Source organism: Nostoc sp., assembly GCF_036917195.1.
Taxonomy (GTDB): Bacteria; Cyanobacteriota; Cyanobacteriia; order Cyanobacteriales; family Nostocaceae; genus Nostoc.
In genome coordinates this window covers 1-115,343 of the sequence record NZ_JBALDG010000028.1, presented here as the reverse complement: position 1 = coordinate 115,343, position 115,343 = coordinate 1, and the positions used below count along the sequence as shown (strand labels likewise).

At 42.1% G+C, this 115,343-nt stretch carries 96 protein-coding genes and 1 tRNA gene (1 of these 97 running past the window's edge); 47 read left to right on the top strand and 50 right to left on the bottom strand.

The annotated features are described in order from the left end of the window. Together aroH and V7K40_RS09890 are read left to right on the top strand one after the other, a co-directional pair. Positions 1–171, top strand: partial view of a chorismate mutase gene (gene aroH, locus V7K40_RS09895; protein ID WP_334958994.1) — the end only. The gene continues 243 nt to the left of window position 1, outside the view; the window shows 171 of its 414 coding nt (coding positions 244–414); the start codon falls outside the window, past its left edge; its stop codon occupies positions 169–171. A 71-nt stretch (positions 172–242) separates the two neighbouring features. Beyond that, complete coding sequence (locus V7K40_RS09890; protein ID WP_334958992.1) at positions 243–794, top strand: opioid growth factor receptor-related protein; 552 nt, start codon at positions 243–245, stop codon at positions 792–794. A 99-nt stretch (positions 795–893) separates the two neighbouring features. Here the strand turns inward: V7K40_RS09890 and crtR are convergent, their stop codons facing one another. Next, on the bottom strand, positions 894–1,793 hold the full coding sequence (gene crtR, locus V7K40_RS09885) for a beta-carotene hydroxylase (RefSeq protein WP_334958990.1): 900 nt from the start codon (positions 1,791–1,793) through the stop codon (positions 894–896). A 370-nt stretch (positions 1,794–2,163) separates the two neighbouring features. Between crtR and pyk the strand changes: the two genes are divergently transcribed. Beyond that, a complete protein-coding gene (gene pyk, locus V7K40_RS09880; RefSeq protein ID WP_334958988.1) occupies positions 2,164–3,933 on the top strand; it encodes a pyruvate kinase in 1,770 nt (589 codons plus the stop codon). A 50-nt stretch (positions 3,934–3,983) separates the two neighbouring features. On the opposite strand, the gene V7K40_RS09875 is transcribed toward pyk, so the two are convergent. Then, positions 3,984–5,765: a M61 family metallopeptidase gene (locus tag V7K40_RS09875; protein WP_334958986.1), complete on the bottom strand. Its 1,782-nt coding sequence runs from the start codon at positions 5,763–5,765 to the stop codon at positions 3,984–3,986. A gap of 83 nt (positions 5,766–5,848) precedes the next feature. Continuing rightward, positions 5,849–7,447: a cellulase family glycosylhydrolase gene (locus V7K40_RS09870; RefSeq protein ID WP_334958984.1), complete on the bottom strand. Its 1,599-nt coding sequence runs from the start codon at positions 7,445–7,447 to the stop codon at positions 5,849–5,851. A 572-nt stretch (positions 7,448–8,019) separates the two neighbouring features. Here V7K40_RS09870 and V7K40_RS09865 point away from each other — a divergent pair. Then, positions 8,020–8,814 (top strand): hypothetical protein, encoded by a 795-nt coding sequence (locus V7K40_RS09865; protein WP_334958982.1) that lies wholly within the window; start codon positions 8,020–8,022, stop codon positions 8,812–8,814. A gap of 453 nt (positions 8,815–9,267) precedes the next feature. Here V7K40_RS09865 and V7K40_RS09860 read toward each other — a convergent pair whose 3' ends face one another. Then, positions 9,268–10,074, bottom strand: coding sequence for a hypothetical protein (locus V7K40_RS09860; protein WP_334958980.1), 807 nt, complete (start codon positions 10,072–10,074; stop codon positions 9,268–9,270). A gap of 309 nt (positions 10,075–10,383) precedes the next feature. Here V7K40_RS09860 and V7K40_RS09855 point away from each other — a divergent pair, with 309 nt between their 5' ends. The 5 genes from V7K40_RS09855 (at position 10,384) to bcsA (ending at position 20,981) form a co-directional block, all read left to right on the top strand. Then, on the top strand, positions 10,384–12,054 hold the full coding sequence (locus V7K40_RS09855) for a porin (RefSeq protein WP_334958978.1): 1,671 nt from the start codon (positions 10,384–10,386) through the stop codon (positions 12,052–12,054). Beyond that, entirely contained in the window at positions 12,051–14,408 is a 2,358-nt protein-coding gene (locus V7K40_RS09850) for a tetratricopeptide repeat protein (RefSeq protein WP_334958976.1), read from the top strand. The genes V7K40_RS09855 and V7K40_RS09850 overlap by 4 nt, the downstream gene beginning before the upstream one ends. Positions 14,409–14,533: 125 nt before the next feature. Beyond that, a complete protein-coding gene (locus V7K40_RS09845) occupies positions 14,534–15,793 on the top strand; it encodes a glycosyl hydrolase family 8 (RefSeq protein ID WP_334958973.1) in 1,260 nt (419 codons plus the stop codon). A gap of 182 nt (positions 15,794–15,975) precedes the next feature. Then, complete coding sequence (locus V7K40_RS09840) at positions 15,976–18,315, top strand: cellulose biosynthesis cyclic di-GMP-binding regulatory protein BcsB (protein ID WP_334958971.1); 2,340 nt, start codon at positions 15,976–15,978, stop codon at positions 18,313–18,315. Between the two features lie 53 nt (positions 18,316–18,368). Then, complete coding sequence (gene bcsA, locus V7K40_RS09835; protein ID WP_334958969.1) at positions 18,369–20,981, top strand: UDP-forming cellulose synthase catalytic subunit; 2,613 nt, start codon at positions 18,369–18,371, stop codon at positions 20,979–20,981. Positions 20,982–21,323: 342 nt separating this feature from the next. Here the strand turns inward: bcsA and V7K40_RS09830 are convergent, their stop codons facing one another. From V7K40_RS09830 to V7K40_RS09815, 4 genes are all read right to left on the bottom strand, one after another. Beyond that, positions 21,324–22,007, bottom strand: a complete 684-nt coding sequence (locus V7K40_RS09830) for a Crp/Fnr family transcriptional regulator (protein ID WP_334958967.1) — start codon at positions 22,005–22,007, stop codon at positions 21,324–21,326. A gap of 717 nt (positions 22,008–22,724) precedes the next feature. Continuing rightward, on the bottom strand, positions 22,725–23,912 hold the full coding sequence (locus V7K40_RS09825; protein ID WP_334958965.1) for a HetZ-related protein 2: 1,188 nt from the start codon (positions 23,910–23,912) through the stop codon (positions 22,725–22,727). 949 nt (positions 23,913–24,861) lie between these two features. Continuing rightward, the gene (locus tag V7K40_RS09820; RefSeq protein ID WP_334958963.1) at positions 24,862–25,212 is read right to left on the bottom strand and encodes a BMC domain-containing protein; all 351 of its coding nucleotides are present in this window, start codon (positions 25,210–25,212) and stop codon (positions 24,862–24,864) included. Between the two features lie 85 nt (positions 25,213–25,297). After that, on the bottom strand, positions 25,298–25,609 hold the full coding sequence (locus tag V7K40_RS09815; RefSeq protein ID WP_334958961.1) for a carbon dioxide-concentrating mechanism protein CcmK: 312 nt from the start codon (positions 25,607–25,609) through the stop codon (positions 25,298–25,300). A gap of 303 nt (positions 25,610–25,912) precedes the next feature. Here V7K40_RS09815 and V7K40_RS09810 point away from each other — a divergent pair, with 303 nt between their 5' ends. After that, positions 25,913–26,764 (top strand): alpha/beta hydrolase, encoded by an 852-nt coding sequence (locus tag V7K40_RS09810; protein ID WP_334958959.1) that lies wholly within the window; start codon positions 25,913–25,915, stop codon positions 26,762–26,764. A 1,423-nt stretch (positions 26,765–28,187) separates the two neighbouring features. Here V7K40_RS09810 and V7K40_RS09805 read toward each other — a convergent pair. Together V7K40_RS09805 and V7K40_RS09800 are read right to left on the bottom strand one after the other, a co-directional pair. Further along, the gene (locus tag V7K40_RS09805; protein ID WP_334958957.1) at positions 28,188–28,925 is read right to left on the bottom strand and encodes a hypothetical protein; all 738 of its coding nucleotides are present in this window, start codon (positions 28,923–28,925) and stop codon (positions 28,188–28,190) included. After that, entirely contained in the window at positions 28,925–29,557 is a 633-nt protein-coding gene (locus V7K40_RS09800) for a ParA family protein (protein ID WP_334958955.1), read from the bottom strand. The genes V7K40_RS09805 and V7K40_RS09800 overlap by 1 nt, the downstream gene beginning before the upstream one ends. A gap of 282 nt (positions 29,558–29,839) precedes the next feature. Here V7K40_RS09800 and V7K40_RS09795 point away from each other — a divergent pair, with 282 nt between their 5' ends. The 5 genes from V7K40_RS09795 (at position 29,840) to V7K40_RS09775 (ending at position 34,785) form a co-directional block, all read left to right on the top strand. Continuing rightward, a complete protein-coding gene (locus V7K40_RS09795; protein ID WP_334959200.1) occupies positions 29,840–31,222 on the top strand; it encodes a cytochrome P450 in 1,383 nt (460 codons plus the stop codon). Between the two features lie 457 nt (positions 31,223–31,679). Beyond that, the gene (locus tag V7K40_RS09790; protein ID WP_334958953.1) at positions 31,680–32,312 is read left to right on the top strand and encodes a bifunctional 4-hydroxy-2-oxoglutarate aldolase/2-dehydro-3-deoxy-phosphogluconate aldolase; all 633 of its coding nucleotides are present in this window, start codon (positions 31,680–31,682) and stop codon (positions 32,310–32,312) included. 113 nt (positions 32,313–32,425) lie between these two features. Next, positions 32,426–32,941 carry a L,D-transpeptidase gene (locus V7K40_RS09785; RefSeq protein ID WP_334958951.1) on the top strand — a complete coding sequence of 172 codons (516 nt, stop codon included), beginning with the start codon at positions 32,426–32,428 and terminating at the stop codon, positions 32,939–32,941. Between the two features lie 631 nt (positions 32,942–33,572). Then, the gene (locus tag V7K40_RS09780; protein ID WP_334958949.1) at positions 33,573–34,115 is read left to right on the top strand and encodes a L,D-transpeptidase; all 543 of its coding nucleotides are present in this window, start codon (positions 33,573–33,575) and stop codon (positions 34,113–34,115) included. A gap of 106 nt (positions 34,116–34,221) precedes the next feature. Beyond that, complete coding sequence (locus V7K40_RS09775; protein WP_334958947.1) at positions 34,222–34,785, top strand: Uma2 family endonuclease; 564 nt, start codon at positions 34,222–34,224, stop codon at positions 34,783–34,785. 17 nt (positions 34,786–34,802) lie between these two features. On the opposite strand, the gene V7K40_RS09770 is transcribed toward V7K40_RS09775, so the two are convergent. After that, positions 34,803–34,964: a hypothetical protein gene (locus V7K40_RS09770; protein ID WP_334958945.1), complete on the bottom strand. Its 162-nt coding sequence runs from the start codon at positions 34,962–34,964 to the stop codon at positions 34,803–34,805. A 5-nt stretch (positions 34,965–34,969) separates the two neighbouring features. After that, positions 34,970–36,568, bottom strand: a complete 1,599-nt coding sequence (locus V7K40_RS09765) for an Hsp70 family protein (protein WP_334958943.1) — start codon at positions 36,566–36,568, stop codon at positions 34,970–34,972. An 847-nt stretch (positions 36,569–37,415) separates the two neighbouring features. Between V7K40_RS09765 and V7K40_RS09760 the strand changes: the two genes are divergently transcribed. Beyond that, a complete protein-coding gene (locus tag V7K40_RS09760) occupies positions 37,416–38,846 on the top strand; it encodes a DUF6602 domain-containing protein (protein WP_334958941.1) in 1,431 nt (476 codons plus the stop codon). Positions 38,847–39,399: 553 nt separating this feature from the next. Here the strand turns inward: V7K40_RS09760 and V7K40_RS09755 are convergent. From V7K40_RS09755 to V7K40_RS09740, 4 genes are all read right to left on the bottom strand, one after another. Then, the gene (locus V7K40_RS09755) at positions 39,400–39,639 is read right to left on the bottom strand and encodes a hypothetical protein (RefSeq protein WP_273766307.1); all 240 of its coding nucleotides are present in this window, start codon (positions 39,637–39,639) and stop codon (positions 39,400–39,402) included. 206 nt (positions 39,640–39,845) lie between these two features. Further along, entirely contained in the window at positions 39,846–40,829 is a 984-nt protein-coding gene (locus V7K40_RS09750) for a polysaccharide deacetylase family protein (RefSeq protein WP_334958939.1), read from the bottom strand. A gap of 342 nt (positions 40,830–41,171) precedes the next feature. After that, positions 41,172–42,053: an aspartoacylase gene (locus V7K40_RS09745; RefSeq protein WP_334958937.1), complete on the bottom strand. Its 882-nt coding sequence runs from the start codon at positions 42,051–42,053 to the stop codon at positions 41,172–41,174. 108 nt (positions 42,054–42,161) lie between these two features. Then, complete coding sequence (locus V7K40_RS09740; RefSeq protein WP_334958935.1) at positions 42,162–43,205, bottom strand: glutathione S-transferase family protein; 1,044 nt, start codon at positions 43,203–43,205, stop codon at positions 42,162–42,164. A gap of 17 nt (positions 43,206–43,222) precedes the next feature. On the opposite strand from V7K40_RS09740, the gene V7K40_RS09735 reads away from it, so the two are divergent. The 3 genes from V7K40_RS09735 (at position 43,223) to V7K40_RS09725 (ending at position 46,768) form a co-directional block, all read left to right on the top strand. Next, the gene (locus V7K40_RS09735; protein ID WP_334958933.1) at positions 43,223–43,423 is read left to right on the top strand and encodes a hypothetical protein; all 201 of its coding nucleotides are present in this window, start codon (positions 43,223–43,225) and stop codon (positions 43,421–43,423) included. A 524-nt stretch (positions 43,424–43,947) separates the two neighbouring features. Then, entirely contained in the window at positions 43,948–45,435 is a 1,488-nt protein-coding gene (locus V7K40_RS09730; protein WP_334958931.1) for a galactose oxidase-like domain-containing protein, read from the top strand. 214 nt (positions 45,436–45,649) lie between these two features. Next, positions 45,650–46,768 carry a hypothetical protein gene (locus V7K40_RS09725; protein WP_334958929.1) on the top strand — a complete coding sequence of 373 codons (1,119 nt, stop codon included), beginning with the start codon at positions 45,650–45,652 and terminating at the stop codon, positions 46,766–46,768. A gap of 138 nt (positions 46,769–46,906) precedes the next feature. On the opposite strand, the gene rbsK is transcribed toward V7K40_RS09725, so the two are convergent. Together rbsK and V7K40_RS09715 are read right to left on the bottom strand one after the other, a co-directional pair. After that, entirely contained in the window at positions 46,907–47,839 is a 933-nt protein-coding gene (rbsK, locus tag V7K40_RS09720) for a ribokinase (RefSeq protein ID WP_334958927.1), read from the bottom strand. A 260-nt stretch (positions 47,840–48,099) separates the two neighbouring features. Next, positions 48,100–48,774 (bottom strand): tetratricopeptide repeat protein, encoded by a 675-nt coding sequence (locus tag V7K40_RS09715; protein WP_334958925.1) that lies wholly within the window; start codon positions 48,772–48,774, stop codon positions 48,100–48,102. A gap of 222 nt (positions 48,775–48,996) precedes the next feature. Between V7K40_RS09715 and V7K40_RS09710 the strand changes: the two genes are divergently transcribed. From V7K40_RS09710 to V7K40_RS09700, 3 genes are read left to right on the top strand one after another with little or no spacing between them, the layout of a single operon-like run. Continuing rightward, entirely contained in the window at positions 48,997–49,752 is a 756-nt protein-coding gene (locus tag V7K40_RS09710; RefSeq protein WP_334958923.1) for a TIGR04255 family protein, read from the top strand. Then, positions 49,742–50,362, top strand: a complete 621-nt coding sequence (locus V7K40_RS09705) for a hypothetical protein (protein WP_334958921.1) — start codon at positions 49,742–49,744, stop codon at positions 50,360–50,362. The genes V7K40_RS09710 and V7K40_RS09705 overlap by 11 nt, the downstream gene beginning before the upstream one ends. Positions 50,363–50,371: 9 nt before the next feature. Continuing rightward, complete coding sequence (locus V7K40_RS09700; protein ID WP_334958919.1) at positions 50,372–50,830, top strand: hypothetical protein; 459 nt, start codon at positions 50,372–50,374, stop codon at positions 50,828–50,830. 208 nt (positions 50,831–51,038) lie between these two features. Here V7K40_RS09700 and V7K40_RS09695 read toward each other — a convergent pair whose 3' ends face one another. Next, entirely contained in the window at positions 51,039–52,346 is a 1,308-nt protein-coding gene (locus tag V7K40_RS09695) for an Nramp family divalent metal transporter (protein WP_334958917.1), read from the bottom strand. A 256-nt stretch (positions 52,347–52,602) separates the two neighbouring features. Further along, positions 52,603–54,285: a SulP family inorganic anion transporter gene (locus tag V7K40_RS09690; protein ID WP_334958915.1), complete on the bottom strand. Its 1,683-nt coding sequence runs from the start codon at positions 54,283–54,285 to the stop codon at positions 52,603–52,605. A gap of 774 nt (positions 54,286–55,059) precedes the next feature. Here V7K40_RS09690 and V7K40_RS09685 point away from each other — a divergent pair. Both V7K40_RS09685 and V7K40_RS09680 read left to right on the top strand, forming a co-directional pair. Next, positions 55,060–56,868 (top strand): ABC transporter ATP-binding protein, encoded by a 1,809-nt coding sequence (locus V7K40_RS09685; RefSeq protein WP_334958913.1) that lies wholly within the window; start codon positions 55,060–55,062, stop codon positions 56,866–56,868. 39 nt (positions 56,869–56,907) lie between these two features. Then, positions 56,908–57,336: a hypothetical protein gene (locus V7K40_RS09680; protein WP_334958911.1), complete on the top strand. Its 429-nt coding sequence runs from the start codon at positions 56,908–56,910 to the stop codon at positions 57,334–57,336. 67 nt (positions 57,337–57,403) lie between these two features. Here the strand turns inward: V7K40_RS09680 and V7K40_RS09675 are convergent, their stop codons facing one another. Next, the gene (locus V7K40_RS09675; RefSeq protein ID WP_334958910.1) at positions 57,404–59,041 is read right to left on the bottom strand and encodes a HEAT repeat domain-containing protein; all 1,638 of its coding nucleotides are present in this window, start codon (positions 59,039–59,041) and stop codon (positions 57,404–57,406) included. 431 nt (positions 59,042–59,472) lie between these two features. On the opposite strand from V7K40_RS09675, the gene V7K40_RS09670 reads away from it, so the two are divergent. Together V7K40_RS09670 and V7K40_RS09665 are read left to right on the top strand one after the other, a co-directional pair. Then, positions 59,473–60,303 carry a metallophosphoesterase gene (locus V7K40_RS09670; protein ID WP_334958908.1) on the top strand — a complete coding sequence of 277 codons (831 nt, stop codon included), beginning with the start codon at positions 59,473–59,475 and terminating at the stop codon, positions 60,301–60,303. Between the two features lie 300 nt (positions 60,304–60,603). Further along, a complete protein-coding gene (locus tag V7K40_RS09665; protein WP_334958906.1) occupies positions 60,604–61,437 on the top strand; it encodes a metallophosphoesterase in 834 nt (277 codons plus the stop codon). 519 nt (positions 61,438–61,956) lie between these two features. Here the strand turns inward: V7K40_RS09665 and V7K40_RS09660 are convergent. From V7K40_RS09660 to V7K40_RS09650, 3 genes are all read right to left on the bottom strand, one after another. Further along, positions 61,957–62,724, bottom strand: a complete 768-nt coding sequence (locus tag V7K40_RS09660) for a hypothetical protein (RefSeq protein ID WP_334958904.1) — start codon at positions 62,722–62,724, stop codon at positions 61,957–61,959. A gap of 296 nt (positions 62,725–63,020) precedes the next feature. Beyond that, positions 63,021–64,478 (bottom strand): DnaJ domain-containing protein, encoded by a 1,458-nt coding sequence (locus tag V7K40_RS09655; protein WP_334958902.1) that lies wholly within the window; start codon positions 64,476–64,478, stop codon positions 63,021–63,023. 110 nt (positions 64,479–64,588) lie between these two features. After that, positions 64,589–65,200: a DnaJ domain-containing protein gene (locus V7K40_RS09650; protein ID WP_334958900.1), complete on the bottom strand. Its 612-nt coding sequence runs from the start codon at positions 65,198–65,200 to the stop codon at positions 64,589–64,591. Between the two features lie 29 nt (positions 65,201–65,229). Between V7K40_RS09650 and V7K40_RS09645 the strand changes: the two genes are divergently transcribed. Together V7K40_RS09645 and V7K40_RS09640 are read left to right on the top strand one after the other, a co-directional pair. After that, complete coding sequence (locus tag V7K40_RS09645; protein WP_334958898.1) at positions 65,230–66,327, top strand: tocopherol cyclase family protein; 1,098 nt, start codon at positions 65,230–65,232, stop codon at positions 66,325–66,327. Between the two features lie 33 nt (positions 66,328–66,360). After that, positions 66,361–66,434, top strand: a tRNA-Arg gene (locus V7K40_RS09640). 252 nt (positions 66,435–66,686) lie between these two features. Here V7K40_RS09640 and V7K40_RS09635 read toward each other — a convergent pair. The 6 genes from V7K40_RS09635 to V7K40_RS09610 all read right to left on the bottom strand — a co-directional run bounded on the left by V7K40_RS09635 (position 66,687) and on the right by V7K40_RS09610 (position 76,262). After that, complete coding sequence (locus V7K40_RS09635; RefSeq protein ID WP_334958896.1) at positions 66,687–67,355, bottom strand: Uma2 family endonuclease; 669 nt, start codon at positions 67,353–67,355, stop codon at positions 66,687–66,689. Continuing rightward, entirely contained in the window at positions 67,339–67,491 is a 153-nt protein-coding gene (locus V7K40_RS09630) for a hypothetical protein (protein ID WP_334958894.1), read from the bottom strand. The genes V7K40_RS09635 and V7K40_RS09630 overlap by 17 nt, the downstream gene beginning before the upstream one ends. Before the next feature lie 7 nt (positions 67,492–67,498). Further along, a complete protein-coding gene (locus V7K40_RS09625) occupies positions 67,499–72,751 on the bottom strand; it encodes a hypothetical protein (RefSeq protein WP_334958892.1) in 5,253 nt (1,750 codons plus the stop codon). After that, the gene (locus V7K40_RS09620; protein WP_334958890.1) at positions 72,721–74,058 is read right to left on the bottom strand and encodes a P-loop NTPase fold protein; all 1,338 of its coding nucleotides are present in this window, start codon (positions 74,056–74,058) and stop codon (positions 72,721–72,723) included. The genes V7K40_RS09625 and V7K40_RS09620 overlap by 31 nt, the downstream gene beginning before the upstream one ends. A 1,016-nt stretch (positions 74,059–75,074) precedes the next feature. Then, the gene (locus V7K40_RS09615; RefSeq protein WP_334958888.1) at positions 75,075–75,932 is read right to left on the bottom strand and encodes an SDR family oxidoreductase; all 858 of its coding nucleotides are present in this window, start codon (positions 75,930–75,932) and stop codon (positions 75,075–75,077) included. Positions 75,933–76,031: 99 nt separating this feature from the next. Beyond that, positions 76,032–76,262 carry a hypothetical protein gene (locus V7K40_RS09610; RefSeq protein WP_334958886.1) on the bottom strand — a complete coding sequence of 77 codons (231 nt, stop codon included), beginning with the start codon at positions 76,260–76,262 and terminating at the stop codon, positions 76,032–76,034. A 502-nt stretch (positions 76,263–76,764) separates the two neighbouring features. Here V7K40_RS09610 and tatC point away from each other — a divergent pair. After that, on the top strand, positions 76,765–77,559 hold the full coding sequence (tatC, locus tag V7K40_RS09605; protein WP_334958884.1) for a twin-arginine translocase subunit TatC: 795 nt from the start codon (positions 76,765–76,767) through the stop codon (positions 77,557–77,559). A 43-nt stretch (positions 77,560–77,602) separates the two neighbouring features. On the opposite strand, the gene V7K40_RS09600 is transcribed toward tatC, so the two are convergent. Beyond that, positions 77,603–78,094, bottom strand: a complete 492-nt coding sequence (locus V7K40_RS09600) for a hypothetical protein (RefSeq protein ID WP_334958882.1) — start codon at positions 78,092–78,094, stop codon at positions 77,603–77,605. A 184-nt stretch (positions 78,095–78,278) separates the two neighbouring features. Continuing rightward, entirely contained in the window at positions 78,279–78,587 is a 309-nt protein-coding gene (locus V7K40_RS09595; protein ID WP_334958880.1) for a DUF3067 family protein, read from the bottom strand. Between the two features lie 229 nt (positions 78,588–78,816). On the opposite strand from V7K40_RS09595, the gene V7K40_RS09590 reads away from it, so the two are divergent. The 6 genes from V7K40_RS09590 (at position 78,817) to V7K40_RS09565 (ending at position 83,117) form a co-directional block, all read left to right on the top strand. Further along, positions 78,817–79,356: a cytochrome b6-f complex iron-sulfur subunit gene (locus tag V7K40_RS09590; RefSeq protein ID WP_334958878.1), complete on the top strand. Its 540-nt coding sequence runs from the start codon at positions 78,817–78,819 to the stop codon at positions 79,354–79,356. A 213-nt stretch (positions 79,357–79,569) separates the two neighbouring features. Next, a complete protein-coding gene (gene petA / locus V7K40_RS09585; protein ID WP_334958876.1) occupies positions 79,570–80,571 on the top strand; it encodes an apocytochrome f in 1,002 nt (333 codons plus the stop codon). 112 nt (positions 80,572–80,683) lie between these two features. Then, positions 80,684–80,854: a hypothetical protein gene (locus tag V7K40_RS09580; protein WP_334958874.1), complete on the top strand. Its 171-nt coding sequence runs from the start codon at positions 80,684–80,686 to the stop codon at positions 80,852–80,854. Positions 80,855–80,971: 117 nt separating this feature from the next. Beyond that, positions 80,972–81,106 (top strand): type II toxin-antitoxin system YhaV family toxin, encoded by a 135-nt coding sequence (locus V7K40_RS09575; protein WP_334959198.1) that lies wholly within the window; start codon positions 80,972–80,974, stop codon positions 81,104–81,106. A 922-nt stretch (positions 81,107–82,028) separates the two neighbouring features. Next, positions 82,029–82,313, top strand: coding sequence for a hypothetical protein (locus tag V7K40_RS09570; protein ID WP_334958872.1), 285 nt, complete (start codon positions 82,029–82,031; stop codon positions 82,311–82,313). Between the two features lie 117 nt (positions 82,314–82,430). After that, complete coding sequence (locus V7K40_RS09565) at positions 82,431–83,117, top strand: Uma2 family endonuclease (protein WP_334958870.1); 687 nt, start codon at positions 82,431–82,433, stop codon at positions 83,115–83,117. Positions 83,118–83,170: 53 nt separating this feature from the next. Here V7K40_RS09565 and V7K40_RS09560 read toward each other — a convergent pair whose 3' ends face one another. The 3 genes from V7K40_RS09560 to V7K40_RS09550 form a co-directional block, all read right to left on the bottom strand. Beyond that, positions 83,171–83,368, bottom strand: a complete 198-nt coding sequence (locus tag V7K40_RS09560) for a hypothetical protein (protein ID WP_109011583.1) — start codon at positions 83,366–83,368, stop codon at positions 83,171–83,173. Next, positions 83,352–83,486, bottom strand: coding sequence for a hypothetical protein (locus tag V7K40_RS09555; RefSeq protein ID WP_334958868.1), 135 nt, complete (start codon positions 83,484–83,486; stop codon positions 83,352–83,354). Before V7K40_RS09555 ends, V7K40_RS09560 begins: the two co-directional genes overlap by 17 nt. Before the next feature lie 127 nt (positions 83,487–83,613). Next, positions 83,614–85,203 carry a glycoside hydrolase family 57 protein gene (locus V7K40_RS09550; RefSeq protein WP_334958866.1) on the bottom strand — a complete coding sequence of 530 codons (1,590 nt, stop codon included), beginning with the start codon at positions 85,201–85,203 and terminating at the stop codon, positions 83,614–83,616. A 476-nt stretch (positions 85,204–85,679) separates the two neighbouring features. On the opposite strand from V7K40_RS09550, the gene V7K40_RS09545 reads away from it, so the two are divergent. Next, positions 85,680–86,195, top strand: coding sequence for a hypothetical protein (locus tag V7K40_RS09545; protein WP_334958864.1), 516 nt, complete (start codon positions 85,680–85,682; stop codon positions 86,193–86,195). A gap of 136 nt (positions 86,196–86,331) precedes the next feature. Here the strand turns inward: V7K40_RS09545 and rsgA are convergent, their stop codons facing one another. The 3 genes from rsgA to dnaJ are packed head-to-tail and all read right to left on the bottom strand — an operon-like array spanning position 86,332 to position 88,816. Next, a complete protein-coding gene (rsgA, locus tag V7K40_RS09540; protein ID WP_334958862.1) occupies positions 86,332–87,432 on the bottom strand; it encodes a small ribosomal subunit biogenesis GTPase RsgA in 1,101 nt (366 codons plus the stop codon). Next, entirely contained in the window at positions 87,429–87,686 is a 258-nt protein-coding gene (locus V7K40_RS09535) for a sulfurtransferase TusA family protein (RefSeq protein ID WP_334958860.1), read from the bottom strand. The genes rsgA and V7K40_RS09535 overlap by 4 nt, the downstream gene beginning before the upstream one ends. Then, a complete protein-coding gene (dnaJ, locus tag V7K40_RS09530; RefSeq protein WP_334958857.1) occupies positions 87,686–88,816 on the bottom strand; it encodes a molecular chaperone DnaJ in 1,131 nt (376 codons plus the stop codon). Before dnaJ ends, V7K40_RS09535 begins: the two co-directional genes overlap by 1 nt. A 228-nt stretch (positions 88,817–89,044) precedes the next feature. Between dnaJ and V7K40_RS09525 the strand changes: the two genes are divergently transcribed. Next, complete coding sequence (locus V7K40_RS09525) at positions 89,045–89,242, top strand: hypothetical protein (RefSeq protein ID WP_334958855.1); 198 nt, start codon at positions 89,045–89,047, stop codon at positions 89,240–89,242. 217 nt (positions 89,243–89,459) lie between these two features. Beyond that, a complete protein-coding gene (locus V7K40_RS09520; protein ID WP_334958853.1) occupies positions 89,460–89,810 on the top strand; it encodes a hypothetical protein in 351 nt (116 codons plus the stop codon). 25 nt (positions 89,811–89,835) lie between these two features. Here V7K40_RS09520 and dnaK read toward each other — a convergent pair whose 3' ends face one another. After that, positions 89,836–91,794: a molecular chaperone DnaK gene (gene dnaK, locus V7K40_RS09515; RefSeq protein ID WP_334958851.1), complete on the bottom strand. Its 1,959-nt coding sequence runs from the start codon at positions 91,792–91,794 to the stop codon at positions 89,836–89,838. Positions 91,795–92,040: 246 nt separating this feature from the next. Further along, on the bottom strand, positions 92,041–92,790 hold the full coding sequence (gene grpE / locus V7K40_RS09510) for a nucleotide exchange factor GrpE (RefSeq protein ID WP_334958849.1): 750 nt from the start codon (positions 92,788–92,790) through the stop codon (positions 92,041–92,043). A 934-nt stretch (positions 92,791–93,724) separates the two neighbouring features. Between grpE and V7K40_RS09505 the strand changes: the two genes are divergently transcribed. From V7K40_RS09505 to V7K40_RS09490, 4 genes are all read left to right on the top strand, one after another. Beyond that, positions 93,725–95,737 (top strand): ATPase, T2SS/T4P/T4SS family, encoded by a 2,013-nt coding sequence (locus V7K40_RS09505; RefSeq protein ID WP_334958847.1) that lies wholly within the window; start codon positions 93,725–93,727, stop codon positions 95,735–95,737. A 105-nt stretch (positions 95,738–95,842) separates the two neighbouring features. Further along, on the top strand, positions 95,843–96,967 hold the full coding sequence (locus V7K40_RS09500; RefSeq protein WP_334958845.1) for a type IV pilus twitching motility protein PilT: 1,125 nt from the start codon (positions 95,843–95,845) through the stop codon (positions 96,965–96,967). Positions 96,968–97,042: 75 nt separating this feature from the next. Then, entirely contained in the window at positions 97,043–98,266 is a 1,224-nt protein-coding gene (locus V7K40_RS09495) for a type II secretion system F family protein (RefSeq protein ID WP_334958843.1), read from the top strand. Between the two features lie 119 nt (positions 98,267–98,385). After that, the gene (locus V7K40_RS09490; protein ID WP_298912896.1) at positions 98,386–98,946 is read left to right on the top strand and encodes a hypothetical protein; all 561 of its coding nucleotides are present in this window, start codon (positions 98,386–98,388) and stop codon (positions 98,944–98,946) included. Between the two features lie 116 nt (positions 98,947–99,062). Here the strand turns inward: V7K40_RS09490 and V7K40_RS09485 are convergent, their stop codons facing one another. The 4 genes from V7K40_RS09485 to V7K40_RS09470 all read right to left on the bottom strand — a co-directional run bounded on the left by V7K40_RS09485 (position 99,063) and on the right by V7K40_RS09470 (position 102,907). Then, the gene (locus V7K40_RS09485) at positions 99,063–100,085 is read right to left on the bottom strand and encodes a saccharopine dehydrogenase-like oxidoreductase (protein ID WP_334958841.1); all 1,023 of its coding nucleotides are present in this window, start codon (positions 100,083–100,085) and stop codon (positions 99,063–99,065) included. A gap of 266 nt (positions 100,086–100,351) precedes the next feature. Continuing rightward, on the bottom strand, positions 100,352–102,010 hold the full coding sequence (locus tag V7K40_RS09480) for an AAA family ATPase (protein WP_334958839.1): 1,659 nt from the start codon (positions 102,008–102,010) through the stop codon (positions 100,352–100,354). Then, positions 102,007–102,531, bottom strand: coding sequence for a helix-turn-helix domain-containing protein (locus V7K40_RS09475; RefSeq protein ID WP_334958837.1), 525 nt, complete (start codon positions 102,529–102,531; stop codon positions 102,007–102,009). The genes V7K40_RS09480 and V7K40_RS09475 overlap by 4 nt, the downstream gene beginning before the upstream one ends. Further along, a complete protein-coding gene (locus V7K40_RS09470; RefSeq protein WP_334958835.1) occupies positions 102,521–102,907 on the bottom strand; it encodes a type II toxin-antitoxin system RelE/ParE family toxin in 387 nt (128 codons plus the stop codon). The genes V7K40_RS09475 and V7K40_RS09470 overlap by 11 nt, the downstream gene beginning before the upstream one ends. A gap of 656 nt (positions 102,908–103,563) precedes the next feature. Between V7K40_RS09470 and V7K40_RS09465 the strand changes: the two genes are divergently transcribed. Genes V7K40_RS09465 through V7K40_RS09455 form a run of 3 tightly spaced genes read left to right on the top strand, consistent with a single transcriptional unit; the run spans position 103,564 to position 104,660 of the window. Then, positions 103,564–103,773 (top strand): DUF2997 domain-containing protein, encoded by a 210-nt coding sequence (locus V7K40_RS09465; RefSeq protein WP_334958832.1) that lies wholly within the window; start codon positions 103,564–103,566, stop codon positions 103,771–103,773. Positions 103,774–103,812: 39 nt separating this feature from the next. Further along, positions 103,813–104,199, top strand: coding sequence for a DUF1257 domain-containing protein (locus V7K40_RS09460; protein WP_334947527.1), 387 nt, complete (start codon positions 103,813–103,815; stop codon positions 104,197–104,199). Then, on the top strand, positions 104,199–104,660 hold the full coding sequence (locus tag V7K40_RS09455; protein WP_334794065.1) for a ferredoxin: 462 nt from the start codon (positions 104,199–104,201) through the stop codon (positions 104,658–104,660). Before V7K40_RS09460 ends, V7K40_RS09455 begins: the two co-directional genes overlap by 1 nt. A gap of 176 nt (positions 104,661–104,836) precedes the next feature. On the opposite strand, the gene V7K40_RS09450 is transcribed toward V7K40_RS09455, so the two are convergent. The 3 genes from V7K40_RS09450 to V7K40_RS09440 form a co-directional block, all read right to left on the bottom strand. Further along, entirely contained in the window at positions 104,837–105,121 is a 285-nt protein-coding gene (locus V7K40_RS09450; RefSeq protein WP_334724665.1) for a YiaA/YiaB family inner membrane protein, read from the bottom strand. Between the two features lie 710 nt (positions 105,122–105,831). Then, positions 105,832–107,505, bottom strand: coding sequence for a DUF4335 domain-containing protein (locus V7K40_RS09445; protein WP_334958829.1), 1,674 nt, complete (start codon positions 107,503–107,505; stop codon positions 105,832–105,834). A gap of 249 nt (positions 107,506–107,754) precedes the next feature. Then, on the bottom strand, positions 107,755–108,360 hold the full coding sequence (locus V7K40_RS09440) for a DUF3038 domain-containing protein (RefSeq protein WP_273766392.1): 606 nt from the start codon (positions 108,358–108,360) through the stop codon (positions 107,755–107,757). Positions 108,361–109,287: 927 nt separating this feature from the next. On the opposite strand from V7K40_RS09440, the gene V7K40_RS09435 reads away from it, so the two are divergent. Then, complete coding sequence (locus V7K40_RS09435; RefSeq protein WP_334958826.1) at positions 109,288–110,235, top strand: molybdate ABC transporter substrate-binding protein; 948 nt, start codon at positions 109,288–109,290, stop codon at positions 110,233–110,235. Positions 110,236–110,685: 450 nt separating this feature from the next. Here the strand turns inward: V7K40_RS09435 and V7K40_RS09430 are convergent, their stop codons facing one another. The 3 genes from V7K40_RS09430 to V7K40_RS09420 all read right to left on the bottom strand — a co-directional run bounded on the left by V7K40_RS09430 (position 110,686) and on the right by V7K40_RS09420 (position 114,716). Then, positions 110,686–113,088, bottom strand: coding sequence for an endonuclease MutS2 (locus tag V7K40_RS09430; RefSeq protein ID WP_334958824.1), 2,403 nt, complete (start codon positions 113,086–113,088; stop codon positions 110,686–110,688). A gap of 197 nt (positions 113,089–113,285) precedes the next feature. Further along, on the bottom strand, positions 113,286–113,582 hold the full coding sequence (locus tag V7K40_RS09425; protein ID WP_334959196.1) for a DUF2288 domain-containing protein: 297 nt from the start codon (positions 113,580–113,582) through the stop codon (positions 113,286–113,288). 96 nt (positions 113,583–113,678) lie between these two features. Next, positions 113,679–114,716, bottom strand: a complete 1,038-nt coding sequence (locus V7K40_RS09420; protein ID WP_334958822.1) for an AI-2E family transporter — start codon at positions 114,714–114,716, stop codon at positions 113,679–113,681. A gap of 369 nt (positions 114,717–115,085) precedes the next feature. On the opposite strand from V7K40_RS09420, the gene V7K40_RS09415 reads away from it, so the two are divergent. Next, positions 115,086–115,343: hypothetical protein (locus V7K40_RS09415; RefSeq protein WP_334958820.1), on the top strand; the 258-nt coding region annotated here is incomplete at its 3' end.

Genomic DNA, 115,343 nt, shown 5'->3' with positions numbered 1-115,343 from the left:
CACGTCGAAGGCAGCTTACAGCGCTGCATTCGGTTCCTAATCCACGCGTATCTGCCAGCCTCCGCCTCAATTCATCATATCTATTTACGCAACGCCGCTAGCTTGCGTCCCGACTGGAGTTTGCCCCAATCATTACAAGCATCACAGCAAGCTGTTAAGTCAAAAGTGTAAATTACTTAAGAAAATTCATGTAAAAAAAGCACGAAATAAACTATTGATGTTGATTTGTGAGGTAGTTTGAAATGAATCATCAAAAACAACTCACTGCAATACTTGTTCCATTCTACTTAGGGGAGCAACGAAATTCCGAAGGTCGGACAATTCAAGAAATGTGGACTTGGGATTTTAAAAAATTGGAGTGCGCCCATGATTACATTCAGTGGTTGTTCCCTTTGCCTGAGCGAAGTGCATTCAACCGTGATGCACCCATCGTTGATGAGGAAGTAATTCAAGCATTTCAAAGCAACCCACACCTACGTCAAAATTTGCTGCGCTCCTTCAGAGTCATGCTTCAGTTTTATGGGTTGCAACGCCATGAGAGTAATGATGGAAAAATAGTTGTCAGCCAGTCAGAAGACTATGCGAATCGGAAACTCAAGTGGGTCTGTATATTTGACCACAATTATCTTCGCATCACCCGGATCTTAAAGTGCTTAATGACATTTGGATTGGAGAATGAAGCCCAAGCGTTTTATGAATGCTTGCGGCAAATCTACCGTGAGGATAGTGATCAGATTGGAGGTAAAACATTTCAGTATTGGACAATTGCAGTTAAACCCAATGCGACAATGTAATAATCTCGTTGGCTGCCGATGGGATTGAGATGGTTAGTTGAAACTGACAGCCTGATCTGCTTTGAGGCTATCTGTAGGCGATCGCTTTATGCAACAACTCTATTCTTTGTGGTGATCAAACCGAATTCCTAAAAAAATGTCATAAACAAACTCAAAAAAGTCCTTTTTTTGTAACAATCCTGAAGTTTGATAACATCCTTTTTTATCTAAAAGTGGCCTCATCACATAGTATGCAGGCTGGTAATTATACCAAGGAATAGAAGGCCACAAATGATGAATTAAGTGGTAATTCTGTCCCATAATCAGAATATTCAGAATTGGGTTAGGATAAACACGAGCATTTTTCCAGCGATCGCGCTCCGCAAAAGGACGATGGGGCAAATAGTCAAAAAATAATCCCAGTGCTATCCCCACAACAAAAGCCGGTATAAACCAAAAATTGAGAATGTAACCCAAAAAGTGGTATTGCACTGATATATAAACAATTGTACCGACAATCAAGCGGCTGATAAACCATTCTAGTAGCTCATATTTACGCCACAGTCGCCGTTGAAAGAAAAACACCTCGTGGTACAAAAACCGCACCGCAATCAGCCACAGCGGCCCACCCGTAGAAACATAATGATCTGGGTCGTCCTTGGGATGGTTGACATGGCCATGATGCTGCAAATGTACCCGCGTAAACACTGGAAAAGCAAAAGCTAGCATCAACGCACTGCCATGCCCTAACATTGCATTCATTACCCGGTTGCGATGGGCAGATTGGTGACAAGCGTCGTGAATTACTGTCCCAGCACAATGCAAGGCAATAGTGTTAACACAAAAGCACAACCAGTGCGGCCATTCCCAAAGCCAGTAACCAAAGCTAGATAACACCAGCATTGCCACAGCTACGAAAAACAGCAGTAGCGTGCGATTGAAATCACCAGGAGGCGCTAAAAATTCCTTGGGTGGGATTGTCAGTGGCTTTTGTGCCTCCGATGCGATCTTCTCTAACATTGACTCCTTCTTAACCAAACATTACAAATATACGATAAAGATGAGGGAAGAATAAATTTTTGTAAAGTTTTGTATAGCAAGATTTATTTACAGCTTTGCATATCAGCAGATGAATAACGCTATGATTCCAGACAAAGTCTAGTCTTTTCTGACAAGTAGGGGATGAAAATTCGCAAGAAGTTAATCGGATAAACTCCTTTGTCGGGAGGATGGATACAAGATTGATGTACTATATCTAGTCTATCCCACAGCCCCCACTCTCCCATAAACCCTCTCGAACTGCTTATATTTATTGATATAGCAGTGACTGAAAAGGAGATGCCACTCAAGTTACGATGACTTCCCAGATAGCTCCCTAACTTCAGCCCCTATGCAATTAAGAGATTCTCTGCGCCGGACAAAAATTGTCGCTACTATTGGCCCCGCCACTAGCAGTTCTGAAATGCTCAAGGCAATTATTGAAGCGGGAGCCACGACGCTGCGGCTAAACTTCTCCCACGGAACTCATGCCGACCATCAGCGTAGTATTCGCTTAATTCGGCAAACCGCCTTTGAACTAAATCAGCCAGTGGCTATTCTCCAAGACTTGCAGGGTCCAAAAATTCGCTTGGGGAAGTTTGACAACGGATCTATAGTTGTGGCAAAAGGCGATCGCTTCACCTTGACAAATCGTCCGGTGGTCGGTACGCACGAAATTAGCTGCGTCACCTACGATTATTTAGCCGAAGAAGTCCCAGTTGGTGCAAAAATCCTCCTTGATGATGGACGAGTAGAAATGGTTGTGGAGGAGATTAACCGGGATAAAGGTGATTTACATTGTCGCATTACCGTGCCTGGTAAACTTTCTAACAATAAAGGCGTAAACTTTCCCGGCGTTTACCTGTCAATTAAAGCAATGACCGACAAAGACCGAGAGGATCTGATGTTTGGTCTAGATCAGGGTGTAGATTGGGTGGCACTTTCCTTTGTCCGCAATCCCCAGGACATGATCGAAATTAAAGAGCTAATTTCCAGTACAGGCAAGCAAGTGCCAGTGGTTGCCAAAATTGAAAAGCATGAAGCCATTGAACAAATGGAGGCGGTTCTGGCTTTGTGTGATGGCGTCATGGTTGCCAGAGGCGATTTGGGCGTGGAATTGCCAGCGGAAGATGTCCCTGTACTCCAAAAGCGGCTAATTGCTACAGCAAATCGCTTGGGGATTCCCATCATCACCGCCACCCAGATGTTAGACAGCATGGTGAGCAATCCCCGTCCCACTCGCGCGGAAGTGTCGGATGTGGCAAATGCGATTCTAGATGGCACAGATGCTGTAATGCTCTCCAACGAAACTGCTGTCGGCGACTATCCAGTAGAAGCCGTGGCGACGATGGCGCGGATTGCCGAGCGCATGGAGCAGGAACAAGCCCAACACTTAAACTTACGTTCTTTGAGAGATGCCCGACGCTCTATTCCCAACGCTATTAGTCAAGCTGTGGGTCAAATTGCCGAACAACTAGGTGCAGCGGCAATCATGACGCTAACGCAAACTGGGGCAACAGCTCGCAATGTCTCTAAGTTCCGCCCCCAGACACCGATTTTGGCGGTGACACCCCATGTGAATGTGGCGCGGCAGCTACAGATGGTGTGGGGAGTAAAACCGCTGTTGGTGCTAGGATTACCTTCCACTGGTCAGACATTTCAAGCTGCGATCAACGTGGCTCAGGAGCTTAAGTTACTGTCTGAGGGAGATTTAGTAGTAATGACCGCTGGCACACTTCAGGGAATTTCCGGCTCCACAGATTTGATTAAGGTTGAGGTGGTGACAGCAATACTAGGTCACGGAATTGGACTGGGACAAGGTTCAGTGAGTGGTCGTGCCCGGGTGGCTAATACTGGCATGGATGTTAGTAACTTTAATCCGGGAGACATATTAGTTGCACCCCGTACTAGTGCCGATTTTGTCGAGGCAATTCGGAAAGCTGCCGGGATTATTACCGAAGATGAAAGTCTCACAAGTCACGCAGCAGTCATTGGCTTGCGTCTCGGTGTGCCAGTGATTGTCGGCGTGAAGCAAGCAGCGCAGGTGATTCGGGATGGAGCGATTATAACGTTGGATCTGCAACGGGGTTTGATTTACTCTGGGGCAGTGAGAACGCCTTAGCACTGGGGACTGGGGACTGGGAAAAAACTTTCCTAATCCCTAATCCTTGATCAAACAGTTGCGATCGCTACCCCAAGCCATCCAGCAAAGTTTTGCTGCTGCATGGAGTCAGGATGCTCAACAGGTTTTACCTGATATCGAGTCGGACGTGGTGACGCGAGAGTGATGGAATAGGTACGCAGTTCGTCTTGGTGGAAAACTGTGACTTCAATTGTATCGCTTGGTTGGTAATCTTTGAGGCGATCGCTTAAACTATTTCCCGTTATCTTAATCCGATCAATTGCTAATAACTCATCACCTGGATCAATTCCCCCTGCTTGTGCAGGTGAACCGGCCTCCACAAACTTAATGATCTCCCGCCCATTCTCTGTATTTATTCTCACACCCAAGTAAGGTTCTTCCTGCTGTTCAGCTACCAACTCCAAGCCAAAGGGTTCTAAGTACTGATTTAAGGGCAAATCGTCAGTGCCATCAATGTAGCGTTTAAAGAAATCAGTCAAATCGATTCCTGCAACAGATTCTATAACTTCCTGCAACTGTTCTGGAGTATAGCCAATTTCAGCTTGCCCAAATTGCTGCCACATTTTCAGCATCACGTCATCGAAGGAGCGCTGATTATCGTGAGTAGAGCGAATCAGTAAATCCAGCAACAGAGATACCATTTCTCCTTTTAAATAGTAGGAAATTTGGGAATTACCGCTATTGGCATCCGGGCGATAGAGTTTTATCCAGGCATCAAAACTCGACTCGGAAACCGGTTGTACCTTGCGCCCCGGTGTCGTTTCATATCTGGTAATTTCCTTGCCTAAATTATTCAAATACGACTGAACATTAAAAATTCCTGCCCGCAAAGGAATTAACAAGTCGTAGTAACTAGTAGTACCCTCACAAAACCACAATGATGGTGTATAGTTTTCCTGGTCGTAATCAAAAACCTCTAATGCTTTGGGGCGAATTCGCTTGACATTCCACAAGTGAAAGAACTCATGTGCAACTAATTGGATAAAGCGATCGTACTTATCCTGAGCGCGAAACCCAAAACGCTGGTAAATTAAGGAGCAAGAGTTTTTATGCTCCAAACCGCCAAAAGCTTGGCTAAATAAATGTAGCAGAAACACGTATCGTTCATAGGGCAAACCCCCGAACATCTGCGCTTCTACCTGGACAATTTTTTGGATATCAGTAATCATCTGTTGGGCTTGGAAATTACCTTGTCCCCAGATTGCCAGTTCATGGGGTTTTCCCAAAACATCAAATTTATATAATTGGTGGCGACCAATCTCAAACGGAGTATCAACAAGAGTATCAAAATCGCCAGCCAAGAAAGTATTCGTTTCTTCAGCAACGGGTGGCAAAGCAGTAGTTACCTGCCATTCCAGGCGTGGCGGTACGATAGTGACGCGAATGGGTTGCTTCTCACAGCCCAGTATTCTAAAAAATAGTGCCGCACCGTTGAAATAACCGTGGGTGGCATCTAAGTGATTTGTCCGTACCGATAGCTCATTCGCAAAAATGCGGTAACGTACAGTTAATTCTGAAACACCTGTTTTGTCTACCTGCCAGTGATTTTTACTGATCTTGTGCCAAGGTAAAGGCTTATCCTCTGCAAAAGCCACAAAATCCTGTAAATTCTTAGCATATTCTCGAACTAAGTAGGAACCGGGCGTCCACACCGATAGTTTTAAATCGAGAATCGGTGAGGGGTAATTGACAAGGTGTAAAGTCACCTCAAACAGATGGGTTTCTGGTTGAGACATTTCCACCTGGTAATGAATCGTCGGCCTGGTTTCCTGAACGTTAGTATTGAGATGAGGTGCTGTTGCTTGAGTCATCTTGTGTGCTGAGTTAATAGTCAATGATTAATGGGATTGGTGATTTCTCCTATCATGACAAATTCGGCTTTTAATTTTTGAGTTCAAATCAAGACGACGGTTATTTGCTGTGGCTGGTAGTCAAAACCAAGTTTATTGGCACAAAAGCCAGTATCCCGTACTTGATTTGGTTCAATTGTTTTTCCCCACTCCAAAGGAGCCACTAGGTACTGTATCGCTCCTTGCTGCTTAAAATCTGCGTTCCAAGAGTTATTAATCTTAGCTTGATTCATCTGAAACGCCAGTTGCCAGTTGTTAACCTTGATATTGCCCTGATTTGTAATTTTGAACCTGACACAAAATCCGGTTTCCCAGTTGGAATAGATGTCAGTAGTAACTTTTAGTTGGGCAGCACCAGTAGGAGATGGAGAGACAGAAGGAGTAAGAGTTGGGGAAACAAGAGGATTACTCGGTCGGTCTGGCTGTTGAAGTTGTACAGATGGAAGCAGTTGGGACAGTAATTGCTGCTTGGGTAGATCAATACTTTGCCAATCATCTAGTAAAATTCCGCCTGTATCACTACTATTAGGATTCCAACTCCAGTAAGTAAAGCTCAAATTATTTTTTTGAATGTATTTCACTAACTCATTTTGCCAAATTCCTTCCTTGGAATTTAAGTCTACTTTCCGTCCCCCAAACTCCCCAATCAAGATGGGAGCAATATTCTCACTTGCAATATAGTTAAATCCTATTTGCCAGCGATCAATTAGATTTTGAGGGAAGTTAGAGGCAGAAAAGTAGGGCTGATTGTACACCCCAGCGCCGTACTCATGAGGAGAATAGACTAGCTTATGAGAACGAGATAAACGTACTGGGTAGCGTTTCACACCTTCTAAATTTCCACCATGCCAATGCTGTGGCAGTTTTTGACCAGGGACATTCTTTTCCACTCCTTCAACGACAATCAGCCAATTAGGATTAACACTGAGAATCGCATTGCCTGCGCGTTCTGCTGCTAATCGCCAGTCAGTATTGATGTTGTTATCACCCCAGCTAGCTTGGCCGTGAGGTTCATTTTTTAAGTCTGCGCCAATAACGTTAGCTTGATTTTTGTATCTGATGGCTAACATTTTCCAAGTATCGATCCAGTCTGCTTCCGTAAAGCCGTCTCCATACCACAACTCTGGAATTTGCTGGTCGTTAAGGCGGTGGTTGTCAAGCAAAATTAGCAATCCTTGACGTTCTGCTTCCTGAATAAGTAAGTCCATTATCTCCAAGGGGGTTTTACCTTGAAGTTCTTTGTTGCTGCCAATTTCAAAGTCAATGCCACTTACATTAAGCGATCGCAATCCTGCCACAGAATAAGGTAACCGGATGAGGTTATATCCCAAGCTTTTAATCTGCGCCAGCATTTCTTTATAATCTCGTTTCCATAAACCGTCAGGGGCGTGCGTATCAGTCTCCATACCAAACCAGTTAACACCTCTGAGCAATACAACCTTGCCTTTCGCATCCACAATTGTTCTACCAATTGTTGAAAGTGGTAGCTCTATTGGCGTCGTAGCCCTAGAAGCATCTAACTGAATATTAGCAGGTGTCTTAGTCAAAATAATTACTAAAAATACTATTAAACTTAGGGAAAATATCAGTAATTGCTTATGTAACCTCAATCTTCTTGGTTTATTTTTATGGATAACTTGCATACTATTACTTTTATTGGAGGACAATATCTAAGTCAAATTAACAGAAAAATATCTAATGGTTTCTACAACAGAATACTTTTTACAGTATCTTTACGTAAAAAGTATTTTTGTAAATCTGATTTTTAGCTGACGATAAATGTTCGTAGTCTGATTACAATGCATTTATTTTCCAGCTTTTTGTATTACTTAATTAACCTTCCATATGTTTAACCATCCTAATAGGATTAGAGCAATATTTAGCTACTATTGTTTCTGTATCCGCAAAAATTGGATAGTGGAAGTCAAGAACGCTAAAATCTTTGACTGGTAATACGTATAATTTTCTATCTATATTTTGCATTTCTCTTTATATAATATGTGGAAGCTACTTAATTTACAAAAAGTTTACGTAATTTACTGACTTCTTCATGAGTTGTCTATTGAAAACATCTCGTATCGAGAATAACTTAGACATTAAGGCAGTACAGATATTGACTGACCGTAAAAACTCTATACAAGTTAGATGTTACAAGCGGTAATTATATCTGCTGCAATCTATCCACAGCCTTTTATTTAACAAAAGTTTCCTGAATATGACACTTTCTGCACTGCAAAAATTCTTAGTACTACCTGCGATCGCTTCTCTAAGTGTATTTTCTTTAATGTCATTTCCCCTTGCTACATTAGGTGATAAGCAAATAGCCATCAAATTTCAGGAAGAACCTATTTTTGACGGGAAACTTAGAGATATTGCTATTCCTTACGTAGTTTTTGCAACTGCACTTAGTATCGGGTCTGGAATTTCAGCACTTGCTTTCTGTGGTTGGCGAAATTCTTCTTCCAAATCAGCGAAAATTCAGCAGGAATTATCTAATCTAGATATGCACTTACAGCAAAAGGAAGCATTACTAAAAGAATGGCAAGTTTCTGAGCCTCGGTTGCAAGTTTCTGGATTGAGCGCTTTTTTAGATGACGAGATGCCTTTTGATCAAGCTTTCAGTTCAAAAAGTGCAATAATTGCATCTCAACCTGTTGAAGCGCAAATGCCGATGCATACACAGCTAATAAATCCTGTACCAGAGGTTGCAACTAAACAAAATACTACCACTATGACAAATGTTGCTGCTACTTCTGCGTTTACATCTGCCCAAACTTTCCTTGGCTATGCTCAAGAAAATCCGAACAGTACCATAGAAGTTGCTGCTGCTCGTGAAGTAAATCAAACAGTAATCATGCCATCAGAATTTGAAGAGTTGCAAAAACAAATTAAAGAGATGATGTTACAAATGCAGGTAATGCAGGACAATTTGCAACTAACCTCTCAAACAACAAATGCTGAAGTAGAATCCACAGCTAAATTTCAGATATACTATAATACCGTTCTTTAAAATCTACTCAAATCTGTTTATCAAAGTGCAAAAGCTGAAGATAAACAGGTTTAATGTTCATTACTACATCTTCGCGTCATAGACAAATAAAAAAGCAGGGGATTAGAGAAGCAAAGGAAAAGATTTAAATCACTTAATAGCATAGGAGTATAGCAAGTATCTTTAGGTATGAATTTCCTCTCTGTCTCTTTTGTGAAGCTTCTGAAATTGCTACAACTTTCTTAATGAGGACAAGCACTTTTCTTTACAGACAATGCCCACTCCATTGGTGGTTATTGGGTAATTAATATCTGGATGCCAGCGCTCATATTGAGGCTGGTATTCTAGTTTTTATCTATCAAAAAGAGAGTGATGGAGGGCTACAGTACCCCGTCCTCAATCAAGTAGGAAGTAGGGTAGGGGTACATAAACATAGACAGGATTATTTTATAGGTTTGATGCCCATCTTAATTCTCACCTGAGAAACTCTGAAGGAGTCACATAGGCATTCGTTTGCCTATTTTTAACTGATGGAAGTAGGGTAGTTTTAGAAGCTATGGATTGCGGCGGGATTTGATATCGGTTTCCCCAACCACCATTCAAGTCTTCCGGTTGCGGACGAGGTGGTATTGTTTTTCCCATAGGTAGGGGTATTGTTAAAGTTTGGCTAACTTGTAAATATTTTTCACCTTCGTTAGAAAAACGAATCAACTTGCTTTCAAGCTTTTCAAGCTGTTGATTTTCTGACTTTAACTTTTGAGAGTTTTGATTATCTGGCTGTTCCCACTGACTAGCAGGATCGAAAATAGCTACAAATGTAACGTCACCTTCTGGAAACAGTTGTATTTGTGCTGGATTTGCTTGCCAGACTTCTTGGAAACTACCATCGGGTGAAACTTGCCACAGATTCAGTGCAGCCTCCCATTGTCCCTGTTTCACTTCCACAATTTGACGAGCCAGAATTGAACGGTTAGTATTCGTATCTGAGTTCAGCAAAGCTTCTGCTTGTCCTGATACTGGACGCAAAAAACGCATAGCAACCACTGTAATCTTGCTAGACTCAGGCAGATTAGTACTACCAACGACGTTGTATACACCTTTACTTGATATAGGTTGTATATTCCCCATTTCCATCATCACCTTTTCTTGTGCTTTTTGAACACAGCCATAACTGGCAGCTAAAAGCATAAGGCAAATGACCGCCTGGAGATTAGCAGGAGATAAAACTTTAAATCTGGGAAAAATAGTCTTTAAATCAAGATTTTTAATAATAATAGGCATTTTTTGGAGCTTATTTCCCAATAAATCAGGTTTTTACCTATTATGCCCAATTTATTTTTATAAATAACAAGTTTTATCGACTCATAATCGAATTAATCGAAAATTACAAAATTTATTATATATAGTGGTTACTACTCATTTTATTTGCTAAAGTTGCGACATTCAATAACCTAAATATGTAGTTGTTACCCAACTAAGCTGATGAGGCAAACAGTATTCGATTGTTATAAATTTACTTTTTCAAGCCAGTACTACAAGGTTTATCCACTGCTTTGCACTGTTGCCATCTCGATTTGCTGGGTATTGGCAGTGAGCGAAAAGTCTTTAGCTCAGGTCAACCCATCTCAGCTACAAAGTAGCGACTACCAATTGGGCTTAACAGAACCCCTACCAGTGCCTAAATTACCTGTCAAGAAGAGTCAATCGCGGTCAGGATCGCAAACATTGACTCCTCCACCCGTAACGACTGGTGTTGCAGTTGCACCGATCGCCAATCCAGTGGACAAAGTTGTGGAACCCAAACCAGTCAATGATCTCCAACAACTGGAGAGTGTCTTCATCCAGCAGCAGGTAACTGGAAAAGCTCCGGCAGCAGCACGTAGTTCTGTTGCACCACGAGTGGCAGCAGGTGGGGATACTTCTGACCTTAATTTAGGATTGCAGGGACAGATAAACGACTCAAAGCCACCAATTAGCTCAGTTGTAACTCCACTGCCATCACTGGCTAACTCGTCTGCAACACAAGAATTCACTGCACCAGCAGCACCAACTTTTAATCAACTACTCAGTTCCCAAACAGCCCCCCTGCCGCCACTTCCCAACTTGCCTGCGACGCAAGAATTCACTGCACCAACAGCACCAACAGCACCAACAGCACCAACTTTTAATCAACAATTACTCAATCCACAGACAACACCATCAGTCCCTAGTCCAACTCCCACACCAAGCACAGCAGTATCAGTAACTACTCAACAACGCCGCCAGCTCACTAGCAGTAGTTTAAGGGAACCCTCTTTACAATTCCAAGGAGTTTACATCACCCAAGGCAGCAACACCTCAGCCCGGGCGAGAGTCACGGGAGTCTACCCACTTTCTCCCCAAGCTTTGGTTGGGGCAACCCTAGACTTAACAAGCCAAGGCAGCAGCTTAGATGACTCCCGAAACGAGGGTTTGAACATCAACGAGCTTTATTTGGCGACTTCACTAGCAGGAGTACCTAATCTGCGGTTAGTGATCGGTCAACTAGATTTAACGTCTTATTTTGATAACAACAGTTTTGCTAAAGATGGGGCCAGTCAATTCTTTAATCCGGTGTTTCAAACCAACCCAGCACTGGCGGCGACAGGGATTAGTTCACGCACTGGTTTGTTAGCCGATTGGAGTGTCACCGACAATATTGAAGCGAAAGCAGCAGTCTTTTCATCAGCAAACAAAATCGGTGAATTTTCTTTAGATGGATTTGCTGGAGAAATCGGCATCCGTTATGGCAATGCGATTATTCGTGGTACTTATGCCAGCGATCGCGACGCTGGTGTTCGTGATAGCTTCCTCGAAAGCTTTAGCATTGCCAGAGGTAACAATCAATTTGGTCCTCAAGCAAACGATCGCGAAGAAGCATATGGTGTCAACGCCGAAGTCTTTATTCCCAATCTGAAATTAGGTTTGTTTGGGCGCTATGGTCGCTACGAAAACCGCACTTTAGGAGAGGGTGCAAATACTTACGTTTTGGGAGCTAGTTTTTTGGATCTATTTACCCCAGATGACAAACTAGGAATAGCTTATGGACGCGCTCTTTCTAATGATCGCCTCCGTCGTGGAGACAGTCCTGATGTATTGGAAATGTTTTATGATTTTAAATTTATTTCCAATCTCCGGATAGGCTTTTCAGTTCAAGCACGTGATGATTTCTCCGATACAGTCTTCGGGATCAGGGTGAAATCAGATTTTGATGTCACTCCCAGAGGGAGAATTGCTCAATGAGTCAAAACAATATAGATAAAAGACAAAAGGCAAAAGCTAAAAAAATTAAATATCATTCTCTTTTTATTTGTTCATTTTTCATTTTTACTTACTTATTAACTGTGCCGCCCTTGGGCAGCATTGCCCCTGCTCAAGCACAGAACTTATCAGCATCAGCACAAAAAGGTTTTGCATTATTAAAAAAAGGCTGGATTAATGATGCGATCGCAGCCTTCCAGCAAGCCCTCAAAAGTCAACCGCAATCTTCGCCAGTTAGATTAGGACTAGCGATCGCTTATCGCAAGGCCGGACGTATTCCTGAAGCTTGGAGTGCTTATCAACAAGTACTGGCGGTAGACCCCAACAACCAACTAGCTTTAAAAACAGTTGGTCTACTGGCTACTTATCGTTCCGAGTGGAACTTAAAAGGAATTGAGGCTCTAACAACTTTATTAGAGTTAAATCCTAATGACTCAGAAGGTCGTGGTTACCGTGCTCTACTCTACTCCTATCAAGGACGATTAACCGAGTCCCTGGCAGACTACGAAATTGCGCTGAACAACAACCCCACACCAGAGGCAGTCGTTGGTGCAGCTCAAACTTATAGTTACAGTGGGGATTTTCCAAAAGCACTGGAGTTATTTAACCGCTATCGCTCCACTGGCAAAGCGATTACAGGGTATGCAGCAGTAGCCTACGGTCGCACCTTACGAGAAACAGGCAATCCTGGAGGGGCAGTACAGGTGTTAGAAGCGCAGTTACAGCGCTCCAATAAACTTGACCCAATGGGGATTGAAACTCGTAAAGAACTGGCTGTAGCATACCTTGTCAATCAACAACAAGCCCAAGCGTTGGCGGTATTAGATGTATTACAGGGAAGGCCAGATGCGATTTTGCCCTTAGCGCGATCGCTCAATGAAATTCGCAAGTACACCAATAATCCCACCCTTACCCAGCAAGTTTTTAATCTCTACAGTCAAGCCCTCCAAACCGATCCCAACCCTTCCCCCAAACTACTGCGCGAAGTCGCTGATGTCTTTAGTGGGTTTCCTGAAGGACGACAAACGGCGCTGCAATTGTATCAACGGGTGGCGTCAGAATTTCCCAACGATCAAAGTTTGCTGGTGCAGCAATTAGCTTTGGAAAATCAGTTAGGTTTACTCGGTAAAAATGACTTGAGACAGCGTTTGGCGACTGTAATGCAATCACTACCGAGCGATCGCGTGCAGTTGCAACAGCTAGCTAATGCCTTAGTGAATATTGATCTTCCCGATCCGGAATTTTTACCTGTGTACCAAAATCTTTTACAAATGGGGGTTAACGTACCGTTTTTGAATTTCCGGATGGCACAAATGTATGTGCAGCGCCAAGACTTGAATGGCGCAAGGCTTGCCTTGGCAGCTTACACAGCTACCCCCGCAGGTGCTAAAGACCTCGCACCCCAGTTGCTAGCAGCAGAAATTGAGCGTCGTGAGGGTAGTCTGGAAGCTAGTGCCCAGCGTTACCAAGCTGTGCTTGCTAGCAAGCCAAATAGTAACGATATTATTAATGCTGCTTTGGGCGGACTGGCTGGAGTGCGACTGCAACAAAAGCGTTTTGATGAGGCTGTGACAGTTTATGACCAATTGATAGCTCGGAATCCTCAAAATTTGTCGATTCAACTAGGGCGTGCTAGTATCGCCTATCAAGCCAAGCGAATCTCCCAACCAGAAGCAGAGGCAGTTCTCAACAATTGGTTAGCTACACAACCTGCAACCAATACTCCTCCAGAACTATACAGTTTATTAGAAGCGCTACCTGCTGATCCACAAAGAGAAGCTTTATATAGTTACCTACTAGAAACTGACCCTACTTCCATACCACTACAACTGCGCTTGTTACAAGTGATAGCAAAACGTAATCCAGCCCAAGCACAAGCACGGATGAAGCAGTTGATTGCTCGCATTCCCAACACTCCTGACTCATCCCAGTTGCAGGCAGAGTTGGCTCGATCTGTAGGTGATTTGAATTTGGCTAGCAGTACGTATCAGAATATTTTGGCGCAGCAACCAGATAACATCGATGCCCTAGCGGCTTTGGGCGGAATTCGCTTTGAACAGCGCCGCTTTGAATCGGCACAGGAGATTTATGCTCAAGTGTTGGCACAAAAACCGGAAGACAAAGACGCACGCCGCGCCCTTGCTGGATTGAATGCGATTTTAGATCAGCCTTTGACAGCATTAGCACAGCTAGAACGATTGCAACTAGAAACAGCCGCCGAAGGAGGAACCGATAGTGATGCATCTCGGCAAATACAGCAAATCCAAACAGACTTTTTGCTCCGACGAGGATTTCAACCCCCTTGGCAAGACTATCAACGTCGAAACAGGAATTAGCGATCGCTTAAATTTCTTCATGAAAGTTAATTTTGAACAACTACAAGGGAACAATAAGGGCAGGAAAATGGTACTTTCACACTCTCCCCATCGGCTAATATTTTACAAATCAAACTGTTCTTAGGATGTGGCACTTCCCAAGAGTGGCAGCTATTGCCAGCCTAATTGGTTTATCTGCCTGTGTCTCTAGTTACTGGGCAGCAAAACCCAAAACACCGGATGAGCAAACTCCGGTAGCAAACGTCCCCACTGAAGGTAGTAGTCAAAATCTCACTGGATTGTTAGCTGATCTTCCTGAATCCACCCCCAACCGGGAATTACTAGCTCAAAGCTGGGATAACTACCGCCAAAGATTTATTCAGTCAGACGGACGGGTGATTGATTACGAAGCAAGCGATCGCTCTACTAGTGAAGGTCAAGCCTATGCTTTGCTACGAGCTGTACTTATTAATGATCCGGCAACTTTTGCCCGGACTTTAAACTGGTCAGAAAATAACCTCCAGCGCCAAGCGGGTGGTAAAGGCACAGATAGTTTGTGGGCTTGGAAATGGGGACGAAAGAAAGATGGTAACTGGGGTATCATCGACACCAACTTTGCCAGTGATGGAGATATAGATGCGATTACTGCCCTAATTTTGGCATCACGGCGTTGGAATCGACCCGAATACTTGGAACTGGCAAAACTTAAACTGCAAGATTTATGGAACCTGTCCACCATCTCAGAACCACAAGGTAAGCGCTACCTGTTACCAGGACCTGTAGCTGCATTTGTCCCGAATGCATCTACCTTTTACCTGAATCCCTCTTATTTTGCTCCTTATGCTTTTCGCATCTTTGCACAAGTTGATCCCCAACATGATTGGTTGAGTTTGGTAGACAGCAGCTATCAAGTGCTAGAAAATTCGGCAAAACTTTCTAGCGTGGGTTTACCCAGTGACTGGGTAGCTCTAAATACCAAAACAGGACAATGCCAAATCCTCCCAGCATCTAGTACTCTGAAGAGTTTGTATGGCTTTGATGCCTATCGAGTCTGGTGGCGTTTGTCGTTGGATGCTGCCTGGTTCAACTCACCCCAAGCGCAACGCTATCTAGCGACATCCACTCAGCACCTGCAAAAACTGTGGAGTAAACAATCGAGTCTACCAGCACGCATTGATCTCCAAGGGAAAGCATTAGTGGATTACGAAGCTACATCCCAATACGCTATGTTGTATGCCGCTATGCAGTTGGTAGAACCAGCAATAGCTCAAGAACTGCTTGTAAAAAAAATACTACCTGAATACAAACAGGGAATTTGGGGAGACCAATCTGCTTATTATACCCAGAATTTGGCTTGGTTAGGATTGCTACCTCCAAAGACAATTCCCCAGCGACTGCTTAAATGACATTCCCTGACACTCAGTTAGAGCACAGGCTTCCCAAATACTTTTTACTCCCAGCAGACTGACTCTGGTTGATTTCGTTTAAAAAATCCGATGGGAGGATTTTTAAGTTCTAAAAGCAACTAATTAGTTGTGCTTTGTACGTAAATATTTTGAGTAAATTAACGCTAAAATCACGCTCTACCATGAAGCAGTTGTTTCATCTTTCCCAAATTAGTAAAAAAGCAATTATTGTTACTTCGTGCTTTTTTTTGTTTCCTAGTTCATTATTCAGCGCTCAAGCTCAAACCAAAGGCGATCTGCAACAGCAAGTAACTTTATTAGCTCAAGCAACGACATCAGAAAATAGTAGTAAAGCAGACTTAAAAGCTCCTAGTGCCAAGAACCTGGCAACTTACATCCTAGAATTTAATCGTAGTCCAATTGTGGGCAACCGGATGCGCTTGCGCGGGGTCTACTCAGAAGGTCGTCTTGCCTTTACTCGTCCTCGTGGCTGGAAACTAGATCGGGGTAAGGTACAAGCTTTAATCCGTTTTCAACACTCACCAGCACTGTATGCCAATCGCTCTAACCTGACTGTGCTAGTCAATGGCACCAGTGTCGGTAGCGTACCACTTAACCGCAAAGAGTCCCAAGTAGGTCAAGTACTGTTCAATATCCCACCAAAGCTGATTCAAGACTATAACGAACTCATATTGGTGGCACAGCAGAATAACACCCTCGAATGTAGCGACCCTAGTAGCCCCGATTTGTGGACAGAGATTCTGCCAGATTCCAAATTAATCTTGAACTATGAACGGCAGCCGACTCCCCTGAATTTCAGCCGCTATCCTTATCCTTTCTTTGACGAACTCGGCTTAGAAACTAACCAAATTGCTTACTTGCAACCGAGTCAAGTTAATCAATCCTGGTTGACAGCAGCAGCTCGCTTACAAGCGGCATTGGGGAGAATCGCAGATTTTCGCCCGATTCAGACGAGCTTGGTGTCTGATGTTGCAAGTGTGAAGCCAAATGATCGCTTGGTAATCATTGGTACTCCAAATGATCAACCATCTCTAAATACTTGGAAGAATTTGCCCCTAAAAATCGTCAGTAATCAAATTATTGATCGTGATAACAACCCTGTACCAGATGAAACAGGGGTGTTAATGATCACTAAAACTGAAAAGAGCGGGGTTCCAGTTTTAATTGCCACTGGCAATAGCACAAAAGCTGTGGAAAAGGCAACCGAATTTTTATCACAGCCAGACTTGCGGAAAATGGGGACTGGTCAGGTAGTTTTCGTGAATACCCTCAAAGAAGGTTTGACACCAGGACTTCGCCAGTGGCCTCGTTATTTACCAGAGCAAAATTCTTTTAAACTGGGCGACATCAAAACCCAGGTAAATGGTGAGCCGTTTAGTGATGTCACTGTACGGGGAATGGGAGCACCGCCAATTGAAGTTGATTTTCGCGCTTTACCAGATGATCGGTTTGTTCGGGGTAGTTCCATGAATCTGGTGTACAGCTACGGGCCGCAGGTTAATCCTAGAACTTCTGCGATCGAAGTTTTACTGGATGGAGTTTTCATTGGTGGGGCCCGTCTTGATTCTGAGTCGGGAGAAACTCACAAAAACCTCAAAGTGAATTTGCCGGAAAACTTGGTCAAACCTAACTCGAAACTGCAAGTTTTTTTCCGGATGAATCCTAGAGAACCGTTTGACAAACAGAACTGTCTTCAGCCACCAGATCAACAACTTACAGGGACGGTGCATTCTGATACTAGCTTCGACCTGAAACGGGAAATCTCTACACAACTACCAGACTTGAACCTATTGAAATTCGGTTTTCCCTTTGCTGCACCACAGGATTTGTCCCAGACGGCGATTGTAGTGCCACAAATCCCCTCGAAGACAGATGTTTTAACCTTGTTAGCCTTTAGCGAACGCTTAGGAAGGCTCAGTCAAGCAGATGCCGTCAAACTAGAAGTTTACACGCCGGATGCTTTGCCGACAAAAGTCCGCAAAAATGACCATTTAGTAGGAATTGGAACGCGAGAAGAGTTTCCTTTTCCTGAAGTGTTTAATTCCAGTGGCTTTAACTTGAGTCAGGCATTTTCCCGCTCTTCTGCCTATGCTGTGGTTCAGACCCCACAGGACACACAAGGCATGATTAAGCAAATTATCTCTCCTTGGAACAGCGATCGCGTCGTTCTGGCTTTAACATCTCAAACTGAAACTGGTTTAGAGCGAGTGCGACAAGTCCTCAATCAAGATCCGTGGTTCTTCCAACTCAAAAAGGATACGGTGCTAATTAGTAGCGATCAAAAAGACCCAGTTTCCTACGATGCTGATGCCTATCAACTACAGTTTTTCCAAAGCGCCCCGAACACTCGTCGTTGGGAAAATACCAGTCTCCTCAGTAAAACATCACGCTTTTTACAAGAAAATTGGCTATTGCTACCTGTAGGCATTTTGAGTATCTCTCTAGTTCTTTACGGCATTGTTCAGTTGTATCTCAAGCGGCTAACTACTGACAAAAAGTAGACACTTTCGGTTACGTATCGCCAATTTTAAATTTTTCAAAATTTAGATCCAAAATGTCTTCTTCCCCAGATACATCGCCTCGTAAATCACGCGATCGCCAGCGCTTCAAATTGAGCAGTTGGCTGATTGATATTACCCCCCGATTTTTTGACCGCACTCTCCAAAGGGTGGGTGTGAAACACTTTAAATGGTTTATCCTGCTGCTATTGTTGCTTTCAGTGCCACTGATTGTTACCCCAATAGAAGTTTGGCAACAGGGATTGGTAGCAGTGTTTCTTGTGTTACTTGGTCAACTGGTCATACACGCAGAGTTTCAAGAGTCCTCTTCAGAAATTAGCCAGTATTATCATTTATTTCTGCTGTGGCTGAGTATGGTAACAACGCTGCGTTATTTATACTACCGCACGAGCTATACCCTCAACTTTGATGGTTGGCTCAACAGCATCGCTTGCCTATTTTTGTTCGCAGCTGAACTTTATGCCATCCTCACCTTAGTACTGGCGTACTTTCAAACCCTGAAAATTCAAGAACGCCAACCAGTTAATCTCACAACCATTCCTGTTGAGGAATGGTACAAAGTTGATATCTACATTCCCACTTACAACGAAGACGTGGAGATTGTTCGTAAGACTGCTGTAGCAGCCTTAGCCTGTGATTATGCTCCTAATAAAAAACAGGTTTATGTCCTTGATGATGGTCGTCCAGAAAAGTATAAAGAGAACGACCCACGTCGAGAACAGTTTAGCACCCGACGGGAACAGCTACGGCAAATGTGCCAAGAACTCGGCTGTATACACATGACGCGGGACAATAATGACCACGCTAAGGCGGGTAATATTAATGCTGCCTTTTACAAAACTGGCGGCGATTTAGTGTTGATTTTGGACTGCGACCACATCCCATCACGGCAAATTCTCCTGCATACAATGGGTTTTTTCTTCGATCCCAAAGTATCGTTTGTCCAAACTCCCCACTGGTTCTATAACCCCGACCCCTTTGAACGTAATTTGGTCACCAAAGGTAGAATACCTGCAGGTAATGAACTGTTTTATAAGGTACTGCAAAAGGGTAACGATTTTTGGAATGCCGCCTTTTTCTGCGGTTCTGCAGCATTAATCCGCAAATCCCACGCTTTAGAAGTTGGGGGAATTGCAGTGGAAACAGTGACGGAAGATTGCCACACTGCCTTGCGATTGCATTCGCTGGGTTACAAATCTGTCTACTACGACAAAATTATGGTGGCTGGTTTAGCACCAGAAACGTTTTCTTCTTATGTAGGGCAACAAGTGCGTTGGGCAAGGGGGATGGCGCAGATTCTGCGATTGGAAAACCCTGTTTTTAATCCGAAGTTGAACCTGACAGTTGCTCAGAGGATTTGTTATTTCAGTGCAACTTCACACTTTTTGTATGGCTATCCCCGTCTAATATATGCGATCGCTCCCCCGCTATTTTTATTATTTGGCATTAACTCTGTCCAAGGTTTGGGTTTAGAAACTCTAGCCTACGCCCTACCCCATATTCTCCTCTCGCTTTTTACTAACTACATCATTTACAAAAACGTCAGGTTCTCGTTCTGGAACGAAATTTTTGAATTTGCAATGGCTTTTCAGGCTGGGTGGGTGACCATGTTAGCACTGTTTAATCCCAAGCTGGGTTCATTTAACGTTACCGACAAAGGAACGTCTATAACCAAACGCACCTTTGATTGGGAATCGATGCGTGGTCTTTTAGTGGTAACAGGACTTGTAGTCTCTTCCTTGCTGGCTGTTCCCTATTGGCTGCTGCTACGTCCTGAAGATTGGCAAGCAGTCTTAGTTAACACCATGTGGTCTATTTTTAACCTGGTTTTACTGATAGCTGCTTTGTTGGTTGGCTTTGAACAACCGCAAGTACGTTCTGCCCACCGTTTACAGCGTCGTCTCCCCATCTTAATTACCAGTAACAGTCAAACAATCATGGGCAAAACAGTGAATATCTCGGAAACTGGGGCATTAATTTCTTTGGAAACCTGGCCCAATTTACTGGATGAAGTGGAAGTTGAGGTGATGGGAGATTATACTGCTAGCGCTTCCCTAACGGCACAGATTGTCCGAGTCTCCCCTATTAATGATACAGAAACGCTTTTAGCAGTTGATTTTGTGAAGCTCAACAAGGCCCAACGCGATGCTTTAACTCTAGTTTTGTATTCTGATGTGCAAGAGTGGTACTCTCAAAAAGGACAGTATGTAGACCGACCCATAGCTTCCCTTGGATTCCTCGCTACAAGTCTGACTCGGGCCTTGCATGACATTAAACAAACTAGCCGTAAAAAGGTACGCAAGCAGGTAAATAGTAATAGCCAACTCTACTGGGATGGTAACTTCTTTTTTGGAGTAGCCACAGAACTAGGAACAACAGGTTTGCGCTTGGAAATAGAGGATAAAAAAGCCGTATCTTCTCACAAAATGCTAGGACAACAGGATTTGCACACAATGCGAACTGTTAAACCATTAGTTGGTTTACTGTTGAATGAGGATGGGGATAATGTCTCATCTAACCGATTCGTTGCCGAAATTTATGTAGTAGAAGAAGAGGTAAATGGCAAGATTGCGATCGAGTTAATTTTTCCAGAAAAATTCAAAGAACGCCAAGACACCAAAATTAAACAACTGTTGCAGGTTCTGTAGCAGAAGTATTTGACTAGATTTTGATTAGCGCAAGCTCCATTTCAGTCCAGATGTTGCTTGCGCTTAGGAGTATTTTAAACAGAACTAGCCCTTTCAAAGTCATCCGTGAAAGGTTAAAATAAAGCGCATTTTGTCAATCAGTTAAAATACCCAAAATCGTCTTATTGAAGTCTTATTGAAAATGATAATCCTGCAGGGGTGAAGGTTGTACTTGACTATGAATTTTAGATAAAAGGTTTTTTGGTTCATGCCCCGCCCCGGACTTCGTCCCGCTGCGCTAACGTGGGCGGAACAAATCAAAAATTCTCAATTTAAAATTCGGCTTGCCCCATACCATAGCAATTACACTTTGCCAGCCAAGTTCATCAACTGTTTGAAGTTCACAAGATAAGTGGTGTTGTTGGCGCTATCAATGTTAATCCACCCTTTTTCATACAGCTTTTCCATAATTTTGGTGGTTTCTTCAACACCGATTTCTGTCACCTCTGCTAAATCTTTAAAGGGAATGTTAAAAATTTCTCTTCCTAAGTCTGATTCCTGACCATAGTTTTCGCCTAAAGTCACTAGGGTATGGGCGAGTTTGACTGCTGGTGGTGAAGACCGCATTTGTAAGCGCAGGTTAATTTGCCGCAATCGCCGCACCATCAGTTGCAACATGCGGTGATGTAACTGCGGGTCTTTAAACAATATTTGAATAAAACGCTCTCTGGAGATACTAAGCAACTTCACGGGTGAAAGGGCAATGACATCGGTTGAGCGTGGAGATTCATCCAAAATTGCCATTTCTCCAAAAAAATCACCACGGCCAAAAATTGCCAGAGCGACTGAATCTTCCCCTACGGTACGCCGGACTTTGACCCAACCAGAAACCACGAAGTAAACGGCGTTACCCCAGGCATCTTCCATCACAACAGCTCGCCCAGATGGGTATTCATGTTCAATTGCAACGTTGAGCAGCCATTCCAAAGTCTGTGGATTGGCTGTACTCATTAAGGGGAAAAGTTCACTAAAAACCTCAGTTAGCATGAAATATTTGCAAAAAATGGATTCAAGAGTGGGAAATTAACTTTACTACTATAAGTTTGTTTAAACCGTAATCTTACTCAGAATATGATCGCAAAATTTGTATTTATTTAAGATGAACCTTTAAGGTTGATCGGTCTAGGGTTCCATTACAACATAACAATTTTCTATGTGATCGAAATCAGCAGTTTTACTGACAGATTTGTTATTTGGTGTTTGTTCATGGATTGCTATCTAGTGCCAGTATTTTGATCTGTTTATCTAAATTTTTCACTAATTCATTTAGGGCAACCAAAGCCTCTAATTGCTGAAAGTCAAGGCTAGGATTCAGTAAAAGCCGTTTTTGTAGTTCATGTAACTTAAAGCTTAGTTGCTGAGAAATTCCTCAGGTATGGCGAATCATTTAATTCACCCTCTGAAGACAACATAGATTTGATTGCTTAGTGTTTATTTATATAATATTTTGCCTTTAATTTAGTAGGTAGTTAATAAATTGGACTTTGTTCGATTGTAAAAATTTAAATTATATATACCTAAGTAGAAGATGAATTTCAGATGTGGATTGGGGATAATATTGAGTTACGATCTGCTGTAGTAAGTGAGGCATGAGGGGATGAAGATGCTCCAGAAGCAGAGGGGAGGAACTTGTGATGAATTCCCCTCTGCTCTCCTGCTCCTTGTCTCCCACGGTTTGAATTGATCAACTAGATGCCTCACAGCCTACTCCTGAGTTCTTAAAGCTTGGGCAGCAAGATAGACTTTTGTCCATTCGCCAAGCACTTGATGGGTTTTGAGTTTTAAATTTTGGGCTATTGCTTCTATTGAGTTACCTGCTCTTTGCAGATCTAGGATCTGCCGCTCCAGAGGAGTCAATTTTTCATAAAGTTGCTGCCATTGATTTTGTGTTAATCCCAAGTTATGTTCTTGTAAGGAAATTGAGAGCCAGCTGTCTACGAGTTCTGGTTTACCTTTAAGAGCAAAAACCCGCACGGCGTGGTAACTAATTTTTTCTCGCAGACGGTATACTTCTTTAGTCTGCTTATTTAATCTGTGGGCGATCTCTTCCTGGGACTTACCTTGCAGATACAGTCGTAGCCACTTCACTGCATCTGTCCCCAGATTTTCTTGTAAATAATTTTCAAATTCTTTTTGTACTGACTGACGCAGCGCTTGTTGTTCCTCTAGTTGTTGTGCTTGTTGATATTCTGCGATCGCCTGACTATCCACTAAGTTAACTCGATTCTCACTGTCGTCTGTAAGAACTTCTTCCGACACCAGTCTAATTAAGTCACGGCTTGGCACTTGAGTTAAGCCACCGCGCTGAGTGCGACGTAAGTAATTTACAAACCGATAAGCTAATAGGGGTTGATTGCGTACTGGTCGCAGACAATATTCTTCTACACTGGCAAATAGCAGAGCATCCCCCAATCGTCGATCGGTTGTATATTTGGCAATATCAGCCATTTGCTGTTGCATGTGGCTATCGCTTTGCAGTAATTCTTGGAGTACTTCTTGCAACACATCGATCACGCTGCGCTGGCGATCGCGGCTCAGGGCAACCCAAGTCTGAATTTTATTTCGTAATGTCACTAAACTTCCCAGTCGCGTTATCAAGTTGCGATAAGCACGCTCTCGCCCCAGCCCCAAGTAGCGTTGACGTAAAATCCTCCAGCGATATTCCATCGCTTGCTTGGCGATATCTAGTTCCTTAGGGTTAAACAGATCAAACCGTTTTGAGTGAGATCCAAATAGCCAGAAAATAATACTTTGCCTAGCAGCTTCACTTTGTTCTGGACATTCCGCAGCCAAGCGCTTTCGCCAATCTAGAGCTAGTTTTTCCACATCCTTTGTCATAGCGAGATTGCGCTCCTCGAAACTCAATTTTGAAGTTTGCATCACAACCCCCATTTGTCCCACCTAATTGTTTAACTGGCAGCTAGCTGCCCCGGATTTCATGAGTTTCATGAAAATATCTCCGTGATTCCACTTTTATTACGTCTTAATTCACTAAAATTATGCAAAAATTTTTGTATTGGTGTTTTACTTTCAATTTCAAAATGCCCCAAACCCATGAAAATCAAGCATTTCTGCCAATTCTGTTAATTTAAATCTTTTGTTAAGTTATGTTTTTTAACTGAGAACAGAAATCTGCCTCCTAGAGTGGTGAGGATGCACCTTTGCAGGAGATAGGTTGCAAAAATCTGATATTTTGTAACCGAGCCGAGGAACGAATCTAATTTAACTCCATGTTAGACGTTATTTCACTCGTATAAGTTTCAACCCTCTATAACCTCTTACGTAGTGATGCATTTTGTTTTATTTAATACTATATTCTTTTAAGTAATAATTTAGAAGCGGAGTCTCCATATCTGCTCCTGAATTCTTTTTTGATAATAAATTTTGGATAAATCCAATCGCTATAGCTTGGAATTAGCGCCAGTATGCAACGCCAGCGATGTCTACGACGGGCTACGCCTACGCTATTTTAGTAGGCATAAATAACTAAACTAGCTTCAGCCACAACTGTGCCTCTAAAATTGGCAAGTTATTCTTAAAACCTTTACATTTCCAAAAAGGAATAGTCAACAGTCAATATTGATTTTGACTATTGACTCTGATTGTTGCTTTCCCTTATGGTTCAAATTTAACTTATGCAAAATCTAAAAACTGTAAGAATGCAATCCTTTAAAGTTCTGATAGTCATAAGCCTTGCAAGAGACTTCTCTTTAAATTCATTGGTGCAGATTCTTCGTTTGGAATTTTGAGATAAGTCGGAGCGCTGGCTTCCACCGAGCTGAACTTCGGTAATTTTGAATTCTCTATTCGCGTAGCGCCTTTGCAGGAGAAGGGGTTGACTTTATCGCCCGTTCGATGATCTAACAATGGGACTTTCTACAGATTCCCGATACTGTTGGACTTGTTCTGTGTAAGCAATTGGCAGAACAGCTTCAACGTTTTCATGGGGACGAGGAATAATCACCCAGGATTCTAGTGTACCGCCATAAACATTTTCTGCCGCTTCAATACCAGCAGCCATAGCTGTCTTTACTTCAGAAACATCGCCACGAATATTAACTGTAAAGCGAGCACTACCTACTCTGATATAACCAACGAGGGTAACTCGACCAGCTTTTAGCATAGCATCTGCTGCTGCTAACACCGCAGGAAAACCTTTAGTTTCGAGTGCTCCAACTGCCTGTAATGACATTATTAATCTCCTGTATGAATAAACGATATGGGGGCTACAAGTTAATTGTACGAAGCTTCGCTACAGATTTTGATAGCAAAATTGCTTAGAACATGCGGAAAGGTTCTGATTCTTCAGTGAAATGGATTGGTAATATGGTTTCAACATTTTTTGGAGGATTAGGAACGATGTAGTAGGTAATTACTGCACCAACCTTGACTTGCTCTCCAGCTGCGATTCCGGCTTCAACAGCTCTTTTTACCTCAGCAATGTGTCCCCGGACGGCGACTAACAAACGAGCGCTTTCAGCTTGACCATAGTACACAATTGTGACTTCGCTAGCTTTAACCATTGCATCTGCCGCTGCTAAGACACTAGGAAAACCTAAAGTTTCAATTACGCCAACCGCCATTGGCATGGCATTAGCTCCTGGATTAAGAGATAGGCGATTTTAATTGTACGTGGCTTTAGTCCAAATTTTAACATTTTAAAAAACTTTTTTTGATACCAGGAATTCTGCGGGAGGGGGGAGTGAGGAGTTAGGAGCAAAGCCGAAGACGCTCCGCCTCCGGTTAGGAGTTGGGAGTTAGAATGTTTTGATAGCCGCTGGTCTATGTTTTATATATTACAAGTAATACCTCAGCGTGTTAGCTTGTGTAATTTTGTTGTTTAACAAAATCAGCGATGCGTGGAAGCAAGCTAGTACGATAAACTAAAGTTTATGTTTCCGAATTTTCTTCCTACAGCAGTTGGGCAACTGACAGAATCTGCCTCGATCGCACTAGCTCGAAGTATTCAAACAACTGCGATCGCTACTCCCTTAACTAATCAACCAGTTACCACAACCTATGTCAAGCAAGGGAGTGGTGGAACTCCTATTTTATTAATTCACGGCTTTGACAGTTCCGTATTAGAATTTCGTCGGCTTTTGCCACTGCTCTCTGGAGATAATGAAACTTGGGCAGTGGATTTGTTGGGTTTCGGGTTTACAGATAGACTCTCAGAAATTGCTTATAGCCCAACTGCAATTAAAACCCATCTTTATTATTTTTGGAAAAGCCTGATTAACCAACCTGTAATTTTGGTGGGCGCTTCGATGGGGGGTGCGACGGCGATTGATTTTACACTGACTTACCCGGAAGTAGTAAAAAAGCTGGTGTTAATTGACAGTGCTGGTTTGACAGGTGGTTCACCATTAAGTAAATTAATGTTTCCCCCGTTGGATTATTTAGCAACTCAATTTTTGAGTAATCTTAAAGTGCGCGATCGCGTTTCGCGCATTGGATATAAAAATCAAAGTCTTGCCTCTCTTGATGCGCTGTGTTGTGGTGCATTACATCTACAAATGCCCAGTTGGCATCAAGCTTTGATTGCTTTCACTAAAAGTGGTGGTTACAGTGCTTTTAGATTTAAAACTTTATCACAAATTGTGCAACCAACGCTAATTATGTGGGGCGATTCCGATAAAATTTTAGGTACTAGGGATGCCACAAGGTTTAAAAGGGCAATTCCACACAGTACTCTCGTCTGGATTCAAAATTGTGGTCATCTCCCACACTTGGAACAACCATAAATTACCGCGCAGCACATTTTAGACTTTCGAGTTGAATTGTAGTTCAAACCCAAAAAATCTGATGCATCTATTGCAACTTATTAGGTATATTTGGGGAGAACATGTCAAGGTAGCACAACTATCAATAATTTTTTGTAACGCCCAATTGTAAAGTTTTTCATCTATTGCTAATGGCTTCTGTCAGAGCTATTATTTTTCTCTTTAATAGTGTTACGCTCACTTAATTTTAGGCAACTCTGTAGCTAGAGCGATCGCAAATCTGTCTTTCAAACAGACAGCAGATCATTAGGGTAGATGTTGAAATTTACTAGAAAGTCAGTTTATAAAGAAATAGCTATGAGAATAGAAATAAATAATAGTCTCAATGCCTTAAAAGCATTAAGCATTGCTTTTGTTTTCATCTGGCATTTACGACCATTTCAATTTATTATAAATGATTCTACTCATGTTATTGACTTATTCTTGCTAAAATTATGAGAGATTTGGAGCTGCAATTATCTTTAACAGCCGTTGCGATTTTTTATATTGTTTTTCTTTAGTTATTTTTTCAAAAGTCTGGCGGCGTCAGATACTTTCAAAAAAGAATTACTAGGTTAATTAAAATTTATTTTAGGTAATTGTTCAGAATCTATTTTTTATTATAGCTACGAGAGAAATTCCTAATTTTTCATGGCAACTTATTGCAAGCTTAGAACCAAGCTTACCAATTGTGGGTGATTCAGTTTTCTATTTTCTATTTAATCTAATTTGCTTGACAATTTTGGGCTTTTTATATCAAATCATTAAATTGCATTCTTTCAGAAGAATTATATCTGATACAATAGTATTATTTTGTTTATTTTATTTTGAAGCCAGTTGCTTACTAAATTTCAGTATTCCTTATCATTGGCTAATAAATTTTGTTATTTATATTCCCATAGCTTTTTACTTAGTTAACTTTCTTGATAAAGTATTAAATTTCAAATTTTACTACCTAATAGCATTTATACTTTTTTCATTTCATGACATTTATTTACGTACATATGGCTATTACTCAAGTATCTATGGAAGAATTGCAATTATTTGTGGAGCAATAACTATTTTCTGTTATTTTTATTCTTTAAAGCAAATGAAAGAGAATTTCTTAGTACAAAAATTATCTAAATACTCTCTTAGTTTATTTTAATTACATAAATACTGGCAATACTTATTCTTCTGGTTAGTTAAGCATTATCAAGTTGCCATAAATACAGGAATTTTTGGAACTCCTTTGAGTAAAATTTTTATAATTGAAGGATTTTTTGTTGTATTTTTTACTGTTTTATCAATTTATTTATTCAGGTTAACTCGTTTAAAGCAGTTTGTTACCTAGAGCATCGATTCAGCAATCAAAAACCTAACCCCCCAACCCTTGTAGGGTTGGGGGAGCAAAGATTAACTGACTTTAGTCAAGTAACCACATCTCATTAGAACTATCAGGATACTCATTTGGTTGATTTTGAGGTTGATTTTGAGCTAGTGTTTCCGATGACCGATGTGATTTTTTGTAGCTAAGTGGATTGTAATGGTCTTTGACTGGTTTTATAGCACTACTTTCTTTGACAACACTATCAGCATATTCATCTGGTTGATTTTGAGCTAGTGTTTCCGATGGCCGATGTGATTTTTTGTAGTTATATGGATTGTAGTGTTCTTTTACTGGTTTTATAGCACTAGTTTGTTTTACAACAAGTTTAGAATTATCTTCTGCTGTTTGTTTTAAAGCATTCATTTCTTCTATTAGATGGGAGTTTGCTTCTGCAAGTTGCAGTGCTGTTTTTTTGGTTTCGTCAAGTTCTTTTGTTACCTGTTGTACTAATAATTTTTGTTCAGATGCTAATGTTTTTTGTTTAGATAATTTTGATTGCAAATCAGCAATTTCCTGCCCAAGAGATGCTTCATTTTCGTGGCTTTTTTCCAAATTACTTGTCAACTCTTTGACAGTTGCTTCTAAATCAGCCTTAGTAGGATTTGTGCGCTTAATAGAAGTTGACTCAGCAGTCTGTGCTGAGGACTCCTCAGACGAAGCCTGTTCTTCGGCAATTTTTTCTGCTGTAACTTCGATCGCAGATTCACCTTCTGGGGGTGTAAATTTTTGCGCCTCTTCTTGTAATAAGTCAGAGAGACTTTGTTTCTTAACCATTATTTTCTCCAATCACGCTGTAGTTCATCAGCTGCGCGGCGATAGTCTAACTCCGCCTCCCGTGCGTTTCCTCCTCGCCATTGAGTAATTGCTACACCTTCAAGTGCTGCTCGTTCATGAGCTTTATAGGCACGGATGAAGGTATTAAAAGCAGGAATACCTAGTCGAGTCAGAGTGTTTTTCGCTTCTAGTGCTTCCCCGATACTGCGCGTATCAACTTTGGTGAGCAATACCCGATGGGGGGTTCCCAAGGGGATGACGGCTTCCTTGACTGTTTCCACGAGGATGGCTAAATCCATTGCGGCTGGGGGTGTAGGCAAAACTAGATAATCTGCGATCGCAACTACCGCCACTAATGCTTCAGAGCGCAGCGCGGGAGGCGTATCCACCACTACTAAATCGTACCCTGTTATCTTTCCTAAATCACCTAAAAGTGTGGGATCGGTTTCTTGAGATAAATCAAACCCCATTCCCTGCTGACTGCGCCCAAACCACCAACTGGCAGAACCTTGAATATCTGCATCAATCAGCAGCACCTTTTTTTTCTTCGCAAAGTTTGCAGCTAGATTGACTGCGGTAGTCGTTTTACCGACTCCTCCTTTACCGTTAAGAATAGCGATGATTTTTGGCACTGCTTGCTTCCGATTCTGCTTCTTGAGTGCTGTTAGCGGTAGCGGGGCGTTTAGCCCGTGCTGAGAGACGCGATTAATCGCGTCTGTACAGGAGTTAGGAGTTATTCTCCTTTTTGTCCCCTGGTCTCTAGTCCCTAGTTCCTAGTCCCTAGTTCTCAGTCCCTGGTGATGAAACATTTTTTATTGGGACTGCCTTACAAGAATATACCGCTTTATGTGACCCTCAAGAACATGAAAACTCGTAACAATAAAATTCAGAAGCCATCAACTCCACAAAATTCTATGACAGCAACTTACAATTTGCCTGATGGGCCTCAAATGCCGCGCTGGCTGCGGATGATCAAGTTTATTCGTCAGCCAGTGAAATATGTGGATGATTTTGCCAAAATCTATGGTGACACCTTTACTATCAAGAGTAGTCGCGCGAATAACCATCTTGTGTACTTTAGTCAACCCCAAGCACTTGAGCAGATTTTTACTGCTGATTCCAGCCATTTTGAGGTTGGGAGGGGGAACATAGGACTAAAATTTTTACTTGGCGATCGCTCCTTTATGTTATCAGATGGCGATCGCCACCAGCGCCAACGGCAACTATTAGCTCCTCCTTTTCATGGCGAAAGGATGCGGGCTTATGGTCAAGAAATCCGTAAAATAACCCGACAGGTGAGTAATGAATGGCAAATTGGCAAGCCTTTTAATATCCGTAAGTCGATGCAAGAAATCACCTTGCGTATTATACTGCGGGTTGTATTTGGTTTGAGTGAAGGACAGCTTTTTGAGGAACTTAGGCGATCGCTAAGTGATTTGCTAGACTTCATCACTTCGTCCGTAATGTCCAGCGCCTTCTTTTTCAGCTTCATGCAAAAAGATTTCGGTGCGTGGAGTCCGTGGGGTTGGATTTTGCAACAACGGCAAAAAATTGATCAACTGATTTATGCTTTGCTTCGGGAACGTCGGGCTGAATCTGAGCAAAATCGCCAAGATATCCTGAGTTTGATGATGGCTGCTCGTTACGACGATGGTCAAGGGATGTCAGATAAAGAATTACACGACGAGTTAATGACGCTGTTAGTTGCAGGACATGAAACTACCGCTTCTGCATTGACATGGGCTTTTTACTGGATTGACCATTTACCAGAGGTGCGTCAGAAGTTGCTACAGGAACTTAACACCATTGGAGTTAACCCCGATTTGAGTAGTATTGCTAAATTGCCCTATTTGACAGCAGTTTGCCAAGAAACATTGCGAATTTACCCAATTGTCATGAATGCTTTCGTGCGGATTGTGAAGACCCCAATTAAAATTATGGGCTACGAACTGCCAGAGGGAACGGCAATAATTCCCAGTATTTATTTAGCGCATCATCGGGAAGAAGTCTATCCACAATCCAAGCAGTTCAAACCAGAACGCTTTTTACAAAGGCAATATTCACCATACGAATATTTACCCTTTGGTGGCGGTAATCGTCGCTGTATTGGGATGGCATTTGCCCAGTATGAAATGAAAATCGTCTTGGCAACTGTTTTGTCAGATTTTCAACTTTCGCTCGTGAACAAACGTCCTGTGCATCCTGTGCGCCGTGGTTTAACTCTAGCTGCACCTGCTGGAATGCAGATGGTTGCAACACCTCAAGTTAAGCGTGCAAATACACCAACCCTAGTTTAGGTAAGTAGGGGAGGCAGTTATCAGCGGCGGCTTCCACCGCTGATAACTGCTATTGGATTAGACGGAACCTCGTAACACACCATCCATCATCTTGATCTGTCGCGGTGTCCTACTCTCCGTGCTAACACACCCTACGATTAATGGATATTTTTTTAATTGAAGTTTATTAACAGCGATCGCACGCCATTAGATTACCACCAATTATTATTTTATTTATCAATAATTAAAAAATATAGCGCCAACCTGTTATTAGGCTGGCGCTGGTTTCTTGATTTAATTTACAGTTAAAAATACTTAAATGAATTTACTAAATTTTCCTGGCTCATTGGCCGCAATCTTATTTAAAATCAGGCGATGTCTACGATGAGCGTAGTTATTGAAAATTAGGTATTAGGAAAACTATTCTCTAGTGCCCCGTCTCCAGTTCCTAGCCCCCAATCCCTAATTGCCAGTGAAAATGCTTAATCAAATTTGGTTATCAGAGTTACAAAAACATCAAGCGATCGCAGTCATCCGCGCCCCTAAAATCGAAGTGGGACAGCAAATGGCAATGGCTGTAGCATCTGGGGGAATACAGTTGATTGAGATTACCTGGAATAGCGATCGCGCTGGGGAATTAATCAGTCAACTACGCTTAGAATTACCAGATTGTACTATTGGCACTGGTACGCTATTCAATGTGCAACAGCTACAAGAAGCGATCACATCTGGGGCGCAATTCCTCTTTACACCCCACTTTGACCCGACAATGGTTCAAGCAGCACAAGAAAAAAATGTACCCATTATCCCAGGAGCGTTGACTCCAACAGAAATTGTTACCGCCTGGAGTCAGGGCGCTAGTTGTGTAAAAGTGTTTCCCGTGCAAGCAGTGGGAGGGGCTGATTACATCAAAAGTTTGCAAGGCCCACTGGGTCAGATTCCCTTAATTCCTACTGGCGGCGTCACTCTAGAAAATGCTAAAGAATTTTTACAAGCAGGAGCGATTGCTGTAGGTTTGAGCAGTGAATTATTTCCCAAAAAGCTTGTCACAGAGGAAAATTGGGAGGCGATCGCATCTGGGGCAAGAAAGCTGATACGACAGTTAGGTTAACTTAGAATCAAATCATCAAAAGTTCACGTCTATTAAAGTAATAGATAAAGAAATAAAGGTGAAAACTGATAAGTTTCTCAAGACTTCATGATTAGAGTGTGAGTGTATCTAAAATGAAAAAACTGATTTCTCCTGACTGGGTGCGTTGCTTACAAATACTCCTCACTGGTACAGCACTGTCCTTAAGTGTTTTTACTACTACTGGAACGAGTGAAGTTTGGGCGAATTCCAAAAATCAAGTGATTGCACAAACAATCCAGACATTACAACAATCGGATCAGCGCTGGATTCAAATTAATCTTTCAAAGCAACGATTAATAGCTTGGCAAGGTGACAGAGTTGTTTATGGAAGTGCTATCTCCTCTGGCAAAAAAGCTACTCCTACTCTTGTTGGTACTTTTAAAATTCAATCCAAGTTCAAAACGACACAGATGCAGGGAGAAAACTACAATGTTCCCAACGTTCCTTATGCAATGTTTTACCAAGGTAGTTACGCTATTCACGGAGCTTATTGGCATAAAAGTTTTGGTACTCCAGTGAGCCACGGCTGTGTGAATCTTGCACCTAAACATGCAAAATGGCTATTCGAGTGGGCATCAATAGGAACACCAGTAGTCATCCAGAAATAGTAGGTGAAGCAGCCAAAAGACAATTTAGAGAAAATCATTAATAACAACAAATCAAGACAATTGAGTGATTCCCAGCAATATTTTATGCTGGGAATCTTCGGAGTCGGAATCACTAAATTTGAAATAAAATATAGAAGAGGGCATTCAACGATTTGCCCAAAGAAATAAGCGTAAATCCTGACAATTCCTGGGTGAAATTACAAATGCAAATATGAATTCGGGGAAAATTTGCATTTAGGCATATTAAATGACAGATTTTTTGTAAAGGTTGTCCTTTGTAATTAGTCATTAGGAATGCGGATTAAACAAAATGCAAAACTCCTGTTTCGTAGGGTGCGTTATGCTCTTGGCTAACGCACCATCCCAATATTTTCGGTGCGTTACCGAAGCCGTAATACTACGAAAGTTGCTCTTTGCTCTTTATTTAATCCGTGTTCCTTAGTGAATAACAAAGCACAAATGACAAATGTGCAAATTGGACGCAGATTAGCTTAGGATTTGTCTTGAGAAGCATTAGCGGATGAATTGCGTAAATCCTCTACAGGAAGCTAGAAGTCGCGGTGGAAATTTGTAGTTTTCCAAAAAACTACTTCACTTCATGATTTTTGCGTAGTTTAGAAGATGAAGCATAATGCAAACCTGGATTCGCAGTGGTGGGATTCGTTCTTCAGGAACTTTTTGTACAGGTGTGGCGCTGATGATGGTGACTTTATTCTCTTGGTCATCACCGTTAGCAGGTACACCCAACTCGACTACAGCAACAGCCACGTCAGTTGATAAAAACGGCATCACTGTATTTAATAATATCAGGCAAACATCCCAACCTCGCTGGATTGAAATTGACCTGTCAGAGCAACGCTTACGTGCATGGAAAGGTAATAAACTTGTTTATTCATACCGCATTTCTGGAGGTAAGCGATCAACCCCTACACCCATAGGTAGATTTCGGATTAATTCTAAGTATCGCACTCACCGAATGCGAGGCAATGGCTACAACATTCCTGACGTTCCTTACACAATGTATTTCTACAGAGGCTATGCCATTCATGGTGCTTACTGGCATAACCGTTTTGGGACTCCAGTCAGCCACGGTTGCGTAAATTTACCTGTTAAGCAAGCTCGCAATCTTTACAACTGGACTACAATGGGAACTTTAGTAGTCGTGCGGAAATAATTGCAATTCTTACCTTAATGTATGGACAGGTGCGTTACACTCCGTGAAAGCGCCTGTCCATATATACTGCTAGACTAAAAACACATTTTCGAGAAATTCAGGAGCTATGAGCGCCACAACTACTCAACGACTTACCCTGGAAGAGTTTCTGAAGCTTCCAGAAACAAAGCCTGCGAGTGAATATATTAACGGTAAGATTATTCCTAAGCCAATGCCGAAAGGGAGACACAGCCGCTTACAAGGTAAACTTTGTGCTGTTGTTAATGAACTCACGGAAAATCAGAAGATTGCCTATGCATTTCCCGAATTACGGTGTAGTTTTGGAGAACGCTCAATAGTACCCGATGTGGCTGTATTTCAATGGGGACGCATACCGTTTACCCTTGATGATGAAGTACCTGATAATTTTGAACTTCCACCAGACTGGACGATTGAGATTCTTTCGCCAGAACAAAAACCCAACAAAGTAATTGGGAACATTCTTTACTATCTAAAGTATGGTAGCCGCCTGGGATGGTTTCTTGATCCTGATGACTTCAGTATTTTGGTATTTCTACCAGAGCAACAGCCAGTACTACTCCAGGGAGAAGATTTTTTGCCTATATTACCAGAAATTGAACTTGCACTAACCGTCAATCAAGTTTTTGGATGGTTAAAAATGGGCGGCTAAAAACAACTCGCCTGGAATCAGAAGGTGCGACGCCGAATAGCCCGCACTTCTCTTTGCACTTGGGCAAGATTATTCCATACACTTTTATTAACAGCTTTGTACCAGTTGTTAAGCGCATCACAGAAGTCAGCATACTTTTGACAAAATTCGCGCAGTTTTTTACGACTGATGATGTGCATTATATCTAGCTCAACTGTGCCACGAGTTGATTCTCCAAAAGCGTATCATTCGTTAATAAGTCTTCAACGGTGATTCGCAAAAAGCCTTGCTCATCAACTTGAAAGAAAATTTTGATCCGATCGCTTCCAGGATATCCAGCTGGTGTCAGTTGGGCAATTGTTCTGGCACCTTCTTGATCGTTGAGGGATTTGACGCTGGTTTCACTACTTTCCAGACGGCGAGTAATTAGGCGATCGCCATCAAAATAAACTTCGGTATTGCCTGTATCTGTTCCCAATTCTCCCATTATTAATTCAATACTAGGCTGATTTTCCACAGAAGCGCCTAAGACTAATTCTACTGGCTGATTCATCGGGTATGCTTGTCCAGCTTTAATCAGAGAATGCCATTTGTGACGCTGGTTGCGGCGATCCCAGTAACGGATACCATAACTGTGATACAGAAAGTCTTTAATTTGTATTCCTTGAGTTAGCTGTAATGCACCTTGAGCGATCGCTTCAAAGGGACGTTCGCAACGGATTTTTTCTGGCTCAAAATACTGTTTTATCCATGTCTGCACTGCCGGCAATTGCACTGTCCCACCAACTAACAAAACTGCATTAATATCAGGAAGTTCTATCCCTTGGCGTCTTGATTGCTGCAATAGTGTCGTCATCGACTCATCCAGTAACTCAAAAAATGCATGTTCTTTGAGGACATTTTCAAAAGTGTCGCGGTTTAGTTCCAGTTCATAGCTTTCAAATGTCTCATCATCAAAATAAACTTCACTTGCTTGGTTTTGGGTTGATAGCTGAATTTTTACCCGTTCCGCCAATCGTGTTGTCAAGGGACTTATCGTCAGTTCTTGAGTTTTGGCAAAGTAATCTACCAACCAATTATCAATATCAGTACCACCCAAATTTTGCCCAGCTTTCGCCAAGACACGGGCAGTTTTGACTTTTTGTTTTGAATCTTCAGCCAAGGACTTATTACCCCACTTGAGGATAAATCCCAGTGGCTTTGTGGTTGCTTGCACGCCTTGATCCAACCGGACAAGGGACAAATCTAAAGTACCGCCACCAAAGTCAATTACCAAGAGAATTTCTTGATCTGCCAAACCATAACCCAAGGCTGCGGCTGTGGGTTCATCCAGCATTCGCACCTGTTCGACGGGAAGGGCTTGACACACGTTCCCCAACCAATGACGATAAGCTTCAAAACTGTCTACAGGTACCGTTAAGACTAAAGAATCTAACCCCCCTTCCAGGGGTGCTAGTTGTTCAATCACCTGGGTGAGGAACCATTGCCCTACTTGTTCAAAGGTGACAATTTGCCCATCTAATTCCGGTAAGAAACCTTGGATATCTGCACCGATGCCCCGCTTAAAGCTGCGGAAAAATCGCGTTTCGCCCTTGAGGTCAAGACCGCGATCGCGTACTTGTTGCCCGACTAATACTTTATTTTGTGTTGCGTCTTCAACATAAACCAAGCTGGGAATCAGTGGCGGATTGAGACTTTGTTTAATTGATAAACCTGGTAGATTCAGGGTTTCTGGCTGCTGGGTTACGGGGTTCCAACGAGCAATGACTGTGTTGCTAGTACCAAAATCGATTGCGATCGCCATATTTTATATCTATTCTCTCGCACGAAGACGCCAAAGTTACTTTATTTTTGATTATTCTCTATAACCCACCAAGAATGCAAATGCGCCCATACGCCTGCTTCTTTGTATCCTAACCCAGATATCGATTCAGTCCGTTGCAGCGAAGTGTTAGCACAGTTAGACAATTGGCTTGTCAGAAAGCATGGAAATCATTGGCTGTAAATGTATAAAAGGAGCAATAAACTCAACAGCAGGCTTTATCATAGTTGCAGTCTTTTTCTTATTGGCATGAGGTGCTTAAACTCACTTCACACGCAGATGCTGAAATGTCATAAATCGCCCCAATCAAAAGTTTTACTTGGTCGCCAGTAGTTAAAAACTCGACGGTTGGTGGTCGATATGCCATCTAGGGTATTAACGCTGGGATAATAATAAATTTATTATTCCTGTCTTTTCCTTGTAGCGTAGCTAGGCTGCAAGGTTATTAGTAAGAGAAGTGGTAGTTTAATACTGAGTAATCAAATTACATCAATTTTTATTAGTGCAAGATGTGAGTATGACAAATGATTCTCAACTGAAGCTCAATGTGACAGCAGCTAGATCCGCTATTGAGACAATCCGAACACTAGACCTCAATGGGACTTCAATTGATGAGATTAAAGAGCTTCTAACGCCAATCTTCCGTGGCTATGTGGTAAAAGCTCCATGCTTTAACCTTGGATTCCCTCTTTACAGTGGCCGCTTAGGAGATAAGTCAGCAAACATTTCGGAACTCAGCTATCCGCCAGCGCGCTTGACTCCGATCGGTCTTGCAAACCGACCAAGAGAACCTGTTCTGTATTGTTGCACGCTATGAGAAGCCGTATTTTTGGAATTACAGCCAAAAGTCGGTGATACTGTTGCTCTTGCCCATTGGGTAACGACCGCCCCGTTGATGGTCAACTACGTAGGATACACACACCGCGTGTTTGATCGCCTTGGAAGTACCCGTCCAGTCCCTAATTGGGGATCGGAACCTGCTGCTCCGACGGCAGATCAACAGGAGATCATAGATTTTCTATCCGACGTGTTCACACAAATTGCCCCACCGGGGGAACAGCAACTTTACAACAAATTGACTGTTGCAGTTGCAGAAAAATTGTTTGCTGGAGATCCCTTTGATGGGCTGCTGTATCCTTTTGTAAGGATGCGTGCCAATGCAGACAACATCGCACTGAAACGTCGTTTTGTGGATGACCATCTGCGTTTTTTGAAAGCTGAGTTCATCCGAATTGACGCAATACGTGAGTTTGATTACGATATTACGCTATTAGATACCGCTCCTGAAATCGCTACTAACGGAACAATCGAATGGTATATAGTCTCTTCTGACACAAAAAAGCTGTTATCGAGGCGATATGGAACCGTCGGATGGCAAGAATTCTTGCGGCAAAAGAAAGACATTCTGAGTAATTACGACTCAGCGAAGGAAAAAAGTGTCAACCGCCCCGTACACACTGAACATGGTTCTGTCGCCGAAGCGAGTTTCCGCAAGTGGTTAAGTGAGTATTTGCCTAAGAAGTACAGCGTCACGTCAGGGTATATCATTCCAGATGTGAGGAGGATGAATTACGTTATACGTCACTATGATGTAATTATCTACTATGTGATGAACGCGCCTGTTTTGTGGGGGTCTAACAATCCTGATGAATCAGAACAAGGTCGTGCAAGGGCGATTCCCGCTAAGTACGTACACGCTGTGTTCGAGGTTAAGGCCGCTCTGACGAAAGCCAGCATCAATGAAGCCGTGAAAAAGCTGAAAGAACTCAATGAGTATGAAGCTCACCTGCCCCTGCATTTTGTTTCCGCTGCCGTGTTCTTTGAGTTAAGACAGAAAGAACAGTCTTCGTGCAAGCTTGCAGAGGGCTTATACAACAAAAACATCCCTGGGTATTTTGGGGGTCTTATTCTTCGGGCCGAAGACTTTGATCCTAACTTAACGGGCTATTACAAGTTCCATACTGATAGTCCAGAAACAATAAACACTATGCCACTAATCAGAGACATCGACAGTTTACAGACAGATGACCAGGGTAATCCTCAACTTACCAAACAAGGTGACGCTGTAGTTGCATATGCACGAGATGGTGTCTATTACTTTGATAAGGGATACGGCCCCATTGTAAAGAACGTGAATTTGTTATGGGCATACAACAGTTTTTCGCTGTTTTTCATTGACCTTCTGGAGAGGCTTCAAGGGACATACAACCCAACGACCGCATCTCAACAAGGTAGTTACGGTCTGTCGTTTAATAGATAAATTCTCGGTTGGAAAAACGATCGCATCTGGAGGTCATGCCAGAGCAGAAGCGAAAAGCTGTTTCAGTAATTGGGTTTTAGATTCTGGCTCCTGATTAGTGTTTACTACAAAGGAAATTGAAAAAAGTTTTTGTTTCAGCTGAGTGCGAGTGAGTAGACACTAGGTATTGATGGGGGTAGAGGCAAAAATGGCTGAAAGGCTTATTATTGCGATCGCCAGGTTTTAAACTGTCAATAAAACAACGTAAGTGACTAAAAAGCTGATTATTTCGTTCACCAATCCAGGCGATTAACCCAGACTTATAAATAAGACACATAGCAAACCTACTTACATAGATTATATTGTTAAACTTCCTGAGCGATCGCTGGAGGAGTTTTGTCGCTGGGTGTACCGCTTCATGGGCAATGCTATTAGGGAAAGGTTCAGCCGTTTCTGCTGTAAAAGGGGAGGTAAAACCTCATCTTGGGCGAAAGTTTAAGTGGATGTACTGGCTAATGAATATTAGTATAAAAACTTGGTCTAACCCGGAACTCCAGTTAGTGGTAGTTCATGCTCAATCTTCACGCCGTAACTGCCATGCTGCACCGCAAGCCGCCCCAGCCCCAGCTAATAATCCGGTACTCATTCCTTGGATAGTTTTTTGGATTGGATCTTGGATTAAACAGTCACTTGTAACTTTACTGTCTTCCAGGCAGAGACTACTTTCTGCCCAACCGGCAGTACCTCCTAAAATTACACCAGTTATACTACAGGAAATAACTAGCAGCAAAAGACGCTGGGTTTTTCTAACCATAGATAGATGTGTCAAATATTAGAAATAGTGATCAACTCTCAATTACTTTACACATTCTTGCTAGCAAATGTCAGCTGGTTTCAAGAGAACTGATCGCTATTCAAAACCTAGACAAGTCTTAAAAAATCTGATTGGACATCGCAAAAGTTAATTTTGCCTGTAATTAAGGATACAACTTATACTGATAAATCCTATAGATCATATTTTTACCTCTTTTGAGGTACTAATACAGGTAGTTGACGGACGCCTGCTACGAATTTGGCGTGTTGTCCAACAGTCAAAACATTGAACTGACTGGATATAAGTTCCAAACTTTTGTTCACTACTGCTAGCTTTTTGTAGGTAGGAACGCTCATTCCAGGGAAGAATGATAGTTCTGGCACATCCTCTTGACTTAAAAAGTCTGTAGGATGGAGTAGCAAAGAAGGCTGGACGCGTGTTATTTTACACAGCCACAGGGCAATTCGCAGGTAGAGTAACGCCACTTCCGAAGAAAATGTACTTAGATACATTATGTAACTGAAGTGAATTGGCACCTTAAAAATTGGCATTGTGGTAACGGGAATCTCAGTGAGTTTATCCTTACCCATCTGCCACTGGTAAGCTTTCAAAGGCTGCAAACCGTCTTTGAAACCACCAAATAAGGCTTCCCGTTTCTTGCGTTCTTCCTTGCTCAGTTTACAAGTCATCAAATAATACGCTCGTGCTATGGGCCCCAAAAATGTGGGAAAAGTCGAAGCATCATATTCGTATCCCCGTCGTGCTAAGACTCTCAATACCGCAGGAGAAAAACTGTATCCAGGCCCCCGGAAGCCAATAGGATGTTGATGAGTGATGCGCTTGATATGTTCTTCGGCTAAAGCCACCTCTTGTTCAATCTCATCCTCTGAATACAGATGTAGCCAAGGATCATGGTAAAATGAATGGTTGCCAATTTCGTGACCAGCGCTAGCGATCGCTTCTAATGCCTTGGTGTTCTTTTCCAGCGCTGCATCCTGACCCACAATGAATACTGTGATTGTCAAATCCCATTGCTGGAGAATATCTAAGAAACGAGGGACTGCGATATCTAAGTAAGAGGGGAAAGTCTCCCAACCCAAAGCGCCCTGATTTTTTAGATAAGACCAAATATTATCCAAGTCTAAAGAAAGACTGGCTATTGGTTTATTTCTTGGTCGCTTCGTTTTCATTATAAGTTTAAGTATTTGGACGATTTTAAGCGTAAATTTAAGTAAGTCTGAGGAACACGGATTTAATCTTCAGCAACTTTAGTAGGGTGTGTTATTACGGGGAGTCCGACACCGAAAGTATTGAGATGGTGCGTTATGTATTAGACTAAGGCACCCTACTAAACACAAATTTTGGATTTTGTTTAATCCACATTCTTTAGCGATGTCTATGACAGGCTATTGGGCGGCGCACCAGCTACAGGATTTATAAATTAGGATCAGCATATTTTCTAGATTCTGATGTTTAATTTATATCATCACTTTCAATAAAAAGCGATTATACAAAAAATTTTCTCAACATCCTCAAATATTGATTTGCTGCCTCTGAGTCAAACACATTGCAACTCCCTTTTCGTAGTAAGCTGCCTCATTAATAAAAATCGGCCAAACGGTAGATGTCCCTTCATAAACAATTGTTTTATCCTCAAAGGTTATAAATATTGGATCTCTTGGATTCAAGGCTTGATAATCCTTGTCCTGAAGTTCTGGATGAATCATCCCAAAGATTGTCCCATCCTGTTTTTTTGGATAGTCCACAACTGATAAATGGTCATAGAGAATCAACGTTTCCTTAGTTGATGGAATTTCACCCTGATTAAACCTTTCTAGATAGTCGAGAATTGCATAAACAAGTTCCTGTGTTTGTTGGAACAGCGTCGCTTTTAAGATACCTTGGGCAATGGGACCAACCTCGATCGCAAAGCCTAATTCACACAGGGAATTTACAAATGGGTTTTCTTCAACTGATTTGAAAGAGCAGCGATAAACCCTAACCAAAGGATTAATCTGGCTTAAATAAGCAGCCAATTTCAAGTTTAAGGGATGACTGTTTACCAAAATAATTGTCAGACCCATATTAGCTGTAGTGCTGTGCAAGTCTAAAATGAAATCTGCTTTATCTACAGTTGATGCTAGCCTATTTTGGATTAATTTAGCTTGCAATTCTTCATAACTGCTCAGATTCGGATCTTGTAAATCTTGCTTGAGAAAACAGCGATTTAAATCCTTCTCTATATATCGCCTCCCCACCGCAAAAGCGTTAGGATTTGCTAACAGGGCAACTGTCTCAAAACTTGGTCTAGTAATCAAGTCGGGAAACTGGGCAAATTTTTGGATTAAGTAGGCCCCCGTAAACTCATTGCCATGAGTTCCACCGACAATTGCAACTCGATTAATCTGGTTCACGATTACACCAACTTTGGAATGCAGCCATTGAGGTATCAGTTTTCAATCTGCCTTATGAGGCATTCACCGAAACAGTGCTAAGTGGGAAGATTCTTAAGTACTACTTACTCAGCCCTCAGCCCTACTGAATTTGCCAATGCGATCGCGACCATGTGGTTGATCAAGATAAGACATATCAGGCCCATCAGGAATGATCCCGCCTGGATTGAGTGGGAATAGGTTCCCGTAGTAGTCCCGCTTCACACTCTCTACATCGCAGGTGTCAGCTACACCTGGAAGCTGATATAGATCACGTAAGTAAGCTCCAAGGTTCTGATAATCTCGAATTCGCTGCCTATTGCACTTAAACAACCCATAGTAGGCACTATCAAACCGAAATAACGTCGTGAATAAACGGACATCTGCAAGTGTGAGATTATCCCCACACAGATATCGATTATTCTGCAATGCTATGTCAATCTCATCGAGAGTTGCGAACAGTTCATTACAGGCTTGATTGTATGCTTCCTGGGTTTGGGCAAAACCGCAGCGATACACACCGTTATTTACCGCGTGATAAATCTTTTCATTCCACCAGTCAATCTTTTCTTTGAGTGCTTCTGGGTAGAGATCGAGTGGGGGATTATTGGCAAACTCGTTAAACTGAGAGTTCAGCATGATGATAATCTCTGAACTCTCATTATTGACGATAGTTTTTGTTTGGTTATCCCATAAAATTGGAACTGTAGAGCGTCCACTGTAACCAGGTTCTGCCAACTGATAAAATTCAGCCAGTGTGCGACAACCTTCTTCTTCCTCGTTGAATATCCAACCGCCTTCAATGGGAGAAGGAGAGACAATACATATTGATATTACCGCTTCGAGTTTTTTGAGCGATCGCACTACCAAGGTTCGGTGCGCCCAAGGACAGCCCAGCCCAACATAGAGTTTGTAGCGTCCCTCTGCTGGTGGGTGTGGATTTCCCTCTTCTTTACCGATGAACTTCCGAAACTGGCTATGAGGACGAATATACGCTCCCGACTGATTGCTAGGAGCAAGCTTTGACATCATGATCTGCCACATACTCGTCCAAACAAACTTTCCTAGCCAGATGATCAGCTTGGGAGGGAGTGTCTTGCCCTTTTTCTTTGAGAGATTTTTCTCGTTATCCATTGGTAGTTGAGTTGCTCATGGCAACAATCTTGCTTTGGGAGCGATTGACGTTACCACTGTTTCTCCTAAGTAGGTTTCCATGCTTACAACCCACTCTAAGTTTTACTACTTTACTTTACTACGCTTTCCCTATACTTTGTATTATACTGATTGCAAAAAATTTCTCAGCTAATCGTCTCAAAGGAGCGATCGCAGCCGAAAGCGATCGCCACATCTAAAACTAAGTCTAAGCATTGCTTCCTAAAAAACCTACTTTCCCCAGTTTAATTCGTGTATCTGCTGTAGTAAATTACCAATTAATTTAGCAAAGGTCTTAATGCGGATGTTGTGAGCCTCTTAATTATATTAAATATATTCTAAGTATAAAATTAGACTTAATAAAAAATTTAAGATTATCAATAAGTAATAGTATTTAAAACTTAGTCATAATTCGAGGTCGGAAACACAATTTTTAAGCTAGCGATGTCCAATGGCAAGCTGTTTGGCGTTTATGCATCGTATTTAAAAGCATCTTCAGCCTTACCTCAAAAACCCAGTACAAGGCTTAATTAGATACTTTACAGCATGGATAATTGTCAGTGTAATTACTATTAATTAAACGGATTTAACATTATCTTGTTATAAAAAACATCACATCTTAACACTAAATAAGCCTAAATAAGCCCAAAAAAGGATAGATATAATAGTGAAATTACTGAAAAAACAAAAACATAAAACTTACGTAGGAACAATTGTAAATTAAGTGACTCAACCTAATAATAAGACTGACCTTCAAGAGAAAACGGATGTAGGAACTTTCATAGCTCAGGCTACTACCACAGATAAATGGCAAGTATTGTCGTACAGCGCTCCAATCCTACCTATGCATGCTGCTCTACTTCGTACTGGTAAAATATTCTTTTTCTGCGGTTCAGGTAATGATCCGGCTCGGTTAAATACTCCTTATGACAGTGTGGTTTGGGATGTGACTAAAGGAACCTTTTCCCGTCAAGCGCCTCCATTGGATGATAATAATCAACCTATTGACCTTTTTTGCGCTGGTCACTCCTTCCGTTCTGAGGGTCTGTTAATGGTTGCGGGTGGAACTCTGCGCTATGACCCATTTTGTGGTTCACCCTCTGCTCTGATGTTTGATCCCATTACCGAAAAATGGGTCAAGAAGCCATCAATGAATAATGGCCGCTGGTATCCTACTGTGTTAACACTAGGCAGCGGTCGGATCTTTGCACTGTCTGGACCGGATAAAGATGGCAAGCTCAACAGACAACCAGAAATTTATTCTGTTACATTTCCAAATGGTTGGAACGCTTTTCCAGCAACTAGTTCTATCCCAGAATACGCGAACTTATTTTTACTAAGTAATGGAAACATCTTTTATTCAGGTGCTCAGATGGGCGGCAACAATGGAGTAGCGCCAAGGATACTAACCGTACCAGGAACATTTACACAAACCATGACAGAAAAAGTGGTAACAGGACTGCAAAACTCAGGTTCCTGCAATCAAGCTACCAGTGTGCTTTTACCACCAGCACAAGACCAAAAAGTCATGATTATCGGTGGGGGTGATAATACTACAGCAACAAACAGGGTAAATATTGTAGATTTAAAAGCTACTAACCCAACTTACGTAGCAGCAAAGTCTCTAAACTATCCTCGGATGCATCTGAGCGCAGTTTTGTTGCCCGATCGCACAGTGTTTGTTTGCAATGGTAGCAAAATGAGTGAGGACACAAAACAATCAATGCTGCCAGCAGAAATCTACAATCCAGCCACAAATACCTGGACAGTAGTAGCTAAACAAAATGTCCCCCGCGTATATCACTCAGTGGCCTTGCTCCTGCCAGATGGTAGGGTAGCAACAGCTGGAGGTAACCCCGCGCGGACTGTCAATGAACTGCGATTAGAAATTTACAGTCCTGCGTATATGTCGCGGTCACGACCAATCATTCAGAGCGCTCCTCAAACATTGAGTTACGGGTTGCAATTTACGATTCAGACACCCCAAGCTGGGAATATTAAATGGGTTAGTCTGATTAGACCAATGGCAACCACTCATTCCTGCGATACAGAACAAAGGTTAGTGGATCTACCGATTAATTCTCGGAACGCTACTTCTCTCAAGGTCACGGTAACAAACAATCGAAACATAGCGCCACCAGGCTGGTACATGCTTTTTATTAGTGACAATAATGGAACACCATCAGTAGCAACCTGGACGCGATTATTTTAGCCTTAGAGGATATTTTAAAAGGGTCTTTTGCTCTCCTAGTTAGCACAGCAAGGTATCTCAATACATGGCTAAAACCTTGATTTATCATCGAAGTTAACTCAAGTGAGAACAGCAAAATTATAGATTTTAGGACTTTTAAAATATCCTCTTACACGTTAATGTTCAATACATTGCATTTTACGCAATAAAAGTCATTAATTCTAGGAGTAGAAATATGAATTACAAGCTATCACGTCGAAAGTTTGGTCAGTTGGCACTTGCTGGAACTATAGTATCTGGACTTAGTTATCTAACTAACAAAGCCTTGGCGCAAACACCAAGTTTTAAAATTATAGGTATAGGTTCTGGCTCGATCATCAGCAGTGACCAAACGGCTATTCCAGAGGTAAACACCACTGAATTAGACAGCACTGCCTCAAACAATGTAGTCACAGATGTTAAGCCTGTAGGGCTAGGACTAGTTTTGCAATCCTTTGGTTTGCAATCCTTAAATACAGGAAAGGTTCAGATTGTAAGTCCACTAATCTCTCAGATACTTGCCCAGCACGGTACAGCTTTAGTAAAGTCTAATGATGCATTGAATGTCTTGACTTCTTTAAGCGATGGCACACTTACCGATCGCATTACAGATTTGACTAACGGGATATTAAGTGGCATCACTCCTTCAAGCAATGGCACAAGCGATAGCGTTAAACCTTTAGTAGAGGCTAACGAGACATTGAGTGGTTTCACTTCTTTAAGCGATGGCACACTTGTTGTAGCCGTTACTCCTGTTAGCGCTAGTAGAAGAGAGAAGACACCGACTCGCATTACATTTTTGAGTACGCCTGTAAAAACTTTGACAGTCTCAGGACTTAAACAGACTCAACAGCTTGGGAGCTTGGTTGGCACTAATGATGGGCGACTCATCGGTCTAGTAAATAAGAAGAACGGTACACCGCCGATCAAATTGGTAGATATTGACCTTGAAACAGGAGAGATCAGTGTTATTAGTAAAGTAAAATTGCCGAACGATGAGCGAGTCAGCAATCTAGCTGAATCCCCAGATGGAAAACTCTATACGTCCTTAGTTGGACCAGGTGGTGAAACAACTCTGGTGCAGCTAGATTCAAATCAAAAAAATCCGATCAGACTGGCACAATTGAAACTTAATGGTAAAGCATGGAATAATGGCTTACAAAGCTTAGTTTGCTCTGCAACAGGTCAACTCATCGCTTTTGGAGCGCTGAGGTATGAGACACCTAATGTTGTGTATAGCGTAGATAAGAACAGTGGAAACATGACTCGGCTACAAGACTTTGACGCTGCTCAGATTACGCTTGCTCGTGGGTAGAAGGGATTGAGCCGATATCTAGCAAAAAAGTGCCAAGCCCTCATCTTGCCTTGAGGGCTTTTTATTACCATTGATTGCTACACCTTATTATTAAGAATATTTTGACTATTTTAATTGATTGACAAAAGGCGCTTTATTCTAACTTCTCACAGATGCCCTTTCCCTAAGAAACGCATCAAATGTAAACCTATCCGGTAGCGAAGTTTGGGCGCCTGGTTTTGTTGTCGCCAAAGCACCTGCTGCTGCACCCCAAATAACTGCCTGATGTAAAGAAAGTCCTGCAAAAAGTGCTGCCGTTAAGCCGCCATTAAAAGCATCGCCAGCAGCTACTGTGTCAATCGCATGAACTGGAAACGCGGGTACAAAAAACTTTTCCTCAGCAGTGGCACAAAAAACACCTTTAGCACCTAGTTTAACGATCGCACATTTGACACCCCGTTGTAATAAAACTCCAGCTGCTTTGGCTGCAAGTTCTTCTCCATCCACAGGAAAACCCACTAACTGCGCTGCTTCAACTTCATTCGGTGTGATAATGTCCACTAACGGGTAAAGTTCATCGGGGAAATCAGATTGTGCGGGTGCAGGGTCGAGAATTACGGTTATTTTAGTTTTTCTTGCGGCTTTAGCGGCTGCAATCACGGCAGTAATCGAAATTTCTAATTGTAAAAGCAGTGCTGTAGCTTCTGGTAATAAATGGGACAATCGTTCTACATCTTCTTGATTGACACACCCATTTGCACCAGGAATTACAATAATTTGATTTTCACCAGCATGATTTACGGCGATGATAGCAACTCCAGAACTAACAGTCTCATCCACGAAAATATTGTCAATCTGCACACCAGATGCTTGCAAATTGTTGACAAGTTCCACACCAAAATTGTCTGCACCTACACGCCCCACCATTTGGGTAGGAATTCCCAATCTTGCTAATGCTACGGCTTGATTAGCTCCTTTACCTCCCGAAACTTGAAAAAAGTTTTCTCCCAGCAACGTTTCTCCTGCGACTGGCAACCGGGGTGCTGTTGCTACCAAGTCTATATTTAGGCTGCCGAAGACGATAATGCTCATAATGGGTTATTTTGTTGATCTTAAAGTCATTTAGCCTAATATTACAGTCAGCGATCGCAACTGTTGTTTTGGCAATTGTAGAGGTCGAATATTTGCGATCCCATTTTTTGATTTTGACGCGAATATTATTTGGTATAAACTAAAAAAATAATCTTGTTACTCAGTTAAATCTAAATCACTCTGAGCATTTAAATTTCTCTGAACCTTATTTGCAAGGAAAGCAGGTTTCTTAACGCTTCTATATTACCCTGAACAAATTACTAACGCTGAACTTGCTGAATCAGGGCTTGTGTTTGTTGATAAGCTTGGGTATCACCTTTTTTAAGAAATAATCTTGCAGCTGACTGAAGGTCTGTGACAGCACTCTTACTATCTCCTAAAGCATATTTTGCTAGTCCTCGATTGCCGTAGGCATCAGCTAGGTTGGGATTGATTTTTAGTGCTTGGTTAAAGTTTGCGATTGCTTGTTGATGATTTCCCTGTCTAAAATGAGCTAGTCCTAGATTGTAATAACCATCTTGTGAAGTTGGATCAATTTTCACTGTCTGATTAAAGTCGGCAATGGCTTTCTGAAAATCTCCTATTTCTACATAAGAGATTCCCCGACCATTATAAGCATCTGTATGGTTGGGATTTAAACGCAGCGCTAGGTTAAAGTCAGTAATTGCTGCACTGAAGTCTTTTAATTGAGATTTAGCCAAACCTCGAAGGCAAAAACCCTCATAAAATCGTGGATTCAGCCGCACTACAAAGTCAAAATCTGTGATCGCTCCTTTGAAGTTGCCTTGCTCAAGCTTTTGCACCCCTTGGTTATAGTAATCTTGAAAGTTTGCCCCCTTCAGAGGTATTTGTGCTTCTTGTGCATAAACAGCAGGCATTACACTCAGTACACTTGTTATTCCCAAGAGGGCTATTGTTCGCTTGATATGGTTCATGGCTTTACCCCTTCATAACTTGCAACACAACGTTGGATTGCCAAGGAATCTGTTCAATCTGTTCCTTTACTCTAACAATTGGGCATTGGGGATTGAGGAGCGTGAAAAACTTTTTATAAGGACAGACTTAGATATCTTAAGATTAATAAACAGGAATCGTTTTTTTCGTTTTAAATTTGTAGCTTACTAAAAATCTGAGGTTATGCCGCAGTTGGGTAATTTATGACACGCCGTCAGTATCGTAATCCACCAATAGTAGAGGCGGTCTGTGAGTTTCGCTTTGCTCCTGGACAAGCATGGAATCTTACAGTGCCAGGCTTGTTCTATGAAAAAATAAGAGATTTATACACAGGTGAGCCACAGCATCAAAACTTAATAGCAACGGAATTTAAATCTGGGCAGATACCTGCAAATCCTGAGCTTACGGTAACACAAGGCGTGACTAAGCTGCTGTTCCCTTCCGCCGATGCGACCAAATTAGTAGGTGTGGGACCCGATACACTGAGCATTCATAGTCTTCGCCCTTATGAAGGGTGGGATGAATTTAGTCACAGAATTGATCAGGCATTCCAATTTTATTTAGAAGTTGCTAAACCTGTTGGTGTAACCCGTATTGCTATTCGCTACATAAATCAAATAGCTATTTCAGTTGATGAGGCAGTTGAGCTTAGTGAATATTTCACTGTATATCCTCAGCTGCCCGATGGTGTTCCAAGCAAAATATCAGGATTTGTGACGCGAACTGAATCAATTTATGAAGATATTCCAATTAGGCTAGCGATAACGTTGTCGGATGCCGGAGCGCCATCTGGAGAAGTTGTATTTATACTTGATTTGGAAGTTTCTCAAACCTGGATAGAAAAGTCTCTATCCCTTAAAGAAGTGCTTTTTAATTTACATGAATTAAAGAGCAGAGAAGGACAAGTCTTTGAGAGTTTGATTACTGATCGCACAAGGGAGTTATTCGATGTCAAATAAAGCCTCCTATTACCTAAAGGACGAACGTCACGATTCAGAGATAACAGCGTTATCTCAGATACGCAGCAAATTAACCCTACTTCCGCTTTCTCAATCAGCAGAAGGCTTACAAAGTGCATCGGTTGGGCAAAACTCCAATTCTGTTATTCTTGCGACAGATAGAACATCAACTGTGGGGAGTTGGAAATATCGGTCTAAGATAGCTTCTTCAGTTCAAAGGGTCAAAGCTATCTCTGAGCAATCTGATAATTATGCAGTCCTGGAACTTTCAAGCTGGAGCTATTCACCAGCCCACAAAACTCACAAAAGAATTGCTGAACTAGGAGCCGACAATGAAACTTATAAATACGCCATAGAATGGTTGAAGCAACTACGCACGGTTGTTGCTGCTAACCAAATGTGGTGGGGTGAACCATTGGTAAATCTAAGCTTTGACTCAGAAATAGTTTTTGAGTGGTGGCACGAAACCAAAAAGTTAACTGTTTATATTCTGGGAAATACCGCAGAATACATCAAAGTTTGGGGGACTGACATTGACAATGAAATGGAAGACGGCACGTCTTCATCACCTGCTGAACTTACGGCTCTCTGGAAATGGCTAGTTTCATAGAGGTTTGCAGTGAGCGATGTGGTTACAGATGATGAGCTATTGTATCGGTGCATTTTCCGTGGATTAGACAAATATTACCGCATTGGAGAGTTTGGATTAGAACTTACCTCGCAAGCATTTACAGATAGAAATCAAGCTCCTTCTGTTGATAGAGCAAAGCTTTGTGGTTATGACCCGCAATGTACACAGAAAAACCAAGATGATGGTGTCGTGAGTCTAATTACTGGCGAAGTTCGGATGATAAATGTTTCTCAAAATGATCAAAAAGGAAAACCTGTTTTTGATTACAAGATTGATGTTTGCCCAAGGGCAACTGATGACAATCCATCTCACGCACAAATTGAGCCATCTCCTGATTACACGAACAGAAATGTTTTTAGGAAAGTAGCAGAAAAGCTGGCACGGCTTGCAACTGAGAGAATTAAGAAACAGGATTGGGAGATTAAGCCAGAGGAATTACGAACTTAGGCGATAACGTATCACCTCGGCATGCCTAAATACGGTAATTAAAAACTGTATCATTTTCAAAGAAGCATAATGCCTTAGGATAAAAATGTTGTGGACAATAGGTCATTTATAATGAGTAGCATTTGAGTAGCGCGATTGCAATGCGTGACCAGCCCAATTCTATAAGTGCGATCGCTAAAAATTCATCTTAACTGGGAACTTATAACAGTCATCCCAAAATACTTTGTAATAGCAACCAAACATTTAAACCTACGATAACAATAGCAACTAACCAGGCTAAAGATTTTAACCACAAGGGATTCACAAACTCACCCATCAAGCGGCGATTACTTGTAAATATCACCAATGGAATCACTGCAAATGGTAACTGTAAGCTGAGAATAACTTGACTGAGAACTATGAGCCTACTTGTACTCTTTTCACCAAAAAGAATGATTGTTATTAACGCTGGAATGATGGCAAGCAGACGGGTTATTAAACGGCGTAACCAAGATGGAAAGCGAAATTGCAAAAAACCTTCCATTACAATTTGTCCTGCTAAAGTTGCAGTTAGCGTTGAACTTTGCCCAGAAGCAAGTAAAGCGATACCAAAAATAGCACTAGCAGCACTAACTCCTAATACTGGGGAAAGTAACTTATAAGCATCTTGAATTTCTGCCACATTCCGATTACCAGAAAAATGAAATGTTGCAGCAGACACAATTAAAATCGCTGAGTTGATAAACAGTGCTAATGACAAAGCAAAAGTTGAATCAATTGTGCCAAACTTAATTGCTTCCCATCTTTTTTCAGTATTATGTTGCCAATCACGAGTTTGCACAATTGAGGAGTGTAAATATAAATTGTGAGGCATGACTGTTGCCCCTAAAATGCTGATAGCGATGTAGAGCATTTCTGGATTCTGTAAAATCTCTCTCTTGGGCAGATATCCCAACAAAATCCCCCCAAGATCAGGGCGGGAAAACAGAATTTCTGCTGTAAAACAGATACCTACTGTTGCTACCAGCATTATTACCAGGGCTTCTGTATAGCGAAAACCTTTATGTTGCAGAAATAGCAATACCAGAACATCCAGCGCAGTGATGCACACACCCCATATCAAGGGAATACCGAATAAAAGTTGCAGTGCGATCGCACTTCCTAGTAGTTCTGCTAAGTCACAAGCGGCGATCGCAATCTCACACAGTACCCACAAACAAAAGCTTACCCTTCGGCTGAAATAGTCCCGACAAGCCTGCGCCAAATCTCGCCCTGTAGCAACTCCCAAACGTACGCATAGTGATTGAAGTAATATCGCCATCAGGTTCGATAGCAGGATCACTGTTAACAGAGTGTACCCAAACTTTGACCCCCCAGCGATGTCTGTTGCCCAATTTCCAGGGTCTATGTATCCGACTGAAACCAAATACCCTGGTCCTGCATAAGCAAACATCTTGCGCCAAAAGCCGCTGCTGTTAGGGACTCTAATAGTGCGGTGAACCTCTGGTAAGCTAGGTTTATTTTCTGGGGGAGTCATTTACTTTGCCGTTCAATCTTCTCATATTTTTTTCATAATTTCATAAAATATAGAATAAACATCAACCTTTAGGCAAGTATGGATGTTGTAGTACCTGAGTACATTATTATCAATACTCCCAACAGCACAATGTGTGAGCCTAACGGTTATGATTGGGTAATGCTAATCACACACCCTAATCTAAAAACGATAATAAGTATTAGGTTTTAGTTATGATTACAGGTATCTATTTTGCTCTTTTGATGGCAAAATATTGTCATTCATTTAATTCCATTAATTCTTTGGTTTTCAAATCAGCAGCTATCGGTTGAGAACATCCTTCAATCTGAGGAGAGATAAAGCAAATCGCATCTGTCGTTGTTTCAAAACAATTTGATAACCCAATTGTTTTTAACAATCCTGAACGTTCTAGTAGTTGTTTGACTTCGAGTTGTAAACCTGTAAGAATTAAGCAGCAATTGTGCCGTTCCAAGTCGTAGTAAATATCCTTTAAGGCTACTAACCCAGTTGTGTCCATATTTGGCACAAACCGCAACCTTAGAATTAAATACTTCACTTCCGGTTGATGGCGGACGAAGGTAACAAACCGTTCAGCAGCAGCAAAAAATAGAGGACCATCTACCCGATAAACGGCAATTTCCTTACCTAATTCCAGAGGAGTACCAGGGGGAAATACTTCGGTTTCAGGTATTTTGACTAGGCTCAATTCACTCATCCGTTTGATGAATAAGACTGCGGCTGCAATCAATCCCACTTCTACAGCCAGAACTAAGTCAAACAAGATTGTCACTAGCCAGGTGAGAATCATCACAGCAAAGTCGGAGTAGGTAGCATGCATTAATAAACCAATGGCTTTCCATTCAATCATCCGCACACTAACCACCATCAGAATGCCAGCAAGTGCTGCTAAAGGAATCTGTGCTGCTAGGGGTGCTAAAGTTAAAATAAAAATGGCTAAGGCAACGCCGTGAATTACCCCAGATAGTCGGGTTTTAGCGCCAGAACGGACATTGATAACAGTCCGAGCGATCGCACCTGTTGCGGGGATGCCACCAAAAAATGGCACAATAATATTTGCCAACCCTTGACCAATTAATTCGCGATCGCTATTGTGTTTTTCGCTCACCGTCATCCCATCAGCCACCACCGCCGACAGCAACGATTCAATACTTCCCAGTGCTGCTAAAGCCAAAGCGGGATTAATCAGTTCCCGAATCAACCTAAAATTATTCCAGTGGGGGATACCGTGGGGCATCGGTAAAGATTGCGGAATGCTGCCAATTGTGGGTACATCCAGATGGAAATAAGCAGCGATCGCTGTTGCCAACACCAACCCCATTAAAAAACCTGGTATCGTCGTATTGATCCTGGGCCACAAAACCGTGGTTGCAATCACTACCATTGCCAACCCAACAGCAGCCCAGTTTAAAGCTTCTACATGACTTAGACTTTGCCAAACTCCTGGCAGAAAATGTTCACTACGCGGTAGTTGTAAACCAAAAAAATTATTTAATTGACCACAAAATATAATCACGGCAGTACCATTGGTAAAGCCTGCTGTCACTGGATAGGGAATAAACTTCACTAGCTGTCCCAGTTTGGCAACCCCCAAGGCAATCTGGATAATTCCAGCCATCACCCCAGCAATCCAAACTTTCTCAATGCCGTACTTGGCGACAATTCCCACCAAAATCACAGCCATTGCACCTGTTGGCCCTGTAATCTGGACTGAGGAACCACCAAAAATTGCCGCTACAATTCCCGCCACAATAGCCGTGTAAAGTCCAGCTTTTGGTTCTACTCCACTTGCCACTGCAAAGGCTAAAGCTAAAGGCAAGGCTACCACTGCTGCTGTCAGTCCTCCCGTCAAATCGCCACGCAGTCCACTAAATAAGCTACCCAGACGCTGTGGTTTTTGGAGGATATCAGATATTGCCATATTCCATTTCAACTCTTATAGACAATTTGTTGATAGACAGATAGATGTCAGATGTCATATGATATCCGGGCAATTAAGCATAATACCCGGAACCTCAAAGAGCCTGAAGGGAAAAGCTCCTTTATTATAGACATCTCTGAAAAAAGTCAAAATTATAAAATTATATTGTTATTAACTTATAGCGGGCGATGCCTGCGGCGGGCTACGCCTACGCAGTCTTGAACGCCCATTTTGGTTTTAAATGAAGCTATCTTGACGGTGGATAATTAAACAGAAGCGGCAATCTGGCGATCGCTCGAACCGATTACAGTAGATCCACTGATAATAGTGGAGCAATTCCTTCTAATTTGTTGCAAATTCCTAATAGTGAAACTAATTCTCGATATATTAAACTCTGCAAAGCAGTTGATATTCCATCTCATCCAGCGCATTTTCCCCAACATATGGGAAGATAAAATCATATTTAATATATCTTACAAGGTAATCTTAGTTTATTTAATTACTTGGCGGATACAATCTTACCTTGTCTGACTAATTTTATCGGGAGCTTAGAATTATTAATTGAATCTTGTTTTCAGGCTTTACTTACCACTATTTTAATTTTACTTCCAGTGGAGATGGGAAAGCTTTGTTGATTTCGAGCAATTCTATTCCTTCATAAAATACTAGTTTAAGTATCTCATCAATCTGTCTGAATTAAGTCTTTAATCTTCCGACTCAGCACTCAGGACTTTGTTCTGTGTTAATATCAGTTGCACGAAACCGCAAAAAGCCGTGGCTACTGTATTAAAATCTCATCGGGTATCAAGAAGGCGTAAACATTCAAAGTATCCTCTCCAGCGTTTGCTTGAGTATGGACACCAGTATCGTAAACAAATTTGGCTGGCGACTACTTATTCTATCCTTAATAAATTTTTCGACTTGGCACCACCCGGCTTAATTGGCGTCGCGGTGGATGTGGTAGTCAAGCAGCAGGATTCTATAATTGCACAGTTAGGGGTACGCGATGTCTTTGGACAATTTTTGATTATTTCCTTCCTCACTGTGATCATTTGGATACTAGAATCTGTTTTTGAGTACGCCTACGCTCGACTTTGGCGGAATTTGGCTCAGAATATTCAGCATGACTTGCGTTTGGATGCATACAAACATTTGCAAGAGTTGGAATTGGCTTATTTTGAAGAACGCAGCACTGGCGGCTTAATGTCTATCCTCAGTGATGATATTAACCAATTAGAGCGGTTTTTGGATGGGGGAGCAAATGATATTATCCAAGTTTCCGCAACTGTTATAATTATTGGCGCTGCTTTTTTCATTTTGGCTCCTGATGTGGCGTGGATGGCTTTGTCACCAATGCCATTTATCCTTTGGGGTTCCTTTGCCTACCAACGACTACTTGCACCTCGCTACGCTGATGTCCGGGAAAAGGTGAGTTTCCTAAATTCGCGTTTGTCAAACAATATCAGCGGAATTACTACTATTAAAAGTTTCACCGCCGAAACTTATGAAGCCTCTCGTTTGGAATTAGATAGTGACGCTTATCGCCGCAGTAATAGCAAGGCAATTATTCTTTCTGCTGCTTTTGTACCGTTAATTCGGATGCTGATTTTGGTGGGGTTCACGGCATTACTGTTGTATGGCGGGATGGCAGCAGTTTCTGGAAGAATGTCTGTAGGTACTTACAGCGTATTAGTATTTTTAATCCAGCGCTTGCTGTGGCCTTTAACAAGATTAGGCGAAACTTTTGACCAATATCAAAGGGCAATGGCTTCTACTAATCGAGTCATGAATTTGTTGGATACTCCCATCGCTATTCATACAGGTGATGTATCGTTACCTGTGGATAAAGTGCGCGGGGAAGTGCAATTTAAAAATGTTTATTTTGCCTATAAAGATAGATTTCCAGTTATTAAAAATCTGTCTTTGGATATTCCGGCGGGGAAAACCATTGCAATTGTAGGTTCAACGGGTTCTGGTAAAAGCACTTTAGTCAAACTTTTGTTGCGGTTGTATGAAGTGCAAACTGGAAGTATTACTCTCGATGGCATTGACTTGCAAAGTTTGAATTTACAAGATTTACGCCGCTGTATTGGTTTGGTGAGTCAAGATGTCTTTCTATTTCATGGCACTATAGCAGAGAATATTGCTTATGGCAGCTTTAAGACTACAGAGCAAGAAATTATCACGGCAGCGAAGATAGCCGAGGCGCACGAATTTATTATTAACTTGCCCCAAGGTTATGAGACAATTGTGGGAGAAAGAGGACAAAAGTTATCTGGTGGACAAAGACAACGGATTGCGATCGCCCGCGCAGTCTTGAAGAATCCCCCCATTCTGATTTTAGATGAAGCCACCTCAGCAGTGGATAATGAGACAGAAGCGGCAATCCAGCGATCGCTCGAACGGATTACAGTCGATAGAACTACAATTGCGATCGCTCATCGTCTTTCAACTATCCGCAATGCCGATTGCATTTATGTCATGGAACATGGGAAATTAGTAGAGTCGGGAACCCATGAGCAATTGCTGGAGAAAGATGGGATTTATTCTAGTCTCTGGCGTGTACAGTCAGGTTTGAGATAACTTTCGCCTAAAGTTTTGTGTCTTCATTACGAATTATTTATGTTTTTTGGTAATAGTCAACCAGAATCAGGTGATAACAAGTGGCGTCGCCAGTTGGATAAGTTTGTGAAAGCAAATCAGCAAGAATTGGCGGCGCTTTTTTGGGGATTATGGTTAGCAAATGGTGACAGTCAGGGTACTGTTGGTATTGATTTGCAACCAACGCCGCATTTTGTTTATTGTCCGAAAGAGCAGATAGAGAATTTAAATATTAAGGTTGAGAATCGGCTTCAGGAAATTTTGGGGATTGTTGAGAATCATCAGCCGGATGTGGAAGTTGTGATGATTGGGATTGGGAAGGGGGAAATTAAGTTAATTCAGTTTGCACCGGAACCAGCGCCACCGATTTGTTTTGAGCAAGCTGGTAAGGACGTGGATGGGTTATTAGATGTGCTGGAAGAGAGGATGAGTGAAGAGATTGTTTTTTAACGCAGAGGAACGCTAAGGTAAGCGCAGAGGAACGCAAAGGAAGAGAAAAAACTCTGCGCTTATTAGTTTAGTTCATTGCTTTGTAGAAATCTGGGTAAGTCAGATTTTTGGCAGAATGCCAGATAATGTTAAACACAGCTTCGTAGCGATATGAATTGTTTCTGTAAAACTGTTTACTTAGATAGTCTTTTAGAGTTATGACTACTTGTGGTAAATGTTCGCTTTGAAGGATTTTTGTTAAACTATCAGCTATATCCAAGAGACAGGATTCATAGGGTAGCCGAATAGTGGCGTTGTTACAGCAGTTTTTATTGTCATCATCTTGTTGAAAGATTTGAAAAAATCGGATCAGAGTAGGGATAATTTCGTTGAGCTTCTGTTTCACCAATTTGTTTTCTAGATCGAGTTGTTCTAAATTTTGAACTGCATCCATTAAGATTAATTCATGTTGATACGGATTGCTTTCGCGTATTTGGCATAAAGTAGCGATCACCTTTGGATTACCAGGATCAATTTTTACTAGTTTTTCGGCTGTATCCAAACGTTCCAATTCATCTTGAGTGGTTTCAAGTATCTGAGATAACGTGCTAAGTGCCATTTTGTTACCAGGATCTAATTCTCCAAGATAGAAAGCAGCCCCACGAAGGAAACATTCATCCTGAGACGTTTGAATCCTCTCTAATAGAGCTGGTATAGCTATTTCATTACCTGGATCAATTTTTCCTAAACTCGCAACTGCATCGCATAATAGGTAATCATCTTTAGTGGAGGCGATTAACTCGATTAAAGTTGCAATTGCAGCTTCATTACCAGCACCAAAATGCCCTAAGTCTTTCACTGCTAAGTTAAGGTAAGAATGATCCTGAGCAGTCCTAATCAGCTCAACTAGAGCATTAATTACAAGTTGATTACTGGGGTCTATTTGCGATAGAATTCTAGCTGCTCCGTCTGCGATATACTGGGCATCATCTGGATGTTTTGGGGATTGACCTAGATTTTTAACTAGCTTGAATAGGACATTAATCGCAATTTGATTACTAGAGTCTACTTGTAAAAGACTTTTAGCTGCTTGCAAACGTTCAAAATCGGACTGAGAGGTTTCAAGTGTTTTGGATAAAGTAGCGATCGCAGCTTTATTTCCTGGCTCAATTTCCAGCAGATATGTAGCCGGGCGATTTATAAGCTCAGTAATTGACATTAATGCCAAGGCTGTGATCGCACTTTTATTACCCGGATCAAGTTTTCCTAACTTCTCGGCTGCAACTCGGAGAATTAAAAGACTTTCAGTAGTATGAACCAAATGAACAAAAGCGGCGATAACCCGTTTTCTATCAGTTAATTCCAAAGTTTTTCTGGCTGTCTTCACCAATGGTTTTGGTAGTATCTGCCAATCTCGCTTATCTTGCCGAAAATAAGCATAACTCCATTTCAGCACTTGAGAAGTGATCACATCCCCCAAACTACATTCTGGGAACTGGGATAAAGCCTCAGCCGCCAAAAAATAGGCGCGATACCGATAAAAATCGCCGCAGCTGTCATCAAAATCTATTAAAGCTTGGATAAAATCTTCTTTCTGCTCCTTATCCACATCCTTTTGGCTGAACCAGTGGAGAATCTTTGCTTTCCACTCTGGCTCAAAGATGCGGTAAGTGCCTTGATTTAGATTGCTGCGATCATGGTTAAAGAAATACTGCCAATCATGCATTGCCTCCTACCCACTTCGAGATGTGGGACGAAAGGGATTTAAATGAATATTGCTACATCAGTTGGCTTTTTGTCAAGTCTACATGTGATGAGTATCTGTAAACTTTTCCCTCTTATAACTCAAAAAAAGTAGCTGGGGAAATGTGAAAAAACTCTGCGAACAAACCCTGACCGTAGAGTTTATTTAGATACGTAATATCAATCACTCCTGTTCATAATCACAGGGTCGAATCTATATTTCCCCTCTTAAGAGAAATACACTATACTCTGACATAAATTAATAGCAAAGTGATAAATCATTTAAATAAGTATAAATACGCTAAAATCTAAAGCTTTCATGAAATTTTCAAGAAGTTGCATTGGTTACTACCCACAATCCGATAATGTTTAGTTAAGCTGTAAGCGCTATGATTGAGCTTTATTGAACGTCTTATGCATTGGTTGTTATCTGGGCCGTTGAGTACAGAGAAATTGACGGTTAAGATTGCAGGGTTGCCTGCATCGTTACAAGGTAAGAAGCTGGTGCAGTTGTCAGATTTTCACTACGATGGTTTGCGGCTGTCGGAAGACATGTTAGAAAAAGCGATCGCAGCTACTAACGAAGCTAAACCAGATTTAATTCTATTAACTGGTGACTACGTAACTGAGGAGCCGACGCCGATTCATCAACTGGTACTTCGACTCAAACATCTGCAAAGTCGCAGTGGTATCTATGCTATTCTTGGCAATCATGATATATATCATAGACAGGCAAAAGCAGAAGTTACAGATGCTCTTACTAGCATTGGAATTCACGTCCTTTGGAACGAAATTGCCTATCCACTTGGAAAAGAATTGCCACTTGTGGGACTGGCGGATAGTTGGTCACGGGAATTCCACCCTGCACTAGTCATGAATCAACTAAACCCCGACACACCCTGCATCGTTTTATCCCACAACCCAGATACTGCGGAGATACTGCAAGCATGGCGAGTTGATTTACAATTATCTGGTCATACTCACGGTGGTCAAATCGTGATTCCCGGAATTGGCCCTGCGACCTTATTTTACGAAAAGGTTGTAAAAAAAATACCCAGAAAAGTGCGGCGTCTAGTCCCATTTTTAGAAGTAAATGTTTCTGTAGTTAGCCATTGGGAATGGGCACAGGGTTTCCATCGGTTAGGAAAAAATCAGTTATATGTCAATCGTGGTTTGGGAACTTACCTCCCAGGACGCTTATTTTGCCGCCCAGAAGTTACTATAATCACCCTACAAGGTGAATGAGAAGGCAGGAGGTGGCCACTGACTTGTATTGAGCAAACGCAAGAGCGTCTCGTAGCGTAGTCGAAGTAGCTTTGCCGTACCACTTCTCTAGGAGACGCTCCGCGAAGGTGGAAGCAAGCTAGCAAGAGCGTCTCGTAGAGAAGTGCATCAGGAAAAACCCAGAACTAAATTCAGTGATTTCAAATAAATCAATTAGTTAATTGTATCTGGAGTATAAGACATAAATTATTGCAGTTTCTCAAGTTACATTTTGATTTTTGGTAAGCTGTAAGCGCTGGTATGAGGGGTATCGGTTGTCTTATGCATTGGTTGTTTACAGGACATTTAAGAGTAGATAAAATCACGGTTAAGATTGCGGAACTTCCTGCATCTTTACAAGGTATAACGTTAGTGCAGTTGTCAGATTTTCACTACGATGGTTTGCGGCTATCGGAAGATATGTTAGAAAAAGCGATCGCATTTACTAACGAAGCTGAACCAGATCTAATTCTATTAACTGGTGACTACGTAACTGACGATCCGATGCCGATTCACCAACTAGTGCTTCGACTCAAACATTTGCAAAGTCGCTGTGGTATCTACGCCGTACTTGGTAATCACGATATCTATTACAGCCACTCCAAAGCAGAAGTCACACAGGCGTTAACTAGTATAGGGGTACATGTGCTTTGGAATGAAATCGCCTATCCACTAGGAAAAGAATTACCATTGGTAGGATTAGCTGATTATTGGTCACGGGAATTCCACCCTGCACCAGTCATGAATCAACTAGACTCCGTTACACCCCGTATCGTTTTATCCCATAACCCAGATACAGCCAAGATATTGCAACAATGGCGCGTAGATTTGCAACTATCTGGTCATACCCACGGCGGTCACATCGTTTTTCCGGGCATCGGGCCTGTAGTATTTTATTATAAAAAGCTACTCAAACAAATTCCCAAAAAATTACGGCGTTGGGTAATATTTTTCCTGGGAGACTGTTCTAAAGTAGTGCGATATTGGGAATGGGCGCAAGGGTTTCATAAGATAAAAGAAAATCAACTATATGTCAATCGTGGTTTAGGAACTTATAAACCAGGACGTTTATTTTGTCCGCCAGAAGTGACTGTAATTACCTTAATTAGTCATTAATAATTCTGAACTTGTTTAGCTAATTCAAAGTAGAAACCGCCTGAAGCTACGATGGATAAATATCAGCAGCTTGGGGCGGTTTCTTGAAGATTAGAGAATTCAGAAGTAACTAACTTAAACTTTGGTGGACAGTATTTGCGATCACTTTACTCAGAATTGCACATCCTTATATTCCAACTAGGCAGGCATTTTCTGGCTGTGCGTTCGTAAAACCTCCAAAACAACTCATTGAACTTAAGGCAAAAACACATTCAATGGATGCCACAACTTCGGAGCGATCACAATATCATTAGAGCAGGAGGCACAGGCTCTAACTTGAAAGTTTTTGTTTAACTTTTAACCTGTTTGTACCTTGCTCTTAATCTAGCATTCTGTTTGTTCAGCTACAAGACACGTTTACTAAACTTGAATACCATTAATTTATCGCAACAATTTAGAAATATTGCTTAAAAATTGTCCCACTTGTTATATGTTGCGTTAATGCCAGCATTATCAAGTGGGCTGAAAGTTCAGAAGCCGTTATTGAGCAGAACCGCGTGTAGTAGGATCATCTGCGGTAGAAGAACCGCTATTAGATTTACTGTTTGACTGGTCTACTCCTTGAGGTGGAGTGGTTTTAGAGGTGTCACTTTTCGTATCTGGAGCCACAGTATTAGTAGAAGTATCGCCCTTGTTCTGCGAAGTCGGAGTATTACTCGTTGAACTCGTCGGGCTTTGTGTGGCTTTGGGGGTTGGCTGGGTTGCGAATGGAGCTTTTTGTGCCGCAGGCTGCTGGGGTGGAATAGTAATGTTAATATCTGGTTGGCGAGGTGCAGATGGAGGTATAACCTGCTGTTGTGGAACAGGAACAGCAACAGGAACAGGTACTTCCCTAGTTCTTTCGATTATCGTCGTTTGTGGTCGAGGAGCAGCACTGGGGGTTGGAATACTCTTACTTGGTACAGGAACCACGACCGGCACAGTATTGTTAACGGCTGCGTTATTCTGCTGGTTGAAGTACCAGACCCCACCTACAACTAAACTAACCAAGGAAGTAACAATAATACCTAACAACAAACCACGACTAGCATTGTTATTGTCACGCTCGGCTAAATCAGCTTGCTGATTGCTACGCTCAGTATTTCGACCTTCTACGTAACCCTTACTATAAGAGTTGGGATTATCTGTGCTGTTCTTGACTGTTTCAGTAGTTTGTGTCAAGTCAGTGTGAGTATTACCATTAATATCAGTGTAAGATTCTTGCTTAATTTCACTGTTTTTCCTTTCGTGTTCATTGGGAATGGACATAGCTGTTGATTTAACTCCTCAGATACGATATTGACAAACTAAAGCTTTGTAAGAACAAGAGGTTTTTATGAGTTGAAAAATGTATGTTGCTGATAAATATTGAGTTTTATTTGCTACCCAACTGCTGGTAATTCTCAGGATAACCTCTGTGATTAGCAAGTGGCTCTATCTCTAGGGAGTTAATACTCAATCAAAAGAAAGAGTACCTCCAAAGATAGATGTTATTAAACTGTCAGGTGATGCATTGATAAAAAATCTAGTAATTTACTGAAATCATCTAAATTTTTAATTTGTCGTTAGACATCGCAGTGCCAAATTTTAATTGTCATGTCTCGACTACCACTAGCTAGGGTTTTGCCATCGGGACTGAAAGCGACAGAGTTAACCCAATCCGAATGGTTATCCAAAGTGTAAAGATTTTGTCCAGTGCTAACATTCCATAGCTTCACTGTATGATCTGCACTACCACTTGCAAGATGTTGACCATCGGGGCTAAAAGCTACAGACCAAACATAACTATGATGTCCCGCAAGTGTGTTAATTAGCTTACCTGTAGTGATGTTCCATAACTTGATAGTCTGGTCATAACTACCACTAGCTAAAATTTGCCCATCAGGGCTAATGGCAACAGAAGTTACCCAACCTGAATGCCCGTTGAGAGTTTGCAGCAGTTTTCTACTCTTCAAATTCCACAGCTTAACGGTATTGTCTGCACTACCACTAATTAAAATCTGCTGCTTTGGGCAAATAGCAAGGGAGTAGACCAAGTAGGAATGACTTTTGAGGACGTGCAATAATTGTCCCATGCCTATATGGGAAATCTTGATAGTAGTGTCTCTACCGCCACTGAGGACAGTTTGACCATCCGGACTAATGATTACAGAAAAAACTGGGGTTGAATGTACTTTGAGGGTGCTGAGTAATTTACCTGTAGATACTTGCCAAATCATCATGCTGTTGTCATCACTTCCACTAACCAGATTTTGGCTATCTGGGCTGTAGGCGAGGCATCTTACCCATTTTGTATGACCAGTGAGAGTATGTAGCAATTTGCCTGTGTCGAGATGCCAAATTTTGATAGTCTTATCACTACTTCCACTAGCCAGAGTTTGCCCATCTGGACTAATTACAGTAGTAAAAACCCAGTTCAGATGACTCAGGGTGTGTACACATTTCCACGGTGAAGGTTGAGGTTGTGGTTCAGGTGGCTTCGGCGGTGGCGATGTAGGTTTGGGCGGCGTTGATGGCTTTGGTGTTGGTGATGAAGGTTTAGGCGATGCTTTTTTCTGTTTCAGTTCCAGTTCTACGGCATTTTTAAAATCAGACCAAGCTCTATTTTCATATCCTAGTTTTGAGCAAGCAAGCCCTCGGTATCTGTAGGCTTCAACGTAGTTAGGGTTAAGACGAATCGCTTGGCTAAAATCTTCAATTGCTTCAGTATATTTCCCTATTTGAGCTTTCTCCATAGCCCGTTTATAGAAACTTTCAGCATTGAATGTAGTGGAATCAATTTTGGTAGAAGTAGAAGCTGATTGATTTGTCTCACTTGGTTGATAAGACTTTAACCTTCCATAAGCTTGATTAATTTCTTTGATTTTTTCTTCCGCTTCTAGCTTTTGCTGCGGTTCGAGAAAACAATCTGGATGCCAAGTCTTAGCCATCTGGCGGTAAGCTTGCTTGACTTCCTCGACAGATGCACCTGGTTTTAACCCCAGAATATTGTAAACACGATTTATATCAAAGCGATCACTCATACTAGGAAATCAGCAGCAAATCAAACTATACTTAGTATTCCCAAGCATAAGTATTATCTAACTCAAGGTATGGTGTCGCCGTCTGAAGCGTCTTAAACTATATTCGCTTCTTACCTCCAACGCCGATTTAGCCGCAGTAAACTTTTTATCCCTTGACAAAATCTTTTTACCAGAGGTCTAGGCTTTGATACAGGTCTAGGTGAGCGTGATGTACATGCAGCCCCCGGATTTGTTAACTCTTGTTCTATTTGTGCAGCTTTATTTAAATCTGAAGCGGCTCTATATTCGTATCCGAGTTGAGAGCAAACTAGTCCACGATATTTATATGCGTCAATATAGTGAGGATTGAGACGAATCGCGTGGGTAAAATCTGCGATCGCATCTTCATATCTTCCTTCTGTAGCATTCTCTACTCCCCAACTATAAAAATTTTCTGCATCCCAACGATTGACAGATATTTTTGTGGGATTTGTAGGCGAAGATGAAGATGGGTTTTCAGGAGTAGGAGGCTCAGATGGACTTTCAGATTTGAGCTTGTTGTAAGCTGCGTTGATTGATTTGATTTTTTCCTCAGCTTCCTGTTTTTGCTTTTGCTCAAGAAAGCGATCGGGATGCCAAATTTTTACCAGTTGACGGTAAGCTCGCTTCACTTGTGCTTGTGATGCACCAGTTTTCAGCCCAAGAATTTCATAAGCATGATTGAGATCGAAGTCATCGCGCATACTGAAAAAATCGGCAACTATATAAATCTATGTTAACTATTCCCCTAAATCTCCTTCAATCAACCCAAACACCTCATTCTGGCTATCACTGGGATGGCAGTAGTCGCCGCTTCTTTGAAGGCTGGTATTACCGCATCACGTTACCGGAAATTGGGCAAACATTCGCCTTTATGTACTCCATCGAAGACCCCATCGGCGGTAAACCCTATAGTGGCGGTGCAGCCCAAATCCTCGGCCCGGATGATGAATATTTATGCCGGACTTTTCCTAATGTGAACAAATTTTGGGGTAGTCGAGATGTCCTGGGTTTAGGTCATTGGGGTAAAACGGATTTGCAAGTTTCTCCCCTATACCTGCTCCCAGCCGAGTTTGAGCATCATGTTCAAGAGGGTTATCAAGCCACAGCCACTTTAAATCAAGGAATTATTCGCAATGGCTCCACTAATAATTATTGCCGTTGGCAGTATGAAATTCAACCAGTATACGGTTGGGGCAATCAAAATAGCATTCAGCAATCAACCGCAGGCTGGCTCTCATTCTTGCAGATTTTTGAACCCGGATGGCAAATTTTGATGGCTCACGGTTTAGCCACCGGAAAAATTGACTGGAATGGCAAAATCTACGAATTTACCAACGCCCCAGCCTACGGCGAGAAAAATTGGGGTGGTGCTTTTCCCCAAAAATGGTTTTGGATAAATTGTAATTGCTTTGAGGGTGAACCCGACTTAGCATTAACTGCTGGCGGTGGACGGCGGGGTGTGTTGTGGTGGATGGAATCTGTAGCGATGATTGGGTTGCACTATCAAGGCAAGTTTTATGAATTCGTTCCCTGGAATTCACAAGTAGATTGGGAAATTCAGCCTTGGGGTAGATGGCAAATGAAAGCTAGTAACTCTAACTATGAAATTGAATTGACAGGAACTACGGATCTACCTGGTACACCTCTGCGTGCGCCTACAGCGGAAGGTTTAAGATACTGTTGCCGAGACACCATGCAAGGAAAGTTAAATTTAGAATTACGAGAATTAAATGGAAGAAAATCTAAAATAATTCTGAAAGCAGAAAGTTTTCTTTGTGGTTTAGAAGTAGGCGGCGGCTCTTGGGATAATTATTGGCAGTCTCGCTAAAATTACTGCTATGATAGTATATGCTTCATAGTTGGGGTTGTAGCTCAGTTGGATAGAGCGGACGCCTCCTAAGCGTCAGGTCGTGCGTTCAAGTCGCACCAGTCCCGTAAGCGAAATAAATCCCTAAGACCTTGATTGATAGTAGGTCATAGGGATTTTATTTTTACCAGTCCTAAATTGGCAGCAGCTTTTAGTGACTGACAAGACTGATGAAGTAGCATTAACTAAGCCGTCTGCTCAGAGTGTTGCCTGAATTTGAGCAATGTCAGAAAGTCCTCCAGAAATTCCAATAATAGAAAATGTGGAGCCGCCAGAGGTTAAACTGACGGCTTTAAGATTATCTGAGACAGAAATGCTAATCAGCGACTCATTCCAAAAATCTGTTCAGCCGTTAAGGGAATGTTCGGAAACAATCTAGAATCAATTCGATCCTGCTCTCGAAACACCTTTGGGGGTAGATACTCTGCACCTTCAAGTTGGTAGATTGTAATGGTTGGCTGCTTGGGAGAGCCAATAAACCGAATGCCACCAAAAGCAGCATAGTCCACAATTATGTACTCGAAAACGCCCAAGTCCTCATATTCAGCAAGTTTTGTCAGATAGTCGTCCTTCCAGTTGTTGCTAACGACCTCAATGATTCCGGGTGGTGGAATATATGCAGCAGCAGAACTAGAGCTAGTTTTCATCCTCTGCCATTCTTGTCTAGCAAATATGACAATATCTGCTTTCCGGCTTTTTTCCTTTTCTCCTGGTACTGTTTTGAGCCGAACCTGCTTGGACTGGCGCGAGATGTAAGGCAGGTCATTTTCTTGGCAGTAATTTTCTAAATAGGCACACAGTCGCTCGATCAAATCCTCATGATTTGCATTTGGTTCTGATAATGGCACGGGAATCCCATCCAATAGCTCAAAGTCTCTGCCTGAACCATCGTCCCAGGCAAGAAACTCTTCAAAAGTCAGTGGTTGTGTGACGGTTGCATACATCGCCCTCGCTCCCTTGCTGACGGGTACTTCACTCAATGCTACCAAGATGTACAGCTTTGTCTATGAGTTCTGGCTGATTTTCCTGCCGTAGTTCTGAAACAACGGCTTGAGGTTGGATAATAGAAGGCGATCGCAATTGGTGATGTAGTGCGATCGCCTTTTTGTGAAAATACCTTCCCATTACGCTATCACCTACCAGAACACAAGGCCCGATCGCTATTCATTACCTTCTGGTTAGTCTGCAAATAATCATGCAGCAAATTGCAACCCCGCGTGAGTAAATTTTCCAGTTGAATATCTGCCAAATTCTGGAAAATCACTGTGCCATTACCACTACCCGCAGCCAAAGTCTTGCCGTCAGGGCTGAAACTGACGCTGGTTAACTCTTGCTTATCACCTTTCAAAGCAATCAACAACGTCCCTTCTCGGTTCCAAATCCTCACTTTATCATCACTGCTAGCTGCCAGAGTCTTGCCATCGGGGCTAAAACTTACACTGATAAAACTATCGCCATCCCCCGCAAGATTATTTAGCAGGTTCCCGTCCCGGCTCCAAAGTTTCACCGTACTATCAATACTAACTGAAGCGATCGCCTGACTATCAGGCGACCAAGCAACCCCATTCACCCGGCGGCTATGACCAGTTAAGGTGTATAGTAATTTACCATCTATACTCCAAATTTTCACTGTTTTATCATCACTGGCTGAGGCTAGTAACTTGCCATCGGGACTAAAACTTACCCAATTCACCGCATCTTGATGTCCCTGCAAGGTGTTGAGCAGTTTACCGTCGCGGCTCCAAAGCTTTACTGTTTTATCTTTACTAGCCGAGGCAATTACTTTACCATTAGGTGACCAAGCTACACTTAAGATAGTATTATCATGACCCTGTAAGGTGTTGAGCAGTTTACCGTCAAGACTCCAAAGCTTTACTGTTTTATCTTTACTAGCCGAAGCGATCGCCTGGCCATCGGGGCTGAAACTGACTCCCCAAACTTCACCTTCATGCCCCGTGAATATACGGATTATTTTCCCGTTTCGACTTAAAAGTTTTACAGTTTTGTCTCGACTCGCTGCTGCTAAGGTGCGACCATCAGGACTAAAACTGATACTAGTTACCCAGTCATCATTATCAGCTTTGGGCTTTCGCAGTAACACATCGTCCCAATGCCAGAGTTTAATAGTTTTGTCCCGACTTGCAGAAGCCAGGGTGCGACCGTCTGGGCTGAAACTGACACTGTTAACCCAATTATTATGTCCCTTCAGGGTTGCCAGCAGCACACCTTCAGAACTCCAAAGTTTGATTGTCTCGTCGGTACTTGCGGAAGCGATCGTGTTACCATTGCGGCTAAAGCTGACACTGGTAACTCCAGCACTATGCCCTGATAAGGTTCTCAGTAGTTTACCCTCCAGATTCCACAGTTTGATTGTCTGGTCTAAACTAGCAGAAGCGATCGCTTTTCCATTGGGTGACCAAGCTACACTTTTGACTGCATCATCATGTCCCTGCAAGGTTTTAAGCAGCTTACCATCGCGACTCCACAATTTTACCGTCTTGTCAGCACTCGCAGAAGCAATGATCTGCCCATCAGGTGACCAAGCGACACTCAAGACTGCACCATCATGTCCCTGCAAGGTTTTAAGCAGTTTGTTATCCCGACTCCACAGTTTTACTGTCTTGTCGCTACTTGCCGAAGCAATAATCTGACCATCTGGGCTAAAACTGACACTATTCACCACACCCTGATGCCCGAATAAGGTAGCAAGCGGTTGACCCTCTCGACTCCACAGTTTCACCGTCTTGTCTTGACTGGCGGAAGCAACAATTTGACCATCGGGGCTGAAACTGACGCTATTAACTACATCTTCATGCCCCGACAAGGTTTTGACCAAGCTACCATCAGGACGCCAAAGTTTAATTGTAGTATCGGCACTGGCTGAGGCAATTAAAGAGCGATCGGGGCTAAATGTAGCACTATTTACCCCAGATATATGCCCCTCCAAGCGGTTATATTCTCTTAACCCAGAAACTGCTTGATAAAGCGCCGTCTGTACTTCCTCTCTTGTATAGGAATCTACCCAGACTGTTTGTTGTAATTTTCTCCCCGCCTTTAAACCTTCCTTTAAGGCATCAATACCTTTTTGGGAGGCAAAGAGGGCATCACTTGATGCACTGAGGGTTTTAATTTCACTATCTATTGCTGTAACTATAGAAACACTTAATCCCAATATGGCGAGAACACAAGCAGTCAGTGCGATTTTCAACGAACGATTTAATTGAGCTTCACTAAGCCTTTGTTTCTTTTGACTTTCTGCTAGTTGAGAAGTTAATTCTTTTTCTTTGAGTTCAGCTCGCAACTGCTCAATTTCTAACTGACTCAATTCTTCCCGCTTGTGTAACTCCCGCAATTCTGTTAATAAGTCTAAACCCTGTTGGGGATGAGTATCTACTAATTTGGTTCGCTGCTTATTTTGGCTAAGTTCGCTTTTAAGTCGCTCAATCTCAGCTTGACTCTGTTCTACTTTATAGCGCAACTGGTTAAGTTGTACCTGTAAGCTCGATTCCTGTTGTTGTAGGTAGCGAATCAAGTCTACTAAATAATCGTGAATCAGTTGATAACGTTCTGGTACATCAGGGAATAGTACTACTAATCCGGAGCTAACTAAAATTTCTAATACTAACTCTAATTTGCCAGCATCTTCTACCTCTGCTAGCTGCGCCGCTAACTCAGCACGAGTTTTAAAAGGTCGGTTGTTACTTTCATCTGTTAATAAGTATAAGACGAGTAAGGCGGCTCGTTCATTTTCTGGGCCGCAGTCTTTAATTAGTTCCTTAATATATCGCTCAATAAGTTTGTTGGGTCTATATGGCTGATATTCTTCTAATGTAGTAATCCGCTCATCTTGGATTTGCGCTCCAACAACTTGCAATTCAATGGGGCGAACTTCACCAAATTCTGTTGACAAATCTTCGATTAAGGCATCAATTAAAGCCGACTCTAAATTAAATTGTGATCGCTCTGTCAATTTTTGGATAATCGCTTTCGCATATTCTGGTGAAAAATTGTTTAACTGGTAGCGAATATGCTTGTCGAGAATATTATTATTAATCGCTTCCAATGCGGAAAGATGTTTAAAGTCTAATAACCGATGTAAATAATCTTCTCGTAAGGAAAGGATAACTTTGACAAAGGGTATATTCAGGCAGTCACTAATAAATTTATCAAATTCTTGCTTTTGATTGCGATCGCTATAACCAAAGAAAAATTCTTCAAACTGGTCAAAAATTAAAACTGTGATCAGATGGTTATCAGCATTTTCTTGGAGTTGTTGTAAAATTCTCATGATCATGATGCGTGTGCCAGAGTAAGGCAAAGCTTCCAGTTCAATGGCTACTTCTGGCTTAATATCAGCGTAGATGGCAAGGGATGCATCACTAGACATCGCCTCACTTAAAGATTTTCCTAGTTCCCGCGCCCAATCGGTGTAAACTTGCAGTACCACAGGCACGGCTATTTGATCGCCAATAGCTCGATTTTGCAGTGCTGGTACTAAGCCTGCAGTTACAATAGAACTCTTACCCACTCCTGATTGACCGTGAATCACCGTCAATTTTTTATCAGCGCGGCTAATTCTGCCAATTAAGTTATTAATATCACGCTCCCGACCAGAAGCAGCAATTTCTAAAGCAACGCTGCTACTCCCAGAAGATGACATCAATGCTGGATTTGTCGCCTGTCTTTGGGGTTGTAAGCGCCCTGCACCGATAAAAGCTCGAAAACCGTACTGCTGCTCAATAGAACGCCGTTTTTGTCGAATGTAATAAGCTTGCAGATAGCGACCTTCTTCAAAGTAAAGCGATCGCAGTCTCCGCAATAGGCGAATATAATGATGGGCATCGTATTGATGGGCACTGCTTTCTAAGGCTGTTGGCAGTTCTTTTGTCGCCTTGTCCAGGTATTCACGAGCTACTTCTAGCTCACCTAAATTTCGCTGTGCTTTCGCTAAAACTAAATAGTAAATTTGCCCCAATAATAATGGAAATAAGCAGTTATAAGGGTCACTGTGCTTTTGCGCCTCAGCTAATTTCAGCAGTGATACGTGTGCTAATATACTCGCCTGTACCCAGCGCGACTGCTGCACAGCCACTTGCGCCAGAAAACCGTAGTCACAAGCTAATTGGATTTGACTACCATAAGTTTGATGCAACTCCAGAGACTTTTGAGCAACCGTCTGCAATTCTTCCCACTCTTGCAGATATTGCAAAACTTCTGCAAGTTTACCAATAAATCCAGCAACTATGTCTGAACGCCTAGCCACCTGCAAGATATTCAAGCATTGCTGAAAATAAGATTTAGCTGTGTACCAATGGCGGCGGTTTTCTATTTGATTTTGCTCTGCGAAACGGCAATAACACAGCCCAATATAAAACAGCAAGACTCCCTGTCGCAGAAGTAGGGGAGATGGGGGAGATGGAGGATATGGCGAAGAAAATACTTCTTCATCCCTGCTTGCTCCCTCTATTCCCTGATCCCCTCTCTCCACCAACTTTTGCCAAACTTGCAAGCTTTGCTGAAAATGGTTTAAAGCTGTATTGATGCGATCGCTAATATAATTATCTAAACCAAAAACAAATTCTAAACTAGCGTGTAATTCTGGCTCTAAGGTAATACCCCGATTGTGCAACTCTCTAATGGCAAACTGGAGTTCATAGCTATGTTCCCAGACTTGCTCCACAGTGGAATAATGCTTTGCAACTTCAAGAGGTTGATGTTGTGCAACATTCTGACTTTTCACAGGATCTGGAAAACCTCTCTTCTGCTTTTTGAGAGGCTTTGAATTCTCCTCCAATCCTACAAGGTTTGGCGTTAGCTTTTCCACATCACCTGAATTGTCAGGTGCCGCATTTGGTAACACCGTAGCAAACAAAGAGTCAGTTTCCTGTTGCAAAAATTGCAGCAATGACTGAGTTCTCATTCCAAACTGAATTGGTGTAGCCGCCCAACTAGCGAAATCTGGTGCTAAACGCACCACCTTTTGCAATACTTCCTCATTCACCCACAAAATCATCGGAAATGGGTGGCGTTTGCGAAATTCATCACGAATATGATTGATCGACCTAAGTAGATCATCGAGTCCATCTACTGACTCTAAACCCAATATCATCAATGCCGATGGCGGATTATCTTCGGTTACTAGTTGTAAATGAATACTTGTGTAAAGGCTTCTAGCATTATGCGGCAGAACTACCTTTTGAATTTGGTGTTCTCCTGAAGAGAGTTCTTCGAGTCGTTGCAGCATTTGCTCTTGCAAAACTCGATAGTTGCAGCACACCAAAACCAGGGAAAATTGACCCTTAGAAAGGTCAATTGCTCTTTTCAAACTCCGTAAAGCCCGCTCGTTAGCGGCTCTTATATCTGCTTGTGGGTGTCGTTCAACCATGATTTAAATTTTTCCGTCTCTGCTAAAACTGGGTTGACGGCAAACCAAGCTCCCTGATGATCGCGGTATTCAAATACAAATAAACTTCGCAATAAAATGTGGTATTCTATATCACCTCTAACTCTCTGCTGTTGCACTACCTGAAAGATTAGTTCCCACTCATGGGGGTCGATGGCATTGGCTCGGTAATCGCGCTGTCTTTGAATCACCAATTCGACACACTCCCGATCAAAGGGTGGATCTTGTTCTCGCAGACAGTCAAACAATAACCCTAGCAAGTCGCGCACATGACCACCACTAATCAGGCACAACCGATCTAAGGTTTCCAGACTATCAAACACCTCTGTAATTAAGCTTAACCGATCGCTAGCCAAAATGTCTGGAAAAGCTCTAGCTAGAACCATTTGCCGCAACATCGTTAGCCCTTGAAGGAAAATCTCCCCAGAGCGCAGACGTACAGGTATCATCGGTAACACTTTTGGTGCGACTCCACCTCCCAAACGATGCTGAAGTTCGGCGCTATCGTTGGAGAAAGTCAGTGCTAAGGGAATAGTGTAGACTACATGACAATTCAGTTTGCGTAACTGTTCACCGCGCTGAATAAATAAATATTCTGGTAGCGATCGCCCCGATGGTAAAGGTCGAATTGCGACTCGATCTAGGTTATCAACAATCACCACCAGTCCTTTTTTACCCCTGGCTTTCAGTTCCTTGTTGGCACGTTCTAGTAATTCTTGATTAATTGACTGTAAAATATTTGCTGTTCTTGGTTCGAGATAATCCCTTAACCGTCGCCGCAATTGCGGACTTTCTTTAGTTTTAGCTGTAATTTTGGCAATTCCCACAGACAACTCTGCTTCTACCCCAACGTCAATTGGCGTCTGCAAGAAATCGACAAGTTCACCAAACAACTTGCTAAAGTAGGTAGGTTTGAGCCTAATTTTCATTGCTTCTAGGCTTTCACTCACTTGGCCGGCGATCGCCAATAGAATATCAGTCACATCCACATCTGCCATTTCTAAGACATGGGTAGACTCAAAGTAAACTACATGAAATTGCTGCACTTCTAATTCAGCTTTGAGCCGCAACAACTCCGTTGATTTTCCACAGCCGAGATGTCCTGTAAATAGCTGACAAGTTGGTACATCCGGCGATATTCGAGCGATCGTGCGTTGCAAAGCCTCAATTATTTTACCACCCCGCACCGCAGCAAAATCGATATAGTACCTGCGATCGCTGGCATTTCCTATGATTAGAGGTCTGCTGGGATTGCAAGCCTGATAAAATCTTTCCAAATCTAGGAGCATAACTAATCGAGTTCACTCAGGAATGGGGATGACAAAATCTGCTGAATAATAAATATATTTGTTGTAGGGAATTTATCCCTTCATTTAAGTACATCTCACTCAAACTACTAACTAAACTAGCAACATTCCGGTTAATTGTTCATATACAGCAAAAGTCAGGAGAAAAACAGGCTTTATATATGGCTTTGAGAGTTAGTACACTGTGGCGTCAGTTTGCCTATGTTTAACAACGGGATTTTGCCCGTTGCTTGATTAATCAGATGGTAGCTAAATTTTTGCCAAGCTGTACCAGTTTGTGTATTACACCAATTTGAAATCTGCTGTATATATAGGTTGGATGTAACACATGGCAATGCTGATATTTTATTTTAAGTAAGCAGAAATACTATTATAAGTATAACTAGCAGAAACTCTAAATATCTAATAAGGTACTCTTATGAATATTAAAAATATCTAACACAAAAAAAGGTACTGTTGAGTACAATTTTGAAGTTTTTTTGAATATAGAGTTCTGTTACAGCAATTTTTAGGCAATTAAATTCTACTGTAGTGGCTCCTTCACTAAATTCTAATCTCGTTCCTAAATCAACATAATATTGGTGACGAAAGTCATGATTTTGTTGATGAAACTCACGATTTTGTTCACGACAGCTTCTGCATTGAAGGTGACCACCCCTAAAGTAGTGAGAATCAGTGAACTGATACCAATTCTCCGTGAGCTTGCACTTAATGATTATTCCTTCTCTCTTGGCGTACAAGGCGTACAAGGCGTGAACCAGCGCTATAGGCGGGTTTCCCGCCGTAGGCAACTGGTGTTAGCGCCACAAAGAGCGAGTCTTCTCCCTACAGCCCTTTGGGCATCCTACGGCAGGCGCTAGCCTCTCCCAATGTGATTCGGGGAGACGATGCCGCGCAACGAGCGTCACCCGTTCGCCCAAGGCGTTCCCGCAGGGTAGGGCGGTTCGTTTAATAATTAAGTGCATCTTCATAGCGAATTGGTATGAGAAGGAAATAATCTACAACCCCATTGAGTATAAAATTATCTTGTCATGAAGCTTGTCAGGTAAAATATGCTTTAGCACAGATCCGATTTTGGCATCTTGTCCAACGAGATAGCGTGTCTTGGGTTGTTTCGCAGTCAGCGCATGGACAACAACCTGAGCGACAATATCCGCAGAAATTCCCCCAGATGCGATAATCTGCATTTTCTTGCGGACAATATTCATCGCCTGACCGTAGAGATTTTGTGCCGATTGTGGTAGATTTTGCTGTGCTATTTCAGATTGACTTAGAGACTTTTCCCAGATTGGGGTAGCGATCGCACCAGGTTCAATAATTGAAACCGAGATTCCCCAAGGACGTAACTCCATCCGCATGACATCAGTGAGTGCAACGAGCGCAAATTTGGAAGCATTGTAAGCTCCCAGGAACGGCGTCGGACTTCTACCAGCAATGGAACCCATATTGACAATTCGACCCCGACTTTGGCGTAAGAGAGGAAGAAATGCTTGTGTTACTGCTAATTGTCCGGTGACATTAACCTGCATCTGGTATTGAAATTCTGCGATCGGTAATAATTCTAAGGGACCAGGGACAGCAATTCCAGCATTATTCACTAAACCTAAAATTCCCGCACCACCGACTGCATTTGTTACTTGATCAACCGCAGATGCGATCGATTCAGCGTCAGTAACATCTAAAAAAATCGGAATGAGCCTTTGTGATCCTTTCTGTTTAAATGTTTGAGCATCACTATCTTGACGCACGCCAGCAAAAACACAGAAGCCCAACAGGTCTAAAAGCAAAGCACACGCCTGACCAATTCCTGTTGATGCTCCTGTAACTACTACTGTCCCTTGATTTTTTACAACCATTAATTTCCTGTTTTGATGATGGGACTGTCATAATTACGAATTACGAGTTACGTAGCTTGCTTCTCACCGCAGGTAAGTATTACGAGTTACGAATTAGTATCAATCTTTGCAAGTACCAGCCCGAAGGCAATCTTCGGTTTGGTCATCTCTAGCTGATATTTGCCACGGCAATACGCGTGATTGAGCATTTGTACTGTAAGCAATTAAAGCAGGTATTATGGGAAACTGGTCTTTGACAATTGGCAAGTCACTGCTACAAGTATTGCCTAGCTCAACATTGTATAAATAAACAGGCAATGCCATTAGGGCAATGCAAATTGTCCGGTTCATACCCAACCTCAGCTAAAAATTTCCGATTGCGCTATGTATGTATAAATGCCACCTTGATGAACCGGATTTTTAAAACTGAGTATTATATTATGTTGATGTTGTGTGAATTTACCCAGCGCTACTAGCTGCAGAGACGTGATTTATAAATTATCGGTTCCACCCTTTTTTTAGGTTAGGCATTACCTACAAGATGGCTTCCTACTAACTTATGCAGATGCAACCCCAAAAAACAGGATAAAAAACCCATAGCACTCAAAAACATATCTTGGTAACTGCATTCCCCGGATAAAATAATGAAGAGGGCTGAGTTAAAAGACTGCTCACAAAGGACAGGACATATATCAAGTGCATAAGTACTAATTATAAGTTAGTTCCGAGTTCCAAGTGCTAAGTGAAAAATCTTGCTCATTACTCAGCACGGGCTAAACCATAGCTATCCGCTAACAGCACGGGCTAAACGCCCAACAGCACTCAGTTACAAATGTTGCCTACTAGCTGACCCATGACGCCTTCACAAGACGTAGATAGTATAAACCTTCCCAACATCGACTCAGAAGAATATGGCAATTCAGAAACTGATCCTCTTGATGAGTTGCCAGGTGAAGTCGAAATGTCCCTTTTCGATCACCTAGAAGAGTTGCGACAGCGCATTTTCTATTCGCTGATTGCCGTAGCGGTGGGTATTATTGGCTGTTTCTTTGCCGTTAAGCCGATTGTTCAGCTACTTGAGGTTCCAGCACAAGGAGTAAAATTTCTCCAACTCGCACCGGGAGAATATTTCTTTGTCTCTCTCAAAGTTGCAGCCTATACTGGCTTCGTACTTACTAGTCCTTTCATTCTTTACCAGATTATCCAGTTTGTGCTTCCAGGACTAACTCGCCGCGAACGCCGTTTACTGGGGCCTGTGGTTTTGGGTTCGAGTGTGCTATTTGGGGCTGGGTTAGTATTTGCCTATTTACTGCTTATCCCCGCAGCTTTGAAATTTTTCATCAGCTACGGAGCAGATGTAGTTGAACAACTTTGGTCAATTGATAAATATTTTGAATTTGTGCTGCTACTGTTATTTAGCACTGGTTTAGCATTTCAAATTCCCATTATCCAATTGTTGCTTGGTAATTTAAATATTGTCTCCTCTAAACGGATGGTTTCTGGTTGGCGTTACGTAATTATGGGAGCAGTGGTTTTAGGAGCCGTCCTTACACCTTCTACTGACCCCCTAACTCAAAGTCTTTTAGCAGGAGCGGTTTTAGGGCTTTATTTCGGTGGTGTTGGACTGGTGAAACTTACAGGGAAATAATGCGATCGCATTGCTTCAATTCCAAATTCCAAAAAATCTCAACTTAGTTGATGAGTGCAGTTAGTAAAATCCTAATCACTATTTCCAACTCTTCGGTAACACGATACAGGTTGATTCCTTGCTCAATACACTGTGTCTGTCGACATAACTTGCCAAATTGCCAAACATTACCTGTTGTTGCTGCCCCTAATATTTCTGTTTGAGTGGAATCAGTCCACCTGTCAAGAGCTATCATCTCAGTTGCCAGTTGTGTAAATCCCCTATTTATATCTGCTTGCTTGGCTTCAATCACAATTAAACTAGTTTGTGTTTTGAGGAAATAATCAAAATTACCTTGAAGTCGGTTATCAACTTTGATAGTGTATTTAATTCGTAATTTAGCGCGGGAATAGTGAATTAAATCGGTAACAATTGGCGCAATTAGCATTTCCCGGCGTATAGCTTTGTTCTTCAAATCTACATACGGTAAAACTTCCTCAATTCGCTGCTTGAGGTCACCAAGTCGGTCTAATGTGCCATTGCTCCTTGTGGGCAAAATAAATATTAAATATTCTTTTTTATTAAAACTCTATACCTTTATGGGTAAAGTATTCATCAATTTTGAATTCGGAATTCTGACTTCTGTTTCATTGGACTGATGCTCTAATGGCAATGCAGTATTTTTGTATAAAAAACACTGTGATTACTCAGAAAATTATTAATATTAATGGAATAGTAAGTCATAATATCCATTCCGAAGCGCGTTCACCCAAATCTAGAGGAATGCTAACAGCTTTGCCGAGCCGGGGGCGATCGCGTGTTTGGGCAATAAATCTTTGTACTTGTATTGACCCACCCAAGGCATGAAGATAATTAGCAATGCTATCAAGATGCTCTTGGTACTCCGCCTCGCTCAAGGGAAAAGAAGCTTGCTCCAGGTATTTCCACATTACTTGCAAAAATATCTTTCCCTGTGTCCGCCGGAACTGGACATCGTAAGAGTATCCCCACTTATCAAGCAATATTTGATGTAATTCCTGTCCTGTCATAGCTTTTCTCAATCAGATTTTACATTTAGTTATGATGTTAAGTTCCGTGACTCCAGTATGATAAGGATATAAAGAAATGTAATGCTAACAGAAAAGATGCTAAATATATCTTGGAACAGAGAAGTATGGCATCGTTGTGAGCGCTAGCATTTCGACTTAGACAAGAGTTCCTCAGGTACTAGTACTTTTGTCAAAATGCTTAACAAAATACACAAAGAGCGCGTAAATTATGGCTCAATTTTCTGAATCAGCAGACGTGCCCGATATGGGGCGTCGTCAGTTCATGAATCTGCTCACTTTTGGGACTGTCACTGGAGTGGCTCTGGGTGCATTGTATCCCGTTGTCAAGTACTTTATTCCACCCGCTAGTGGTGGTGCTGGTGGCGGTGTAACGGCAAAAGACGAGCTAGGTAACGATGTTAGCGTCGCTAAATTTCTAGAAAACCGGAATGCAGGCGATCGCAACCTAGTCCAAGGACTAAAGGGAGATCCCACCTATATTGTGGTAGACAGCAAAGAGGCAATCAAAGATTATGGCATTAACGCCATCTGCACTCACTTAGGTTGTGTCGTCCCCTGGAACGTTGCTGAGAACAAGTTTAAATGCCCTTGTCATGGTTCTCAATACGATGCAACTGGCAAGGTTGTCCGGGGTCCAGCACCTCTGTCTCTGCCTTTGGCCCATACCAATGTAAACGACGACAAAATCGTTTTGACCCCTTGGACTGAAACCGACTTCCGCACAGGTGATGCACCTTGGTGGACTTAATCAGTGCTGAGTACTGAGTGCTGAGTGCTAAGTTAAAAGTCTAAATTTTAGGCTCCTAACTCCTAACTCTGCCAATTTTGGATTTTAGATTTTAGATTTTTCCTTCAATCCAAAATCCAAGTTGCGCTGTCAGCGCACCAAAGGTGCGACCCAAAATCTAAAATTGAATGGCTAGTTGACCAATCCATCAGAGAATCGTTGCCCTTATTAGAGATGAGAAATGTTTTCATAACAGCGAGGTTAACTCGCAGTGCTAGAGCGATTGTAAAAACATTGCTCATAGCGATCGCTACCCTGACATTTTACTTCACCAGCGATCTAGCTCTTCCCCAATCTGCTGCCGCCTATCCCTTTTGGGCACAGCAAACCTATCCCGAAACTCCTCGCGAACCAACTGGGCGGATTGTTTGTGCCAACTGTCACCTAGCGGCCAAGCCTACAGAAGTGGAAGTTCCCCAATCGGTGTTACCTGACACTGTATTTAAAGCTGTGGTGAAAATTCCTTACGATCTCAGCGCCCAGCAAGTTGGTGCCGACGGTTCTAAGGTTGGCTTGAACGTCGGTGCTGTACTGATGCTACCTGAAGGCTTTAAGATTGCTCCTGAAGACCGTATTTCCGAAGAACTTAAAGAAGAAATTGGCGAGACTCCCTTCCAACCCTACAGCGAAGACAAAGATAACGTCGTCATCGTCGGCCCCTTACCTGGTGAACAGTATCAGGAAATCGTCTTCCCGGTTCTTTCTCCCAACCCCGCAACCGATAAAAACATCCACTTCGGTAAATATTCAGTTCACTTAGGTGCTAACCGGGGACGTGGACAAGTTTATCCCACTGGTGAAAAGAGCAACAATACTGTTTACAACGCTTCTGCTACTGGCACAATTACCAAGATTGCCAAAGAGGAAGATGCAGACGGTAACGTCAAATATTTAGTAAACATCCAGCCGGAATCTGGTGATGTTGTCGTTGATACGATTCCTGTAGGGCCAGACCTGATTGTTTCCGAAGGGCAAACAGTCAAGACTGGTGATGCTTTGACCAGCAACCCGAATGTTGGTGGATTCGGTCAATCAGATACAGAAATCGTACTGCAAGACGCCTCTAGAGTCAAAGGGATGATTGCGTTCGTCGCTCTTGTGATGTTAGCTCAAGTTATGCTTGTGCTGAAGAAGAAGCAGGTTGAGAAAGTCCAAGCTGCTGAGATGAATTTCTAAATTCTCTGCTAAATCATTACTTGTAGGACAGGCATCTTGCCTGTCTTTTTTAACGTTAGTTACACAAAGCCTAGAAATTTGGAACTTAACTGTTAGTAGACTTTATTAACTTATGGAAACCGAGAATGTTGATGAAGCGAATAAAGATGAAGGCATTATCATGACCCTTTTTCTTGACTTTCTGATGAAAGATGCTATGCAAAACCCTTCTAAACTCGTTCCTTATACTCAAGAAATGAGCAATGAAATGGATGATTTATTAGCTGATGTAGTTATACATTAATGGCTGCATTTACTTGTAATAGATTGCAAAAGTTTTTATACCTTGATTTGTCAAAACAAAGTATAATTGCGTAATAAAGTTCGTATTTAAAAAAATGAGTTAATTAAAAAATAATTTATTACACATTCAGATATCAAATTATTAAAAGCACTGAATATTGGCATTAAAGAAAAAATTCCTCAAGACCCTTTTGCTAGTCACTTTGCTTTGCAAAAACCTTTGCAAAAGTATGGTCGTCTCAAAAAAAAATAATTTAGTTACAAGAATCTCAGATAAGATTTTATCCTCCTTACCCTCATTAAAAATAAGGAAATTAAGTCTTTCAAAAAGGGCTTGGGAGATATTATGCAAGCAAATATAGCGGTTATCGATTGGATGAGAACACCAAAGTCCTTGCTGTCAAATCATTTCAGCAAGATTAATGACTGCATTTACTTGTAATGAATGGCAGATTGTGTAATTAAATTAATGGCAGATTGTGTAATTAAATTACAGAAATTATAAAATAAGATTTTGTCCTCCTTACCCCCCTCGTTAAAAATAATGAAATTAAGCCCTTTTTTAAGGGCTTGGCGGATATTATGCAAGCCAATATCACTAACTTAATCATATTGAATTAAGTTACAAAGTTTTTGAATATCCAGAGATTTTTGAATTTAGTTTTTACAGTTATGCTATATTATTGTTTGTCAATACAAAATTAATCTCTACTTCCATATTTTGCTTTTAGAAACTGCATATTATAACATAATTTGTCGCATTTCAGCTATTAATTAAAATTTTCATAATTGCTCTATTTATACCTTGCTAGTAAGTCTTAATAGTGCTAATTTAATAATTAGCATAATTAGCAAACGAGGTATTTTTGAATACATCCCTTCAAGCAAAATATTTTTAAACTAGAAGTCTAAGTCCATACATACTTTGTTTGTATGGATAGGCTATATGTAAGTCCATAAATATGGACTTACATATAGCGTTCATTTCCAGTTACTAAATGTTTTGTCTGATTGTGATGCTTCCGACTTTTTATCTTTTAAAGCTAAAAAATCAAAAAAATGCCTCTGATGCTGATGGTTGCTGGTATTTTTTGTCATACTAAACCAACTTTGGCAAAGTTTTACCAGTTCCTATGCAGTTCAGAAGCACAAAATTAATAAGTAACGCCCATTATATGACAAAATCCAAATATTTTGATGCCGAACCACATCGGCATAATATTCTCCTGCAATTATGGTGGAAGTTGGGGTGTGCTGGTATTGCTGTACCTAATATGAAAGCGCTTATTATGCAGCATGGAAGACTTCTTAAGTTAGAGCTTACCATTGCCCTTCCCCCCAAATTATTGAAGTCCGGTTGGGGCAAAGAGCAACATCTCGAAGCCTCATTAGAGAAAATTTCGGACTGTAAGGTAAAAGTGCTGCTAGTAGCATCTCAGCCAAATAGCTCAACTCAGTAGGATGCATAATTAATTTTCTAGAGGGTGAGCAATACACCCTTTTTTTAATGTCTAGTACCTACAACTTAAAACAAGGTTAAATTGAATCTAGCCCTAGTTGAGTTGAGATATCTGCCCATGACAGCCTCAGTAGAGTATATCCCCGTTACCCCGATTGAGTACCCAGATGAGGACGGTAAGCCAATGGCTGAAGGAGATATTCAGTGCAGTTACTTAACTTATGCAAGAAATGCACTACGAATTTATTTCCAAAATCACCCAGATGTATACGTCGCTGGTAATCTATTTATTTACTACGAAAAAGGTTATCCAGAATCAGTCGTAGCCCCAGATGTATTTGTGGTGTTTGGAGTAGAAAACCGTGACCGACGTTCTTACAAAACCTGGGAAGAAGAGAATAAAACTCCAGAGTTCGTTCTAGAGATTACCTCAAAAACCACCCGCAGCAAAGACCAAGGGGCAAAGAAAGGAATTTACGCCTTTCTGGGAGTGCGTGAATATTTTCAATATGACCCCACAGGCGATTATCTCAATCCCCAACTCCAAGGTTTATACTTGGTCGATGGAAATTATTTCCCAGTGGCAATTAATACCTTGCCAGATGGTACAGTATCCCTACCCAGTGAAGTTTTAGGGCTAGAGTTACGCTTAGAAGCAGGAAAACTGCGTTTTTACAATCCAGCTACAGATCAAATACTTCTAACTCATGAAGAGGAAGCAGCTGGGCGACAAGCCGCAGAAGAGAAAGCGCAAAGATTAGCTGCTAAACTTCGAGAATTAAATATTGATCCAGATAGCCTTTAAGGTGGGTAAATAACATCAACCCTACTCTTGCTTACTGAAGTTAGACAATAATCTCAAAGCTCTCCATTAATCTTACGCCTGATGATTTCCATCTGGGCTTGCATATCAGCTTCTGTCACAGGCATAGGATACTTTGGAGAATTAGGGTCGCGTTTGCTCATCAAAAAACGTAGAGCTTCAATGTCTTCGCGGTTTTCCACCACATAAGCTCTCAACTCTGTAAAACTCATTTGCTCATAATTCGGGTTCATTGACAAACTCCCATTCGCCATTGGGATAAACAATAATTTGCAGTTCATCCGCAGATAGGATGTAAACTTGCCCTGTTTTGTCGTCAAATCGAAATAAGCGGATGTCTTTGTAAAGCATTTGACAGCATTTGACAAACCCTTACACAGGCTAAGGCTTGCTCTGTTGTTGGTAAAATAGACGCTCCTCACTACTAATATAAGGTGGACAATGCCCACCTTAATGCTGTTGATTACTTTTTGTGAGACTATAACGGACGATAGACGCGATAGTTGATTTCCGGGAAGATATTATCCATTAACTCGACTTTTTCTAGCCAACCACTGTCAACTTTGCCGACTTTAACGTCTTCGTAGAGCTTATTGAACCGCATCAGGTGCGATCGCGTCCGTCTAACCGCATACGGTACCATTGTTCCCGTCCGCATAATAAATGCCCAGTCAGAAGATTGTGCTAATAGCAGTTCCCGCGCCGCTTGGTTGAGCGCTTTGCACCCCAATTCATCCTCTGGTTCCAAATGCGAGATTTCAATCATCCGTTCCGCGGCTTTGTGCAAATGCGGATAAATCCACGCATTCGTTTCATTCAACCAATACTCGTGGAAACCCTTGAAACCCCAACTTGACTGCGAAGGACGACAGACTTGCTGATTTGGCTGATCCCGCAAATAGTCTGCTAAATGGGTCATTGCATAGGTTCCTTGGTCATACCACGACTTGCGGAATAGGTAATCGATGAACCAGGGACCTTCATACCACCAATGTCCAAATAACTCTGCGTCATAGGGCGAAACGATAATTGGTGGGCGCTGCATTATAGCATAGAGATGTTCAGATTGCCTCTCTCGGTTATACATAAAATTATCAGCATGTTCTGCCGCCTTTTCTCGCGCCCAATACGGATCGTAGAGTGCCTTATCTGATAGACCTAAGCCACGCCCCGTAATTTTGTGATACTTAATGCCCGTATTTTTCCGCTGACCATTGGGCATGATGTAGGGCTTGATATACTCATATTCTGCTTCCCAGCCCAAATCTTTGTAAAATTCTCGATATTCCGCCGCTCCAGGATAGCCTACCTCAGAAGACCATACCTGTTGGGACGATTCATGATCTCGACCAAAGACAGCAACACCAGTTTCTGTATAAATTGGGGCATAAGTGCCAAAGCGCGGACGGGGACGGGCGTAAAGGATGCCATGCCCATCGGTAAGGAAGTAGCGTAACCCAGCATCTGCTAGCATCCGCTCTAAACCTTCATAGTAGGCGCATTCTGGCAACCAAATGCCTCTAGGTGCTTGTCCAAAGGTTTGTTCGTAATGTTCGCAGGCTACCTGAATTTGCGCCCACACTGCTTCTGGATACATTTTCATCAACGGTAAATAGCCGTGGGTAGCGCCGCAAGTGATGATTTCCAGGTTGTTACTGTCTTGGAACTTCTTAAAAGCTGTAACTAAGTCACCCTTGTAACGTTCCCATAGTTGACGCGTTTCCTTAAACTCAGTAGCGTAATATTCGGCTAAATAACGAAGATGCCCGTTATTGACATTATGTTCTACTTCTAGTTGTATAAGTTCTTCTAGTTGAGCTAAGTGTGCGTCATAGCGTTCTTGCAGCAGAGGATCACGAAGCATCGACACTAAAGGTGGTGTCATACTCATCGTGATTTTAAAGTCGATACCGTCTCGCTTTAAGCCTTCAAATACTTTCAATAAAGGGATGTAGGTTTCTGTGATGGCTTCATAGAGCCATTCTTCCTCCAGCACGTAGTCACTTTCCGGGTGACGAACGAAGGGCAGATGTGCGTGGAGTACAAGCGCAACGTAGCCGATAGCCATAGTGATTTTGGGGTAATACTTGTAAGTTGAAGGTTGAGAAGTTTGGCAGAAATTAACAATATTTTAAGACTTTATGGGGATCGTAAGAATAGTTTTCAATTGAGTTCAATACAGTGTTTGTAGGGGTACAGTCAACATTGTTGTGCCTCCACTGCGTGTTTTTGCTGTTAGGTAAAAACGTGAACTCAGTATTCCCCAAAATTTTGTGATTTGAACATTACGCAGATGGTAAACGTTCAGGGGGTTCTACCGAGATCATCCGAAGAGTACAGTACATACTGTTTGCTAAGGCAGAAGTAAATATTGGCATAAGCACCGCAAGTATTTCATGTTCAAATCAGGCTTGGCAGTTGCTCAATTAGCTATATAAACCTGGTTTAGAGCAGTTATATAGAAAAATTCTGCATAATAAATAGTTGTGCCAATACGTGTAACTTGATGAGTCACCAACTACTGTATAACAATGAGTTGTTATTATGTCCTTCTCTAACACGATCTATCGTATAGTTGATGGCGTAACCATTCCTGGCATATTTCTGCAAGCCTTTATCAAGAATGGAGACCACTATTTTGTCACTGAAATTAAAGTCTATAAAGACGGCAGAATTGATTGCTGGGGAATGGTTGACTTTGATGGTTTCAAAGAAAAGGTGAGCCAAGGTTGGGTTAGAACTCATCTGCCTGAAGGAGCAAAAGTCTCAATGATGGTGTCTGGTCTTAATTTTACCGCCCTTCAAGTGAAGTCAAGAGTTGAGGAGCAGGAGTTTGTTAAAGAAGTTGAAGACCAGATCCGACGACTCAATGGGCAGCTAACAACAGGAGAGATTTGCCAACAGGTATTAACACAATACAAGCATGAGCCAACCGAGGCAAATAAGGAGTATTTGCGCCAAGCCTATGATGCTGTTCCTAAACACTGTCGCATATATTTAGGTGATATGGACGACAAAGATTCGGAATATCGCTCAATTCTAAACAGATGGAGCGACTAAGAGGAACCAACATCGGTACAACATTTCGTTGGAACGGCGGGACACAGGTAATCGGATATAAGACAGAGGTTATTCTTTGCCGCTCAACTATTTCATAGAAGTGCGTAGGCACAGCCCATCGTAGACATCGCACTCCTTATTCCTCATCCCGATATAACTCCTGCAAGTCCTGTAACTGAGTCTTCCGGGAAATCCGGCGATATTTTTTACTTTCTAACTTGGGTTCGTATTGACTTTGCCCTTTGCCTTTGCTTTTTAACTTCATGGTGGATTCTGGATCAGCTTGTTGGTGTAGCTGAGTTTGACGAGTGATCGCATCGGACAAAAATTCTAAATAATGTTCATATCGTTCCCAGTCTCCCCGCACCGCACACTCAGGCTCGTCTCGATGCAGACAATCACTAAACCGACAGCTAGCAACTGCTAACCTCTTTCTTGCTTCAGGGAAATAATGAATTAATTCTTCTGGGATACAATCCATGTCGGGCTGATTAAAGCCGGGGGTGTCTGCCAGCAAACCACCGCTAGGCAACTCAAATAATTCTATATGACGAGTGGTATGACGACCACGAGCTAGTTTGCCAGAAACTTCTCCCACTCGCAGCTGAAGAGAGTCAATCAGCGCATTAATCAAGCTGGATTTGCCAACGCCGGAAGGCCCAGCAATTACAGTAATTTTATTGCTCAAATATCTGGCTGCTTGGTCAGTATTTATACCATCTTTGACACTGATAAATATTGATTGATAGCCCCAACCAAGCAGGCGATCGCTAACTTGCTGCTGTTCCTGTTGTGAAATTAAATCACTTTTATTCAAGCATAAAAGCACATCCAAGCCAGTAGACTCAGCTTTAATTAAAAACCGACTCAGTTGATAAGGTTCTAAAGGTGGATCAGCTACGGCAAATACCAAGAGAATTTGGTTGACATTGGCGATCGCTGGACGATCTAATTCGCTTTGGCGGGGTAAAACATCAGCGATCGCTCCTCGCCCCCCAGCCCAATCTGGCTCTTGTACCACAACGCGATCGCCTACCATTACCTGTTGCCCGATTTTTTTCAAGCGTGTTCTCCGAGTACAAAGTAGGAGAGGGGGATAAGGAAGATGAGGATCTTGTTCCCCCATCTCCCTCATCTCCCCATCCTCTTGATCCAGCTGTACTCGGTAAAAATTAGCCTGTACAGCTAGCACCGTACCCAATAACTGTCCAGTTGCGGCAAAATTTTCCCCTGTCATTGCCCAGTAATTGGACGGCGCACTAACAGAGAAAAATAACCAGTGCAGTCTGTAATTTGTTCCACCTGATAACCTGCCATTGTCAGACTATCAGGAACCTGCTCAATCGGCTCACCAGGGTCTAGCCAGACTTCTAGCAAACCTCCCAATGGCATTTTCTCCAGACGTAGTTTTGTCCGCACGAAATTAATTGGGCAAGGGGTGCCGCGCAAATCAAGTTGAGCATCGGGAGTTAAAACAGAAGAGCGCTTCATTACTTAAATAAATTTCCCAAGAATCCTTCTAGACCGCCTTTTCCAGTGCGATCTCCCTTAATTTTAGCCAGCTTCTCCAATAATTCCCTCTCCTCTGGGGTCACTTTATTGGGAATATCAATTAATACGTTCAGCATGTGATCCCCACGACTAACGGGATTACCCAAACGGGGTACGCCGCGATTTTCTAATTTCATCACCGTATTGGGCTGGGTTCCTGCTGGAATGATCAGTTCTACAGGGCCATCTACCGTATCTACCTCTAACCGACAACCTAAAATCGCTTGTAGGTAGCTAACTTTGATTTCCGAGAGAATATTAATGCCATCCCGTTGGAATTCCTCGTCCTCATTCACGAACAAGTAAACATACAAATCCCCAGCAGGGCCATTACGTTGTCCAGCATCTCCTTCACTAGAAATCCGCAAGCGTGTGCCATTATCCACCCCAGCTGGAATGGTAATTTTGAGTTTCTTCGTTACTTGATTTGCGCCCTTACCATCACAGGCATCACACTTATCTTCAATTACCATCCCTGTTCCATTACACGTGGGACAAGTCGAGACTTGGGTGAAACTGCCAAAGGGCGTTCTGGTGACACGGCGGACTTGACCCGATCCGCTACAAGTAGAACAAGTCCGAGGGCGGGTTCCAGGTTTAGCACCAGAACCGCTACAGACTTCACAATTTTCTAGATGTGAAATGCGAATTTCTTTTTCACCACCAAATACCGCTTCCCGAAAGTCTAACTTCAAGTCTAGCCGCAGGTCATCACCTCTAGCAGGCCCACTGCGCCGTCTTTGTTGGGTGGGATTACCCATACCGCCAGCAAAGCCACTAAAAATGCTTTCAAAGATATCGGCAAAACCGCCCATATCGCCCACATCTTGGAAGCCAGCGCCAGCAGCACCTGACACACCCTCTGGACCAAAGCGATCATAACGAGCGCGGGTTTCTGGTTCCGAGAGCACCTCATAAGCACGGTTAATTTCTTTAAAGCGATCCTCCGCCCCGGGTTCTTTGTTCACATCTGGGTGATACTTCCGGGCTAAACGGCGATAGGCTTGTTTGATTTCTTCTTTGTCGGTGTCACGAGAGACACCCAGGATTTCATAATAGTCGCGGGCCATATAGCAAAGGTAAAAGTTAGAAGGAAGAAAGCAGAAGGCAGTAGAACGTCACTCACGGCCACTTGCTACCCTACGAGAAGAAGTTTTGCCTATAGCTCTGGAAGAGCAATGCAGTGTCCTTCAGAGGGTGGCTTGCCAAAGGCCAGGTAGAAGATAAAATTAATTTTTGTTAATAACTGATTTTACCCTTTACCATTTCAAAAATCACCGACAAATCTTGAGCAACAGGTGCTTTCATCGTGGGAAACGACAAAAGCTACAGAAGTTAGGATCAGGGCAAGCCTCTGCTCAGACTTCTCACTGCCGAGTCGGCTGTCTCTTTTACAATTGTGCTACGTAGCAGAGGAAAGCCCCGCCCATCAACCAGAGGGGCTAGCCGCACTATTAGGTGTGGAAAACCACCCATCTGCTTTAGATCGCATCTGAACTGGCATACTGCCTAGCCCACAGTAATTTGCTTCTACAATCTAGCAAACGGCTGGGGTCTTGTGAAACTTCACTAAATTTATAATCAATATATTTAGATATATTAAAGTGTCTTAATAAAAATCTGCAAGTTAGGAGAGTGGGGAAGAGGCAGAGGTGCAAAGGAGCAGAGGGGCAGGGAAAGAATAATAATGCCCAATGACGCCAGTTGCTTCTCGTGTTCAAAGACGCTTCTGTACGAGAGGCTCCGCCAACGCGAACAACAGATAGCGAACGCAAGAGCGTCTTTAAGAGTTGCGGTAGCCAGTCTTTTCCCAAAGGGAGACGATGCCGCGCAACGAACGTCGGGAACCTCCCAAGGGGAAAGCCAGTCGCCTACGGCGAGAAACCCGCCAAAGCTGGCTCCCCAATACAACTCTTGAAGAGGCTGCGCCCTAAGCGTAACTATGCCGCAGGCTTTACGACGCCGCCCTTACCTCGGCTTTGTTCGGCACAAGTCGGCTCCTTTCGGCAACTCTTAGAGACGCTTTTGCGTTCGCTCAAGGCAAGCCGCTCAGGACAAGCTTAGTACAAGTGCCCTGTTTGACCAACCCCTAATCTATCGCCTCATAATCAACCTGGGCAGTACTTTCTTCGTCAAAATCAAAGTTGAATTGTGGTATGAGTGTGCCATTCATGGGTGAGTCTATTTCTGGGGTAAAGAGACTAGTTGAAGCCTCCTCAATGTCATCATTTTGACTGTTAGCTCGATTGTAGACATCGGCACCAATTGCAAACAGGGTTTGTTGGAAGTCGTCTAAGCGCTGCTTAAATTCCACTGTAGAGATGCTGGAGTCAATCATTGCAGCTTGGAGCTGTGAAACTTTTTCACTGGCCAAAGTTTTCATCTGGTCGCCGATAAAGTTGCTATTATTCTTAATTGTGGATTCGTAACTGAACAACAGATTATCTGCTTGGTTTTTGAGTTCAACCAATTCTTTACGTCTTCTATCTTCTTCGGCAAATAGTTCGGCTTCTTGGCGCATCCGTTCGACTTCGTTGGTACTCAAGCCACCTGTATTGGTAATCCTAATACTCTGTTCTCGACCTGTACCTTTGTCTTGGGCAGAAACCTTAAGGATACCGTTGACATCGATTTCAAAGGATACTTCAATTTGAGGTACGCCCCGGGGAGATGGAGGGATTCCTGCTAGCAGAAACTTACCGAGACTCTTGTTATCTCGTGACATCGCCCGTTCACCTTGGAGAATGTGAATTTCTACTGAGGTTTGCCCATCAACTGCTGTGGAAAAAACTTGTGACTTACTAGTAGGAATTGTGGTGTTGCGTTCAATGATTTTGGTGAACACTTCACCCAAAGTTTCAATTCCCAAAGAGAGAGGGGTGATATCCAATAGTAAGAGATTATCGACTTCGCCACCCAACACCGCTGCTTGGATAGCAGCTCCCAATGCTATGGCTTCATCAGGGTTGACAGAGCGATCGGGAGCTTTGCCATTGAAAAATTTAATTAGCGCGTTTTGGACTGCGGGAATACGGGTAGAACCACCTACCAAAATAATCCGATCTATTGCTTGTGGTTTGAGATCTGCATCTTTAAGCGCTTGGATCATTGGTTCGATGGTAGCTTCAATTAAATCTAGTGCGAGTTCTTCAAATTTAGAGCGGCTGAGTTCCATCTCCAGGTGTTTTGGGCCGGTGTCATCGGCGGTGATAAACGGCAAGTTGATGGAGGTATTCACCATGCTGGAGAGTTCAATTTTTGCCTTTTCTGCTGCTTCCCGCAGGCGTTGCAGCGCCATCTTATCTTGGGAAAGATCGATTTTATCTTGTTGCTGGAAGCGTTCCATCATCCAACGCACGATCACATTATCAAAGTCGTCTCCACCTAAGTGGTTGTTACCACAAGTCGCCTTAACTTCAAAAACTCCATCTCCTAGTTGCAAGATCGATACATCGAAGGTGCCACCTCCTAAGTCGAATACTAAAATTAGCTGCTCTTGGTCTTGCTTTTCCAATCCGAAAGCTAAAGCCGCAGCTGTTGGTTCGTTGATAATCCGTAGAACTTCTAGTCCAGCAATCGTGCCAGCATCTTTAGTTGCTTGTCTTTGAGCATCTGTGAAATATGCAGGTACCGTAATCACTGCCTGAGTGACTTCCTCACCCAAAAAGTTTTCCGCATCCTGCTTGAGCTTTTGCAGGATCATGGCAGATAGTTCTTGTGGGGTGTAGTTTTTTGAGCGAATTTGAACATCAACAGTATCGTCTCGACCTTTGACACAGTTATATGGGACACGATCGCGTTCTGTTTCAGTGTCTTCCCAACGCCGCCCGATGAATCGTTTAATACTGTAAATTGTGTTTTCGGCATTCGTTACGGCTTGGCGCTTTGCCAATTGACCGACCAAGCGATCGCCACTCTTCCCAAATCCCACAATACTTGGAGTAGTTCGTCCACCTTCAGAACTAGCGATCACAAGTGGTTGACCGCCTTCCAGAACTGCGACGCAACTGTTAGTAGTGCCTAAGTCGATCCCAATAACTTTTCCCATACTTCTAAGTACTTTTACTGAGTATTTCTGCTGTAATGTGTCGCGGACTAACTTTTTGAGCTACGAACCAAGGCTAGCGGAAACAACAGCATCTAGAAATGGAGAAGATAGGGGATCAGGAGGAGATGAGGAAGCTGATTGATAATTTCACTCCCTCATCTCCTTCATCCTCTCAATGTCTCAGTAACAATGCTCGTCCTTGCAAGAAACCAGGCACTTTTGGTCAGCGAGGCAAGCAACTACAGCTTAACTGTTGGCTGAACTCGACTGATCCTCCTGTGCAGCAGGTGTATCTTCTTTTGGAGCAGCTACTTTGACCATTGCATGGCGCAGCACGCGATCGCCCAAGTAATATCCGCGCACTAACTCTTCTAACACTGTTCCTTCAGGATGTTCATCCGTAGGTTCCCGCATTACTGCTTCATGGAGGTTGGGATCAAATTCTTGAGCTTCAGGACGCATTGGTGACACACCTAAGCGCTTCAAGCTATCCACTAATTGTTTGTAAACGCCTTGGTAACTTTTATGCATGGTCATTTCGCCATCAGATTGCGGTTTGAGGTGCGATCGCGCCCGCTCAAAATTATCGACTACTGGGAGCAATTCCAAAATCGTATTCCGCTTTATCTGCACTTCTAGCTCTTCTTTTTCTTTGCTAGTGCGTTTCCGGTAATTCTCAAAATCAGCGGCAATCCGCATATATTGAGTACTACGCTCTTCTAGTTGCGTTTTGAGAGACTCGATTTGTTGAGTCAGTTCTGCCAAAGCTGTTGTTTCCACTTCAGTTTTCTCAGTTGCAGCGACGCCATTTTCTTGATTGAAAGTAGCCGTATCCCCCGGTATATTGGTTTGAGCTGCCACTTGCTCTGTAACCTCATTACCAGATTCATTGAAATTAATTTGGGCTGCGGAGTCACTCTTCATTGCTTGCTTTACCTCTGTTGGTTCACCCAATTGCTGGCTTGTATTGTTTATCTGTCTATTTTCATCCATCATTGTCTACTCATTCCAGATGCTTTTTATGGCAGTGTATCTCCATAGCTTGCAACCGTCGTTATCCACGACTTGCCACTGAGGCTGATTTTGTTGCCAACAAGTTCCTGGAAATGATGTCACCGTCCTCTTATTGTGACAAATGGTGAACACGTTAGCCTAGATGCCACTAAGGGACTTCCAAATAAAAAAATAATCAATCGTTTTGGTAAGCAGGGGAAGCAGGGGGAGAAGAAATCGGATAGTCGTATTGGATTACAGGAATTGAGTAATTTAATTTTTGTCAGTCCCTAAGGCGGTAACCTGAACGAGTAGTGTACATCTAGAAGTAAGTAATTTGGAAGAGTGGTGCTGAATGTGATTTGCCCCTCATCTTATTCATGAGTCAGTTTTTTCAGGAATTACTACTTAAAATTTAACCATTTATCAAATATTGTCATTCCTTCAAAAGTGCTAAGTGTTAAGTGCTGAGTCATATATTTTGAATCTTGGCTTCTACCCTATGACTGAAGGTTTGTTGATTGAGCGAGTCAGGAGTTTCTATTTTCTCTACTATTACTTCTTTTTGACTCAGCACTTAGCGATAACTCTGAACAACCAAAACCGCAGATCAGAAGTTTGGTGACTACTAAAGCTTGGCTCAAATCCAGCTAAGTAAGTTGGTGTAAAAAATTAAACGCTTGTAGTAAGCCTTTTAGCGTTGAAGCGCTTACTACAAGCAAATTACAGAGCTTTATTTTTCTTTATATAGTTTGCTTTATTTAGGCCAACTTACTTACCATCTCAATTAACAAGACTTGGGGCAAAATCCCTTGTTAAGCCCCTTGTGAAAGGTAGCCAAACTTTTGCTTGCACTAGGACTTTTTGCTAAATGAGAATTCTGTCTCACAGTAGGGGAATACTTGAAGCAGAGGTTTCCCAAATCAATTGCTCATTTATGACTTACTTGTCACCACAACGGCGCAGTACCGCTCTAACTACCAGAACAGAGTTTTCGCCTTTCGGCAACAAGCTAGTGCAATCTGGCTATGCCAATACCGAACAGATGAGGCAGGCACTAATTGAAAGCCGCAAATCTGGCAGACCCTTAACGGAAGTACTAGAGTCAATCACTGGGCAACAACTATCGCCTGAGTTGCTCAGGCAATATAAAAAACAGCAGCTATTTGAACTTAAAATACTATATGGTGTTGAATTCCTCGATCCGGAAGTCAACCAGCTTGGCAACACGATGATTGGGAACCTGATTGAAACCCTCATTCCAGTAGATATCTGTCGTCGCCATCGTTTAGTACCACTGTCGAAACACGAAGACCAAACCCCGCCCTCAGTTTTAGTGGCGATGGTCGCTCCAGATAATCTAGAGGCTTCCGATGACCTAAACCGCATCTTGCGCCCCCAAGGCTTGGCATTGCAGCGGATGGTGATTACACAGGAAGACTACCAGCAGCTAATCAACCAATACTTGGATGAAATGGCTGTTAAGCAAAAGCACCTGGAACAAGCAAAGTTTACAGATATTAATCAGGATTTAGAAAACCTCGGAAATCTCGATCTTCAGGATGGTCCTGAAGAAATGGAGGCTGATCTAGGTGCGGCGATGAAGGGTGCGGAGGATGCCCCAGTCATCAACCTAGTTAACAGAATCCTGGCTAAAGCTTTGCACGAGAAGGTTTCTGATATTCACATCGAACCGCAAGAAGAAAACTTACGCATTCGCTTTCGGAAAGATGGGGTACTGGGTGAAGCTTTCCCCCCCCTACCGAAAAAAATCATCCCGGCGCTGACAGCCCGATTTAAAATCATCTCCAATCTAGACATTGCTGAACGACGTATACCCCAAGACGGACGTATCCGGCGGATGTTTGAGGGACGTAAAGTAGACTTTCGCGTGAGCACCTTACCCAGTCGTTACGGGGAAAAGGTGGTGCTGCGGATTTTGGATAACTCCTCCACCCAACTAGGATTGAATAAGTTAATTAGTGATCCAGAGACTTTACGAATTGTCCAGGATATGGTGAGCCGGCCTTTTGGTCTGATTTTGGTGACTGGGCCAACTGGTTCTGGGAAAACAACCTCGCTCTATTCTGCACTCTCAGAAAAGAATGATCCCGGTATTAATATCAGTACAGTGGAAGACCCAATTGAGTACAGCCTTCCAGGAATTACTCAAGTACAGGTGATTCGAGAAAAAGGGCTGGATTTTGCTACCGCATTGCGGGCTTTCTTGCGGCAAGATCCAGATGTGCTGCTAGTGGGTGAAACGCGGGATAAAGAAACGGCAAAAACAGCAATTGAGGCTGCCTTGACGGGTCACTTAGTATTAACTACCTTACATACCAATGATGCCCCAGGAGCGATCGCTCGTTTGGGAGAAATGGGTATTGAGCCTTTCATGGTTTCTAGTTCGCTGATTGGCGTTTTAGCTCAACGTTTGGTGCGGCGTGTATGTTCTGAATGTCGTGTTCCCTACACTCCCACAACTGAGGAATTGGCTCGTTATGGTCTATCAGCTTCCTCAGATGTCGGAGTCACCTTCTACAAAGCTAATAGCTTGACATTAGAAGCGATCGCAGAAGCCAAAGCCAAAAATCAGCTTTGCCCAGCGTGTAATGGTGTCGGCTACAAAGGGCGTTGTGGTGTTTATGAAGTCATGCGAGTTACCGAAAACCTGCAAACTCTCATCAACGAAGATGCACCCACGGAACGGATCAAGGAAGTGGCAATAGAAGAGGGTATGAAAACCTTGCTGGCTTACAGTTTGGACTTAGTGCGCCAAGGTGCTACCACCCTAGAAGAAGTAGAACGAGTGACGTTTACTGATACTGGTTTGGAAGCCGAGTTAAAAGCCAAACGCAAGACTGGTCTTACCTGCCGGACTTGCGATGCCACATTGAAACCAGAATGGCTGGATTGTCCCTACTGTATGACATCTCGGTTTCAAAAATAGACAAGAGGCAAAAGTCAACAGTCAAGGGTCAAGAGTTATTACTTTTGAATATTGACTATAGACTTTGGACGAAGGACTAAACAAATAACATAAGGCAGCAGAACTATGGAAATGATGATTGAAGACCTGATGGAGCAGTTGATTGAAATGGGAGGTTCGGATTTGCATTTATCCGCAGGTTTGCCTCCCTACTTCCGCATCAGTGGCAAACTCACCCCCATAGGTGAGCATGTATTAACAGCTGATCAATGTCAAAGGCTGATTTTTAGTATGCTCAACAACACCCAACGTAAAACCTTGGAGCAGACCTGGGAGTTGGATTGTTCCTATGGTGTTAAGGGTTTAGCTCGCTTCCGGGTCAATGTTTATAAAGAACGTGGTGCTTATGCTGCTTGCTTACGGGCATTAAGTTCTAAAATTCCTAACTTTGAAAAATTAGGTCTGCCAGATATTGTGCGGGAAATGTGCGACAAGCCCAGAGGACTAATTCTAGTGACAGGCCCTACAGGTTCTGGCAAGACAACTACCCTCGCGGCAATGATCGATTTGATTAACCGCACCAAAGCAGAGCATATTTTAACGGTGGAAGACCCAATTGAATTTGTCTACGAACCAATTAAAAGCTTGGTTCACCAGCGACAACTGAGTGAAGATACCAAGAGCTTTGCTAATGCTTTGAAAGCAGCTCTGCGGGAAGATCCAGATATTATTCTGGTGGGAGAAATGCGCGATTTGGAAACGATTTCTTTGGCAATTTCCGCAGCTGAAACAGGACACTTGGTATTTGGCACGCTACACACCAGTTCCGCTGCACAGACAGTTGACCGGATTATCGACGTTTTCCCCCATGAAAGACAAACTCAAGTGCGGGTGCAATTGTCTAACTCGTTAGTGGGGGTATTTAGCCAAACCTTGGTGTCCAAGAAAAACCCTAAACCCGGTGAGTATGGTCGGGTGATGGCTCAAGAAATTCTGATTGTCACTCCCGCTATTTCCAACTTGATTCGAGAAGGCAAAACATCTCAAATTTACTCAGCTATTCAAACTGGTGGCAAATTAGGGATGCAAACTCTGGAGAAGGTTCTAGCCGATTTTTACAAAGCAGGAACGATCTCCTTTGAAGCCGCGATGTCTAAGACTTCTAAGCCAGATGAAATCCAACGTCTTATCGGTACTGCTACACCGCAGGCAGCAGGTGCAAAACCCGGTGCGGCTGCCAAAGCGCATTAAAGCAACTAGGGTTAGGGGAGATGAAAGGGATGAAAAACCTTTAACTATTTTGAATTTTGAATTTTGAATTTATTTATGCCAAACTACGTTGCCCGTGTTCGGGATTCTCAAGGAAAATCCCGAACAGAAAAAATTGTTGCCGAATCCTTAGTACAAGCTCGTACTAGTCTCAGAGAACAAGGTTTTGTAGTCCAAGAACTCAAACAATCTCAAGGATTTCAGCTAAATTTTGACTTAAAAAAATTCCAGACTTCCTTAGTTAAGGTTTCTGTGAAAGACAAAGCCGTTTTTTCCCGTCAATTTGCCGTTTTGATGAATGCGGGAGTTGCGATCGTTAGAAGTCTAGGGGTACTTTCTGAACAGTGTAGTAACCCTAAACTGAAACAAGCTCTTGTGGAGATTAGCATCGATGTTCAAAGTGGAATGAATCTTTCAGAGTCAATGCGGAAGCATCCTGACTGCTTTGATGGCTTATATGTGAGTATGATTCAAGCTGGCGAAGTAGGTGGTGTTCTAGACGAAGTATTGAATCGTTTAGCCAAGTTGTTAGAAGATGTTGCCCGCTTACAAAACCAAATTAAATCAGCATTGTCTTATCCAATAGTCGTGGGTTTTATCGCAGTTGCTATCTTTCTCGGCATGACAATTTTTCTTATTCCCATTTTTGCCACGATTTTTGAACAAATTGGAATTACATTACCACCTCTAACACTATTCTTGATGAATGCTAGTAAATTTTTGAGAAGTCCGAATGCTGTCATCCTTCTTGCTATTATTGTAGGACTGAAAATTGCCTATTCACAATACGGTAAAACTCGTGCTGGTCGCGAAACAATTGATCGTCTTTCCCTGAAAGTGCCGTTGTTTGGCGACTTAATTCAAAAATCTTCGGTTGCTCGCTTTAGCAGAACTTTTGGATCTTTGACTCGTTCAGGTGTACCAATTTTAACTTGTTTGGAAATTGTCCGAGATACATCAGGAAACCAAATAATTGCCAATGCCATAAATGCAGCCCGCCTAGAGATTCAACAAGGAGGTATGATTAGCATTGCTTTACAAAAAGATGCCGTTTTTCCGGCTATGGCAATTCAGATGATTAGTATCGGAGAAGAAACTGGAGAATTAGATGCAATGTTGATGAAAGTTGCCGATTTCTATGAAGATGAAGTTGAGCAGGCAGTAAAAGCAATGACCAGTATTTTGGAACCAGTGATGATTGTAGTTCTAGGGGGAATGGTTGGAACCATTTTACTAGCGATGTATCTGCCTATGTTTAAGGTATTTGAAACGTTGGGATAGGGGATTAATAGTTAAGAGTTAGGAGTTAAAAGTTTAAACTCTTTATTTTTATCCTCATTCTTAACTCTTAACTACTTAATTTTATTTCTAACTCCTCACTTCTAACTATTTAATCAACTATGACTGTGCAAAAATCTCACTACGAAGCAAGTTTGGCAGAATATAGCAATCATCTAGCTGCGATCGCTTTACTAAAGCAATATCGGCCATACTTGGAGATGATTCCCAGTCTGCGCCGTCCAGACGAAAGTGTCATTACTATCCCCTTACCAATTGTCCGTCTTCGCAACACTCCTACAACACCCCCACAAACGATTTGCTTACCCTGTGATGTGGCAATTTTAATGTGTGATCCAGAGTGGAAAATCAAAACAGGAGCAGAAATTTTAGTCTTTATTCATCGTGCTCACGAAGACTTTTCTGATTTGTTAGGACGTTGGCGACAAACCCAAGTTTGGCTAGACAATGATTATGAGTGGCTAATGCCTCTCCGTCACAGTCATATTTTGAGTGAGGGAGCTAATAGTATATATCCTCTGTTTGTAGTTTTTAGTGATACTTTAGAACGCATCCAACGAGGACTCGTAGGAGCCGAACTTCCATTTATTATGCAAACGCCAGATTTGCTGCTTGAGGATAATTTCACAGATATTTTCTCTCCACAAATTCCACCAGCTTAAAAAAATTAGGAGTTAATAGTGAGGATTTTGAAGTTTTAAATCGCAAATTTGGAGTCTCTTCTCTGAATATGCTCCAAATTTACAATTTTATATTTTTAACTCCTAACTCCTAACTATTACCTAACAAATTGGGGCATAATTTCAGCAGCAGTGAATATTCCATAGATGCCGCGTTGGTGCAATTGCTTACCAGCTTTGAGATAGCCAAAAGCAGGGCCGCAGACATTAGCTGCCATACTGGTTTCATCTCCCAGAGTAAAGGTATGGGTAGAAATCTTCCCTTCAAAGGTGCGTCCTGTTACCTTAACGTTGGTGCTGAGAGGCTTTTTGGGATTGCGAGTATCAACTACACCACCAACAGTAACGCGATCGCGCCCTACTATTCCCGCTACCTCTAGCATCACATCATCAGCGTGTTCCATATTCGTCAAGGTAAGCACGCCATTAGTTTTATCTAGTAATGCTTCTACTTCTGCATCAGTCATCGCCTTAGCAGTTTCTACTGTGTAACCAGGCATATGACCAATATCTTCCCGAACAGTGGCGCGGTAAGCTTCCCAGTTGGCAATTCCCACCCCAAAGGTAATTTCGACTTGATGAATTTCGGCGTAGCTTTGAGCGGCTAAAGCGGCAGCGGCTGTTAACAGTCCGGGCGTAGCACCACAGCCTGTCATGTAAGTAATTCCTGCTGCTTGCAGTTCTTCTTTCATTGCTAGTAGTTGTTCCACAGCAGTAGTGCGCTTAATCGCATCCACTAGCACTCCACGCCAACCAGATTTGATAAACTGCTTGGCTACAGAGGGAATAAAATCATTTGGTAGGTTGGGTAAAGCCAGAAAATACCCATCCACAGGTTGAGCTATTTCAATTACATCCTGAATACTTTGATTTGTTAACGTACCAACTGGCTCTAAATGACCTACCGAATCTTGGGACTGGTAGGTGGCGATGCATTCTTGAGTATTTAAACCATCACCAGCGTAAGCGTAGCCTTTATGATCTGCTGCTGCGACTAAAATCATTTCCTGTTTGCCAGCAAGTACCTTGGCGGCGGCTTGTCCTAATCCGCCAAAACCTAGTACTCCTACGCGGATAGCTGACGAAATATTTAGAGAATTTTTGACTTTTTCGGAATTCATAGTCAATTAGTTAAGTTGAATCAAAAGCCTTTAGCATTCGGCATCTCAGCTTCCGGTTTGGAACTGGTGGCTGATGGCTGATAGCTCAAAGCTATAGAGGTTAATTATGATTCATTATCCTATTGATGGGCAAAGTATCACTGACAATGATCACAGTCTACCCATCGCCTGCAAGTTCTTTAAATTTTATTTTGGCATCCTTGTGATCTAGCAACTTTTATACCATCCAGATGCAGATTTAAGATAAAACAAATCATTGCAGTAGTTTAGGATGCTCTTTGCAACACACGTGCTAGTTCAGATAATCCGCAATCTTTCAAATGTTGATAAAAACTTTCTTGTTTTAGCATACGGAGTTTTGCCAGTGAACGTATTGCATCTTCCAACTCTTTGACCCGATCTAATTGGTAAGCTAAACGAGCTGCTTGCTCTATAACTGTAGGATTATACTCTCGACGTATAAATTGTTTTGCATACTCGAATGCACCATCAAAATCTTCACTATCTCTAAGAGTTTCAATTGCTAAAATTATGAGCGAACCTCCTAATTGTTTTGGAGGAATATCCAAAATATATTTCGCTGCAATCTCGCTTTGACCTAGCTTAAGAGCAGTTTGAGATGCAATCAGTTTTGCTTGAATTTGAGTATTATTATCAAGGTTCTCATCATCACATAAAGGTAGAACAATATCGAGACTTTTAGCATACTGTTCCAGATCATCTAAAATGTCTGCATATCGTATAGATTGTTCTGGTTTCAATTCACCTCTCAGCCAAACAGGATCTATGATACGAACAGCTCTTTTCTTATCCCGTTTGTCAAGCTTACGTTCCGCTAAATAGCTCTCTGTTAGAATTTGTTGTGCTTCTTCATCAGTTGGTAGTAAATTAAGGAGTTCCCAACCAAAATTCCTAATTTCTTGTGGTCTCTGTCTTAGCCGGAAAAACCGCATTGCGGCACGATATACTTCTGGATGAGGGTAAAGGGCAACTAACTCCAGAACATTATTTTCCAACTTCTCTAGTGAGGATACAGAAAGTAATTGAGTACCTATTTGTTCAATTTCTAGTTTAATATTTTCGCTAGAAAGTTCTAAATTTAATCCATAAAATAATTTAACATAATTAGTTACTAGTTCTTTATGACTATCGGGAATAGCAATCGCTAAGAACTCCTCCATTTCTAAAGAAGGATAGGAAAACAAAAAAAACAGTTTAGTTTCATTTATTTCAAACAGTTGGCAGCATCTCTGCTTAAAGCTATCTAAATCTTCAGGTTTGGGAACACGTGACACAACAACCTTGACATCAATTGACTTCTTAAGTGCTTTGGCTAACGCACTCTGCTGGATGAGTTGCTTAATATGCTTGCTTACTTTGATACTTTCTGAACTTAAAGAAGACAGCATTACAACTTCATCAGGTAGCTGTTGCGTGCAAAGACCAGCTATCTCGGTAATACCAGTACGGGAGTCTATAATCAAAAAGTCTGCTTTAAATTCTTTTTTAATACGGGCAATAAATTGCTGAAAAAATGCAATTCCATCGAGTTTCTCAGAAAAAATCAGATTCCAGTCAAGCTGATTTAACTTTTTGTAGTATTCTTCAGAAAGGTACTGTCCTGCTGGAATAAGCCACAGAGGCGCAATTCCTTTAGGGGATTCAATTGGTACTTGAAGGCTTATTTCCTCAATAGTTGCTGGATTTGAATTTTGTTGCTGATAATCCAAAATGTAGTCGAGTAGACCTTTTTGATTAGCTGCTAACTCTAACCCAGCAAATTTGGCATCTATACCTGGTGCCTCCAGGTCAAAATCGATCATAACAGTTTTAAGATTCAATTTTGCTAAGTACACTGCAAAATTTGCTGCAGCAAGTGTTCTACCAACACCACCTTTATATGAATAAAAAGTAATAGTTTTCATGCTACGCTATCTCTCCCCCAAGAACCTCCTTGACGGCAACGAACTTGCTGTGCCTCACGACACGTGTCTCTCTCTTGTGCTGAGATTAAGTCAAAGTTTGGTGATGACTCCTCTTGCAATACTTCAGTATTATCTACATCTCCAAATATTTTATCGATGGCTGCTCTCATATCAATGTTGTCCGAATCTAAGTTCGCTGTAATTACATTAATTCTCTGTTTTTTTACAAGAATTGTTGCTTCCAAATCTGCTCCTAGAGCATTTAAGTATGCAAGTACGGAGTCAAACGTATGATCATTTTTAGTACTTTCTAGTTTAGATACCTGACTTTGTTGCACACCTAGACGTTGAGCTATTTCTGTTTGGTTTAGTCCAGAGCGCTTACGCACACTTCGCATTGCTTGAGTTAAAGCAAGTCGGAAAAGCTCCTGACGTTCAACAAGACGAGTCTTTGGTGTGTCAGGAACAATTTTATTTAATAAAGCTAAAGCATCACTGCCCAAATGGGGATTATTGTTCATCTGTTTTATCCTCCTTCGCGACTACTAAATCTCGCCGTTTAGCTGCAATATATATTTCATTGTGCGGAGTTTTACGCCCCTTTTTCTTGAAAGCGTGCAGCAAAACTAGACGCTTACCCGTTAAGGCGCAAAGAAAAATGCGGGGATTGTTACAAGTATTAGGCAAACGCAGTTCATAAAGGTTATCTTCTGTCTTGATTTTGTCTAAAACGTCTGAGCGTTCGATTATTAAGGCAAGTCCCTTCGTTGATATAAGAGAGAGGCGGAACTGAAACCGCTTATATTCCGCTGGAGTGAGTGAAGAAGTTAGGAACTCATCAACTGGTTTTTTTCCATCTACCTCCTGGTAGGTAATAATCTGCCATTCTTCACTCACCGCAGACTCCTCATACACTCTACTAATATGCCATATTTGGAATATTCGCTGATAGTACAATATTATCAAGTTAAAAACTTGGTCATCCCATTTGTTTTGCGAAAATGCTAAATGTTAAGCTTGGCAACGCATTACAGAACAGATGGATGCCGCATAAGCTTACAAAAATAGTAGTCTTAATCGGTTTTTTGTTCGACTTTTGACGATATCTTCAATAAATATGGGCAATTGCTGTTCGTACATCCCACTATCCCACTGTTGGATTAAATTGCGTTTTATCTTGTATTGACACTTGAAGGAATAGGGTAAACCTAACAATAATGATAAACTTTTTCAATAAAATTTATATTTTGTGAAGCAATTAGTTGGCTATACTACTGCTAATACTTGTTTTTAGGACTTTTATCACTTATTTTGCAAGCTCAATTATGAGCTTGACTAATTGATGAAGTTAAGAGAAACTAACTAAATACTGATGTATATACTTCTAAAATTAATAATTTTTGTAAAAATTATGAGATATATGTGTTGTAAGATGGAACATTATTTAGCAAATGGCAAGTTTGTATCTAAGTAAAAATGTTCCTACGGCTATATTTGTAGCCTTCTGCTAAGGCAGTACAATTTAAACGTACTTATCGTGGTTGGCCAAGAGCATGGAGACATTAGAGTTCATAATCTATCCAGACGGTCGGGTACAAGAGAAAGTCACTGGCATTGTGGGTGCTTCTTGCGCTGAAGTTACAGCAGCAATAGAGGCACAGCTGGGGCAAGTAGTTAATCATGAGCCAACCTCAGAATATTTCGCCGCTAAGGTGCAGCAATCTAATATGGCGAATACACACACCACTTACAGCGATTGGTAAGTTTTCACAGTAGTTTAGTGTTATTAATTCACAACCACCATGTCACACTTTAGCCAAATTAAGACTCAAATCCGTAACCTTGATTCTTTGAAAGATGCTTTGACTGAATTGGGCGTAGACTGGAAGCCCGGCCCACGCGAAGTCCGTGGCTATCGCGGTCAAACCCATCCTGCCGAAGTTAGTATTGAGCAGGAAAATGGCTATGACATCGGCTTTAGATGGAATGGCTTGGAATATGAACTGGTGGCTGACTTGCAATATTGGCAGCAAGACCTATCTGTGGATGGATTTTTGCGCCAGGTAACGCAGCGCTATGCTTATCAAACAGTTGTGAAAGAAACCGCTCGTGTTGGTTTTCAAGTCTCTGAACAACAAAAAAATGAAGATGGTTCAATTCGCCTGGTAGTACAGCGCTGGAGTGCGTAATGGCTGATTTTCTGCCGTCGCCGGAAGAACAAGAAGACAACCGTTCCGGTTTGGAACCAGAATTAGGGGGTTTTTTACGGGATGCCCCAGAACGTTCTGGTTTGGAACCGGAATTAGGCGGTGTACTGCGCCAAAATGGTGTTTATGTTGACGAAATCACCTGTATTGGTTGCAAGCATTGCGCTCATGTTGCGCGTAACACCTTTTACATTGAACCAGATTACGGGCGATCGCGTGTGGTTCGGCAAGATGGGGACAATGAGGAAATTATCCAAGAAGCAATTGACACTTGTCCGGTTGATTGCATTCACTGGGTTGATTACACTGAACTGAAAAAGTTAGAAGAAGAGCGCAAATATCAGGTAATTCCCTTAGTGGGTTATCCGGTAGAACAGGCAGTTGTTGCTAGCGAACGTCGGCGTAAAAAGCAAAAGTTAAAGACCAAAAAATCCCGTTATTAAGATAAAAACATTAAATTAATATAATAAAGGACTGGTATATCCAGTCCTTTTGCTTTTCGCTATATAGTTAATTTCTGATGTCTATATTACATCAAATGCCAAAAGGTAGTATTGTTTGATATTCGTGAAACAGCTTTTTGGTAAAGTTTTTTAATCCAAAATTAGTTTAACTCCCTTCATTTGAAATTTAGAGGATCATGTTGTGAAAGCAATTTTTCTACTTTTGCCTCGTCTAACCTAGCGGTTAATCTTCTAGTTTCATGCAAGTCTCTAGTAGTTTTCGCCAAAGTAAAAGTTGAGCCAAGAGAAAAAGCTAAACCCATGCCCATAAAGCCTTTCACCCAGCTATCCACAGGCAAGTTTATAATACCGAAAGTGGTCATAGAAATAGAAAGTATAAAAGCTGCCCAAGTTTGAATAATCCAAGCTGCACTATCTTTTTGAGTACTAACTGTTTGCATATTTCCTACCTTTTATTTGGGTAATTTATACCAATTCAGAATGACGCTCTCTACGAGACGCTTTTGCGTTCGTGGACTCGCTACCGCTACGCTAACGGAATTAAGAGGCGTCAGATTTAATCTGGGTTTCCAGACTTGTATCTGTAGTTTTATTTTGGAGAATTGGTGTTAACAGTAATTGTATTGATTGGTAGGTTTACTGGTATCAATAATAAGACCAGTTTGGTAACTGGACTCCAAAAGGTAAGCTCAAGAGCAATTGGAGTAAATAGAAACTGGCACTAGGTTTGTACCAGTTTTACAAGTGGCATTAAACTGAAATCTTTCAGCATTCAGGGTAAGCCAACTAGCCCGCTTCGGATTCCACACGTCCCGCAATATTTTTGTGAAAGGCTAATAGCCCAAGTCCATTTAAGTGGACTAAAACCCTTTACTAGTCGTCTAAAGATGACTTTAGCTTATTAGCCTAGTAATTCATTACTAGTACACCACGGCGTAAATAGAGCAACCATTTAAAATCCTTAAAAAGCCCATTCCATAATATTTTTGAATGAGTGACTTTTGAACGCCAGTTGCTTCTCCTGTCGGAGACGCGGAAGGGACAAGTCGGCAGAGCCGCCCAACGCACTGGCTCCTTTTGACTTCCGCCTTGCGGTATTAGGCAGTTATTGGGACTAGTGTAATATCTGAGATGAAACAGATTAGTTTACTTATTCATCTGCAAAAGTCTGTACCTTGCCATCAGGACTGAGAACAACTCGAATTCTGAGATTTTGTCCGCGTGGATTGGCGGAAACAAAAGGTTTACCAACTTCAGGCATCCCAGTGTTATCAACGAATTCTCTTGCTGCCTTATTGAGAGGAAAAATTCGTTCCACCGTGCCGTCAACACTGACTATCAAACTATACTCTAATGTTTGTCCTAGTCCAGTAGGTGGTTGCCAACGCTTTCTTAAATATTCTCTAGCTTCTGCTACTTGAGGTGTATCAAATAAGGTGCCAGTAGCCACTTGTGTGGATGTAGGGGGTTTGCGTCCGTCTCCTAATTGATCAATAAAGGGATTATTCTGGGCAGTTCTAGAGGAGGGAAGTTGTGAAGCAGGTTTTTCTCCAGGAGAAAGTTGTTGTAAGGAATTGATTCTTTCGTCTAGTTGTTGTGAGTTTAATGGGGAGGGTTGGGTAGAGGTATTGCCACGATTATTATTGGGTATGATGTCAAGAGACGGGGGTGGGACTGGTGAGATATTAGTTGGTAAGCTGCCTGCGTTAGAAGATAGTCTAGGTGGCAAATTACGCAGCTGAGGGAGAGCACCAGCTTGGGGACTTGATCCTGTAAGATTCTGTCCAAGATTTGGTAATATGGCAATTTCCTGACCTGGGATTTTGCTAGATGGTGCGTTAGCGTTCGCGGAGCGTCTTGTAGAGAAGTTCGCCGTTCGCGTAGCGTCTCCAAGAGTTGGCATCGCTCGATTGGTAGGAACGGTTGAAGTCTTGCTCTGAGGTATAGTCAGTGCATTATTTGGAAATAGAGGTGGCGGTGTAGAGAAACTGGGACTAGGGGCTGTTAGAGGTGCTTGGGGCAAACTAGATGTGGGAAGTGGAGGGGTGGAACCCAGCAAATTATCTGATGGAGTGGTAAGTCCGGGTTCAGGCGTAGGGAAGTTTAGTGAGGATGAAGGTTCTAAAGCAGTCTTTACCGCTGCTGAATCTGCTGTTTTGACTGGCTGCTGTTGCTTTTGCCTTATGTTGTTAGCATATTGCCAAGTAACTGGTAAAAAACCTACACCTAATACTAATACTGCGGCAACAGGTGCCCAAGTAGGGAACCTCAGAATCGAAGTCGTGCTGTTGAGAGTTGGGAGTGCCATAACATCAGTCAAGTATTCATCTAAAGCACTTGCCAAATCGAATAGTTGCAGCAGAGTGAGTTGAATTACCGGACCAGATGAGTGGTTGGCGAGAGAACCGAGAAATAAATTGTGAGTTAAATAGCTGCTTGGTTCTAAGTGGATATTTGCCCCTGGAATCTGGGTACTAAAGGAATTTAATGTTTTTGTTGAGGACTTTAATTCCGGCTCACCCAATGCTGTGGTTGACTCCTGGGTACTGGAGAAACTGACCCAAAAGCTTTCTGGAGACTGTTGGAGGAATTGTTGTACGTAGGTTGTAACTGCATCACATAAGGCTTCGAGTTGATCGCGATCGCCCCGAATTGGAACTCTGTTTTCTTCTGGTAATCGGGGATCGTCAAAACGTAGCTCAAAGCTTAGGTGCTTGAGGACAGTTTTCCCCATCCAACGGGACAGAGGTGAGCTTTGTGCAAATACTTCTAGCGTGCAAGTAGGGGGTGTGTAGCGACGAATGACAGAATTTGATAGAGGCATAGCAGGAACTGCGAGGAAGACTATTTGGGATTTTGCAAAAAGTTGAGCCAGTTGCTTGCAAAGAAAAGTTGAAACAGCGGATTCCTCCACTCAGAACTTTGTCAGGTTTTTTGCATTATGCAAACTGGGGTGCAAGGAGGAAGCAGTGCTGATAGTGGCTTGCCCAAGAACTAACGACCATCAAAAGGGAATTCTTATCTTGCAAACTTTCATGAGCGAATTTTGGTTGAGGAATTTCAAATCTAAAATCTAAAATTTTGTAGAACGGTCTATAAGTGCTAACCAGAGACGGCGATGCCCACCACTAGCACTGTAAAAAAGTAAATCTACAAGCAGTTTGAGTGCCAGGTTAGTAAGTAAATCCGTTGAGATTTGCTCGTCCTCTTCCATCCGCTCTTGGTAGGTGTTGCAAAAAGCATCAATATAATCTCCAAGTAAAGCAGCCTGGTGAGGTTCCCGGTTATTTTCTGCCATTTGTTCCAACAGGCCGACAGCGCGGCGAATCAATTCCTGGTGCTGTTTGGCTAAATAGCAGATGATCAAAACAAGTGATCGCGCTTCTTCGACATCTAGCTTTTTTCGCCCTCCTTGACCTTTGCGTAGAGGATTTGATTGGCGCAGTCGCCATAAAGCTACGCGGTCTGGCACTCTTGACTCTAAATTCAGATCAGTTGCCGCCGAAAGCATAGCCTCTGAACCAATGCCGGTTAAGGTTTCTAGCGCCAACAGCACCAAGTCTAATTGGGTTTTGATATTGTCCCATTGAACTGTGTTTGGGGCTGGAAGCTTGATTAAATCCTCCCACTGGGAATTTGGAGTGGCTGAGTTGGCGGCCGAGTGCATAACTTTTAGCATAGGTGATCAAGCTGATAGGGGATGTTGCTGTTACCCATTTTGAAACCAGACTCTTAAGCATCAAGCTTGGTTTCCCATAGCTCTGAGCCAGAGGCTTCAGGTAGCTTTTTCTATGTGGTAAACAACAGGTATCTTTGTCCTACTCTAGATGAAAATTTATTTTTGACAAAGTAGAAAATTATCAATTCTAGTTAAGGTTTACCCGATTTTCGCTACTGGCTCCGTACAAGAGTATAAATAAACAATATTAAGAATTCTAACCGCGAATTATCGCTAAGTAATTATGTAGAATACCTCCTAATTTATTTACGGTTTTAAATTTTGAAATTTCTTGATGTTTATTCTTGGTTTTCATGTATACATAATTACTATACAAATCTTTTGCCTGTTTGCTAAAGGTGCTTCTTGCTGCTTTCTAGCATTCCACCCCAGTTTCGCTTGTGTGCAGCCTGTTAGGGACTGACAAAAAATAAATTATCCAAAATTATTTGTATATTTATAGGGGTGCAAGGACTTTTACCTGTGTCAACTTAAGGTGAAACCCGCTTTGTGAAAATGTTTTGCCCTCATCCCTTAACCCCTTCTCCCAAAATTGGGAGAAGGGGAATATTAATCAAAGGCTCCCCTCTCCCCAAATTGGGAGAGGGGTTGGGGTGAGGGCGTGAGGGCGTGAGGGGGAATCGAGGTTTCAGGTTTTCAATGCCTAAATCCTGAATTTGATAAAGTCAGCGTTTGAAGATATTGGCCAATTGATTTTGTCCTACTTAGTTGGTACTATAGCTCTAACCGTAAACTACGCACATATCAGAACTCATTTATAAAGTTGATGAGCAGAGGTAATAGTTTAGACATTTACCAAAACCATGCTTAAGTATGAGTTACAGATAATTCACTGAGTAATAATAGCAACGCAATAATATAACAAATATGAAAAAGCATTTTTTTGCCTTTTCACTGATAGCTTGTGCTGTCGGTGTGACTCTGCCAACTCAAGCATTCGCGGTTAAGCTATACGCTGCTGGTAGTTTGCGAGATAGCCTCACAGAAGTAGCTGAATCTTTTAACGATAAATATGGGATTCCAGTAGAAACGAGATTTGGCCCATCTGGTTTAACACGAGAATTTATAGAACAAGAATTCTCCAAAACTGGAAAATCCGCAGATGTTTTTGCTAGTGCAGATATTGATAACCCTCAGACATTGTTTAAAGAAGGTTTAAGTGAACCTGTAGTGAACTTCACTAGTAACCGCATGACTGCTGTTGTCAGATCAGGACTTGGTATCACATCAGATAATTTGTTAGACTTTTTCCTAAAACCCGAAATCAAGTTGGGAACTTCGACGCCTGTGGCAGATCCATCTGGTACCTATGCATGGCAAATATTTGACAAGGCTAATCAGATTATATCTGGTAGCTCTCAAATTCTGAAGGATAAAGCTTTGCAGTTAGTAGGTGGTAATCCTAATGCTCCTATAGTTCCTAATGGCAAAAATAATTTAGTCTACTTTCTAGAAGAAACAAAACAAGCAGATATCTTTTTAGCTTATTACACCAGTGGGAAGACTGCCCAAGCAACAAAAGGTGGTGACAATCTGCAAATAGTAGAATTACCCGAATATTTAGCAACAAAAGCTGATTATGGATTGACTACACTGAAAAACGCCGATCCTGATGGGGAAAAATTAGCTGAATATATTCTGTCACAAGAAGGGCAAGAAATTTTGGCAAAGTATGGATTTAGTGCCCCCTCTACTTCTGTTCCCGAACATCAGGGTGCGGGTGGAATTTTACTGGCTGTAGGTGTAGCTTTAATCTTGAAGAAAAAACAAGCATTGGTCAAAAAGCAATTAGTCAAATTAGACCATCACAGGTAGAAAACTTACTAATTTTGTCTTGCGTTGAATCAACATGATAGTACATTCAATAAAAAAGGAAAATATGAATAAGCTCAATATGTTTCCTTTTTTATCTCAAAAAATAACAAAGGCGAGTATAGCTCTGATAGCAGGAATTTCCCACGCCACTTGACCTTTTTTGAATTAAAAATTAAAAATTAATAAGTTTGAAGAATAATAATTTTTAATTAATTTTGGGTACAAGCCTCCACCCTACGGGAATTAAAAATGTAAAATTAAAAATGTAAAATTAGGATTTATTCAATTTTTAATTAATTTTTAATTTCGAGAAGCGACTTGACGCCAGTCCTCTAATACCCTCCTAAAAAAGGAGGGTATTAGAGGATAAAGCCTAAAACCCAAGCGTATTGGTTTATCAGCACAAATGGGACGAACTAGCAGCGTTCACTAGTTACATTGATTGCCACTTTATTTGATGTGAGCTACAGTAACACCAGTGCCACCATCTGCTTGTTCTGCTGGTTCGTAGTTGTTCACTCTAGAATGCTGTTGCAAAAAGGTGTGAACTCCTTGTCGCAGCTTACCAGTGCCGTACCCGTGAATAATCCAGATTGGGCCCGTCGCTTCCGAGATGGCTTTATCTAGAATGTATTCGGCATCAGCCACCCGTTTACCACGCAAATCGATGGTATTTTGGGAAGTCCGAACTGGGACACTTTGCGGTGGCGGGGTTACTACTGCTGGGGCTGGTTTGGGTTTGACTATTGGTTCTGCTTTTTGACCATCTAAAGATTCTACGTCTTGCAACTTCACAGTCATCTTCATTAGCCCAAACCGAACGCTTAACTCCCCATCTTCATTAGGGGCGACGATTACATCTGCTATCTGTCCGAGTTTGGGAACGCGGATGCGATCGCCTACTTTAGGCATAAACCCAACTTTTGGTTTCGCTGGCGTTACTGGCTGATACTGCTGGCCAATTTGATTCAAAGCATTGGTGGCTTGCTGGGCTTCTTGGGCTGTGGGCGTACCTTTCTGCAAGCGGCGAATCACTTGGGCAATTTCACCTTTTGCTTGGGCGATCGCTTGTTTTACTGCTACTTCCTGTGAAGCCCGCAAACTGCTTTCCCTTTCCTCCAAACTTGCGGCTTTTGCGGATACTTCTTTGTATAAACGTTCCGCTTGCTGCAACAAACTTTGGGCTTCCGCAGCTTTGGTTTCCTGACGGCGGCGTTGCGCTTCTAACCCAGCAATCACCTGGTTAACTTCATCTGTGCCCTCTCCCACTTGAGTTTTCGCCTCTTCTACCACTTCTGGCTTCAATCCCAAACGTAGGGCAATTGTTAAGGCATTAGAACGTCCGGGGATGCCCCACAGCAGACGGTAAGTAGGCGAGAGAGTACTTTCGTCAAATTCTACAGAGGCATTTTCAAACCGATCGTCTTCGTATTTCAGAGCTTTAAGTTCGCCGAAGTGAGTAGTGGCGATAGTTAGCTGGGCATGGTTGGCTAGATATTGCAACAAGGCGATCGCTAAGGCACTACCTTCAACTGGATCGGTTCCTGCGCCAACTTCATCAAGTAAAACCAGTGCTGAGTTAGAAGTAGGAACTTCCCCCTCTGCTTCCCCACTCCCCAATGCTTCTAAAATCCGACTAATCCGGCGAATATGACCAGAGAATGTGGATAAACTTTGCTGTAAGGATTGTTCATCCCCAATATCTGCCAGCACCTGATCAAACCAAGGTATTTCCACTGGTTCGCGGGCGGGGACAAATAAACCCACTTTGGCCATCAATGCTGCTAATCCCAAAGTTTTTAAGGTTACAGTTTTACCGCCAGTATTTGGCCCGGTAATCGTCACTACCCGAATTTGCGGACTAATCAACAAGTCTACAGGAACTACTGGTTGCCCTTGTTCGTGCTGTTGTTGCCACACTAACAGAGGATGGCGTAAATTCCGTAAGGTAATGATTTCACTGTCTTCACGCTGGATAAATCGCGGGGGATTCGCTCCTAGCCAGTAACTATATCGTGATCTAGCGGTTGCCAGATCCAAAGTGGTAGCGATCGCTAACAACCTCTCCAAATCTGGTTTTACTGCGGCGACAAGTTCTGTCAAAATACGGCGAACCGCTTCTTCTTCGGCTTGCTCTCTCCTGATAATCTGCCGCAGTTGGTTGCCTAGAGGCACGATAGAATTTGGTTCCACATAGAGCGTGGCACCACTGGTAGAGGTATCGTGGACAATACCAGGGATAGCATCTTTTTGAGGTGCTTTTACCGGGATGACAAAGCGATCGCTCCGTTGCGTAATTAGCTGTTCTTGAACTGCTCCAGATTTTGCTTGTAAGATATTTTGCAGCTTTTGAGTAATTTGGCTGCGTAATCGCCGCAAGTCTGTGCGAATTTCTCCCAGTTTTTGACTGGCGCGGTCAGTTACCTGGGCCCGTTCATCAATACAACGGTGAATTTCCTGTTCTAGTTCTGGATAAGTCCGCAAATCGGCAACTAACTCAGTCAGTATCGGCAAATCTTCCTGATTGTCAATGACACGGCGCAAATTTCTGACACCAGCGAGGGTGGTGGCGATCGCTAACAGTTCATCCCCTGTCAAAATTCCGCTGCGTTCTGCCCGTTCTAGGGAATCGCCAATATCTTGAATTCCCTCAAATGACAATCCCGTGGTCAGGCGAGTTTCCAGTTGGTAAATTTCTTTGGTTTGCTCTAACAACTGTTCGCTTTGGGACTGAGAATCAGGTATTTTCAGATTACGCGCAGCTGTCGCCCCCAGCTTAGTTGCCGCAAAGGTGGCAAAGTGCTGGCAGAGGCGATGCCATTCTAATAGTTCTAAGGTTTCAGATTGGATCAAGGTTTCAATATCTAATCTGAAATTATCGTAACAATTCTAGCTCCTAGATGGATGAATCTTAAAGGAGAAAATTTTGCTTTAGTCAAATTAGCCAGCTAGTGCGTGGCAATAACCAAGTAATAACTGATACATCAAGCTATCTTTCCTGAGAAACTACCTCAACACTAACTGTCATCGAAAACAACACAGTAACTAATTTAAGCAGAGACTATTTCCTTCACCAAAACGTAAGGCTGAACAATGAGGGTATTAAATCGCTTACTGCGATTGCCATTCCATTCTCCTACTTGTACTGTCGTTGGTTTAGTAATTAATTGCTGATCAATCCACTGTTCTACTGATGGAATGTTATCACTAGCGATCGCTACTCCAACATCCAGCAAGTTTAAATCAGGTGCCACCAAAATTACTGCATCTCGTTGTACATGAGGAATTAGCCACTCCCACTCTGCCTCATCCAAAATTTCTGTTAATTCTGCTCTTAAATCCGACATCATTCCTCAATTTGTATTGACTAATCAACTATTTTACATTATTTACTACTTCCAACTCCTGTACATACGCGATTAATCGCGTCTCCAAATTCCTAACTAAACTTCTGATTTCATTTCATCAATTTCAAATAAAGATACAATTACTCCAGCGATCGGAATAGATATAAAAACACCTAATAATCCTGCTACTCTAGCACCTACTAGCAAAGCAAAAAACACCACTACAGGATTAAGATTCAGCGCATTTTGCATAATTCGAGGCGCAATCAAGTTGTCTTGTATTTGCTGAAGGACAATACAAGCTATCAAGACTTTCAATGCTAACCAAACACCTTGAGACAATACAAATAGAGTTACTGTGCTTACTGCTAATGTTGCTCCAATGCCAGGAATTATATCAACAATTCCGATGATCACTGACAATATCAAAGCAAAAGGCACTTTTAATATTAAAAAAACTATAAAAGTCGTAATTGTGAGAAATGCACTTAATAACAACTGACCTCTAAAAAATCCCAGAAATGAGCGTCTTATTATATTTGTAAATCTATTACGGCGCTGTTTTGGTACTACTTTGATGATAAAATCCCACAGTTTTTCTCCATCTAGTAACATAAAAAAAGCTACAACAGCAATCAATATAAAAGTAAGAAAATTCGTCATGAATCCTTGTAAAATAGCCAAACTAGTAACAAGACTAGATATAGCTTGGTTTCGTAATTGTTCTCGAATAAAACTTAAATCTATCTGCAAATTTTGGTTTTGCAAAAACCCTTCTAGTCGCTCTAATAGAGGTATTAAAGAATTTACAAAGCCAGTTATACTGTCAATTAATTGTTGTCCTTGAGATAAAACCGTTAAGCCCACGGTAATTATCAGACTGCCAATAATTACAATACTGAGCAAGAAAACGACACCAACAGCTACACCGTGGGGCAAAAAACGCCGCAGCCATTGAACAGGATAGCTGAGTAAAAAAGCCAAAATTGCAGCAAATGTAAAAATAACAATGACCGCTTCAAAGTAAGCTAAAAGTTGTACAATTGCCCAGCCAGAAGCAACTAAAAGCAAAAAGCGGACTAACGCCAGATTATTTAATCGCTCCCAAAAATTCTTGGCTTCAAAGCCGCTCATATGCTGTTTAGGGTGAAATTGATGATAGATTTGCCTAGCAACTGCATTTAAGCACAAAGTCTGACTTCATTGCTAGAGCGCGTTGACCTTAAACATACAGAGGCTAAGGGGCGTAGTTTACCGCCGTAGGCATCGCTACCTCTCTAAAGCATATAAACCGCGTCCACCTTGAAAACTGTAGTTCTTTCCGTATGAAAAGAAAAAACCCTCATCCCCCAGCCCCTTCTCCCAAATTTGGGAGAAGGGGAGCCGGAAAGAAGTCCCTCTCCCCCTACTTGGGCTACGGTGTACACACAAGTCGGAAAAACTTTATCTATCAAACATTTGCAGTGCGTTACGCTGGCGTAACAAAGCTAAATTGTTGCAATCATGGCGATGCCTGCGGTTCTTGCTAGCCAACGCATTCGTTATTTCGGCGTACGCATTCGTTATTTCGGCGTACGCATTTGTTATTTCGGCGTACGCATTTGTTATTTCGGCGTACGCATTTGTTATTTCGGCGTAAGCGTTTGTTATTTCGGCGTACGCATTTGTTATTTCGGCGTACGCATTCGTTATTTCGGCGTACGCATTTGTTATTTCGGCGTACGCATTTGTTATTTCGGCGTACGCATTTGTTATTTCGGC

What these genes read in the sequence shown, in the direction of transcription:
- V7K40_RS09590 (WP_334958878.1), top strand. Translation starts at nt 78,817, where the DNA reads ATGGCTCAATTTTCTGAATCAGCAGACGTGCCCGATATGGGGCGTCGT.
- V7K40_RS09715 (WP_334958925.1), bottom strand. Translation starts at nt 48,774, where the DNA reads ATGAACCATATCAAGCGAACAATAGCCCTCTTGGGAATAACAAGTGTA.
- dnaK (WP_334958851.1), bottom strand. Translation starts at nt 91,794, where the DNA reads ATGGGAAAAGTTATTGGGATCGACTTAGGCACTACTAACAGTTGCGTC.
- grpE (WP_334958849.1), bottom strand. Translation starts at nt 92,790, where the DNA reads ATGATGGATGAAAATAGACAGATAAACAATACAAGCCAGCAATTGGGT.
- V7K40_RS09595 (WP_334958880.1), bottom strand. Translation starts at nt 78,587, where the DNA reads ATGACAGGACAGGAATTACATCAAATATTGCTTGATAAGTGGGGATAC.
- V7K40_RS09455 (WP_334794065.1), top strand. Translation starts at nt 104,199, where the DNA reads ATGGCTGATTTTCTGCCGTCGCCGGAAGAACAAGAAGACAACCGTTCC.
- V7K40_RS09505 (WP_334958847.1), top strand. Translation starts at nt 93,725, where the DNA reads ATGACTTACTTGTCACCACAACGGCGCAGTACCGCTCTAACTACCAGA.
- V7K40_RS09815 (WP_334958961.1), bottom strand. Translation starts at nt 25,609, where the DNA reads ATGCCAATGGCGGTTGGCGTAATTGAAACTTTAGGTTTTCCTAGTGTC.
- V7K40_RS09785 (WP_334958951.1), top strand. Translation starts at nt 32,426, where the DNA reads ATGAAAAAACTGATTTCTCCTGACTGGGTGCGTTGCTTACAAATACTC.
- V7K40_RS09780 (WP_334958949.1), top strand. Translation starts at nt 33,573, where the DNA reads ATGCAAACCTGGATTCGCAGTGGTGGGATTCGTTCTTCAGGAACTTTT.
- V7K40_RS09570 (WP_334958872.1), top strand. Translation starts at nt 82,029, where the DNA reads ATGACAAAATCCAAATATTTTGATGCCGAACCACATCGGCATAATATT.
- V7K40_RS09610 (WP_334958886.1), bottom strand. Translation starts at nt 76,262, where the DNA reads ATGAACCGGACAATTTGCATTGCCCTAATGGCATTGCCTGTTTATTTA.
- V7K40_RS09650 (WP_334958900.1), bottom strand. Translation starts at nt 65,200, where the DNA reads ATGCGCGATGACTTCGATCTCAATCATGCTTATGAAATTCTTGGGCTG.
- V7K40_RS09825 (WP_334958965.1), bottom strand. Translation starts at nt 23,912, where the DNA reads ATGGGGGTTGTGATGCAAACTTCAAAATTGAGTTTCGAGGAGCGCAAT.
- dnaJ (WP_334958857.1), bottom strand. Translation starts at nt 88,816, where the DNA reads ATGGCCCGCGACTATTATGAAATCCTGGGTGTCTCTCGTGACACCGAC.
- V7K40_RS09725 (WP_334958929.1), top strand. Translation starts at nt 45,650, where the DNA reads ATGAATTACAAGCTATCACGTCGAAAGTTTGGTCAGTTGGCACTTGCT.
- V7K40_RS09845 (WP_334958973.1), top strand. Translation starts at nt 14,534, where the DNA reads ATGTGGCACTTCCCAAGAGTGGCAGCTATTGCCAGCCTAATTGGTTTA.
- bcsA (WP_334958969.1), top strand. Translation starts at nt 18,369, where the DNA reads ATGTCTTCTTCCCCAGATACATCGCCTCGTAAATCACGCGATCGCCAG.
- V7K40_RS09765 (WP_334958943.1), bottom strand. Translation starts at nt 36,568, where the DNA reads ATGGCGATCGCAATCGATTTTGGTACTAGCAACACAGTCATTGCTCGT.
- V7K40_RS09840 (WP_334958971.1), top strand. Translation starts at nt 15,976, where the DNA reads ATGAAGCAGTTGTTTCATCTTTCCCAAATTAGTAAAAAAGCAATTATT.
- V7K40_RS09420 (WP_334958822.1), bottom strand. Translation starts at nt 114,716, where the DNA reads ATGAGCGGCTTTGAAGCCAAGAATTTTTGGGAGCGATTAAATAATCTG.
- V7K40_RS09710 (WP_334958923.1), top strand. Translation starts at nt 48,997, where the DNA reads ATGACACGCCGTCAGTATCGTAATCCACCAATAGTAGAGGCGGTCTGT.
- rsgA (WP_334958862.1), bottom strand. Translation starts at nt 87,432, where the DNA reads ATGACAGGGGAAAATTTTGCCGCAACTGGACAGTTATTGGGTACGGTG.
- V7K40_RS09545 (WP_334958864.1), top strand. Translation starts at nt 85,680, where the DNA reads ATGTCCTTCTCTAACACGATCTATCGTATAGTTGATGGCGTAACCATT.
- V7K40_RS09790 (WP_334958953.1), top strand. Translation starts at nt 31,680, where the DNA reads ATGCTTAATCAAATTTGGTTATCAGAGTTACAAAAACATCAAGCGATC.
- V7K40_RS09740 (WP_334958935.1), bottom strand. Translation starts at nt 43,205, where the DNA reads ATGGATAACGAGAAAAATCTCTCAAAGAAAAAGGGCAAGACACTCCCT.
- V7K40_RS09550 (WP_334958866.1), bottom strand. Translation starts at nt 85,203, where the DNA reads ATGGCTATCGGCTACGTTGCGCTTGTACTCCACGCACATCTGCCCTTC.
- V7K40_RS09770 (WP_334958945.1), bottom strand. Translation starts at nt 34,964, where the DNA reads ATGCACATCATCAGTCGTAAAAAACTGCGCGAATTTTGTCAAAAGTAT.
- V7K40_RS09555 (WP_334958868.1), bottom strand. Translation starts at nt 83,486, where the DNA reads ATGCTTTACAAAGACATCCGCTTATTTCGATTTGACGACAAAACAGGG.
- V7K40_RS09660 (WP_334958904.1), bottom strand. Translation starts at nt 62,724, where the DNA reads ATGTCCATTCCCAATGAACACGAAAGGAAAAACAGTGAAATTAAGCAA.
- V7K40_RS09645 (WP_334958898.1), top strand. Translation starts at nt 65,230, where the DNA reads ATGTTAACTATTCCCCTAAATCTCCTTCAATCAACCCAAACACCTCAT.
- V7K40_RS09655 (WP_334958902.1), bottom strand. Translation starts at nt 64,478, where the DNA reads ATGAGTGATCGCTTTGATATAAATCGTGTTTACAATATTCTGGGGTTA.
- V7K40_RS09875 (WP_334958986.1), bottom strand. Translation starts at nt 5,765, where the DNA reads ATGACTCAAGCAACAGCACCTCATCTCAATACTAACGTTCAGGAAACC.
- V7K40_RS09460 (WP_334947527.1), top strand. Translation starts at nt 103,813, where the DNA reads ATGTCACACTTTAGCCAAATTAAGACTCAAATCCGTAACCTTGATTCT.
- crtR (WP_334958990.1), bottom strand. Translation starts at nt 1,793, where the DNA reads ATGTTAGAGAAGATCGCATCGGAGGCACAAAAGCCACTGACAATCCCA.
- V7K40_RS09680 (WP_334958911.1), top strand. Translation starts at nt 56,908, where the DNA reads ATGTTTTTTGGTAATAGTCAACCAGAATCAGGTGATAACAAGTGGCGT.
- V7K40_RS09670 (WP_334958908.1), top strand. Translation starts at nt 59,473, where the DNA reads ATGCATTGGTTGTTATCTGGGCCGTTGAGTACAGAGAAATTGACGGTT.
- V7K40_RS09485 (WP_334958841.1), bottom strand. Translation starts at nt 100,085, where the DNA reads ATGAATTCCGAAAAAGTCAAAAATTCTCTAAATATTTCGTCAGCTATC.
- V7K40_RS09490 (WP_298912896.1), top strand. Translation starts at nt 98,386, where the DNA reads ATGACTGTGCAAAAATCTCACTACGAAGCAAGTTTGGCAGAATATAGC.
- V7K40_RS09495 (WP_334958843.1), top strand. Translation starts at nt 97,043, where the DNA reads ATGCCAAACTACGTTGCCCGTGTTCGGGATTCTCAAGGAAAATCCCGA.
- V7K40_RS09750 (WP_334958939.1), bottom strand. Translation starts at nt 40,829, where the DNA reads ATGAAAACGAAGCGACCAAGAAATAAACCAATAGCCAGTCTTTCTTTA.
- pyk (WP_334958988.1), top strand. Translation starts at nt 2,164, where the DNA reads ATGCAATTAAGAGATTCTCTGCGCCGGACAAAAATTGTCGCTACTATT.
- V7K40_RS09860 (WP_334958980.1), bottom strand. Translation starts at nt 10,074, where the DNA reads ATGCCTATTATTATTAAAAATCTTGATTTAAAGACTATTTTTCCCAGA.
- V7K40_RS09755 (WP_273766307.1), bottom strand. Translation starts at nt 39,639, where the DNA reads ATGGTTAGAAAAACCCAGCGTCTTTTGCTGCTAGTTATTTCCTGTAGT.
- V7K40_RS09440 (WP_273766392.1), bottom strand. Translation starts at nt 108,360, where the DNA reads ATGCTAAAAGTTATGCACTCGGCCGCCAACTCAGCCACTCCAAATTCC.
- V7K40_RS09850 (WP_334958976.1), top strand. Translation starts at nt 12,051, where the DNA reads ATGAGTCAAAACAATATAGATAAAAGACAAAAGGCAAAAGCTAAAAAA.
- V7K40_RS09805 (WP_334958957.1), bottom strand. Translation starts at nt 28,925, where the DNA reads ATGGTTAAGAAACAAAGTCTCTCTGACTTATTACAAGAAGAGGCGCAA.
- rbsK (WP_334958927.1), bottom strand. Translation starts at nt 47,839, where the DNA reads ATGAGCATTATCGTCTTCGGCAGCCTAAATATAGACTTGGTAGCAACA.
- V7K40_RS09795 (WP_334959200.1), top strand. Translation starts at nt 29,840, where the DNA reads ATGACAGCAACTTACAATTTGCCTGATGGGCCTCAAATGCCGCGCTGG.
- V7K40_RS09695 (WP_334958917.1), bottom strand. Translation starts at nt 52,346, where the DNA reads ATGACTCCCCCAGAAAATAAACCTAGCTTACCAGAGGTTCACCGCACT.
- V7K40_RS09425 (WP_334959196.1), bottom strand. Translation starts at nt 113,582, where the DNA reads ATGTCGGATTTAAGAGCAGAATTAACAGAAATTTTGGATGAGGCAGAG.
- V7K40_RS09865 (WP_334958982.1), top strand. Translation starts at nt 8,020, where the DNA reads ATGACACTTTCTGCACTGCAAAAATTCTTAGTACTACCTGCGATCGCT.
- V7K40_RS09480 (WP_334958839.1), bottom strand. Translation starts at nt 102,010, where the DNA reads ATGAAAACTATTACTTTTTATTCATATAAAGGTGGTGTTGGTAGAACA.
- V7K40_RS09690 (WP_334958915.1), bottom strand. Translation starts at nt 54,285, where the DNA reads ATGGCAATATCTGATATCCTCCAAAAACCACAGCGTCTGGGTAGCTTA.
- V7K40_RS09615 (WP_334958888.1), bottom strand. Translation starts at nt 75,932, where the DNA reads ATGGTTGTAAAAAATCAAGGGACAGTAGTAGTTACAGGAGCATCAACA.
- V7K40_RS09630 (WP_334958894.1), bottom strand. Translation starts at nt 67,491, where the DNA reads ATGGGAAGGTATTTTCACAAAAAGGCGATCGCACTACATCACCAATTG.
- V7K40_RS09465 (WP_334958832.1), top strand. Translation starts at nt 103,564, where the DNA reads ATGGAGACATTAGAGTTCATAATCTATCCAGACGGTCGGGTACAAGAG.
- V7K40_RS09820 (WP_334958963.1), bottom strand. Translation starts at nt 25,212, where the DNA reads ATGTCATTACAGGCAGTTGGAGCACTCGAAACTAAAGGTTTTCCTGCG.
- V7K40_RS09890 (WP_334958992.1), top strand. Translation starts at nt 243, where the DNA reads ATGAATCATCAAAAACAACTCACTGCAATACTTGTTCCATTCTACTTA.
- V7K40_RS09810 (WP_334958959.1), top strand. Translation starts at nt 25,913, where the DNA reads ATGTTTCCGAATTTTCTTCCTACAGCAGTTGGGCAACTGACAGAATCT.
- V7K40_RS09625 (WP_334958892.1), bottom strand. Translation starts at nt 72,751, where the DNA reads ATGGTTGAACGACACCCACAAGCAGATATAAGAGCCGCTAACGAGCGG.
- V7K40_RS09580 (WP_334958874.1), top strand. Translation starts at nt 80,684, where the DNA reads ATGGAAACCGAGAATGTTGATGAAGCGAATAAAGATGAAGGCATTATC.
- V7K40_RS09565 (WP_334958870.1), top strand. Translation starts at nt 82,431, where the DNA reads ATGACAGCCTCAGTAGAGTATATCCCCGTTACCCCGATTGAGTACCCA.
- V7K40_RS09675 (WP_334958910.1), bottom strand. Translation starts at nt 59,041, where the DNA reads ATGCATGATTGGCAGTATTTCTTTAACCATGATCGCAGCAATCTAAAT.
- V7K40_RS09735 (WP_334958933.1), top strand. Translation starts at nt 43,223, where the DNA reads ATGGCAACAATCTTGCTTTGGGAGCGATTGACGTTACCACTGTTTCTC.
- tatC (WP_334958884.1), top strand. Translation starts at nt 76,765, where the DNA reads ATGACGCCTTCACAAGACGTAGATAGTATAAACCTTCCCAACATCGAC.
- V7K40_RS09535 (WP_334958860.1), bottom strand. Translation starts at nt 87,686, where the DNA reads ATGAAGCGCTCTTCTGTTTTAACTCCCGATGCTCAACTTGATTTGCGC.
- petA (WP_334958876.1), top strand. Translation starts at nt 79,570, where the DNA reads ATGAGAAATGTTTTCATAACAGCGAGGTTAACTCGCAGTGCTAGAGCG.
- V7K40_RS09775 (WP_334958947.1), top strand. Translation starts at nt 34,222, where the DNA reads ATGAGCGCCACAACTACTCAACGACTTACCCTGGAAGAGTTTCTGAAG.
- V7K40_RS09705 (WP_334958921.1), top strand. Translation starts at nt 49,742, where the DNA reads ATGTCAAATAAAGCCTCCTATTACCTAAAGGACGAACGTCACGATTCA.
- V7K40_RS09435 (WP_334958826.1), top strand. Translation starts at nt 109,288, where the DNA reads ATGAAAAAGCATTTTTTTGCCTTTTCACTGATAGCTTGTGCTGTCGGT.
- V7K40_RS09870 (WP_334958984.1), bottom strand. Translation starts at nt 7,447, where the DNA reads ATGCAAGTTATCCATAAAAATAAACCAAGAAGATTGAGGTTACATAAG.
- V7K40_RS09500 (WP_334958845.1), top strand. Translation starts at nt 95,843, where the DNA reads ATGGAAATGATGATTGAAGACCTGATGGAGCAGTTGATTGAAATGGGA.
- V7K40_RS09560 (WP_109011583.1), bottom strand. Translation starts at nt 83,368, where the DNA reads ATGAACCCGAATTATGAGCAAATGAGTTTTACAGAGTTGAGAGCTTAT.
- V7K40_RS09445 (WP_334958829.1), bottom strand. Translation starts at nt 107,505, where the DNA reads ATGCCTCTATCAAATTCTGTCATTCGTCGCTACACACCCCCTACTTGC.
- V7K40_RS09830 (WP_334958967.1), bottom strand. Translation starts at nt 22,007, where the DNA reads ATGCTAACTGAGGTTTTTAGTGAACTTTTCCCCTTAATGAGTACAGCC.
- V7K40_RS09665 (WP_334958906.1), top strand. Translation starts at nt 60,604, where the DNA reads ATGCATTGGTTGTTTACAGGACATTTAAGAGTAGATAAAATCACGGTT.
- V7K40_RS09620 (WP_334958890.1), bottom strand. Translation starts at nt 74,058, where the DNA reads ATGCTCCTAGATTTGGAAAGATTTTATCAGGCTTGCAATCCCAGCAGA.
- V7K40_RS09450 (WP_334724665.1), bottom strand. Translation starts at nt 105,121, where the DNA reads ATGCAAACAGTTAGTACTCAAAAAGATAGTGCAGCTTGGATTATTCAA.
- V7K40_RS09475 (WP_334958837.1), bottom strand. Translation starts at nt 102,531, where the DNA reads ATGAACAATAATCCCCATTTGGGCAGTGATGCTTTAGCTTTATTAAAT.